The sequence below is a fragment of the Flavobacterium sp. genome (genome assembly GCF_034111225.1).
In the GTDB taxonomy this organism is placed as follows: Bacteria; Bacteroidota; Bacteroidia; order Flavobacteriales; family Flavobacteriaceae; genus Flavobacterium.
In genome coordinates this window covers 1-115343 of record NZ_JAWUXR010000013.1, presented here as the reverse complement: position 1 = coordinate 115343, position 115343 = coordinate 1, and the positions used below count along the sequence as shown (strand labels likewise).

Genomic DNA, 115343 nt, shown 5'->3' with positions numbered 1-115343 from the left:
TTGGGAAGGGAATTAGTTTTTTTCTTTAAAAGTTTTTAAACACTGTATCATAATAGCCATGTTTTTATTTAATTCCTCTGTTCTAGGTGCAGATGCATTTAAATAATAAAAATCTTTGTCTGAGTTACTTTTTATTATGAATGATATCATTTCAATTTCTCCATAAGTTCCAGAGTTTGATTTTGTATGTAGAAAATATGCTTCGTTTTCTATGAAATTTGTTTTGCCAAATTCAATTAATTTTAATCTGGAATCTTGTTTTATTTTGTCAAGAATAAAATTATATTCAGAATTTAAATTCTTTTTAGATGAAAAACCTTTTCCTTTTTGTATTGAGATAGCATTAATAAATTTTTTTTCATCAGGCATTGAAAATGCATCAATCCCAATTGAGATTTCTTCAATTTCATCAAAATTTTCTACCTTCCAATCCCAATTTAATGGTAGCAATAATTTAAAAGTTCCATCAGGGTATGCCACAGGTTTTTTAGTGAACTTTACAGGGTATTTCTGATATTGAATTAGGTTAAATTGTTCACTTGAACATGACGTAATTAAAAATAATATAAAAAACTTTATTATTAATTTCATTAATGATTTATTATACTAAATATTATTTAATTGGCTATTTTTACTTTGAATCTATAGTTAGTTACCCAAACAAAACACCTACAACATCTTCAATTTTAGAAACCAAAACCACTTTTATTTTAGTATTTTTTAGAGAAATTTTATTGTGTCTAGAGACCAATATAGAAGTAAATCCAAGTTTTTCGGCTTCTTGTATACGTTGGTCAATTCTATTAACTGGGCGTATTTCTCCCGAAAGTCCAACTTCACCTGCAAAACAAAATCCGTCTTCAATGGCAATGTCTTCATTAGAAGATAAAATAGCAGCCACAACGGCTAAATCAATTGCGGTATCTTCCACAGAAATCCCTCCTGTAATGTTTAAAAAGACATCTTTTGTGCCTAAACGAAAACCAGCTCTTTTTTCTAAAACAGCTAAAATCATGTTTAATCGTTTGGCGTTATAACCTGTTGTGCTTCGTTGAGGTGTTCCGTAAACTGCTGAACTTACTAACGCCTGAATTTCGATCATTAACGGACGCATGCCTTCAAGTGTACATGCAATTGCTGTTCCTGACAAGGCTTCGTCTTTGTGGGAAATTAATATTTCAGAAGGGTTTTCTACTTCGCGCAAACCGCTTCCTAACATTTCGTATATTCCTAATTCGGCGGTTGAACCAAATCTGTTTTTTAACGAACGTAAAATTCTATACACGTGATTTCTGTCACCTTCAAATTGCAAAACAGTATCCACCATGTGTTCCAAAATTTTTGGACCAGCAATTGTTCCGTCTTTGGTAATGTGACCAATAAGTAATACTGGCGTATTCGTTTCTTTGGCAAATTTGATCAGCTCGGCCGTACATTCTCTAATTTGGGAAATACTTCCTGCCGAAGATTCAATATAATCGGTATGTAATGTTTGAATAGAATCGATAATGACAATTTCAGGTTGCATTTCCTGAATTTGTTTGAAAATATTTTGCGTTTTTGTTTCAGTAAGAATGTAACAATTGTCGCCATTTGGCGTAATTCTTTCGGCACGCATTTTAATTTGCTTCTGACTTTCTTCTCCAGAAACGTATAAGGTTTTATAAGGTAATTTTAAAGAAATTTGAAGCAATAGAGTACTTTTTCCAATTCCTGGTTCTCCACCTAAAAGAGTTAATGACCCGGGAACTAAACCACCACCGAGAACTCTGTTTAATTCGTTATCGGTAGTGTTAAGTCTTATTTCTTTACTGTTGTCAATTTCTCTTATTAAAAGCGGCTTTGAAGCTCTAGTTGTTGAACCAGAATCGCTTTTCCAAGCTTTTTTTTCTTCTTTTTGAACTATTTCTTCAACGATAGTATTCCATTCTTTACAATTATGACATTGTCCTTGCCATTTTGAGAATGGTGTACCGCAATTTTGACAAAAAAATGAGGTTTTAATTTTAGCCATAGTTAATTATTCGCCTTCTTTTTTCTCACCTTCTTCAACAGGTGCTGGTTCAGCATATTCTTCAACTTTTGATTTGTCGTCTTTGTTTTTTAAATCTTCAGAACGAGAAATCATAAAGTCCTTAGTTAATTCACGTATTTCCTCTTTTGTAAAAGCTTTTTTGTATTCTTTGGTTGCTTTTTTAAATTCCCCCATTTTTTCGTAATACAACGCTTGGTGGTAAATACTTAAAGTAGTTTTTGGGTAATTTTTTTCAGCATATTTAGATAATTCTTGTAATTCTGGATATGCTTTGTTTTTTAAGATAGCAGCTTCAATTGCTTTAAAATCGGTTAATCTTGGTTTAATGTCAATGCCTAATTTTTCTTGTAAATTAGTGTATTTGTCAATTAAATATTGTGCATATCCTTTGTCAAGTGTTGCAATTTTAGTTTGAAATTCTGTCATAGAAATTGGTGCATAACCGTCAAAGATAAAATACAAAGCACTTGGAACAGCACTTGCCACTACTGAATAATGGGTTGTTCCAATGATTTCCTCTGCTGTAAACTTGAATTTAGCATTTGGAATACCTTTTACATTTTGAGATAGTTTTAAAGCTTTCTCTTTTAATTCGTCTTTATCACCTTCTGCCATTGCTTGGTAATAGAAAATTGGTTTTGTAATTACAGCAAGTCTTTCTGCAACTCTTTTTTCCATGTCAAAAGCTAATTCAGGTGATAAAGAAATATACCCGTTAAAAACAGGGTTATCTTTGTATAGATATGAATTTATAAAACCTGCAGTTGTATCGTGACCAGCAATTATTCTAAAAGGTTGAGTTCTGTATTTATTTTCAACATACGGAAGTAATTCTATACCAATAAATTCAAAAAAGTTAGCTCCAGTTCCAGAAGGAAAACCTCCTTGGTCAAATTCGCTATCTAAATATCTTGTTTCGCCGTAATTTTGGTTAACAGCAACAATAATCATTTCAGGTAAATCGTCCCAATAGTTTCCATATTTAAGAATCCCTTCAAATGGACTTAATAAATATTCGCCGTCTAAAACAACTAAAACAGGGTATTTTTTATCTGGAGAACTTTCGTAAGATGAAGGTAAAACAACAGTAAAATCTCTTTTCCCATTTAATTTTTTAGATTCAATTGATTCTGGAATACGTTGAGCAAAAGCAGTTATAGCGCTTAAGAAAAGGATTAAAAACAATTTTGATTTCATAAAAAAGATATATTGATTTATTAGAAGACCAATATACTAATTTATTTCTTTTTTGTAAAGGAAGGAAGTATTAAAAAAGCAATTCCGCCTAAAAGGATGGTGATAATTAATTGTGAAGTCCATACAATCCATCCAAAAGCATTTCCTGCTTCAATGGGAATGTTGTACAAAAATAATATTTTGGCAATTAAAACGGGGAAAAACCCAAAACCACCATTTGTAAAAGCTATTGTTAAGCTTCCAATTACAAAAGCGACAAGAACAGCTCCAAAAGAAATCATTTTTGTTTCTTCTAAAGCAAATATGATGGAATAAAACATCAAAACATATGTTAACCAGATCAATAATGTAAGTAAAATAAAAGGCCATTTATTGGGCATTTTAAAAACACTTAAAGCTCCGTCTGTAAGTCCTGAAACTTTATTTTTTATCCATAAAACCCACTTTATTTTTGAATAAATCATCAAATAAACTCCTATACAAGAGCTTATTATGCCAATTCCTATTAATAGAACTAGTTTTTTTAAGGGAATGTATTCTAATAGAAAGTTTTTAAGTGTGTCGAATTCTAAGATTACTGCGGTTAGTATAAAAAGTAGTAAAACAATGAAATCTACAATTCGTTCTGAAATAATGGTTCCAAAACCTTTGTCAAATGGAACGTCATCGTATTTTGTAAGTAATGCAGCTCTTGAAATTTCACCTGATCTTGGAATGGTAAGATTTAAAAAATAACCAATACTTACAGCAATTAAGTTTAATTTAAAATTGGATTTATAGCCTACATATTCAAGAGTATATTTCCATCGATAAGCTCTTAAAATATATCCTGAAAAAGCTAAAAATCCTGAAATTACTACAAATCTATAATCTGCTCCTAAAACAGAACTTTTAAGTTTTTCTATTTGTTCAGCAGTAAAAGAATTGTAGGTGTATATAATTAAAAATACTCCCAATAATAATGGGAGTATTATGCTTAATAGATTATTTATTTTTTTTTTCAAACTAAGTCAATGAATTGTCTTTCTCGTTTGGAAAAACTAAACAAGGTTTGAATTTCTTAGCCTCTTCAAAATCTAAAGTAGCATAAGAAATAATAATTATGATATCTCCTCTGTGCACTTTTCTTGCAGCTGGTCCATTAAGAGTTATTTCTCCTGTGTTACGAGGTCCTTTTATGGCGTAAGTTTCTAATCGTTCACCATTATTGATGTTTACGATTTGTACTTTTTCTCCTTCTATAATATTGGATGCTTCCATTAACGCTTCGTCAATTGTGATGCTTCCGATGTAATTCAAATCTGCACCTGTAACGGTTACTCTATGAATTTTTGATTTTACTACTTGAATATGCATGGTGCAAAGTTAATTAATTCGAATAAATTAAATATTTTTTTTAAAAAAATTATGCTTTTTTTAAGCCTAATGCTTATTTGGTTAGAGAAATGTTATCAATTAACCTTATTCCTTCAACATTAACGGCAATAAAAGCTCTGTATTTTTTTAATTTATTTTTCTTTAGGCAAGGCAATAGTTTTTCTTCGTCACAAATTTCAAAATATTCTAAATCAAACTTATTAATATTTTTAAAAGATTCAATTACGAATTTAGAAACTTCTTGTGCCGATTTTTTTTGAAATAAGACTTTTGATTTTCTTAAAAATTGAAAAATAAGGGATGCTTTTTCTCTTGTTTCTGTCGAAAGTCTTTCGTTTCTAGAACTCATGGCTAATCCATTTTGTTCTCTTAAAATTTCACAACCTATAATTTTCACAATCAGCTTTTCCTTTGCAACCATCTTTTTAACTATTTGGAGCTGCTGAAAGTCTTTCTTTCCAAAATAAGCATTGGTTGGATTTACAATTTGAAATAATTTTTTAACAATTGTGCCAACACCGTCAAAATGACCAGGTCTGTGTTTGCCTTCCATTTGGTTTTCAATTCCGTCAAAGTTAAAAGAAGCTGATTCTACTGAATTATTATAAATATCATCAACTGAAGGGGCATATATAATTACTTTATTGTTTGTTTTTTTTATTTTTTCAATATCGGATTCTAGTGTTCTAGGGTATTTTTTTAAATCATCATTATTATTAAACTGTGTTGGATTTACAAAAATACTTACTACAGTTAAGTCGTTGTTCTCAAGTGATTTTTGTATTAATGACAGGTGACCAGAATGCAGTGCTCCCATTGTAGGAACGAATCCAACGGACTTAAATTCAATTGTTTGCGATTCTAAAAAAGCTGTTAATTCTGATTTCTGATTGAAAACAAGCATGTTAATGTGAGTTAATTTAAAGTGCAAACTTACTATTTTAGTGGATAAATCCATAAATTTTTGTAATTTTGCGTGTTTTTTGAACTTAATACACAATTCAATATAATTATGGAAGATAAGAGAATATTGTATGTATCATCCGAGGTGGTGCCTTATTTAGCGGAAAATGAAGTTTCTCTACAGTCGTATGAATTTCCAAAAATGATTAACGGTCTAGGGGGGCAAATTAGAATTTTTATGCCTAGATATGGGAACATCAATGAAAGAAGACATCAATTACACGAAGTAATTCGCTTATCTGGTATGAATCTTGTCGTTAATGACATGGATATGCCTTTGATTATTAAGGTCGCTTCTATACCAAAAGAGAGAATTCAGGTTTATTTTATTGATAATGACGAATATTTTAAGAGAAAAGCAACTTTTACAGATGAAGAAGGAAACTTATTTCCTGATAATGACGAGCGAGCTATATTTTTTGCAAAAGGAGTTGTTGAAACTGTAAAAAAATTAAATTGGGTTCCAGATGTAATTCATGTTCATGGATGGATGGCTTCTTTGTTACCTTTATATCTTAAACATTTTTATAAAAATGAAGGTATTTTTGCTGACACAAAAATTGTTACTTCAGTTTATGGATCAGGCTTTGAAGGTGAATTAGATGGAAATTTAATGGATAAAGTTTGTTTTGATAATGTTTCAAAAGAAGATGCAAAACTTTTAGAAAAGCCTTCGTATGAAAACTTAATGAAGCTTACTATTGACTATTCAGACGCTGTAATTATTGGTTCTGAAGAGCTTTCGGCAGATTTAACAAAATATATAGAAAGTTCAGGTAAACCTTTTTTACCTTTCGCCAACAAAGAAGAAGTTCAAGAAAAATATACTAGTTTTTTGAAAAACCAAGTATTGTAATTATTTAACTATACTATGAAAAAGATTATTTTAGGTATAACTGTTTTGCTGTCAGTTATTTCAATTACATCATGTGATAAAGATTTTAACACAATAGGTTCTGAAATCGTTGGTGGAAACCATTTTGATTTAGATAGAAAAGACGATTTTACAGTTGTTGCGTATTCTAAGGCTACGGGTTCTGTTCAAACAAATAATTTACCCATAAATGCTTTGGGTATTTATGATAATCCGGCTTTTGGTTTAACAAAAGCTAGTTTTGTTTCTCAGGTAGAATTGTCAACGTCAAGTTTTAATATTGGAGATACTCCCGTAATTGATTCGGTATATTTATACGTACCCTATTTTAGTACATTAGAATCTACAGATACTAATGGGAATAGAGTTTTTGAGCTTGACTCAGTATATGGTTATGATGAAAATGCTAAATTTGATTTAAAAGTTTTAGAAAACGGATACAGGTTAAGAGATTATGACCCATTGAATAACTTTCAATCGGCTCAAAAGTACTATTCAAATGAAAAGTCATCTAAAATTGACCCTTATAAAGGTGTTGAGCTTTTAAATAACAGTTCAAATACTGCTCAAAATACTAATTTTGTTATTAGTAATAAAGAAATTATTATATATAAAACAAATGGTAGTGGAGTTTATTTAGACGAAAATAATGTTGCAATCTTAGATCAAAATGATGCTTCTTTAAGAATCGTAAAGGAAAGAAAGACCCCAGGGATGTGGTTGGATTTGAAAAACAGTTTCTTTCAGCAAAAAATATTAGATCAAGCAGACACAGGTGTTTTGTATAATAACAGTACTTTTAAAGATTTTTTTAGAGGCTTGTTGTTTGAAGTGTCTGAAACTTCACCGGGAAGAGGTTCAATGGCTATGTTAGATTTTTCTAGAGCTGAATTTAAAATTTTATACAAATCAACTTTCAGTGGCGGTACTCCAACAAGATATGTTTACAGTTTGCAGATGGGGTATAACGCTTCGTCATTTAAAACGAGTAATTCAATAAGTTTAATTGAGCATACAAAACAAGCTGATTATGCTGCTGGTTTATCTGCTTCAAATGAGACTACAGGAGATTCAAGGTTATATCTAAAAGGGAATGATGGTTCAGTTGCTTTTATTGAATTATTTGGAAATACAGATGTTTTCGAAATTAATGCAGATGGAGTTATGGTTAGCGGTTCAAATGGTGTGCCTGACGAATTAGATCAGTTAAGGGTAAATAATTGGTTAATAAATGAAGCAAATCTTGTTTTTTATATTGATACATCTGCTGATTTTGGTATGGGAAAAGCAAATCAAATTGAACCTGAGAGAATTTATATTTTTGACGCAACAAATAATAACCCTATAATTGATTATTATGCTGATGGCTCAACCTCATCTGATGTGAAAAGAAATAAAAGAGGGTTTGGTGGTATTATTCAACGAGACGGAATAACTGAAAAAGGAATTAGATATAAAGTTAAATTAACGGAATATATTAATAGACTTGTAAACAGTAAAATTGAAGATTATAGGCAAAATGTAAGAATTGGTGTTTCTATAACTGAAAACATTAATTCGCCTCAAAATGCTTATATAAATCCAGGAAATTTAATAACAATTGGTGGTTCTCAAGTTGAATTTTTACCTGTTTCATCAGCTATGAGTCCTTTAGGAACCATTTTGCATGGTTCAACAAGTACTTCAACTTATACTGATTCTTCTGGAAATATAATTCCAATGAAATTGAAATTACAAATTTATTATACAGAACCTACAAACTAAATTTATTATTTATGTGTGGAATTGTTGGATATATTGGTCATAGAGACGCTTACCCGGTTATAATTAAAGGATTACATCGCCTAGAATATAGAGGTTATGATAGTGCTGGATTAGTTTTGTTTGATGGAGAGAAATTGAAGATGTCTAAAACAAAAGGAAAAGTTTCTGATCTTGAATTAATATGTGAAAAAGAAAATACAAAATTTGGTAAAGTTGGAATGGGACATACTCGTTGGGCGACTCATGGAGTTCCAAACGATGTAAATTCTCATCCGCATTTTTCTAATTCTGGTAAGTTAGTAATTGTACATAATGGAATTATTGAAAATTATGAACCTCTTAAGAAAGAGTTAATTAAAAGAGGATATACTTTTAAATCTGATACCGACACTGAGGTTTTAATTAATCTTATTGAAGATGTTAAGAAAAAAGAAAATATAGGTTTAGGGAAGGCGGTTCAGATTGCTCTAAATCAGGTGGTAGGTGCTTATGCAATTGCTGTTATTGATGTTGATAAACCAAATGAAATAATTGCGGCTAGATTAGGTAGTCCTTTGGCTATTGGAGTAGGTGAAGATGAATTTTTCATTGCTTCGGATGCTTCTCCTTTTATTGAATATACTTCAAATGCTATTTATTTGGAAGATGAAGAAATGGCAATTATAAGGCTTCATAAACCTATGAAGGTTAGAAAAATAAAAGATGATGCTTTAGTTGATCCTTATGTTCAAGAATTGCAAATGAATCTTGAGCAGATTGAAAAAGGTGGATATGACCATTTCATGATGAAGGAAATCTATGAACAGCCAAACGTAATTAAAGATACATATAGAGGTAGACTTTTAGTAAATAAAGGAATAATTCGTATGGCTGGAGTTGATGATAATCTTGAGAAATTTTTAAATGCCGATAGAATAATAATCATTGCTTGTGGAACTTCATGGCATGCTGGATTAGTTGCAGAGTATATTATTGAAGAATTTGCTAGAATCCCTGTTGAAGTTGAATACGCTTCTGAATTTAGATATAGAAACCCAATTATAAATAAAAATGATGTTGTGATTGCAATTTCACAATCAGGTGAAACGGCAGATACTTTGGCTGCAATTAAGTTAGCAAAAGAAAACGGAGCATTTGTTTTTGGTGTTTGTAACGTAGTAGGTTCATCAATTTCAAGAGAAACTCATGCAGGTGCATATACGCATGCAGGTCCAGAAATTGGCGTTGCTTCTACAAAAGCATTTACTACTCAAATAACTGTTTTAACTTTATTGGCCTTGCGTTTAGCAAAGGCTAATGGAAAAATGTCGAATTCAGATTATCAAAGGTATTTATTGGAGTTAGAGATGATTCCGGAAAAAGTTACTGAAGCATTAAAATGTAATGAAGTTGCCAAAGAAATTGCGGCTATTTATAAAGATTCTCCAAATTGTCTTTATTTAGGAAGAGGTTATAACTTCCCAGTTGCATTAGAAGGAGCTTTAAAGTTAAAAGAGATTTCTTATATTCATGCTGAGGGTTACCCAGCTGCTGAAATGAAGCACGGTCCTATTGCTTTAATTGATGAGTCAATGCCAGTAGTCGTTATTGCTCCTAATAAAGGGCATTATGATAAAGTGGTAAGTAATATTCAAGAAATTAAATCAAGAAGCGGTAAAATTATAGCAATAGTTACTAAAGGTGATACACAGGTAAGAGCTTTAGCTGATCATGTGATTGAAATACCGGAAGCAACAGAAGCTTTGACGCCACTCCTTACAACAATTCCGTTACAATTATTATCATATCATATCGCAGTTATGCGAGAGTGTAATGTAGATCAGCCTCGAAATTTGGCTAAATCTGTTACTGTAGAATAAGAATAAAAAAGCGAAATATGAACATTTCGCTTTTTTATTAGAAAAAATTCAAAGAAATTATTGCAAAATTGTTTTATAAAAAACTATCTTTGCACTCGGAAAAATACATGTTTTTTCAACATTAAATAGCTATTAAATAAATACATAAGTAATGTCTAAAGTTACAGGAAAAGTTTCAAAGATTATCGGACCAGTTGTTGACGTAGTATTCAACCAAGAAGGAGCCGAACTTCCAAAAATTTATGATTCATTAGAGATCACTAAAAAAGACGGTACATTATTAGTACTTGAAGTGCAGTCTCATGTTGGAGAAAATACGGTTCGTACAATATCTATGGATTCAACAGATGGTTTGGCTAGAGGTACAGATGTTTTGTCAACTGGAGCGCCTATTCAAATGCCTATTGGTCCTGAAGTGTTCGGGCGTTTATTTAATGTAATCGGAGATGCAATCGATGGTTTAGGTGATTTGCCTAAAGACGGAAAAAATGGTTTGTCAATTCACAGACCTGCTCCAAGATTTGAAGATTTATCTACAGCTACAGAAGTTTTATTTACAGGTATTAAAGTAATTGACTTAATTGAGCCATATGCAAAAGGTGGTAAAATTGGTTTATTCGGTGGTGCTGGAGTAGGTAAAACAGTATTAATTCAAGAATTAATTAACAATATAGCAAAAGGTCACGGTGGTCTTTCTGTATTCGCAGGAGTAGGAGAGAGAACGCGTGAAGGAAATGACCTTTTAAGAGAGATGTTAGAGTCAGGTATTATTAAATATGGTGACGATTTCATGCATTCTATGGAAGATGGAGGATGGGATTTGTCAAAAGTTGATAAAAACATCATGAAAGATTCTAAAGCGACTTTCGTATTCGGACAAATGAATGAGCCACCTGGAGCGCGTGCACGTGTTGCCTTATCTGGTTTAACAATTGCTGAATATTTCCGTGATGGAGCTGGAGATGGACAAGGAAAAGATGTTCTTTTCTTCGTTGATAATATCTTCCGTTTTACACAAGCTGGTTCTGAGGTGTCTGCATTATTAGGGCGTATGCCTTCTGCTGTAGGTTACCAACCAACATTAGCTACTGAAATGGGTGTAATGCAAGAGCGTATTACTTCTACAAAAACAGGATCTATTACATCTGTACAAGCGGTTTATGTTCCTGCGGATGATTTAACTGACCCTGCACCTGCAACAACATTTGCTCACTTAGACGCAACTACTGTATTGTCTCGTAAAATTGCTGAGTTAGGTATTTATCCAGCGGTAGATCCATTAGATTCTACTTCTCGAATCTTAACTCCTCTTATTTTAGGGAATGAACATTATGATTGTGCACAAAAAGTAAAAGAAATTTTACAACGTTACAAAGAGCTACAAGATATTATTGCTATTTTAGGTATGGAAGAATTATCTGAAGAAGACAAATTAGTAGTTTCTAGAGCACGTCGTGTACAACGTTTCTTATCTCAGCCATTCCACGTAGCAGAACAGTTTACGGGTATTCCTGGGGTATTAGTTGATATCAAAGAAACTATCAAAGGATTTAATATGATTATGGATGGTGAATTAGATCATTTACCAGAAGCAGCATTTAACCTTAAAGGTTCTATTGAAGAAGCTATCGAAGCTGGTGAAAAAATGTTAGCAGAAGCATAATAATTATCAATTTATAGTTGTAACTATTAAAAAAGCAACTCATAATTCAATAAATATGATTTTAGAAATAGTATCGCCAGAGGCTACATTGTTTAAAGGAGAAGTTGCTTCGGTAACAGTTCCTGGTGTTAATGGTGAGTTTCAAATATTAAATAATCACGCATCTATTGTGTCGTTATTGATTAAAGGGAATGTTAAAATAAGTGCTCAGAATATTAAAATTCAAAAAGAATTTGTTTCTAAATATACTAAAGTTAATGAGCAAACATTTTGGTTACCTATTAACTCAGGTACTATTGAAATGAATGAAAATAAAGTGATTGTTTTAGCTGATTAATTTGCTTTAAATTTTACTTTTATATAAAAAAAGTTCTGCAATTGCAGGACTTTTTTTATATTTGAAAATTAACCTACTATAATTTAATGTCTTATGAAGAAAAATTTACTTTTTGTCGCTATTATTTTAATGTCGATGCTTGGTTTTTCCCAAAATCAATGGCAAAATAAAATGTCAGATAAGAATGAAAATTTTTATGATATTGAAAGAGATTTTGAGATTTATAAAAATAAAAACATGATTAATACCAATACTATTCCCAAGGGATTAGGTATTAAGCAATTTGAAAGATGGAGATATTATTGGAAAAATAGAGTTGATGAAAATGGATTTTTTCCAAGTGAAGGAAGTGTTTTAAATGAAATTGAACAATATAGAACTCGTCAAACTAGTTCTAAATATGCGTCTGGAACCGGAAATTGGACAATATTAGGACCAACTCCAACGCCAAGTAATGGTACTGGTCAATTAAACGGAAGTGGAAGGTTAAATTGCATAACGTTCCATCCAACAAATTCAAATGTTATATATGTTGGTGCTCCTGCAGGAGGTTTTTGGAAATCAATAGATAATGGTTTAACATGGACAGAATATTCTAATGGGTTAATAAGACTTGGTGTTTCAAGTATCGTTATTAATCCTTCAAATCCAGATATTATTTATATCGGAACTGGAGATAGAGATGCCGGGGATGCTCCTGGTTATGGAGTATGGAGGAGTATTGATGGCGGTTTAACATGGGCTTTACGTAATTCAGGTATGGGTAATAGAACGGTCAATGAAATAGTTATGGATCCTCTAAATCCAAATAAAATGTATGCTGCTTGTAGTAATGGCTATATTTACAGAACAGTTGATGCTGGTGTAAATTGGTCTCTTTCAACATTTCTTGCTGATAATCCAAAAGATATTGCTTTACATCCAACAAATTCAAATATTATTTACGTTGGGACTTATAATAAAGGGGAATTTCATCTTTCTACAAATGGAGGTGTAAATTTTACTAAAATAACATCTGGATTAGGAACAACAGGTAACCGTTTGGCATTAGCTGTTTCTCCAAATCAGCCAAACTGGGTTTATGCTTTAGTAGGTGGTGGCTCAGGTTTGGTTGGAATTTACCGCTCAACTGATAGTGGTGTTAGTTTTTCAACTAGAACTACAACTCCAAATATTTTAGGTTATGAGACGAATGGCTCCGGTACTGCAAGTCAATCATTTTATGATTTAGTTATTGCTGCTGACCCTGCAAATGCTGACGTTATTTATACAGGAGGGGTTAATATATGGAAGTCTGTAAACGGTGGGTCAACTATGAGTTGTGCGTCTTATTGGGTTGGGCCTAGTGGAGGTGTAGATGGTGTACATGCTGATCAACACGCATTAGAGTTTTCTCCTTACACAAATGCTGTTTATTCAGGTAATGATGGAGGTTTATATATTACTTCTAATGGAGGTGTAAATTGGAGCGACTTAAGTAATGGTTTAGCAATTGCTCAACTTTATAAAATTGGCGTTTCTCAAACGGTTTCTGATTTAGTAATTAATGGACATCAAGATAATGGAACTTCTATTAGTAGAGGAACAAACTTTATAACGGAAATAGGTGGAGATGGAATGGAATGTATTATAGATCCTGCAAACGAAACCTATATGTATGGAGCATTATACTATGGGGATATCCGTAGGTCTACAAATGGAGGGGGTTCTTTTACAGGTATATCTGGTTCAGTTACTGAGCAAGGTGGGTGGGTAACACCTTATAAATTAGATCCAAATAATGCCAATACTATGTTTGCTGGTTATGCTAATATTTGGAAAAATACAGCGGTACGTTCAGGAACAACATGGACTTCAATTTCAAGTTTTGGAGGAACTAGCACAATAGTAGACCTAGCAATAGCTCCTTCAAATAGTAATGTAATGTATGTTTCAAGAAATGGAACTAACAAATTTTATAGAACAAATGATGCATTGGCGGGTTCTCCTACATGGGCAAACTTAAACGCTAATTTACCAGTTGCTTCAACACCGAAAGATATTGAAATTGATCCAACTGATCCAACTCATTTATTTATTGCGTTAGGAAATGACATATACGAGTCGACAAATAGTGGCGTAAGTTGGACTGATTTTTCGGGAACTTTACCAAACATTTCATTAAATACTATAGTTATAGATAAAGACAGTCCTATTAAAGCAATGTATATAGGTATGGACGTTGGGGTTTACTATAGAGATAACACGATGGCTGATTGGTCTTCTTATAGTACTGGTTTGACAAATATTGAAATTACAGAATTAGAAATTCATTATAATAATGTAGAATGTAAAAGCAGTCTTTATGCTGGTACATACGGACAAGGTTTGTGGAAAGGTGATTTGAAAGATCCAGGAAGCTTAGCGCCAAAAGCTTGCTTCTATGCTAACACAACTAATGGCTGTGTAGGAAATACTTTTACATTAATAGACAACTCAGATTATACACCAACATCTTGGTCTTGGTCAATTTCACCTGCAACTTTTGTTTATGTGAATAGTACTTCTGCATCATCACAAAATCCTCAAGTTCAATTTTCTGCACCTGGAAATTATACTATAGCATTAACTGCAACTAATGGTTTTGGAAATGATATTAAAACAAATCCTTCTTATATTCAAGTTAGTGGAGGTAGTGTTGCAACTGCTTTTAATGATAATTTTGAGTCTTATGCATTATGTGGCACTGCTAGTGATTGTGGTACAACTGTTTGTTCACTTGGGGGTTTATGGTCAAATTTAACAAATGGATCTCAAGATAATATTGATTGGAGAGTAGACGAAAACGGAACTCCTTCTGCTAATACAGGTCCATCGGTTGATTATAATCCAGGAACTTCAGTAGGAAACTATATGTATGTAGAAGCCTCTGGTTGTTCAGCTCAAACTGCAATTTTAGAAAGTCAATGTATTTTTCTAGATGAACAATACGATTTTCAATTTGCTTATCACATGTTTGGAACGACTATGGGAAGTTTGCATTTAGATGTGTTTGTTAACGGTGCTTGGAACGAAGATTTTATTCCTTCATTAACTGTAAATACAGGTAATGTTTGGAATGTTGCTACTGCACAATTATATGCATATCAAGGCGAAACTATAAAAATAAGAATAAGAGCTATAACAGGAAGTGGTTTTGAATCTGATATTGCTATCGATGATTTAAAATTTGCGCCAAAATGTTCTTCATCTACAACTTGGAATGGATCAGTATGGTCTAACGGGGTTGCGAATTCTACTAAAAATGCAACCTTTACAGGGAACTATGTTTCTTCTGGAAACCTAGAAGCTTGTACGGCAACAATTAGTAATAATGCTCAAGTGACTTTTAATTCTGGACATACTTTTATTGTAGGAGGTAATATTACAATTAATACAGGTTCATTGTTAACAATTGAAAATAATGCAGCTTTGCGTCAATTAAATGATGCTGCTGTAAATAGCGGAAATATTATTGTAAAACGTGCTGCAACAGCAATGAATAGGTTAGATTATACAGCATGGTCTTCACCAGTAATTGGTCAGCAATTACAAGGGTACTCTCCAAATACAATAGCTACACGTTTTTATCAATATTTATATACCGGAACAACAACACCTACTGCATATCAATCTGTAGATGCTACAACTAATTTTGTATCAGGAAAAGGATATATGATTCGTGCAGACAATACTTATACTAGTCCTACAGTTTTTAATGGTCAGTTTTCTGGAGTTCCAGCTAACGGGGTAATCAGTCAATCGATTGGTTTAGGATATAACTTAATAGGTAATCCATATGCATCTCCTATAGGTGCAAATACTTTTATTAGTGATAATCCAAGTGTAAAAACATTGTATTTTTGGACAAATACAACCGCAGCAAGTGGAGGTTCATATCCTCAAAACAATTTTGCAGCTTATACATCTGGAGCAGGTGGGGTAGCTGCTTATGCCAGCGGAAAAATTCCAAATGGAACTATTCAAACAGGACAAGGGTTTTATTTAGAAGCTACATCTCCTGCAACAATAAACTTTAATAACCTTCAAAGAGTAAATGCTTCTGTAAGTACTCAATTTTATAGAAATTCTGAAAGCTCTGATTCAATTGAGAGAAATAGGATTTGGTTAAATCTAAATGATTCAAACACATCATATAATCAGATATTAGTAGGTTATATTGAAGGAGCAACTAATGGCGTTGATTCCGGAATGGATGGTAAAGTACTAGACAATTCTAAGCCTATGATTTACAATTTGTTGAATGATGAAGCTTATGTTATTCAAGGTAAAGCTTTGCCGTTTAATGATGAAGATGTTGTTATATTAGGTTTAAAAGCTTTAACACAAGGAAATTATTCTATTTCATTGGAAACTGTTGATGGATTATTTACAGCTCAAGATGTTTTTATAAAAGACAACTATGCAAATATCATTCACGATATTAAACAGTCTGAATATTCATTTTCAACACAAGAAGGAACATTTGAAGATCGATTTGAATTGGTTTATAAAAACGGGGTTCTAGGTAACGAGGATTTTGTATTTGACGGTTCATTAGTGGTTTATTCGGATATAAATGGAATTCAATTAAATGCATCAGAGGAAATTGAAAGCATTGAAGTGTTTGATTTACTAGGAAGAATATTGTATCAGAATAAAAGAGTGGGGCAAAAATTGTTTGTTGTTTCAGGTTTGCAGTTGTCTACACAAGCACTGTTCGTAAAAGTAAAATTAACAAGCGGACAAGAAATCACGAAAAAAATTATTTATTAATAAGTATAAGATTTATAAAAAAAAGTCCTGCAATTAGCAGGGCTTTTTTTATTTTTAATTCTGTTGGTATTCCAATATGTCAGCAGGTTGACACTCCAATGCTTCACAAATGGCTTCTAAAGTTGAAAACCGTATAGCTTTGGCTTTTCCTGTTTTTAAAATTGATAGATTGGCCAATGTAATGTCTATTTTTTCAGCCAATTCATTACTTTTCATTTTTCGCTTGGCAAGCATAACATCAAGATTTACAATTATAGGCATAATTTAAACTGTTAATTCGTTTTCTTCTTTTTGAGATTTCGCAATTTTAAAAACTTCACTTAATACTAATAGAAATAATCCCATACAAAACATTAATACGTAAGGATTTAAGCTAATTTCTAATGTTATTTTGTTTTTCATAAATTGAACTATAAAATTTGAAACTCCACCTATAATTGAAGCAAATAATAATAAGTAGCCCATTTTATTAAAATTTCCGATTACTAATAAGTCAAATATTTTTCTCTGTTGAAATAAACGTAATATTTTACGAAATAAATAAATACAATATACAAGTAAGATGTAAGCTATTGTCAAACTAAATAATAATATTTTAGTTGAAATTGTGTTGGCGGTTATTTCAGTTCCGTTAACTTTTATTGGAAAAAATTCTTCTGAAAAAAAGACAATGTAACCTATAAATAGAATAATAAAAGGTATTGATGTAATAGTAAGTAACCAAACAAAATCAATAATCCCTTTTAATAAATTTAATTTTTTCATAATTTATACTGTTAATTCGTTTTCAGTTTGTAAATCAATTCCTTTTTTAAATACTAATGAAATCACAAAAATAATTCCTGAAATAAATAAAAATTCATCACTATTCCAATCTAATTGAGGTAAGAAAACAGATTCTTTTAGTATGGATTTTTTGTAAGAATTTCCAAGATTATATAAAACACCAATTATAAAAGAATAGTAGCTAATTTTTGTAATTAATTTTGAAATATCTAAAGTAAACGGGTTTTCTAAATCTAATTTTCTAAAAATTTGCAATACTAAAAAAGACAAATACGATTTTAACACTAAAGCAACTAGTGTTATAGAAACAACATTTAAATAATGGATTTTATCATAAGCCAATAATTCAGACAAATCCAATCCAAAATATAAATCATTTGCGGCAATAGGATTATAAAAATAGCTTACTAAAAAAGAATAAAGAGTTGCACCAGTTTTAATGCAAAGACCAATAAACACTATCCAAAAAACAATATTCATTATTTTAAAGATTAAATCAGAATTAGATTTCATTGCTATAAAAATTAAAATTATTTTACAAATATATAAAAATTATTGATAAACAATAAAAAATTGTCTTTTTTAAATAATTTATTTTGTTCTACTTGCAAATAAGTTTTCTTATTTTTGTTATATGAAATTCCCAAAGTCATTACAAAATAAGCTATACGTTCGTGAAGAAAATAATGCTTTACGTTCTTTAACTACTTCTCAAAATTTAATGGATTTTGCTACAAATGATTATTTGGGGTTTTCAAAAAATGAAGAAATTTTCAATAAAGTCCACCAACTTTTATTAAATAAAAAAATAATTCAAAACGGCGCAACTGGTTCTCGATTGCTTACGGGTAATCATGAGTTATTTCAAGAAACAGAAAGTTTTATTGCCCAATTTCATCAGTCAGATTGTGCTTTATTGTTTAATTCAGGTTACGATGCTAATGTTGGTTTTTTCAGCGCTGTTCCACAACGCAATGACATTATTTTATATGATGAACTTTGTCATGCATCAATTAGAGATGGGATTCAGTTAAGCTTAGCTAAGTCATATAAGTTTTTACACAATGATCTTACTGATTTAGAAACTTTACTTCTTAAATTTAAATTAGAAGGAAACCAAATTTACATAGTTACTGAAAGTGTTTTTTCTATGGATGGTGATTCTCCAGATCTTGAAAATATAGTAACACTTTCAGAAAAGCATAATGCATTATTAGTTGTTGACGAAGCTCATGCATTAGCTGTTTTAGGTAATAATGGAGAAGGTTTAGTTCAGGAATTACAACTTCAAGATAAAATATTTGCAAGAGTTATGACTTTTGGAAAAGGTTTAGGTTGTCATGGTGCTGCAATTTTAGGAAGTATTCAATTAAAACAATATCTAATTAATTTTTGCAGGAGTTTTATATACACGACAGCTCTTCCGCCTCATGCTGTTGCAACAATATTGGTTGCCTATCAAGAGTTGAATTTAGCTCAAGATAGAATTAATAAGCTAAAAGAAAATTCTAAATATTTTGATAAAAACTGTTCTAACATTCTTGGCTATATATCTAATAATTCAAGTATAAAGTCAATTGTTATCTCTGGAAATAGTAAAGTAAAAGAAACGGCTCAATGTTTACAAAATAATGGTTTTGATGTTAAACCTATTTTATCACCAACTGTTCCTGAAGGACAAGAGAGATTGCGATTTTGTTTGCATTCTTACAATTCTAAAGATGAAATAAAGCGAGTTTTAGAATTGTTGTATACCTTTGTTTAATATGGAAAATGAAAAATTTAAATTAGTATCTACTTATCAATATTCTTCTGAAGCAATTATTTTCAAGGGAAAATTAGAGTCCGAGGAAATTGAAGTTTTCTTACGTGATAACAATACTATTGACACAGATCCATTAGTGAGTAACGCTATTGGTGGAGTTAAAATGTATGTTAGAACGGAAGATTTTGAAAGAGCAGTTCATGTCCTTTCTAATATAAGTGCATTTTCCTTGGATAATAAGGGTAATTTATTAAAATGCCCAAACTGTAAGCAAGAAAAGCTACAACTATTGTCTGTTATAGACGATGCAAAATCTTTTTTTTCTATGCTTTTAGCTTTAATGTTTTTTGTATTGCCTTTTTATACAAAGTATAAATATAGATGTGCAAATTGTAATTATGAATTGGAACAGAAAACAAAATTATAATGAAGTATTTTATTACAGGAATTGGAACAGATGTTGGCAAAACTATTGCGTCAGCCATTATTACAGAAGCTTTAGAAGCAGATTATTGGAAGCCTATACAAGCAGGTGATTTAAATAATTCGGACAGTCATAAGGTTAAAAAATATATTTCTAATGCTAAAACTATTTTCCATGAGAATAGTTATGCTTTAAATACACCTGCAAGCCCTCATTTTGCTGCGGATATTGATAATGTCGTAATTGATGTAAAAAAAATTAAAGCTCCTAATACAAAGAACAACTTAGTTATTGAAGGAGCAGGAGGTTTGTTTGTCCCTTTAAATGAAAAAGATACTATTGTAGATTTAATTCAACCTGATTATAAAGTTATTGTTGTTTCTCGTCATTATTTGGGGAGTATCAATCACACTTTGTTAACCATAGAAGCGTTGCAGAATAGAAATATTAATATTGCCGGAATTATATTTAATGGTGACGAAAATATAGCTACTGAAGAAATTATTTTGTCTAAGTCGAAATGTAAATTTATTGGGAGGATTGAAAATGAACCCTATTTCGATCAAAATGTAGTTAAATATTATGCTGATTTATTTAAAGATGAATTAGAGAGTTTGTAAGTTATTTATTCATTAACACTCCTTTTTTTCTAATTGATGTATCTTTGTAATCCATCAAAATTATACCCCAAATGACTCTTTCAGAAAAAGATAAACTTTATAACTGGCACCCTTATACACAACACAAAAATGCATTTGATCATCCTGTAATTGTAAAAGGGAGTGGTGCTTTGCTTTGGGATGATTCTGGCAAAGAATATATTGATGCTATTGCAAGTTGGTGGGTAAATCCATTTGGGCATAGTAATGTGTTTATTGCTCAAGCTATTTTTAAGCAATTAACACAATTAGAACATGTTTTATTTGGAGGTTTTACACATGAACCTGCTATTTTACTTTCTGAAAAATTAGCTCAAATATTACCCAATAATCAAAAACGGTTTTTTTATTCCGATAACGGTTCGTCTGCAGTTGAAGTAGCTTTAAAAGTTTCCTTGCAATATTTTCACAATAAAGGTGAAAAGCGTACTAAAATTATTGCTTTTGAAGATGCTTTCCATGGTGATACATTTGGAGCAATGGCAACAAGTGGAATTTCATTTTTTACCGAAGCTTTCAAAGGTTCAATGTTAGAAGTAGTTCGTATTCCGGTTCCAACAAAAGGTAATGAATTAAAGAGTGCAGCAACTTTAAAAAAATTAGTTGAAACGAATGAATTCGCTGCTTTTATATTTGAACCACTAGTTCAAGGTGCGGCTGGAATGGTTATGTATTCGTCTTCAGCTTTAGATGAGTTGATTGCAATAGCTAAAAAGGCAAATGTATTTACAATAGCCGATGAAGTAATGACTGGTTTTGGTAAAACGGGTAAAAACTTTGCTTGCGATTATTTGAGTCAACAACCCGATATGATGTGCCTTTCAAAAGCACTTACGGGAGGAACAATTCCTATGGCTGTTACAAGTTTTACTCAAGAAATTTTCGATGGCTTTTATGATGATGATGTAAGTAAAGCTTTGTTTCACGGACATACTTTTACGGCTAATCCGACAGGTTGTGCTGCGGCTTTGGCGAGTATTGAGCTATTAGAAACTGAAGAAATTCAAAATAATATTAATAAAGTTAATCTAAGTCACTTAGCTTTTGAAGAACGTATTAAAAATCATCCAAAAGTTCAAACCACAAGAGTTTTAGGTGTTATTATTGCTTTGGAAATAAAAGTTGAAGGGAAACAAGATTATTACGGCGAAATGCGAAACAAGTTATATTCTTTCTTTATTGAAAAAGGGATAATTCTTCGCCCAGTTGGAAATATTATTTATGTTTTACCACCTTATATTATTTCAAAAGATCATTTGGAAAAAATATACCAAACTATTGAAGAAGCATTGGAAATAGTTTAATTTTGCAGATATAATTCATTTTCCCAATAATTTTTTTTTGAAAACATCGATTTCTATTACAGCACAATCAAGTATTTCAGCGTTAGGTTCTCAACCTGATGAAATATGGAATGCTTATTTGAATAATTCAAGTTATATTTCGAAAGAAACTATTAATAACGAGCTTGTAAATGTAGCAAAGTTGCCTAAAAAAATATTGAACGAAATCGAGGTTTTAAAAGCTTCAGATTCAAAATATAAATCTTTAGACAAATCTGTGCTCTATGCGATTTTAGTTGCTAGAAACGCCGTTAAAATAGCTGGGTGGACTGAAAATGATGTGTTTGGGATCAACATTGGTTCTTCACGTGGAGCTACAGCTCTATTCGAAGATTATCATGAAGAATTTTTAAGAACTAACAAGGTTTCTTTATTGGCTTCTCCAACCACTACTCTTGGAAATATTTCAAGTTGGGTGGCAAATGATTTAAGAAGTACTGGTCCAGAAATTTCACATTCTATTACGTGTTCTACTGCTTTTCATGCTATTTTAAATGGAATCGCTTGGATTAATGCAGGTTTTGCTGATAAGTTTTTGGTTGGTGGAAGTGAAGCTCCTATAACTCCATTTACTATTGCTCAAATGAAAGCACTTAAAATTTATTCACGGATAATGAATTCTGAGTATCCATGTTTGGCTTTAGACATTGAGAAAAAAGAGAATACAATGGTTATTGGTGAGGCAGCAGGTGTTGTTTGTTTAGAAAATGGAATAAATGAAAATGCTTTAGCGATAATTGAAGGAATTGGTTATGCTACTGAAATTTTAGAGCATAATATTTCAATATCTACAGAAGCAGATTGTTTTCAAAAATCTATGCGAATGGCTTTAGAGCATACTTCGTTAGATGAAATTGATGTAATTGTAATGCATGCTCCTGGAACAATAAAAGGAGATTTATCAGAATATAGAGCAATTGAAAAGGTTTTTGGTTCAAAAATACCTCAGTTGACTTCTAATAAATGGAAAGTTGGTCACACATTTGCAACATCCGGAATGTTGAGTTTAGAATTAGCAATTCTTATGTTGCAGAAGCAACAATTTATAGACGTTCCTTTTACGAATAATAAATCTAAAGCTTCAAAAATTAATAAGGTTTTAATTAATGCTGTTGGTTTTGGAGGTAATGCGGTTAGTATTTTAATTTCTAAATAAATAAAAAAGCCTTGCAATTGCAAGGCTTTTTTATTTATTTAGAACTCAATTAAAATTTAGCTCTATTATCTTTAATATCTGCTTTGTCTTTTATAGCTTGGTAAGCTCTTGTTTGAGCAGAAGATGATTGTTGTGTTTTCTCTTGAGAGATAAAAGAATTGTAATTAGCAGCTTCTGGCGCTTTAGTTATAGATTTAGTTCTAATCATATAAACTCCACTATTTCCATCAATAAGTTTAGAAGTTGTATTAGGCTTTAAGCTAAATGCTGCACCAATAATTTTTGGCTCAGTTCCAATATTAGGAAGAACAGGGCTTCCAACTGCAACTGCAGTAGCGTTTGAAATAGTAGCTTTAGAAGATTGCGATACTGCTTCTAAAGTAGTTCCAGACATTTTCTTTCTTATTAATTCAGCTTTTTTCTCGTTTCTTAAAATTGGAGAAACTACATCTTTAGCCATTTCTACTGAAATTAAACCAGTTTCATTTTTAGATTTTAATTTTGCAATTACATATCCTTGTGGGACATCAAATCTTTTTATAGAACCAGTAGCATTTTCAGAATTATGAGCCCATCTGATAATTTCTCTTTGAACACCAAGACCTTGAATATATTCATCATACCCTTTGATGTTAGTTGATGGAACTACAGTAGCTTTGTTTTTTTCTGCAACAGACTCAAAACCTTTTTCATTAGCATCTGCTTCAAATTTACTAGCTTCAGTGTATATTTGGTCAATTGTTGTTTCTGAAGGCTCAATTTTTTGAGCAATCGTTCCTAATAAAACAGCATTGTATTTGTCTGAGACTTTAATTACGTGAAATCCAAAATCTGTTTCCACAAGTCCAATTGAACCAATTGAATTATTGAAAATAAAATCATTAAAAGTTGGAACCATTTGCCCTGGAGTAATATTGTCATATTCACCACCATTGTTCTTAGAACCTGGATCTTCTGAATTAGTTAAAGCCAATGCAGCAAAGTTAGAAGGATTAGCTTTAGCTTGAGCTAATAAATCATTAGCAAGAGTTTTAGCTTCATCTTTAGTTCTTGTTGCAGTAGACTGAGGTGCACCCGAATAAGAAATTAAAATATGACTTGCTTTAGCACTTGCATTTGGTTTACGTCCAATCATTCTAGATAAACATTGGTGACCATTAAATACATAAGGTCCAAAAACTTCTCCATTACCTAAATTGAATAATTGTTCTTGAAAATCTATAGGTAAATCTTTTTTAGCTAAGTAAGTTGAGTCGAATTTAATATCTGAATTTGCATTTACAAACTCACCTATGTTAGCAACAGTTTTTAATCCTGCTAAAGTGTCGTTTTTACCAGTAGATTCATTGTATTCGATTTTTCCGTATAATGCATTGTTTACGGTAACGATCATTGCATCTTCATCTTCTTTTGAAGGTTTGTTTTCAAACAAAACATAATCAATATTAACCGTGTTGTCTGATTTATATTTTTTTGGATACTTTTTAATGTAAGCCATGATTTCATCATCTGAAACTTTTACTTCATCATCGTTAATATTTGTATAAGGAAGAGTAACAAAATCAAAATCAACTTTATTGTTGTCAATTTCATGTTTAAATTTTCCTTCTGCTTTAGTTACATACATACCACCTTTTATCATGTTGTTGTACATTAACTCTTTTGCATATTTTTCAACACTATTTTCGTAGTTTTTCCACTGATTCCAAGTTTCTGGATTTGGATCATTTCTTTTTGACTTAACAAATTCTTTAAATTTATTTTCATCAAATTGTCCAGCTTCATTTACAAATTGTGGGTTTTGAGCAATATTTGGGTCAGTTTTGATAATATTAATTAGTTGTTCATTACCAATTCTTATTCCAAGTTTTTCAAATTCCTCGTTTAGCAATATGCTTCTTACTTCTTGTTCCCAAACGCTATTAACAGCTTGAGTATTGGTTGTGCTTTGCCCTTGCTTTTCAGCCTGTGCAACTTTTTGCATGAAACCTTGCGCCGCTATTTCTTCACCGTTTACAGATCCAACATCATTTGATCCACCGCTAAATCCACCGCCTTTAATTACATCTGCTAATACAAATGAAAACAATGCTAATGCAATGATTACAATTAGAAAGAATGAACGTTGTCTAATTTTAGATAATACTGCCATTTTTATTTTTTATTTATTTAATATAGAAGGCGAAAATACAATTATCTATTCAATTATAAAATAGTAAAATTATATTTTCAGTTATTTTTTTAAAGTTTTTTATTGTTTCTCGTCTAATATTGAAAGTCTAACTAACTCTATCTTTTTATTTGAGGCAGAATGTATGATTATTTCAAAATTGTCAATCTTAATTTTTTCTTTATTTTGAGGAATCTCTTTTGTATTGTTTACTATAAAACCACCTAGAGTTATGTATGAATCTGACTCAGGAATATTTAAATTATATTTTTGATTAATATATTCAACATCTAATCTTCCAGAGAATAAATAAACATTTTCTTCAATTATTTCATCGATTAATTCTTCTTCTAAATCATGTTCATCTTCAATTTCCCCAAAAAGCTCTTCAATAATATCTTCAACTGTTATAATGCCAGATGTTCCACCATATTCATCTAAGATTACAGCAACACTTTTCCTTTTTTTGGTTAAAATGTCTAGTAAGTCTTTTATAAGAATGGTTTCTGGAACAAATTCAATTGAAATCATTACCGATTTTATTGTTTTTGGCTTTTTGAACAATTCAAATGAATGAACATAGCCCAAAATATCATCTACAGAGTTTTGATAAACTAAAATTTTTGAATAGCCTGTTTTAACAAATAATTCTTTAAGCTCATTTACAGGGTCAAGAACATCTACAGCTGAGATTTCAGTTCTAGGTGTCATGATGTCTCTTGCTTTTAATTCTGAAAATTCAAGAGCATTTTGAAACATTTGTATTTCTGAATCAATTTCATCGTCTTCAGAAACACTATTCATTTGTTCGTTAATATAATTACCTAGTTCTACTTTGCTAAAATAAGCTTGTATTTGGTCGCCTTCTGTTTTGAAAAATTTCTTTAAAATAAAATCAGATATCCATAACACAAATTTTGTTACCCAAAAAAACGAGACGTAAAACATATATGCAGGAACAGCAAATAGTTTTATAAATGAATTGGCATAAATTTGAAAAAATACTTTAGGTAAAAATTCTGCAGTCATTAAAATAACGATTGTAGATAAAATAGTTTGAAGAAGTAAACTAACAAATGGAGAAAAGGTATAGCTTAATAATTCAATCCAATTCATTAATAGTTCGCCAGAGTATATACCATAAATAACAAGAACAACATTGTTCCCAATTAACATTGAGGTTATAAATTGTGATGGTTTTTCGGTAAGTTTTAAAAGTATTTTTGAATTGAAATTATTTTGCTTTTTCTCAATTGATAAGTACACTTTGTTTGAAGAAATATAAGCTATTTCCATTCCTGAAAAAAAAGCGGAAAGTAATAAGCAAATAACAATAATAGCTATCTCCATTACTTATTGTCTCTATTTTGTTGTTTGTTGTGAAAATGTCGTCTAAAGAAAAACATAGCTATAGCAACAACTCCTATTGCAAGAAACATAATAGGATTTCCTCCATTTGTATATTCGTCGTAAGCTTTATAAAGGAATATAAAACCAAATGCTAAATACACGTATTGAATAATTTTAAGATATGTCATGTTTATTGTTTTAACAAAAGTAATGAAAATAAAAATATAACGAATATTTGGGTTAATTTAAGTTGTTAACCTCTCCGCTACTTTTCTGCATATTAAAGATTTTGAAGTCTTTACTGAAATCTACTCCAGGGCCTTGTAAATATCCTCCAGATTCATCAGTGTATTTGAATGTTTTTTCAGTAAAAAACCATTCGTTTTTTTGGTCAAAATAAAGTTGATCTGTTTCTAGTTTTTTGCCGTCATGAGAATTGATAACTACATTGCCTTGTAAGTCTATTATATCTGTTTTTTTATATGATATGGCATAATTAGCTACAATTGTAGTTGTGTTTCCATTGTCGTCAAACATAGTGACAGAAATTCCATTTGGAAATTCAGTAAAAGCGTTTTTAATGTTGCCGTAATCCAACATTTTAGGACTTTTTAAAATAGATTTTATTTTTCCTGAATCGGTATATTTTAAGTTGATAGAGTCTGCTTCTCCAGAAGGAACAAATGATGATTGATTGAATTTTTGTACTTCTTTTAAATTGGTTTCACAAGAAAAACACATAGTCACGATTGATATCGTGACTATGTGTTTAAATATGTTATTCAATAATTTCCTCATTTATAGTTTTGGTACTGTTATGCTTTCTCCAACCCAGCAATTAAATGAGATTCTTTCTCCCGCTTTACCAGATTCGAAAATATCAGTTCTTGATGGTGCTGCGGCTCTATAGCTTCCTGCCATTTTTGAAGCAGCTCCTTTTAATGAAGTATCTACGTTTCCTGCTTTGTCTGCATATTGAGCAGCTAGCCAATACATAGCTCTTTTGTCAAAAGGATTGTTTCCACAATCGTTAATGCTACTTCCGTATAATTGAGCAATTAATAAATATGCTTTACCATATGAAGGCTTAACAGCTAAAGCTTTTCTTGCGTATGCTCTAGATTGAGATTTGTTAGATTTACTATACATTGTAGCCATACGATAGTATACAAATGCTTTCTTAGAATTATCTGTAAACATGTCTGCAGCTTTGTTAAAATAATCTAAAGCTTTAGAAGTGTTTTTTCTTTGTAATTCTACAATACCTAATTTGTATGCTGCGTCTGCACTTGGATTTAACCTGTATAATGCTTCAGATATTTTAGAGAAAAGTGGGTCTCCATCACATTCTTTTGCTTCTAATCTGTCAGCAGCTCTTTTAAGCCAAACTTCATTGTTTTTATTTTCTTCAAATCCTTTTTGGTAAAAAGGAATTAGTTTTTCGCAAGTAGATAATTCTACAATTTTAGAATCCATGCTACCTATAACTGTTGAAAAAGCTTCTAGATTAATTTCGTATTTATTTTTAGATCTTTCTTCTCTGCTACTTAACGTTTCTCCAGCATCTTCTTTAGCCAAAAGAAGATCTTTAGCTTCAGATAATTCTTTTTCTTCTTCTGTTAATTTTTCAGAAATATCATCGTACTTGTCAAAAACTTGTTGCAAAGTAATCCCTTTATTAGCTGCTTCATAATCATTAACGAATAATTCGAAATAAGTATATAAGGCTTTTGGAGAATCAAAATTTGTTTTATCAGTTTTGAAAGCGTTTTCTAATAATTGGTATGCTTCGGCTTTTGTTCCAATATTATTTTCAAACAAAGTCATTGCTTTTTTCATTTGATTTCCTGCTCCATTATTAGGAAAGTTTTTATCATGCTCATCATATAATTTTAATAAATCACGAACATATTTTTCTTTATCAGCAGGAGTTGTTGCTTTGTCTATAGCTTGATTGATAACAAATTCTCCATAAGTGTATATTCCATTGTGAAATGAAGGACAATCTTTTCTCAAAGTTGTTAAGTATTCGTAAGCTGATGGGTCTTTTGCTTTAGCAGAAGATGCCATTAAACTTAATGTTTCTGTACATGCTTCTGGACTTTGAGCTTGAGCAAAAAAACCTGTAGCTATTGCAAATAATAATGTTAATTTAGTTTTCATTTTTTATCAGTTCAAAATTTATTAATCAATTTTTCTTTTTCTAAACCATTTATCACTTAGTGAAAGGCCTATACTTAAGTTAAAGTAATTCTCTTCAATTAATCCGTTTGTTGTTGTACCTCTTTTACCAAATTCAACACCAATATTAATTTTAGAGTATGTTACTGGTAATCCTACTCCAAAATTCATGCCATAATCATTTATACTTTGATTGTTTATTACTAAACCTGTTTTTTCATACCTAAATCCAGCTCTATAAACTATTTTGTTTAAATAGTTTGAAAATGAATCATATTTAGGGATGTAGTATCCTCCTACAGTGTATTTTTGAGAATTCTCGAAACTAGCAGCGGTAACATCATCAAATCTATTGTTTTGATTGCTGCTGCTTTGAAAAGTTACTTCTGTACCAATTAACCATTTGTTTGTTTCTCCAATTCCAGCACCTAATGATAATTTAGAAGGAATAACTAATTTAGTATTTGCAACTTCAATGTCTCTAGAGTCATTTACAAACTCAGTACCTGTAATAGGATTGTAAGTTGCAGTCGCTATGTTTCTTGTGTTAGTTGAATTTAATTTTGATTCAGGACTATACGTTAAACTAGAATAAAGATTTATTTTTTCGTTTAATTTTTTATTATACAGTAAACCTAGATTAGCTGACAAGCCACTAATGTTTGAAGTGTTTCTTTCTCTAGAGCCAAGTTGAATGTTATCTTCAAATATAGCATCTGAAACAAATTCTACAGCTTCATTCTCAATTGTTCCAAAGTTGTATTGAATGTCAGCACCAATGCTGAAGTTTTTGTTGAATTCATATCCAGTACCTATGAATACTCTATTTATGTTACCAATTCCTGTAAATCGTTCGTTTCTTTCAAGGCTATTTAAATCAGTATATGTGTTCTCTATTTTATAACCTACTGCACTATATGGCATTAGTCCAAAAGCAGCTCCGAATTTACCTACCGGAACCCCAATTGCAATATAATCAAGAGTTGTTCTTTTTGCTTTTTCTGAAGCTTCAGAATTGCTGATTTTATTAAAGTTTGACGTACTACCTACTCCAAAACTAGTTAACTTTAAACTAGAATAAGATGCTGGATTTAATAGATTTAAACTTATACTGTCTCCAGCAAAGCTTAAACCACCCATAGCTCTCGCATCTTCTGTTCCTCTAAACTTTATATCTCCAAGACCGTAAAATGAATAAGGTGAAGAAGTGTTTTCTTGTGTGAAGCCTATGAACGAAGTTAATAAGCCGATAATAACGATTATTTTTTTAGTCATTTTTATTTTTACAATAGGTGTATAAATTGTTCAAACTTTCTAATAAGAAATTTGAATCCGCAAATATGGTGTTTTTTATACTTTTAGCCAAAAAAACTGCGTCTCCTCCTGTTAAAATTATTGTTAAATCTTTATCTAGTTCCCTATATTGTGTTATAAAGCCATTAATTTCATTAATTACACCGTTAATTACACCTGAATAAATAGATTCAGAAGTGCTTTTTCCAATTAAAAAATCAATTTTTTTATTCTCTAATAACGGTAATTTTGCCGTATAATTATTCAAACTCTTATACCTAAGCGATAACCCTGGTGAAATTGCTCCGCCTTGGTAAACGTTTTTTGAATCTACATAGTCATATGTAATACATGTCCCAGCGTCGATTATAAGTCGGTTTTGATTTTTAAAACCTAAAACTGCACCAGCACTTAAAACCAACCTGTCAATTCCTAACGTTTCTTTTGTTTTATAATTGTTTGAGAAAGGAAAAGAAGTTTTATTTGAAATTTCAAGCAAGTCAATATTCTCTTTTAGATAAGAAAAAGTACTTTCATCAAGATTTGCCACTGATGAAATGACTCCTTTTGATATTTTTTGATATTTTTTAAAAATTAATTCAAAATTTATTTCCGCTTCTTCTTGTTTGAAAACGAACTTGCTTAAAAGTGTATTTTGTTCAAAAACAGCACATTTAATATATGAATTCCCTATATCGATTGCTAATAGCATAATCTTGTAATTTGAAAAGCAAATATACAAATTGATTTTTTTTAAAAATTGTTTTGGATAATATAAAAATGGTTCTATATTTGCACTCTCAATAAGGAAGGTACCTTAGCTCAGATGGTAGAGCAATGGACTGAAAATCCATGTGTCCCTGGTTCGATCCCTGGAGGTACCACTTTATAAACCCGAATAGAAATATTCGGGTTTTTTGTTTTTAAATTAACGATGAACCCAAGCTATAATAAGATACTATTTGTTTATGAATATATATAATAAAATTTTTGTAAGTTCAATTTATACTGCTAAAAGAAGTAGTGCGTTAAGAGATATGTGGAAATTCACTTGTATTTTTTATCCAACAATATCTATGACTTTTAATTTTATGTTATTAGGGTTGTTTATAAATGAGAAATTTTTTTCAACTTTTTTTTATTCATTAGAAATTAGAATTGTTGAAAATGGTGCATATAATTTTTTATTTAATATTTTATTATATCTAATAATTCCATTATACATGTTTAACTATTATAATGTTCTATATAATGAAAAATATAAGAAAATGATAGAAGAAAACAAAGAGTCTTATAATAAAAAAATCATATCAATATATCTTATATTATCATTAGTAAGTCCAATAATTTATTTACTTTCAATAGTTGAATATAGACCCTAAATAACCCGATAGCGAACCCAAGCTATAGTAAGATACTATTTGTTTATGAAATTATTAAAAACACTATTTTGTAAGTTTTATTTGTTTCAAATAAAAGTAGGAAACGAAGATATTGCGCCATTTTCGACAATCCTCATATTAGGAGGAGTTACATTACTATATTTGTTTGATTTGTTGTTTTTTATGAGCGTTCTTTTTAATCCTTTGAATTTTGAATTGAAGCCAGAAATTTTAATATTTGTATTATCAACTATTATGGGATTTTATTATTATATTTTTTTATATAAAGCTAAGTATAAGTCTTTTGTTAAAGAATTTAAAAAGAAAAAAGAGTTTGTAGATAGTAAAATAGCTATAGCATTTGTAGGACTTGCATTTCTTCTATATATTTCTTTTATTGTTTTAAAGATATTGCAAAATTCAAAAAAGATTTGATGTTCTTTACAACACCATCTCCTCATAAGTTAAAATCGTAGTGTAGCCTTTTGCTCTAAAATAATCAGTAGGATCGTTTTTAGAAAGTACCATTACAAAATCGCCACCCCAAGCGCCAAGACTTTTTACCACTCCTTTAAAATCGTGAAAAAGTAATTCTTTTACGGTTTGTGTTTCAAGAACATCGCTCATTATGGCTTGGTGTTTTTCCATAAGTAGTGCAAAATCCCTTCCTTCATTTACAAGTAAGGCTTCTTCGGTTATTGCATTTATCTTAGCAATTATTTTATCTACTTTATGTCGTCTGCTAATGTAATTACTGATAGCGTTGCTGCTGCTTTGTTTTTTGTTCAGGTAAACGAAATGTATGTTTTTTTTGAAAGCAGGATTGAATGGAACAGTCTCGAAATGAGGTTTGTCGTTCTTTAAAGTGTAAATTATAGGTTCGTTGGTTTGCGCACAAGCAATATCATAACCGCTTCCGCCAAAGCTTTTTTGTAATAATTCAAAAGCATCAATGTTTAGCCATTGTGCAATGTTGTTCAATAGCGTAGAAGATGTTCCTAAGCCCCAAAGCCGCGGAAAGGTAAGTTTGGTTTCGATTATATAACCTTTAGACTCTGAAATGAATGTAGGATTTTGAATGTTAGCTTGATGTAAAATAGCAATTAGTTTTGTTTTTACATCGGAAAAATTTTCACATTCCGCTTTAGAAATAATTTCGTCAAAACGAATACTGTCTTCAAACCATACTGTATTATCGGAATCAAAACTTTTCCATTGAATTAGGTTATTTTCTCCTGATTCAATACTTAAATTTTGACCAAATTTTGTAGGAACTGCTAGTGCTTTTGCACCATCAAGGACAACATATTCTCCAGTGAGTAATAATTTTCCGTTGCTGTAATAGGTTTGTTTCAATTTTTATGTTTTTAGCCCCGATTGTAGCGGCATCCTGTCATTGCTTGGTTTTGATGAGATTGCTTCGTACCTCGCAATGACAGATATAGCGAAAAGCGGGAATAGCTTCTTATTACTTTCTTAATTGTTCTAAATAATCAACCACTAGACTATGAGAAATAGTATTGTCTTTAAAATAGTCTAATACTTTTATTTTTTCTTCTTTTGAAGCCCCATGTTGGTTTAAAATGTTCATGATGTGCATTTTCATATGTCCTTGCTGAATTCCTGTTGTTGTTAAAGAACGAACAGCAGCGAAGTTTTGTGCTAAACCTGTAACGGCAACAATTTGCATTAACTCTTCTGCACTTGGTTTGCCTAACATTTCTAAAGAAAATTTAACTAATGGATGCAAAGTGGTTAATCCGCCTATGGTTCCTATTGCTAATGGAACGTCTATCCAAAAAGTAAAAATATCGTTTTCTATTTTAGCATGCGATAAACTTGAATAACTTCCGTTTCTACTTGCATATGCATGAACTCCGGCTGCAACAGCTCTAAAATCATTTCCGGTTGCCACAATAACGGCGTCTATTCCGTTCATGATTCCTTTGTTGTGCGTTACGGCTCTGTATGGTTCTATTTCAGCAATTTTAATGGCGTTAACGAATTTTTCGGCAAATTCTCTTGAGTCAATTGAAGCATCATCACTTAATTGGTCTACAGGGCAAGAAACCTCTGCTCTTACAATACAGTTTGGTACATAATTGCTCAAAATACTCATTACGACCTGAATGTTTTTTTCTTCCTCATTGAAACCTGCATATGCGTTGGCTTCATTTTCTAATGTTTTAGCAAATTGCTCCAAACAGGTATTAATGAAATTGGCTCCCATACTGTCTTTTGTGTTAAAAGTAGCGTGAAGCTGGAAGTAATTTTCAAGTGCTGAAGTTTTATCTTTTAATTCAATATCTAAAATTCCACCGCCACGTTTTTGCATGTTTTTAGTGAAGTTTTCAGTATCTGAAAAGAACTTTGGTTTTATTTCTTTAAAAAAGGTTTCTAATTTTTCAAAATTACCTTTGAATAAAAAATGCACTTGACCAATTTTCTCTGTATTGATTACCGTTGCTTTAAATCCACCTCTTTCTCCCCAAAATTTGGCTGCTTTTGAAGCTGCTGCAACAACTGAGCTTTCTTCAATTGCCATAGGAATGGTGTAATTTTTTCCGTTGATGACAAAATTTGGAGCAACTCCATAAGGTAAATAAAAGTTGGTTAACGTATTTTCAATGAATTCATCATGTAGCTTTTGTAAATCTTCATTTGAATTCCAATATTGTTTAACGGTTTTTGTTGCTTCGGTGGGATTACTGAAATAGGTTTTTGAAATCCATTCGATTTTTTCTTCTTTGGAAAGCTTAGAAAAGCCTTTTATATTTTGGATCATGATTATTTGTAATTGAATGCAAAGATATGAAATGGATTATTTTTTAAGTGTATTTATCCATTTTAATAAAGTATTTTCAAATAGAGTTTTATCAATAGGTTTTATAATAAAATCATTCATACCTATGTCCATGCTTTTTTCTCTTTCGTCTGAAATAACTCCAGCAGTTAATGCAATTATAACTGTTGATGGATTTGCTTTTTTAATTTCTTTTGTTGCGTCATAGCCATTCATTATAGGCATTTGAATATCCATTAAGATTATTTCAGGGTTTGATTCTTTTGTCATTTCTACTGCTTCAAGGCCATTTATAGCTTCTAGAATTTTCACGTTTGGAAAACTTTTTGAAATTAAAGTTTTAGTAAGCAGCATATTTATCTTATTGTCTTCTACTATAAGAATTTTTGCGGTTGACTTGTTTAAATTTTGTTGTTCTTTTGCTTCGTGTTGTAATTTGGAATCAGGATTATTTATTTTATTTAAAATGTTTTGTAGCACTACTGCTTTAACTGGTTTTATTAAAGAATATATGTTTTTATCACCATTTAAATAGGTTATATTAGTTGTTGATTTTTGCATGATTAGATAGGTCGATTTTGTGTTTAATTTTGCAGAAAGAATAACATTGTTGAATTCTTCTTTTGATAGGAATTCATAATCTACTAAAATTAAATCAGACTTAGATTTTTCGTCTACAAAGCTTTTTTTGTATTCCATTTCATGAGTGCATTCTATATTGAAGTTTTTCAGCATATTTACTATAGCGTTTCCAACAAGCTTATTGTCTTCTATAATTATTGCTTTTTTGAAATTATTATTTAGTATTTCAAAATGTTTGTAGCAAGGTTCACTTTTTAAAATAATTTCAAAACTAAAAGTACTTCCTTTTCCTATTTCGCTATTTATTACAAGTTTGCTATTCATCATTTTTAACAAACTATTTGTTATAGAAAGGCCTAAGCCTGTGCCTCCAAACTTTCTAGTAGTTGAAGTGTCTTCTTGTGAAAAAGCCTCTAATATTAATTCCTTATTTTCTTCTTTAATCCCTATTCCTGTATCCCGTATGCTGAATAAGTATTTTGAGGCTGTCTCTGTTATTTTTTTAGAAACCACCTTAATTTCTATTTCTCCTTTTAGAGTGAATTTTATTGCATTGTTTAATAAATTTTGAAGAATTTGTTTTAAACGGATTTCATCTGTCCATATAGCACAATCTACTTCATTATCAATGCTAACAATTAATTCCAGGTTTTTTTGATGCGCTGTATACTTCATCATATCAATGGAATCATTAATAATGAAGTTTAAATTTGTTTTTGAATGCTCTAATATAAGTTTACCTGCTTCAATTTTAGAGATGTCCAAGATGTCGTTTACAACACTTAAAAGAGTTTGAGCTGATTGATTTACAGTTTCTAAATATTGTTTTTGAATTTCGTCTACAGGGGTGTTTAATAATAATTTACTAAAACCAATAATTCCATTTAATGGAGTTCTTATTTCGTGACTCATATTAGCTAAGAATTCGCTTTTTGCTTTATTAGAAGTTTCAGCTAACTCTTTTTCTAAAATCACTTTTTCAGTTTGTTTACGTTCAGTTATGTCAAATATAACCCCTTCAATGTATTCGATGTTTCCATCAATTAAAATTGCTTCACCGTGCTCTTCTACCCAAACAGTAGTTTTGTCTTTTCGTATTAACCTAGAAGTTATTACAAACGCTTCTTTGTTTTTTACTGCATTAGAAATTTCAATTAAAGCTTTTTGTTTATCTTCTGGATGATATAGGTCGTAAAGCCTGATTTTATTTTCAAAAAAATCAGATTTAGAATAGCCTGTTAATTTTTCAATTTCATCATTTAAATAAACTTTAGATCTTTCTTCATCAAATTTCACTAGGTAAACAGCGGCTGGGATATTATTTGCAAGTAATTTAAATTTTTCTTCGCTTTCTTCCATTGCTTTTTCGTTTTTCAAACGAATTAAAGTGGTTGAAATATTGTTTGCTAAGGTTTTTAAAATGTTGATTTCTTCATCTCCCCAATCTCTTTCATTTTCGCAATCATCAAAACCAATAAAACCTAAAAATAATTCTTGATAAAATAATGGGATTATTAAAATTGATTTTATTCCTTGTTGTTCTAAAATATTTTTTAAATCTGTTTCAGAAATTTCTGCAACAATTTTTTTATACACTTTTTTATTTAAAAGCTTGTCCATAAACTCAGGATAAGTATCGTGTGATATATCGCGAAGTTCAGGGTTGTTTAGTTCAATTAAGTCAGCATTAGATGTCCATTCAAATTTTTGACTTATTAAATTAGTTGAAATATTGTTTTCAAAAAAGTAAAACCTATTTGCTTTTACGGTCCTTGCAATTAGACTAAGGGACTTATCGAAAATTTGATTTGCGTCTTTTTTACCAATTAAATTAGATGTTGCTTTTGTAATTGCAGTTAAGATTTTATTTTTATATATAATTTGATCTTCTGCTTCCTTTCTTTTAATTGTTTCGATTGCTAGAGCAATTATTTCTGTTACTGTTCTTGCAAAATTAATATCTTCATTTGTCCATTCTTTTATAGTTTCAGTTGCTTCATAGCAACAAACTCCTATTAGTTTTCCTGAACTATGAATGGGAATGTCTATTAAAGATTTAATATTAAATTGTTTAAAATAGTTTCCTTTAAGTTCAATGAAAATATCGCTATTTATTGCGTCTGTTGCAATAATTATTGGCTCGTTTTGAAGGTTTTCAATGTAAATTGGATAGTCCTCATTATTTAATATTGAACCTGAATAATTCTTGTCTTCATTCAATATATAACCATTGAATAATTTAATATGAGTGTTCTTATTTTCCCAAAAACTAACTCTATTAATGTTTAAACCTATTGCAGCTTCTTTAGTAATATGTTGAATAAGAGACTCTAAGTTTTTAAATTTTAAAAAATTAAGAGTTGAAAGCCTGTTTGATATTGAATTTAAGTAAGTAGCACGTTCAATTTTTTCATGTTCTTCATTTTCAATCTTCTTTGTCTGAGTTATGTCTCTTACAATTGATGAAAATCCTATTATTTTATTTTCTTCACTTCTTTTTATGGTCACTTTCTGCGATACCCATATTTCTTCACCATTTTTTTTGAGAATTGGAAATTCTAAGACGTCAAAGCCTAGCGAGTCTTCATTTATGTCTTTGTAAAACTCAAGAACCCTAGGAATTGAATCTTTCTTTATTAAAAATGAAAAATGGCTGCCTAAAATTTCTTCAAAGGCATAACCTAAATGCTCAACTGTAAAATTATTTGCATATGTTATATATCCTTTATTGTCAATTTCATAAATAATATCCCTAGCAGTTTGTACTAATGAGCTGTATTTTTTTTCTAAACTTATTAAATGAGTTACGTCCTGTCCGTTCGAAACAAATAAATTGTTTGTGTATTTGAAATCAGACCATTGAATGGTTTTGTAATCGCCTTTTTTTGTTTTTAAAATCCTTGTATAAACTGTATTAGGTTTTAAAATTTTGTTATAATCTATTTCTTTAAATTCTTTGTCTTGTGTAAGTTTCCAAAATTCCATTCCTAGAACTTCATTAGGAGTATATCCTAAAATTTTCTCAATTGTATCGTTACAATAAATAAGGCTTCCGTTTTTATTTGTTACGATAATTAATGAACTTGTATTGTTAATGATTTCATTAGTAAATAATAATTTTTCATTAGACTTCACTGAATTTATTCGCCTTGCAAAGTTGATTATTAAAAGGATGAAACTTGCATTTACTAATGCTAGAATTATTTCTTTGTCTGAAGTTTTATAAAAAAGCAGGTAGAAAAGTATAAGGAAAGTAGTTACAGTAAAAGTTAAATAAACTGAAAATCTTTTAAAGATATTAAAAGAGAAAAACAAAAGTAAAAGAAACTCTGAAAAAACAATAAAAGTGATTTTGTAAAAAATGATATGATAAAGTACATAGCAAAAATAAGCTGTAAATGTGAGTAAAAATAAAGGTGAAGCATATTTTTTAAATTTCTTAATTGAAGTTATGAAATATGCGAGAAGACAATATAAACCTATAAATAAACTGTTTTTTAAATCAGCTAATTCATGTGATTCAATTATAAAATAAAATATTTCATTAATAGGGAATATAATTCCAAGGTATAAGAAATAATATCGATGTTCACTTTCGGTTTGATTTTCAAATAAGTTTTTTAACCTATTAACATTAATTTTTGAAGATTTTTTTTGAAATAAATAGTATAATAAAATAAGAGTGGCAATTAATCCAATATAGATAAACACATAACTATTTAAAAAGCCATTTTCTATAAAGTGGCTAACTCTTTGATTTAAATAGTTTTGTGAAAGGATATATGTCAAATTTTGATAATGTATTGTTGTTTCATCCATGTACTAGTTCAAGATATAGGAAATTTAAAGTTAATTAAAAAAACAACTACTTTGATATTTTAAGAGTAAAAATTGCTATTAATTCATAAATTTTCACTAAAATTGGGGGTTAAAAACTATAAAATGAAGAAACTTAGTATTGTTGCAATTGTTGTTTTTTTAAATGTATTTACAATAACAGCTCAGCAAAAAATATCATTAGAGGAAATTTGGACGGGGAAATTTAGAACAGAAGGGATGGATGAGCTTCATTCTATGAAGAATACAAACCAATATACGGTTTTAAATTATGACAGAACTTCAAGATCAATGCAAATTGATTTGTATGATTTTGCTACCCTAAATAAAGTTTCCACTTTAATAGATACAAAAAATCATTCTGAGCTTAAAGGTGTGGATTCTTATACTTTTAATAAAAACGAAAACAAGCTTTTAATTGCTTCAAATTCGTCTCCAATATTCAGGCACTCATTTACTGCAACATATTATATTTATGATATAATTACTAAAAAACTTCAATTAGTTACAAATAAAGAAATTCAAGAACCTTCATTTTCTGCAGATGGAACCAAAATTGCTTATGCATTTGAAAATAATTTGTATGTATTAGATTTAATTTCAAATGTTACTGTTCAAATTACATTTGATGGTAAGAAAAATGAAATCATTAATGGTATTACGGACTGGGTTTATGAAGAAGAATTTGCATTTGTAAAAGCTTACGAATGGAATGCTTCTGGAGATAAAATTGCTTTTATTCGTTTCGACGAAAAAGAAGTACCTCAGTTTTCAATGGATATGTACGACCAAGGTTTGTATCCAACTCAAACTGTTTTTAAATATCCTAAAGCAGGTGAAAAAAATGCTTTAGTTTCTTTACATATTTACGATTTAAAAACAAACAAAAAGTCTGATATTAATCTAGGTAATTATACTGATTTTTATATTCCAAGAATTAAATGGACTAACGATAGTAATACCTTAAGTGCTCAAATTCTTAACAGACATCAAAACCTATTGAACATGCATTTTATAAATGCTACAAACGGTGTTTCAAATATTGTTTTAAAAGAGCAAGATGCTGCTTATGTTGATGTAACGGATAATCTTACTTTTTTAAATGATAATAGCTTTATTTGGACTTCAGAAAAAGACGGATTCAATCATATTTATCACTACGATAAAACAGGTAAATTAAAAAATCAAATTACTAAAGGAAATTGGGAAGTAACTGCTTATTATGGTTTCGACGCTAAATCAAGCAAAGTGTTTTATCAATCAGTAGAAAACGGTTCAGTTAATAGAGACGTTTATTCTGTTGATTTAAAAGGAAAAAACAAAAAAAGATTAACGAAGCAAACAGGAACTAATGATGCTACTTTTAGTCCTAATTTTAATTATTTCATCAATTCATTCTCAAGCGTTACTAAGGCGCCAGTTTATACATTAAATGAATCTAATTCGGGTAATGAAGTTAAAAAAATTGTTTCAAATGAAAGTTTAGAAAATAAACTGGCAGCATACAATATAACTCCAAAAGAATTTTTTCCTTTAATTACTGAAAAAGGGAATAAATTAAACGCTTGGATCATTAAACCAACTGATTTTGATTCTAAGAAAAAATATCCAGTTTTAATGTATCAATATTCTGGACCAGGTTCTCAACAAGTTGTAAACCAATGGAACAGTTCAAACGATTATTGGTACTACATGTTAGCTCAAAAAGGATACATAGTTATTTGTGTAGATGGAAGAGGAACAGGTTTTAAAGGTGCCGATTTCAAAAAATGTACGTATAAAGAATTAGGAAAATTTGAAGTTGAAGATCAAATTGATGCTGCGAAAGTTATTGCGCAATATGAGTTTGTTGATGCTTCAAGAATTGGTATTTGGGGTTGGTCTTACGGAGGATTCATGTCAAGTAACTGTATTTTAAAAGGAAACGATGTATTTAAAACGGCAATTGCTGTTGCGCCAGTTACAAGTTGGAGATATTACGATAGTATATATACAGAAAGATACATGCGTACACCACAAGAAAACGCAAGTGGTTATGATGAAAATTCACCAATTAATCACGTAGATAAATTAAAAGGGAATTATCTTTTAATTCATGGAACGGCAGATGACAATGTGCATGTGCAAAACACAATGAAAATGATTGAAGCATTGGTTCAAGCAAACAAACAATTTGACTGGGCTATTTATCCTGATAAAAATCACGGAATTTACGGCGGTAAAACTCGTCTTCAATTATATACAAAAATGACTAATTTCATCTTAGAAAAATTATAATATGAGCGTAGAAGAAAAAACTTTTTTCGGACATCCAAGAGCATTATTTATACTGTTCTTTACAGAAATGTGGGAACGTTTCTCATTCTACGGAATGAAAGCTTTATTGATTTTTTATCTTACAAAATACCATTTGTTTTCAGATGATTCTGGGAATTTGCTAATTGGGAGTTACGCTGCATTGGTTTATGCAGTGCCTGTTATTGGAGGTTTTATTGCCGATAAATATTTGGGTTTTAGAAAGGCAATTGTATTTGGAGGAATCATGTTGGTTTTAGGGCATATGGGAATGGCTTTTGAAGGTAATGCTGCAACACAGTCTATTACCGGTGAAATTACACGGGATAACACAGCATTGCAAATATTCTACTTCTCGTTATCTTTAATCATTGTGGGTGTTGGTTTTTTAAAAGCAAACATATCTTCTTTAGTAGGAGAATTATATGAAGTAGGAGATAAGCGACGTGATTCTGGATTTACTTTGTTTTACATGGGTATTAACCTTGGTTCTTTCTTAGCAACAATTATTTGTGTTTGGTTAGGAGAAACGTATGGTTGGAGTTATGGATTTGGAGCAGCTGGAGTAGGGATGTTCTTCGGATTATTAACTTTTATTTCAGGTAAAAAATTATTAATGGGTAAAGGAGAGTCTAATACTCCTGAATTTTTAGATAAAAAATCATTTGGAATCAAAAACGAATGGTTAATTTATATTGGTAGTGCTTTATCTTCATTACTGTTTTGGCAAATGGTTCAAAACCATGATGCAGTTTCATTAGCTTTACAGGTTGCAGGAGGAATATCATTTATATACATTGTATATTATGCAATAACACAATTAGACGGTAAGGCTCGTGAGCAATTAATTGCTTTAACAATACTTATTGTTTTTACAATTGTATTTTGGGCTTTGTTTGAGCAAGCGTATACATCTATGAATTTATTTGCAGATAGAATTTTAGACAGACACATTTTTGGTATTGAATTGTCAGCAGGACAATTTTTAAGTTTCAATGCTTTATTCATTATTTTATTGGCACCAGTTTTTGCTTGGATGTGGGTGAAATTAGGAAAATACAATCCAAATACTGCTGTTAAATTTTCATTAGCTCTAGCTTTAGTTGGATTAGGGTTTGGCGCTTTAGTAATGGGGATTAATGTTTCAGGAGCTGGAAAAGTAGCAGCGATATGGTTAATTTTAGCTTATTTATTGCATACTTGTGGAGAATTGAGTTTGTCACCTGTTGGATTGTCAGCAGTAACAAAATTATCGCCAGTTAAAATTGTAGGTTTCATGATGGGTGTTTGGTTCTTAGCTACTGCAAGTTCTGAATTTATTGCGTCTGTATTAGCGAACATTGCTTCTGTAGACACTTCAAACGGACTAGCCCCAGATTTAAACTTAGCGAAACAGAGTTACTTAAAATTATTCGAATATTTATTCTATACAGGACTTGGTTTTGGAGCACTACTTTTAGTACTTTCGCCTATCATCAAAAAATTAATGCACGGAGTAGATAAAGAATTAAACAATTAAAACTAATATAAAACTATAATAATCAACTTATGAATCAAAATTCAACTGATCAATTTTTTAAAAATCCAGTTTTAGGTCATCCTGCTGGTTTATTTGTATTATTCTTCACAGAAATGTGGGAGCGTTTTTCATTCTACGGAATGCGTTCATTATTAATATTATTTTTAACTTCTTCTTTTGTAGATGGTGGTTGGGAATGGACTAGAGAAAATGCATCTGCACTTTTTGGTTCATATGTTGGTTTAGTATATTTATCTACCATGTTAGGTGGGTATTTTGCCGATAAAATCATTGGTTTTAGATGGGCTGTTGTTGTTGGAGCTGTTTTAATGACTTTAGGTCACGCTTCTATGGCAGTTGAAACTGAATTTTCAATTTATTTAGGATTAATCTTATTAGTTTTCGGTAACGGATTTTTTAAGCCTAACATGACTTCTATTATCTCTGAAATGTACAAAGACAGACCAGAGAAAAAAGATGGTGCTTATACTTTATTTTATATGGGTGTAAATGCTGGAGCGTTCTTCGGAATTTTATTATGTGGATATTTAGGGGAAAAAGTAGGTTGGAGTTACGGATTTGGATTAGCTGGAGTTTTCATGTTCTTCGGAATGTTACAATTTTGGTTGTCTCAAAATATTTTTGGTGAAATTGGTTTAAAACCAACTGCTGAAAGTAAAGCAAAATCAGAAGCGGAAGATACTGACACAAGAAATCCTTTTACTAAAATAGAGTTAGGAATTATTGCTGTTTGTTCAACTTTAGGTTTGTTGTGGATTATTAATGATCCTGCATCTAAAATTTCAGGTGGAGCTGTAAATATTTTCGGTTTCTTAGGTGAAAATGGAAATAGTATTGCAATTGTTACAGCATTACTTTTGTTTATCTATTTGTTAGTTACTCGTTTAATGAAATATTCTCAAATTACAAGAGAGAAATTAATTGCAGTAACATTTTTTGCTTTCTTAACGATTTTCTTTTGGGCTATTTTTGAACAATCTCCAAACTCGTTAACCATTTTTGCAAGTGATTATACAGATAGAGTTTTGGAAGGAAACTGGAGTACATTTTTCTTGATTATGAATTCATTAATTACAATTGTTCCTTTAGCAATTATTACTTGGGTTTTGTATTTATTGTTCCAACAAACGTTTAAGGATTATGCTGTTGCAAATATGATACTAGCAACTAGTTTTGTAATCATTTGGGCAATTGCAATTTGGATGCTTATAAAAGATTTCTATACGGCTGGGTATTTATCTTTATCTGATGGTACATTAGAAATGCTTATGATTGACAAAGTAACTGAGTCTATTACTGAAGTTCCTGCAACATGGTTTTCTACATTAAATTCATTATTCATTATTTCATTAGCGCCATTATTTTCTAAATGGTGGGAAAGTAAATACAATCCTTCTGCAAATATGAAATACGGTATTGGAATGGGATTATTAGCTTTAGGTATGGCTTGTGTGGCAATTGGAGCAACTGGTATTGCACCTGGAGCAAAAACAGCTTCTGTAAGTATGATTTGGTTAATCTTAGTATATCTTTTCCATACAATGGGCGAATTGTGTATTTCTCCAGTTGGATTGTCTTACGTAAGTAAATTAGTTCCAGCGCGTATGATTGCATTTATGTTTGGTGTTTGGTACCTAGCAGTTGCAATTGGTATGAAAGGAGCAGGTATGTTTGGTGAAAAAATCGATGCAATTGCAAACGAATCAGGATTAAGTTCATTCTTCTGGATGCTTACGATTATTTCTCTTGTAATGGCTGCATTCTCAATATTAATGACGCCAGTAATTAAGAAATTAATGCACGGTGTTAGATAACAAACAAAGTTTGGCATCTTTATTGCCTAATTTTGTTTTATAAAATAGATAAATTATGAAAAATATTTTAGTTGCCTTTTTATTTATATTTAGTTCATTTGCAGTTAATGCTCAAGAAAATTTAACTTGGCATACCGATATGGCTAAAGCTTCAGAATTATCAATAAAAGAGAAAAAGCCTTTATTGTTGTTTTTTACAGGTTCTGATTGGTGTGGATGGTGTATCCGTTTACAAAAAGAAGTTCTTAAAACAGATGATTTTGCTAAGTGGGCTAAGGATAATGTGATTCTTGTAGAATTAGATTTTCCTAGAAGAACACCTCAAGATGAGGCTATAAAAAAACAAAATTTTGAATTACAAAATGTCTTTCAAGTAAGAGGATATCCTACAGTTTGGTTGGTAAATCCTGAAAAAAAAGACGGTAAATTTAATCTTGTTGGATTAGGAAGTACTGGTTATGTAGCTGGTGGCCCTGATAAATGGTTGGCAGAAGCAAATAAGTTTTTAAAATAAATAATTTTATTTTCTAATAATATAAAGTCCCTTTTCATACGTGCTATGAAAAGGGATTTTTTCTTTTAAACAAGTTGCCTTCCAACGCTCTACTTTGTATTTAGAGTTGCTGTTATCAGCTATTATAACTTTTGGCTGATTCAATTTTATAAGTCTTTCAAGGTTTACTCTTGTTCCTTGTGTAAGAAGAATTACATCAGGTTTTTGAGAAATTTTATAAGTCGCTAAGCTATCAACTATTAAAACTTTAGTGTTTTTAAATAATAGGATGTTTTGTAACGGAAGAATAGATACATCTTCTGAAAACGTACCTCTTTTGTATTGAGATATGCTTTCTGTGTTTTCTTCTGGATTATTTGTAAAAGCTGTAATTTGATTTTTTTGTTTAATAGTAATTAAACTGTTTTTACTTCCAAAAACAATAAGTTCTTCGCTATTGTTTTCTTTGTATTTTGTTGAAATATAGGTTATTTGCATTGCAAAGAGAACCATTAAAACATATTTTAAATTTCGTTTTTTTGGCTTGTACACCAAGTAAATGAATGAAAATATAAATAGATAAGACACCAAGCAAAGTAGTAATGAAAAGGAAATGTTTTTTATAACAAATGAATCAAATTGTGCAATCCAAGTAATGTATTGATTCATTATTTGAATTATTTTCGAAAGTAGAATTCCAAAAACAGAAGCTATCCCAATTGAAATAAAATTAAAAAACAACGTCAGTATTCCTAAAAGTAAAACAAGAGTCGTTAATGGAATTACAATAATATTAGCCGCTAAAAACAAAATTGGGAATTGGTTGAAGTAATAAATACTTAACGGTAAAACGCCAATTTGTGCAGCTAAAGAAACTAAAACAATATCAGTAGAATATTTAAGAATAGTGTTTTTAGAAAAGTGAAAATATTTAAAATATGGATTCAATAAAACAATAGAAATAACTGCTGCATAACTCAATTGAAAACCAACATCAAAAATATAGTTTGGATTATAACAAAGTAAGATTAATGCTGATACAGCAATTGTATTTATAGTTGTTGTTTGTTGATTGAAGTGTTTCCCTAAAGCAAGAATCGAAAACATTAAAACAGCTCTTGTAACGGATGGCGATAATCCAGATAAGAATGCAAAAAGCCAAAGCGTTCCAATTACTAAAAGTAAATTGATGTTTTTTCCGTTTTTAATGCGATTAAGCGGTTTAAATAGAAAACCAATGATAATGTATATAATTCCAACATGAAGTCCGGATATTGCTAATATATGTATAACGCCAGCATTAGAATACGACTGAATGGTTTCCTGATCTAAAAGAATTCGTTGGCCAAACAATAACGCATTTATTACGCCTTGTATTTTTAAGTCAAATTGATGCGGTTGAAAACTTCTAATTAACTTTTCTCTAATTTCATATACATGAAAATCAAAGTTTTCCTCTTGACTGGTTATATTTAATTCTTCTGCTGAAGCATATATTTGGTGAAATACATTTTGCTTTTCTATATACTTAGCATAATTAAATTGATAGGGATTTAAGTTGTCTTTTATAAGATACAATTTGGTTACAACCGAAAAATGCATTCCAGGTTTTAGATTAAGAGTGCTTTCTTTTGGAACATAAATAAGTGTTTTACCATTTACAGGAACTGCATTTATTGTTGTTATTTCGACAATGTATTTGTTTTTTGTTTTAGAAGGTTTGGCAGTGTTTTTAACTATTCCTTCTAAAAAAACCTTTTCATTGTTTGAAACTAAATGTGTGTAATGATTTTCGTGATTTTTTTCATAGTGAAAATACTCAAGCGCTATTCCTAATTGAAATGCTAATAAGTATGTGATAAAACCAAAAAGATAAACAGATTTTTTTCCTTTTTTAAAGAAATGAAAAAGTGTAAAAAACGAAATTGAAATTAAAGTTGAAGCTAATATAAATGAGAAATCGAACTTAAAATAAGATCCAAAGACAATTCCTAATGCTAAAAAAATAGTGATTGGAATTATTGGAAACTTTAATGCTTTCAAAATTAATATTTAAAAAAGTTATTCAATTATTCTTTTAATTTTAGCGAATGCTCTTTCGTAATACGATTCTAATAATGAGGAAATTACAACTCCACTACTTGTTGAAGCATGGATGAATTTAATTTCACCATCAGTATTTTCAGTAACAATACCTACATGATTGATAACGTTTCTTCTGCTGGTTTTAAAGAAAATTAAATCGCCAGGTTTTGCTTTGCCTTTTTTAATTTTTATTCCCTCTTCAGATTGTGCTCTTGATGTGCGAGGTAACTCAATTTCTGCTTCTTTGTAAGTAGTACAAATTAATCCAGAACAATCCAATCCTTTTGCACTCATTCCTCCATATCTATAAGGTGTTCCTAAAAATTCTTTAGCAGTTTCAACAACACTTACTCTTTGTGGGTTTATTTCAGACTTTACTTCGTTATTCGCTACAGCACCTTCTTTCTTTCTCTTTTTTTCAGCTTTGGCAATAATAGCATTTTGTTTTTCTTCTTCTCTTTTTTCTTTTTTAGCTTTCTTTTCAGATGCTTTTTTTACAATCGCTATGCTTTTGTCTTTATTGTATTCGTAAATCCCTTTTTCTAGAGCTACTTCTTTAGAAGTTACAATATTAGACTTTGATTTACAACTTACAAAAAATAGAGTGATGATTAAAAGTAATACTAGTTTTTTCATAAATTATTTATCCAATGATACGCTTAATTTTTGCAAACCTTTTTTTGAAATAAGTTTCGCTATCAAGAGAAGAAATTGTTACACCTCTACTTGATGAAGCATGTATAAACATTATCGAGCCATTTCTGTTCTCAACTACAATTCCTACGTGAGAAACTATATTTCTCCTAGTGGTTTTGAAGAAAATTAAATCACCAATATCGGCCTTGTTTTTCTTTATTTTTTTACCAAGTTTACTTTGAGCAAAAGAAGTTCTTGGTAATTCATAATTGTTTTTTTGAAACGCATTAAGAATTAGAGCTGAACAATCTATTCCATTCATACTCATTCCTCCATACCTATATGGCGTTCCTAGGTATGATTTTGCAGAATCTATAATTTTATTATTGACTAAAAATAGATCAATATCTTCAATAAGATTGTCAAATTCAATTTTCTTTAGTTCCTTTTTATTTTTCTTAAAAAAAGCAAAGACATCTTTTTTGTTTGCTTTTTTAGCTTTTTGAAGACTATCCTTATAGCTTTTGTTTAATAATGTTTCTACTTCACCATCGTATAAATCAGCTATGTCAAAATTATTTACACTGTTTTGTGCTTGTAATAGATTTATGAATAACAAAGAAATAAAAATAAAAAATATTTTTTTCATGGGGTTATTTTCTTAAAGTATTAACAATTAAGTGTGCTGTTTTAGAGCTTGCGCCAGAACCGCCAAGTTTAGTTTCTAATAATTGATAACTTTCAATCATTAATTTTCTTTGTGGACCTTCAACAATTTTTTTCAATTCTAATTTTAAATTTTTGGTATTCAATTCACTTTGAATTAACTCCTTAACTACTTCTTTGTCCATAATTAAGTTGACCAAAGATATATATTTTAATGTAATTATTCGCTTTGCAATTTGATAAGAAACCCAACTTCCTTTATAACAAACTACTTCTGGGACTTTAAATAAAGCAGTTTCTAAAGTTGCAGTGCCTGAAGTTACAAGCGCAGCATGTGAAACACTCAATAAGTCGTAGGTTTTATTTGAAATAAATTTAATGTTTTGTTGGTTTAAAAAAGGCTTGTAAAATTCAAATTCCTGACTTGGAGCACCAGCAATTACAAATTGATATTCTGGAAAATCAGTAACTACTGATAACATAATAGAAAGCATCTTGGTAATTTCTTGCTTTCTACTACCAGGTAATAATGCAATTATTGGCTTTTCGATTAAGTTATGTTCTTTTCTAAATGCTTCAATAGATATGTCTTTTCTGTCTTCAATGGCGTCGATTAACGGATGACCAACAAATGTTACGGGGAAATTGTGTTTGTTTTCATAGAACTCTTTCTCAAACGGTAGAATTACATACATGAAATCGACATCGCGTTTTATAGCTTTAATTCTGTTTTCTTTCCAAGCCCAAATTTGAGGAGAAATATAATAATGTGTTGGGATATTTCTTTCTTTTGCCCAAGTGGCAATTCGCATGTTAAAACCAGGATAATCAATAAAAATTATACAATCGGGATTAAATTGTTCAATGTCTTTTTTGCAAATTTTAATATTATTTAAAATGGTTTTTAAATTTAAAACAACTTCAAGAAACCCCATAAAAGAAAGTTCGCGATAATGTTTTACTAAAGTGCCGCCAACATTTTGCATCAAATCGCCACCCCAAAAACGTATTTCAGCATTTGGATCTTCTTTATACAAGTTTTTCATTAAGTTAGCACCGTGTAAATCGCCTGATGCTTCTCCTGCTATGATGTAGTATTTCATTACATTACTAAGGTTAAAATAGTAATTAAAAACATAGCCAAAACAACCCCTTTGGCTATAATATCTTTGTTCTTTTGTAATAAAATAAAAAAGATAATAAGGTTTAAGATTGCGCCAAGTGTTATCACTTTATTTAAGATTCCACGTTTTTTCATTAGGGTTACGCCATCTATAAATCCATAGTCAGTGAAAAATTGTAGAAATATAAAGCAACCTACAACTGCTCCTATAATTCCTAATAAAATTCCAATAATTAAATCTTTCTTATTTCCCATAATTATAAATCCCAATTATTAATTGTTTGTATAGCATGATGTGCGGTTAAATCAAACTGAACGGGTACAATTGAAGCATATCCATTTTCAAGAGCCCATTCATCTGTATCTTGCCCTTTGTCTTTATTGACAAATTCTCCGCTTAACCAGTAATATTCTTTTCCTTGCGGATTGGTTCTTTTGTCAAATTTCTCTTCCCAGTTGGCTTTCGCCTGTCGGCAAACCTTAACGCCTTTTATTGGGCCATTCTTTTCTTTTGGAAAGTTAACATTTAAAACAACACCTTCAGGCAATCCTTTTTCAAGAACTTCAAGTGTGATTTTTTTTACCCATTCTTTAATGAGTTCTAGATTGGTTTCCCAGCTGTAGTCTAAATGTGAAAATCCTATTGCAGGAATTCCTTGAATACCAGCTTCAACTGCAGCACTCATTGTCCCAGAATAAATTACATTTATCGATGAATTAGATCCGTGATTAATTCCAGAAACACATAAATCGGGTTTTCGTTTTAATATTTCTCTAACTGCCATCTTTACGCAATCAACAGGTGTTCCAGAACAACTGTATTCATGCAATAAATCAGGGTCTAGGTTTACTTTGTCAACATGTAAAGTGTTGTTTAATGTAATGGCATGACCCATTGCGCTCTGTGGACTGTCTGGAGCGACCACGACTACATCTCCAATGGTTTTCATTATTGCTATCAAAGTTCTTATTCCTGGAGAAATAATACTATCGTCATTGGTAACTAAAATCAGAGGCTTATTCATTAAAACATATTTTTGGCTAATTTAAATAATTTAAATGTAAAAATGAGATTAAGTGTCAATCTCATTGGGAATCTTTAACAAAAAATTATCGTAAATTGTATTTAACTGGCACGGTTTTTAATGTATCTTAGTTGAAAATTTTATTAATGAAACGAATTGTTGATTTTATGAAAAGAAATTATAAAATAATTTTACTTGTTACGGCACTTTCTGCTGTGTTGTGGAGTTTTGTGCCGTCTACAAAAAATGAAGACCCGGAAAAAGATAAGGTGCTGCTTGAACTTTTAACTTTAGTGTTGGAAAAAGGTCATTATAGCCCAATTGCTATGGATGATGAGTTTTCCAGAAATGTATATTCAAAATATTTAACAGCAATAGATCCATCAAAGCGTTTTTTCTTGCAGTCAGATATGGATGAATTTTCGAAATACGAAAACTCTATTGATGATATGATTAAGAATAAAGATCTTACTTTTTTTGACTTAACAAATACAAGATTACTAAAGCGTATTCACGAGTCAAGAGATATTTTTAATGATATTTTGAGTTCTCCTTTAAATTTTTCTACAAATCAAATGATCAATGTTGATTATGAAAAGCAGGCTAATGCTAAAACGAATGCTGAACTTATCGAAAGATGGGAAAAGCAATTGAAGCTTTCAATTTTACCAAGTATTATTGATAAAGAAAAAATAGAAGCAAGTAAAAAAGGAAAAGATTCAACTTATACAGTTAAAACCTTTAAAGAATTAGAAATTGATGCAAGGGAAAATTCTTTAAAATCATTAAATGAGTATTTTGATTTTATTGAAAAAGAATTGGATAGAAGCGATTGGTTTTCAATTTTCATCAACTCAATTGTGGAGCGTTTTGATCCTCATACGTTTTATTTTTCACCAGACGATAAAGATAAATTCGATATCAGCATGAGTGGAAAATTTGAAGGAATTGGTGCTAGATTACAGAAGAAGAATGATGTTGTTGAGGTTTCAGAACTAATTTCTGGTGGACCAGCTTGGAGAGGGAAAAAATTAGAAGCTGGAGATTTAATTTTGAAAGTTGCTCAAGGAAAAGAAGAGCCATTAGATATTGCAGGAATGCGATTAGATGATATTGTAAAGAAAATTAAAGGTCCAAAAGGAACCGAGGTTCGTTTAACAGTTAAAAAAGTAGACGGAACTTTAGAAGTTATTTCTATTATTCGTGATGAAGTTGAAACCGAAGAAACTTTTGCTAAATCATCAATTATTGATAAAGGCGGAGAAAAGTACGGAATCATTTATTTACCTAAATTCTACATTAGTTTTGATAATAAAAACGAAAGAGATGCATTTAAAGATGTAGCAATTGAGATTGAAAAATTAAAAAAACAAAATATTAAAGGTTTAATAATTGATCTTAGAGGAAATGGTGGGGGTTCACTAGAAACGGTTGTAAATATGACTGGTTTGTTCATTGAACAAGGGCCAATTGTTCAAGTAAAATCGCCAAATAGAAAACCAGAAATTCTATCTGATAAAGATTCTAGAGTTCAATGGACTGGGCCATTAGTTGTAATGGTAGATAATTTTTCTGCTTCAGCATCTGAAATTTTTGCGGCAGCAATACAAGATTATAAAAGAGGAGTTGTAATAGGCAGTAAGCACACTTATGGTAAAGGAACGGTACAAAATGTTATTGATTTAAATCAATTCGTTAGAGGTAGTTCTTATGGAGATTTAGGAGCTTTAAAAACAACGACTCAAAAGTTTTATAGAATAAACGGTGGTTCTACCCAAAGAGAAGGTGTTTTAAGTGATATTGTTTTGCCAGATAGATTTGCATTTTTAGATATGGGTGAGCGCGATGAAAAAGAAGCTTTGCCTTGGGATAAAATTGAGCAAGTAAGTTATAAGACAGTGTTTTCTGGATTTGAAAACATAGTTGCTAAAAGTAAGGCTAGAATTGATGCTAGTGAACAATTTAAGCTGATTACCGAAAATGCTAAATGGATTTTTGAAAGAAAAGATATTAACGATTACAGTTTAAATATTGATACTTTTAAAAAGGAAATTGAAAATGCAGACGAGCAACTTAAAAAATTCAAAGCTATTTCTAATTTTCATAATAAGTTACTCTTTAACTCATTGCCGGAAGAAGCTATTGTTTTAGATAAAGACGAACTTTTAAAAGAGAAGAGACAAAGATGGTATGATGATATGGAAAAAGATGTTTATATCGATGAAGGTGTAAATGTATTATTAGATTTAAAAGTATATAATGAGGTAAAGCCTATGGCTCATAATAAAAAGAAAAAGCTCGTAGGAGTAGAGTAACTAAATAAAAAACCCTCGTAATTTCGAGGGTTTTTTATTTAGTAATAATTTCACTTAATTCTAAAACCAATTAAAAAGAATATCGATTGTTATTTCGACGAGGGATAGAGAACAGATTTGATAAATATTACTTAGTATTAAAGATTTATGATTCCATGTATCTCGGAATGATAAATCTTTAAAAATACAATTATACACAATATATTAGTATAATAAATTAATAGTGTGTAGTTATATTTATTCTGAAATCTATAATAAGAATACAAAAAAAAGCCCTGTATTTCTACAGGGCTTTTTTTGTATTTATGTTTTGAATTATAAACCTAATTCAGCAATTTTTGCTTCAACTTCTAGGTCGTCACCTTCAAAAACTTTTTCTTCTACAACTTCTTTTCCATCAACTACTGTTGTTAGAGTAACTTTTGCAGTAACTTTTCCGTTATCAGATTTTGTTTTTTGAATTTTAACGTCTTTGTATTCTACTTTGCTATGATTGCATTTTGCACTGTGAACATGTCCAGCAGCTCCAATATATGTACCATTCTCATCGTATTGAGACATGCATTTTTCTTTACATGCATCAGAACATCCATTGCTTTCGCACATTGCAGCACATTCATCTTTAGTCATTGTTGCGCACTTAGATAAGTCACATTTTCCGCTGTTACAAACAACTTCAGTTGTTGCACAACATGCTCCTTTTTCTGTACTCGCTCCATGACCACCTAAAATAGGTGCAATTACTAAACCAATTAAACACGTTAATTTAATTAAAATATTCATAGATGGTCCAGAAGTGTCTTTAAATGGATCTCCAACTGTATCTCCAGTTACTGCTGCTTTATGAGCGTCAGAACCTTTAAAAGTCATTTCTCCGTTAATCTCTACACCTGCTTCAAAAGATTTTTTAGCATTGTCCCAAGCTCCACCAGCATTGTTTTGGAAAATTGCCCAAAGTACACCACTAACAGTAACTCCAGCCATATAACCTCCTAACATTTCTGCTATAGCTAATTTATCCATTCCAAATAATAATGGCAAGAATGCAATTACTAAAGGAAATCCTATTGTTAATATTCCTGGTAACATCATTTCTCTTAACGCTGCTTTAGTCGAAATATCTACACATTTTGCATAATCTGGCTTCCCAGTACCTTCCATGATTCCTGGAATTTCTTTGAACTGACGGCGTACTTCGTATACCATGTCCATTGCAGCTTTACCAACAGAATTCATTGCTAATGCAGAGAATACAACTGGTACCATCCCACCAACAAATAACATTGCTAAAACTGGCGCTTTAAAAATATTAATTCCATCAATTCCTGTAAAAGTAACATAGGCAGCAAATAAAGCTAAAGATGTTAATGCAGCCGAAGCAATTGCAAATCCTTTACCTGTTGCTGCAGTTGTATTTCCAACTGAATCTAAGATATCTGTACGTTCTCTAACGATTGGGTCTTGCTCACTCATTTCAGCAATTCCACCTGCATTATCTGCAATAGGTCCGAAAGCGTCAATTGCTAATTGCATAGCTGTTGTAGCCATCATTGCTGAAGCTGCTAAAGCTACACCATAGAAACCTGCCAATGCGTAAGAAGACCAAATTGCTGCAGCAAAAATCAATACAGTAGGGAAAGTAGAAATCATTCCTGTTGCTAAACCTGCAATTACGTTTGTTCCTGCTCCTGTAGATGATTTTTGTACAATTGCCAATACTGGTTTTGTGCCTAATCCTGTATAATACTCTGTAATTGAAGAAATAACTCCTCCAACAACTAATCCAACAATAGTAGCATAAAACACTCTCATTGAAGAAATATCTTTAATTCCTTCACCAAAGAAACTCATTCGCATAGTTTCTGGTAACATATATTTTACTAAGAAATAACAAGAGATTAATGTTAAAACTATAGAAACCCAGTTTCCAATATTTAAAGCACCTTGTACTTGTTTTTCTTTTGCATCGTTATCTTTAATTTTAACTAACATTGTACCAATGATAGAGAATAAAATTCCGAAACCTGCAATTGCCATAGGCAATAAGATAGGTCCAATTCCTCCGAAAGCATCTTGAATACTTCCACCCATGTCTTTAATAACGTAGTTTCCAAGAACCATTGCTGCTAAAACGGTAGCTACATAAGAACCGAATAAATCGGCACCCATACCAGCAACATCTCCAACATTGTCTCCAACGTTATCTGCGATTGTAGCAGGATTACGAGGGTCATCTTCTGGAATACCAGCTTCTACTTTTCCAACTAAATCAGCACCAACATCGGCAGCTTTAGTATAAATTCCACCACCTACACGTGCAAATAATGCAATAGATTCTGCTCCAAGAGAAAAACCAGCTAATGTTTCTAATACAAGTGTCATGTCTTCAGTAGAAGTCCAAACTCCTCCCATAAAATATTTAAAAAATATAATAAAGAAAGCAGTTAAGCCTAAAACAGCTAAACCAGCAACGCCTAGCCCCATTACTGTTCCACCGCCAAAAGAAACTTTTAATGCTTGTGGTAAACTAGTACGAGCTGCTTGCGTAGTTCTAACATTTGTTTTGGTAGCTATTTTCATTCCCATATTTCCTGCTAATGCAGAGAATATAGCTCCAATGATAAACGCAATAATGATTAAGTAACTTGTTGTAGGAACAAAATAAGCAATAGCTGCTAAAACTATACTTGCCCCAATAACAAAAAATGTCAACAATCTATATTCTGCTTTTAAAAACGCAAGTGCGCCCTCGTAGATATAGTCTGAAATTTCTTTCATTTTACCATCGCCAGCATCTTGTTTTAAAACCCAAGCCCTTTTATACATCATAAAAACAAGCCCTAAAAGTGCCATAATAATTGGCATGTAAATCATTATTGAATCCATATAGTTTTAGTTATTTTAGTTATAAATTTTTTTCGAAACAAACAAAAATAAACAAAAAAGGCACTATTCCAAATGAATAGCGCCTTTTTTACTTCTATTAAAAATAATTATTTAATGCTAAATAATCCTTCTGGTTTGTTTTCAATTGCATCAAAACGATCTGTACAGGCTTTAATAATTGCACGAGCTTCATTTACATCTCCCCAACCTTCAACATCTACTTGTTTGTTTTCTAAGTCTTTATAAACTTGAAAGAAATGTTCGATTTCTTTTATTAAATGTTGGTTAACATCACTTAAGTCATTTAATGAGTTCCAAATAGGATCTGAAACGGGCACACAAATTACTTTTTCATCTGGTCCTTTATCATCTGCCATGTGGAATACGCCAATAGGTTTTACTTCCATTACACAGCCAGGAAAAGTTGGTTCTGTAACCAATACTAAAACATCTAAAGGGTCGCCATCTAACGCTAAAGTTTCTGGAATAAACCCGTAATCTGCTGGATACATCATTGAAGAAAAAAGCATTCTATCAAATCGCATTCTTTTTATCTCAAAATCGTATTCATATTTATTTCTACTTCCTCTTGGAATTTCGATTAACACATCGAAAGTTGTAATTTTATCTGCTGTCATTTCTTAGGTATTTCTTTTTAAGGGGTGCAAAGGTACAAATTCTTTATTTTATTTAAAAAAAAGTAATTTGAATTTATTAGTAAATTATTGGCTTTCTGTTTCTTTTTGTAAGATAGTAGTGCCAAAGTAGGTAGGTTGCCATACTTCTGTATGGTTTCCAGCTTTCAGAAACTTGTTTAATTTCTTCTAGAGATTCACAATTATAAAGTTCTTTAATTGTGTTTACAACTGCGATGTCACCTAAAGGAATAATGTCTTTAGATTGTAAGCAAAACATTAGATATATATCAATAGTCCAGTTTCCTATGCCTTTTACTTTGATTAACTGGTTTCTTATTTCATCATCATTTAACAATGATAAATTTTCAATGTTTAAAGTTTTTTCAACTACTGCGTTTGACAATGCAATTAAATAGGAAGCTTTTTGCTTACTAATTGAAAAGGTTCTTAATTCTTCTATAGAATACTTTAAAATATTTTCAGGAATGATGTTTCCAATATTTGCTTCTAAATTTTTAAAGCAAGCTTTTGCAGATTCTAGAGAAACTTGCTGTTCTATTATAAGTTTGCAAAGTGTTTCGAATCCTTCTGGTCTACAAGGGATATAAGGGTCGCCTAAATCACAATATGCTTGCTTTAAGACTTCATCTTTTTTGATTAAATATTCTAGTGAATCGTTCATGCTAAAAATAAAAACCGAAAGAAGCTTTTATCCCAAATTTATTAGCATTTGGCATATCTAAATAACTTCCACGCCATGCAAAGTCGATTCTCAAAACCTTGAATATATTCCCAATCCCTGCGTGATATTCCCAATACAAATCCTCTGGCGCAACATAATTTAGACCAGAGGCATTGATTAATCTATTTTCATCTGAAACTCTTCCGTAAACTCCTTTTATTCCTATTATTTCTCTTAAGTTTAGTTTTCTAAAATAAGGGATTCTTGAGAAAAGTCTTCCATTAAAGTGATGCTCAAAATGTAAAGAAGCATATTCGTCAGCTACAAACTCATACCAATTTAGCAAATTGTATGTGTTTTCAATAATGAAGTAAGATTGATTTCCAGGAACAACACCCATTAATCCTAAAGGGACTTCATTAAATATTTTGCCAGTTTCGAAAGTTGTAAACAGCCTTCCAAACCCTCCGATTAAAACAGGTTGTCTGTAATAAAATTGTAGTTTTTGATAATCAAAATCACTATCTAATACCCCTTTAAAACCTTGACTATAACTTAAGAATATGCGCGCATAATTATTATCGACCTCTAATCTATCTACACCATAACCAATTGTTTTTCTTCCCGGAGTATAATCTAATTGTAAATTTACTTCAGATTGTTTTACATCACTTTTAATAGTGGTAAGTGATTCATCTGTAAAATAATCTAAGCTAAATGAATCAGAAGCAGATATTAATGTTCTATAAGAAATGTTAGTTTTAAAAGTAAAGTTTTTTACAAATTCAATTTCTGCACCTATATTCGTTAAATTAATGGATGTTAATTTGTCATTAACACCGCTAGAAAAAAATGAAGAAGATGCAAAACTTCTTCCTAAAACATCGTTTGATGTGGTTAAACTAACTCCCATTTGTTCAACATCTCTTCTGTTTCCTATCGAAAGTATTAGTCGGTTTTTAGGATTAACCATCCATTTACCAGAAATACCGTATTTGAACTTATTGTCTTTGAAACCATAAGCTGTATAACCTTGAACTCTCCATTTGTCATTTGGTCCAAAATATGTTCTTCCTCCAACTCTTAATCGTTGTCCTTCTACATCATTGTACCCAAAAGTTGAAAAAATGGGTCCAAAATCAAAATTACCATATTGTATGTAACCACTTCCTAATATTGTTGCTAGGTTGTATATTCTTTTAAATCGAGGTACGGTTTCTAAGGTGTCGAGCATTTTGTATATCCCAGCTTCATTTTTATTGAGTTCCTCAAATCTATTTTCAGCCCAATATTCATCTGTTTTATTGAAAACACTGTTGTCATAGAAGTTGACTTCTTCTTTATAGAATTTATCTCCTTTTAGAATGTCGAATTTATGATTTTTAAAAACGGTTGTTCTTTTTCCGTAGACTCCTTTAGATTCTTCTTTTTTAGAAAAGCTAAAGTCACTCATCATATGATCTCTTTTTAATAAGAATACGGAGTCGTTTAAAACATCAAAATCTTGTTCAATATAGATTTCTTTGACCCAGTTTATGTTTGCGCTTTTACTAGCCTCTAAGGTGATTTTTTTTATAGCAAAAGTAGAGTCGTTTACCCAAAATGAACCTTTAAAAGTTAACTCGTTTTTTCTTCTTGGATAATATACAATGTGATAACACCATTTGTTGTCAATGTAAGAACTATCGTTAAGAACATAATTGTATACATTTATCCCTGTTCTGGATAATGGACTTACAAAGTCTTTGTCGAAGAATTTTAAATAATTGTCATAAATATCATAACTAGCATATAGGTCTTTTATAAAGGTATTTACTCCGTCTCCATTTCCAAAACCAGAATTTTTAGTAGCTTTTAGTATTTCTTTTTCTTTTTTAATAACGTTGTCGCCATTAACTTCGCTTACACTTTCATTAATGAAAATAGGCAAGTATGTTTTTCCTGTAACTCTTGAAGTGTCAATATTATCAAAAATAAACTCCATTCCTTTGAATACTTTGCTGTTTATGAAAGCACTGTCAATAGTATTCATGTCAAACTCTACCTTTTCGTATTTATCATATTGGTATTGTTTAAACATATGAAGCCCGTTTTTTCTTTTACGTTCCCAAATTTTCCTTAAAATATCTAAAGCTGGATTGTCTTTTTTTGAAGTTTTTCCTGTATATACTACAACCTCTTTTAAGGTTGTTCCTTCAGCAAGTTTTACAATTAAATTTTTGTTTAAACCAGGTTTTAATTTAAGCTCTTTTGTTTCAAAGCCAACGAAAGAAATTACTAATATTTCATAATCTTTTTTTCCTTCAAAATAGAAGTTTCCATTCTCATCGGTAATAACTCCTTCAATTGAGTTTTTAAAAAAGACATTAGCAAAAGCTATTGGTTCATCAAACTCGTCAACAACTTTCCCTCCAACTTTTGATTGTGCAAAAAGGTTAGTGGTAAATATCAATAAAAAAAATAATATGTTCTTCATGGTGTTTATTCCCTATTCATTTAAACAAAAAACTTCATCAGAATAACTGATGAAGTTTCAAATATAGTAAGTTATTCTTTATTTGTATGTAACTTTTTTAACTGCTTTAATAACATCATCAGCATTTGGTAACCATTCCTTTAGTAAAACTGGTGAATATGGTGCTGGAGTATCTGCAGTTGTAATTCTTTGAATTGGTGCGTCAAGAAAATCAAAAGCACGTTCTTGAACCATATATGTAATTTCAGAAGCAACACTTGCAAAAGGCCAAGCTTCTTCTAATACTACTAATCGGTTTGTCTTTTTAACAGAGTTAATGATTGTGTCATAATCCATTGGACGAACCGTTCTTAAGTCAATTATCTCACAAGAAATTCCTTCTTTTGCTAATTCATCAGCAGCAAGAAAAGCTTCTTTAATAATTTTACCAAAAGAAACAATAGTCACATCTGTACCTTCTCTTTTAATATCAGCAACACCTAAAGGCAATACATAATCTCCTTCTGGTACTTCACCTTTATCTCCATACATTTGTTCAGATTCCATAAAAATAACAGGATCGTTATCTCTAATTGCTGCTTTTAATAAACCTTTTGCATCATAAACGTTTGAAGGAACAACAACTTTTAAACCTGGAGTGTTTGCAAACCAGTTTTCAAAAGCTTGTGAATGTGTAGCTCCTAATTGACCTGCTGAAGCAGTTGGGCCACGAAAAACAATAGGCATATTAAATTGTCCGCCAGACATTTGACGCATTTTAGCTGCGTTGTTAATAATTTGATCAATACCAACTAATGAAAAGTTAAACGTCATGAATTCTACTATAGGACGATTTCCGTTCATAGCTGAACCAACAGCAATTCCAGCAAATCCTAATTCAGCAATAGGAGTGTCAATTACTCTTTTTGGGCCAAACTCATCAAGCATTCCTTTAGATGCTTTGTAAGCACCATTGTATTCAGCAACTTCTTCACCCATTAAATAAATAGATTCATCGCGACGCATTTCTTCACTCATCGCCTCACAAACAGCTTCTCTAAATTGTATCGTTCTCATTAAATTTGACTTATTTAATTTGTATTGAAAGGCAAAAATAGTAAAAATTATAATATATATATAGCAAAAAAAAAGGTTATAAATAGTTAATTCGTTATTTAAGAGATAAAAAAAGCTTTTAGAAATAAATTTGTTATGCGTGCATAGTATTTATTTTGAAATTATTTTGTAATTTCGTAGCATTATTATTCACTTATAAAAACAGAAAATGAAAATATTAGTTTGCATCAGTCACGTGCCTGATACTACCTCAAAAATCAATTTCACTAATGGTGATACAGAGTTCGACACAAGTGGCGTTCAATTTGTTATTAATCCTAATGATGAGTTTGGTTTAACGAAAGCTGTGATTTTAAAAGAACAAAATGGAGCAACTGTAACGGTTGTTAATGTTGGAGGGACAGACGCTGAAGCTACATTAAGAAAAGCATTAGCTATTGGTGCTGATGAAGCAATTAGAGTAAATGCAAATCCTACGGATGGAATGTTTGTTGCTAAACAATTAGCAGAAGTTGCCAAACAAGGTAGTTATGATTTAATTATTGCAGGTAAAGAATCATTAGATTATAATGGAGGAATGGTACCAGGAATGTTATCTGCTCTTTTGGGATATAATTTTGTTAATTCATGTACAGGTTTAGAAGTAGATGGCAATAATGCTAAGGTTATAAGAGAAATTGACGGTGGTAAAGAAACTTTATCAACATCATTACCTTTAATCGTTGGAGGTCAAAAAGGATTAGTAGAAGAAAAAGACTTGAGAATTCCAAACATGAGAGGAATTATGATGGCTCGTTCTAAAGCATTAACTGTTGTCGAACCAACTTCTGATGTTGCTGCAACTAAGGCAGTTAAGTTTGAAAAGCCAGCTCCAAAATCGGCGGTTAAACTAGTTGCTGCTGATAATTTAGATGAGTTAGTAAATTTATTACATAACGAAGCAAAAGTGATTTAAGAATTCACATTCTATAATCATAAACTTAAAAAATTTAAATAGATATGTCTATATTAATATATGCTGAATCAGCAGAAGGAAAATTTAAAAAAGTTGCGTTTGAATTAGCTTCTTACGCAAAAAAAGTTGCAGAGTCAATGGGAACTACTGTTACTGCGTTAACTGTAAATACTTCAGATGTTTCTGAATTATCAAACTATGGTGTTGATAAAGTAATTAAAGTTTCAAACGATAAATTAACAGCATTTAATGCAAAGGCTTATGCTGACGCAATTAAACAAGCTGCTGAAAAAGAAGGAACAAAATTAGTAGTCTTATCTTCAACTACGGATAGTTTATATCTTGCTCCACTTGTGGCAGTTGGTTTAAATGCAGGATTTGCTTCAAATGTTGTTGCGTTGCCTATAACTACTTCTCCGTTTCAAGTGAAAAGAAGTGCTTTCTCTAATAAAGCTTTTAATGTAACTGAAATTGAAACTGAAGTTAAGGTAATTGCTATTGCAAAAAATTCATTTGGACTAGTTGAATCTTCGTCTTCTTTAACAGAAGAAGATTTTAATCCTACTTTAAATGATACAGATTTTGGAATAAAAGTAGAAAGTGTTGAGAAAGTATCTGGAAAAGTTACTATTGCAGATGCTGATATAGTAGTTTCTGCAGGTCGTGGAATGAAAGGACCTGAAAATTGGGGAATGATTGAAGAATTAGCTTCAGTACTTGGTGCTGCAACGGCTTGTTCTAAACCAGTTTCTGATATTGGTTGGAGACCTCATAGTGAGCACGTAGGGCAAACAGGAAAACCTGTAGCTGCGAATCTATATATAGCAGTTGGAATTTCTGGAGCAATCCAGCACATTGCAGGAATTAACTCTTCTAAAGTAAAAGTAGTTATCAATACAGATGCTGATGCACCTTTCTTTAAAGTTGCAGATTATGGCGTTGTTGGTGATGCTTTTGAAATTGTCCCAGCGCTAATTGAAAAATTAAAAGCATTTAAAGCAAATAACGCTTAAAAAATACAAATTTATTTAAAGAGCCATTTAACTTTGATACTTGTTATCTTTGTTTAAATGGCTCTTTTTTTTATTTTTGACCACTAATCATTAAAAAGCATTTTGTGTTTCTTATATTTGTAATAGATTACAGTCTAAAAAGTGTCCTTTTTTCTGAAAGAACTTAAAAAGGTATTGAATTAATAAAATATGAGTTTAGTAAAACTAACTATAAAAGGAATTTCCTACAGTCAAACTCAAAATGGAGCGTATGCTTTAATTTTAAATGAAGTTGATGGAGAACGAAAACTACCTATTGTTATAGGTGCTTTTGAGGCACAATCTATAGCCATAGCTTTAGAGAAAGAAATAAAGCCGCCTAGACCTTTGACGCACGATTTGTTTAAAAACTTTGCTGATAGATTTGATATTATAGTAAAACAAGTAATCATTCATAAATTAGTTGATGGTGTTTTCTTTTCAAGTATTATTTGTGAAAGAGATAAAATCGAGGAAATTATCGATGCTCGAACTTCAGATGCAATTGCTTTAGCATTAAGGTTTAATGCGCCAATTTTTACTTATAAAAATATCTTAGATAAAGCCGGGATTTTTCTTCAAATTAACCCTTCAGAAGGAGAAAAAACTGAAACTGAAAAAGAAGGTTCACTTTCTGCTCCAGAAATTTTCGGGGAAATAGAAGATTCAACTCCTCACGTTGAAGATTATACTGCAAATTCTTTAGAAGAATTACACAGCAAGTTAGAAGAAGCTGTTCAAAATGAAGACTATGAAAAAGCAGCAAAAATTAGAGATGAAATCTCAAAAAAAGAATCTTAAAAAAATAATCTACACTTAACATGATTAAAAAAATAATTTTAACATTAGTGATTTGTCTTGGTTTTTTGACAATGAATGCTCAAGAAATAGAAAAAAAATGGCAATTGGGCGCTAATGATTATTTAGAACTTAATGAAGGTAGCTACCAATTAAAATTATCGTCAGATAGTTTGTTTCAAAAAGGAGATTATTTAGTTCAAGACAAGTATTTGTTCTTATTTGAAAATAACTCAGATTCTCCAACTAAAAGATTTGTCATCGAAGCCAGAACTGACTCTACTTTAACGTTAAAAACGAAAGGGAAAGCATATTCTTTTTTTGCTTCAAACAAAGTAAAAGAAGCTAATAATGGTGCAGTTTTAATACCAAGTGGCGGAATGACGCCAACCGGAATTGGTCGTGGAATTTTAGGAATGTTTGCTCTTTTTGGAGTTGCATTTTTATTTAGTGCTAACAGAAAGGCGATCAATTGGAAAACTGTTGGGATTGGATTATTTGCTCAATTAGTATTGGCATTCGGAATTTTGAAAGTTGGTTTTATTCAAATGTTTTTCGATATAGTAGGTAGAATGTTTACCAAAGTATTAGAATTTACAAGAGCCGGAAGTGAATTTTTACTTGGTGGAATGATGGATATTAAAAGTTTTGGATTCATTTTTCTTTTTCAAGTACTTCCTACAATCATATTCTTCTCAGCATTAACTTCTTTATTGTTTTATTTAGGTGTTATTCAAATTGTTGTGAAATTCATGGCTAAAGGATTGACAAAATTGCTAAAAATTTCTGGAGCAGAAAGTTTATCTGTTGCAGGTAATATATTTTTAGGACAAACAGAGGCTCCTTTGTTAATTAAAGCTTACTTAGAAAAAATGAATAAAAGTGAAATTCTACTAGTAATGATTGGTGGAATGGCAACAGTAGCTGGTGGAGTATTAGCAGCATATATAGGATTTTTAGGCGGTGGAGATAAAGTGCTAGAAGCTCAATTCGCAAGGCATTTACTAGCGGCTTCAGTAATGGCTGCGCCAGGAGCAATTGTAATATCGAAAATATTATACCCTCAAACTGAAATAATTAATACAGAAGTTGAGGTAACAAAAGATAAAATAGGTTCTAATGTGTTAGACGCTATTGCGACAGGTACAACTGAAGGTTTAAAGTTAGCCGCAAATGTTGCAGCAATGTTATTAGTATTTATTGCTTTTATTGCCTTAATAAATTTTACACTTGGAAAAGTAGGTGCGCTAACCGGCTTAAACACTTTAATATCTGAATATACTCCTTACACTGCTTTTTCATTAGAAACGATTTTAGGAATTATATTTTCGCCATTAATGTGGCTAATTGGAGTTGCAAAGGAAGATATGATGTTAATGGGACAACTGTTAGGTATTAAATTAGCAGCTTCTGAATTTGTAGGTTATATACAACTTGCCGAATTGAAAAATGTAGCTAACGATATTCACTTTACCTTTGAAAAATCGGTAATTATGGCAACCTATATGTTATGTGGTTTTGCCAATTTTGCATCCATTGGTATTCAAATTGGAGGAATTGGTTCTTTGGCGCCAAACCAACGTAAAACATTATCAGAATTTGGAATGAAAGCGGTTATTGGAGGAAGTCTGGCTTCTTTACTTTCAGCAACAATTGCTGGAATGATTATTGGATAAATAAAATAAAATCAATGCAACAATATCACGATTTAGTAAAACACGTTTTAGAAAACGGAAATCAAAAAGGAGATAGAACAGGAACAGGAACATTAAGTGTTTTTGGTTATCAAATGCGTTTTGATTTAAGTGAAGGTTTTCCAATGGTTACAACAAAAAAACTACACTTAAAATCAATAATTCATGAATTACTTTGGTTTCTAAATGGCGATACAAATATTAAATACCTTCAAGAAAACGGAGTTAAAATTTGGGACGCATGGGCTGATGAAAATGGCAATTTAGGCCCTGTTTATGGTCACCAATGGCGCAACTGGAACAGTGAAGAAATTGACCAAATTAAAGAATTAATAGACACTTTAAAATCTAATCCTAACAGCAGAAGAATGCTGGTTTCCGCTTGGAACCCAAGTGTTTTACCAGACACCTCTGTTTCTTTCTCGGAAAATGTAGCAAATAATAAAGCCGCTTTGCCACCGTGCCATGCGTTTTTCCAATTTTATGTTGCCGATGGTAAGTTAAGTTGTCAATTGTACCAAAGAAGTGCCGATATATTCTTAGGAGTTCCTTTTAATATCGCTTCTTATGCATTATTTACTATGATGATTGCTCAAGTTTGTGATTTACATGTAGGTGAATTTATTCACACTTTTGGCGATGCTCATATTTATAATAATCATATTGAACAGTTGCAATTACAACTTACAAGAGAATGTAGAGCGCTTCCAACGATGAAAATCAACCCAGAAGTGAAAGATATTTTGAAATTTACTTTTGAAGATTTCACTTTGGAAGGTTACGATCCTCATCCTCATATTAAAGGTGCTGTAGCCGTTTAATTTATTATTATGAATAAAATATATTTTCTATTAATTACTTTTTTTTCAATTTCATGTTTTGCTCAAGAGGAAATGAATGTAATTGATGAAAGCCCAGAAGTGCTTTCGGTTAGAACAGTTGATGTTCCTCCAACTTCAAATGATTGTTTAGGAAGGGATAAAAAAGAAAAAAGCAATTGCTTTGATGAAAAAATGTTACAACATATTCGTAAGCATTTTAAGTATCCAAATAGAGCTGCTGAAGATGATATTCAAGGAAAAGTAATTGTTAGTTTTATTATTGATGAAAAAGGTAAAGTTATTGATATTGAAACAATAGGCGGGCATAAAATATTACAAAAAGAAGCATATAGGATAATTTCATTACTACCTAAATTTACCCCTGCAAAAAAGGAGGGAAAATCAGTTAAAATCAAATATTCGATACCAATTAATTTTAAATTAAGATAAATGAGTAAGTTGTTATTTTCTATTCTTCTATTTTCCCCCGTTTATTTATTCAGTCAAGTTGAATTATCTGGGGATGGAAATGAAGAGGTGAAATTTGCTATAATTGAAGAAATTCCTGTTTTTCCTGGTTGTGAAGAAGTAGATAGGAAAGATAGAAATGAATGTTTTGATGAGAAAATAAAAGAGCATGTTAAAGCAAATTTAAAATACCCTAAGAAAGCATTAAGGCGTAATATTCAAGGAATGGTTTCAGTTCAATTTATCATTGATAAAGAAGGAAATGTTACTGATATTAGAACAATAGGTGCTGATCCAATACTTGAGTCTGAAGCAAGAAGAATATTTTCTTTATTACCAAAAATGAAACCAGGATTTCAAAAAGGAAAACCTGTTATGGTAAAATATGGAGTGCCTCTTACCTTTAAAATTCAATAAAATGAAAAAAACAATATTTATATTTCTGTTTTTTGTGAGTTTGATTTCATTTTCTCAAGAAGAAAATGTACCTAAAGAAGTTGTACTTACAACTAACGATTCGTTAAAAGGTAAAGAACTTGATAATGTACCTTTTGCTATTATTGAAGAGATTCCTGTTTTTCCAGGTTGTGAAGATGTTGAGAAAAAAGAAAGAATGAATTGCTTTAATGCAAAAATGAGTGAACATATAAAGGCCAACTTTAAATATCCAAGTAAAGCACAAAAGCGAAACATTCAAGGAAGAGTTTCAGTTCAGTTTGTTATTGATAAAGAAGGAAATGTTGTAGATGTACAAACACGAGGAGCTGATCCTATTTTACAAACAGAAGCAAGAAGAATATTCTCATTATTGCCAAAAATGAAACCTGGATTTCAAAAAGGGAAACCTGTTAAGGTAAGATACGGTATGCCGCTTAATTTTAAATTGCAAAGATAAAATGCTTACAATAATTGCCGCAGCTTCAGAAAATAATGCTCTTGGAAAAGATAATGATTTAGTTTGGCATTTGCCAGATGATTTTAAGCGCTTTAAGGCATTAACAACTGGCCATTATATCATAATGGGTAGAAAAACATTTGAAAGTTTCCCTAAGCCTTTGCCAAATAGAACACATATCATCATTACACGTCAAAAGGATTACGATTTTCCTGAAGGTTGTATCGTTGTTAGTAGTTTGAAAAAAGCAATTGAAACTTGTCCAAAAGATGAAGAGAGTTTCATAATTGGTGGTGGACAAATATACAAGCAATCTATTGATGATGCTGATAAAATTGAATTGACTAGAGTGCATACTACTATTGATGCAGATACTTTTTTTCCAGAAATTGATGTCAAGAAATGGAAATTAATTAACGAAGAGTTTCATTCTAAAGATGAAAAGCATCAATATGACTTTACTTATTTAACTTATGTTAAGGCCTAATTAGTTTATCAATTTGATTAATAATTGTATTTTTGAACTTCAAAACGAATAATATGTCAAAAAACGTTACACCATATAAAGATTCTGATTTAGGCAAAAAAGAGCAAGTGGCTCAAATGTTTGATACTATTTCTGGAAATTATGACGATTTAAATAGAGTAATTTCTTTTGGAATTGACGTAAAGTGGCGTAAAAAAGTTTTGAAATTGGTAGCAGATAAGAAGCCTAAAACGGTACTTGATATTGCAACAGGAACGGGTGATTTAGCTATATTAATGACAAGTACTTCAGCTGAAGAAATTATCGGTTTAGATATTTCAACCGGAATGTTAGAAGTTGGAAAAAAGAAAATCGCCCAGAAAAAATTAGAAAATAAAATAAAAATGGTTTTAGGAGACAGTGAAAACATTCCTTATCCTGATAATTATTTTGATGCAATTACTGTTGCTTTTGGAGTGCGAAATTTTGAAACATTAGAAAAAGGATTGTCTGAAATTTTAAGGGTTTTAAAACCTAATGGTATTTTTGTAATTCTTGAAACTTCAGTGCCTACTAAATTTCCTTATAAGCAGGGTTATGCTTTTCATTCTAAATTTATTTTACCTTTAATTGGAAGATTATTTTCGAAAGACAAGGCTGCCTATTCTTATTTGTCTGATTCTGCAAATATTTTTCCTTTTGGAGAAGAATTAAACAATATTTTAAGAAAAGTTGGGTTTATAGATGTAGAACATTTACCACAAACATTTGGTGTGGCAACTATTTATCATGCTTCTAAAAAATAATATGAAAAAATATATTTTATTATTTTTATTTTCTTCAACTCTATATTCGCAAATAGGAATGTTTGGCAAGGATCCTATTGTCAATAAGGAAAATTTTGACAAGCAAAAAATGCATTATGGATATTATTTGGGGTTCAATAATTTAGGATTCAAAACTGATTATTTATCAGTTACTCAAGATATAGAAGTTCAAAACACAATAGGTTTTAATGTAGGTTTAGTAGGAAATCTTCGCTTAACTGAATTTGTAGATTTTAGATTTGAACCGGGTTTAATTATTACACAAAGAAACTTAATATATCCTAATATAGTTGATCCTGTAGATAGGCTAAGAGAAGTTAAATCTACATATGTCTATTTTCCTTTTTTGTTGAAATTTTCATCTAAAAGAACTGGGAATATTAAGCCGTATTTAACAGCTGGTTTGTCTACAGCATTAAATTTAGGGAGTAATGCAGACGCTCCAGATGACAATTCAAACGATAGGTTTAGAATGACAAAATGGACTAGTTTTTACGAACTTGGTTTTGGAATTGATTTGTATTTTGAGTATTTCAAGTTTTCTCCAACGATTAAAGGTGTTTTTAGTATGAATGACGAGTTAATTAGAGATAATGATCCTAATAGTCAATGGACAGGGAATGTTCAAGAAATGAAAACAAGAGGTATTTTTATTAATTTCATGTTCCACTAAAATTAAATTGGTCTTTTAAATTCATTTAAGATGATTGCTGTTGCGGTAGCGACATTCAGACTTTCGGTTAATTGTACTTTTCCGAACCTTGGAATAGAAATTCTTTCTGAAACGATTTTTTCAATTGATGAAGAAATTCCATTAGCTTCATTTCCCATTACAATAACACCTTCTTTTGGTAAAGGTGCATTATAGATAGATTTACCATCCATAAATGTTCCAAAAACCGGAATTTTAGCATTTTTTAATTCATTTTCTAAATTAGTGTAAATAACAGAAACTCTGCTAATAGATCCCATTGTGGCTTGAATAACTTTTGGATTATAAACATCTACAGTTTCTTCTGAGCACAAAAGTGTTTCAATACCAAACCAATCACAAAGCCTTATTATAGTTCCTAAATTTCCTGGATCTCTTACAGAGTCTAACGCTAATACAAGTCCTTTTAAATCAGGTTTAATGTTTTCTGGAATTGAAAAAGTAGCTAAACAAGTATTGGGAGTTGTTAATGCGCTTATTTTTTTTAATTCTGTTTGAGTTACGGCATGTGTTTTGCCGGTTAATAAGTTAGAGAAATCATTTTGTGTTGTAAATAAATCATTCAATTCATAATTGGCGTCAATTAATTCTTGAATTACCTTTACGCCTTCTGCAAAAAATAATTTATATTGTTTACGAAATTTTTTTTGTTGTAAACTCGTTATAAGTTTAATTTGGTTTTTACTAACCATAAAAATTGTATTTTTGACTAACTTTTTAATCAATTGAGAAAATATTTACCAAAAATAGCATTATTATTTCTAACAGGGAGTATATTCTTTTCTTGCTCTCTAGTAAGAAATGTTCCTGAAGGAAAACAATTGTTAACTAAAAATAAAATTTTAGTTAATGATGAAGTGGTTAATACAGAAATTACAGATGGTATTTTACTTCAAAAACCAAACAGTAAATTTTTTGGTTTTCCTTTAAGGCTTACACTTTATAATTTAGCAAAAAAGAATCCAGATTCTTCTTATAATAGCTGGTTGAATAAAAAACCAAATAGAAAAGAGAATTTAGCTAAATTGCTTTCTGCTAAACAAGTGGAGCGATTAGGTCATTCTTTTTTTGTTTCTGGAATTAGTAATTTTTTAAAGAAAACAGGTGAAAATCCGGTTGTTATCGATTCAAAGAAAACAGAAAAAACGATTGAACGATTTAAAGAGTACTATTTTAATCAAGGTTATTTTAACTCTAAAATTAAGTCAACAATCGATTCTGTTGGAAATAAAAAAGGGAAGCTTACATATGAAATTTCTACTGGTGATGCTACTTATTTAGATTCTGTTTCTCGATTTATTGAAACTCCTGAGTTAGATCAATTATATTCTCAAACTGAAAACCAATCTACGTTGAAAAAAGGGAATAGATATAAAAGATTAGATTTTGAAGTTGAAAGAAATAGAATTACAAAAGAATTTAGGAATAATGGAGTTTATCATTTTCAAGTAAACCATGTGAAATACGATATTGTAACTTTTGATTCTATAAATAAAATAAATGCTGAATTAATTATTGAAGATAGAGATGTTAAAAAAGGAGATTCATTAATAAAAACCCCTTTTAAAATATATTCAATTAGTGATGTAAATATTTACACAGTTAATCCAAGTAAAAAAAATTTAGATAAATTTAGGGATAGTGTTTTTTATAAAAATTATAATATTTATAGCGATGGGAAACTTAATTATAAGCCCAAAGCATTAACTAATGCCATTTTTATTGAAAAAGGGAACTTGTTTAGCGATACTGATAGGACATTAACATCTAGGTCTATTAGTAATTTAAAAACCTTTAACTTTCCTAATATTGAATATATTGAAGACCCAAACGACGAAAACGGTTTAATTGCCAATATTTATCTTATTCCAAGAAAAAAATACAGTTGGTCTCCTTCCATAGATGTTACTTATTCTAATATTATCAATTTTGGTATTTCTGGAAGTATGTCTGCTACATGGAGAAATCTTTTTAAAGGCGCTGAGATATTAGAACTATCTACTCGTGGACAAATAGGTTCTTCAAAAGATTTTGCAAACCCAAAGGACAGATTTTTTAATATTTTTGAAATAGGTGTGGATGCAAAAATTACTTTTCCTAGAATATTTTTTCCTTTAAATACTATAAAGTTAATTAAAAAAGAAATGCTCCCAACAACACAAATGAGTGTTGGTTTAACAAGACAAACAAATATAGGATTAGATAAAAGTAATTTCAATGGTGTTCTTGGTTATAGTTGGCTACCTAAAGAAAATGTTTCTGCTCGTTTCGATTTATTGAACATACAATATGTTCAAAACTTAAATGTTGGTAACTATTTTAACGTTTATACTTCTTCTTATGATCGATTAAACGATTTAGCGTTAATTTATAATACAAATATAAATTATGTAGATGATGTGACTGGGAATTTAACTTCGCCTGGAGCAGTATCGTTTATTGAAGATGTGATTTCTGGAGGAACAACTTTAGCTTCAACTGATGCTGATTATCAGTCTATTCGAAGTATTGGGGAGAGAAGGAAAAGGTTAATTGAAAATAACTTAATTATTTCTTCTAGCTTTACCTATAGTTTGACAACAAAAAAAGGTTTGGTTGATAATAATTTTTTCGCATTTAAAGGAAAAATTGAAACAGCTGGTAATTTAGCTTCTTTACTTGCAAAACAAGTTAATGAACCATTTAGTGAGAATGGTAAAGAAACACTTTTAGGTGTTGAATATGCGCAGTATTTTAAAACAGAATTTGAATATATTAAACATTGGAGTTTAGGAAGAAAAAAAGTATTTGCAACAAGAGCTTTTGCAGGTATTGCAATACCTTATGGTAATGCAAATTCAATTCCATTTTCTCGAAGTTATTTCGGTGGAGGTTCAAACGACAATAGAGGTTGGCAAGCCTATACTTTAGGGCCTGGTAAAAGTGGCGCTATTAATGATTTTAATGAGGCTAACTTTAAATTATCATTTAATACTGAATATAGAGCCAAATTATTTGGAAATTTGCACGGAGCTCTTTTTGTAGATATGGGAAATATTTGGAATATTTTAGACAATGTTGAAGATGAAAACTACACTTTTAATGGTTTAAAGTCACTAAAAGATATTGCAATAGGATCTGGTTTTGGATTCAGGTATGATTTTAATTATTTTGTTTTCAGGTTGGATTTTGGTTATAAAGCATATAATCCCGCAAAAATACAAAGTGAAAGATGGTTTAGAGATATAAATTTCGGTCGTACCGTTTTAAATTTCGGAATTAATTATCCATTCTAATTTTTTAAATTATTATTTTTGTCAAATAAACAAATTAAACAACTATGAACCATTCAATAAAACCAGGTGTTGCAACTGGAGATGAAGTACAAGAAATTTTTAGATATGCTAAAGAAAAAGGCTTTGCCTTACCAGCGGTAAATGTAACAGGTTCTAGTACTGTTAATGGTGTTTTAGAAACAGCTGCAAAACTTAATGCTCCTGTTATTATTCAGTTCTCAAATGGTGGTGCCTCTTTTAATGCAGGGAAAGGATTGTCAAATGAAGGTCAAAAATCTGCAATTTTAGGTGCTGTTGCGGGCGCAAAACATATTCATACTTTAGCAGAAGCATATGGGGCTACGGTAATTTTACACACAGATCATTGCGCGAAAAATTTGTTGCCATGGATTGATGGTTTATTAGATGCTTCTGAAAAACATTTTGCAGAAACAGGAAAGCCGCTTTATAGCTCTCACATGATTGATTTATCTGAAGAGCCTATTGAAGAAAATATAGAAATATCTAAAAGATATTTAGAGCGCATGAGTAAAATGGGAATGACTCTAGAAATTGAATTAGGTATTACTGGTGGGGAAGAAGATGGCGTTGATAATTCAGATGTAGACAGTTCAAAATTATACACTCAGCCAGAGGAAGTAGCTTATGCTTATGAAGAGTTAATGAAAGTGAGTCCAAGATTTACAATCGCAGCTGCTTTTGGTAATGTTCATGGGGTTTATAAGCCTGGAAACGTAAAATTGACACCAAAAATTTTGAAAAATTCTCAGGAATTTATTGAAAAAAATTATAAAACAGCTTCAAATCCTATTGATTTTGTTTTTCACGGTGGAAGTGGTTCTACTTTGGAAGAAATTAGAGAAGCAATTTCTTATGGGGTTATTAAAATGAATATTGATACTGATTTGCAATTTGCTTTTACAGAAGGTGTTCGTGATTATGTAATTTCAAAAGTTGATTATTTAAAGACTCAAATTGGCAGTCCTGATGGAACTGACATTCCTAATAAAAAACATTACGACCCTAGGAAATGGATTCGCGAAGGTGAATTGACGTTTAATAAGCGATTAGAGCAAGCATTTGCAGATTTAAATAATATAAACACATTATAGTTTAAAAAAGAGTTGTACTCATAATACATACTAAAATAAATAATCATGAGTTGGTTTAAAAGAAAAGAAAAAGGTATCCAAACGGCTACAGAAGATAAAAAAGATGTTCCAAAAGGATTGTGGTATAAAACCCCAACAGGTAAAATAATTGATACTGATGAGTTAGCTAGAAATCTTTGGGTAAGCCCAGAAGATGATTTTCATGTAAGAGTGGGAAGTGCAGAGTATTTCCAAATTTTATTTGATGACAATAAGTTTGAAGAGTTAAATGCAAACATGACTTCAAAAGATCCTTTAAAATTTGAAGACACAAAAAAATATGACGATCGTCTAAAAGAAGCAATTGCTAAATCAAATTTGAAAGATGCGGTAAGAACTGCCGTAGGTAAGTCAAAAGGTAATGATATTGTTGTTGCTTGTATGGACTTCGCTTTTATTGGAGGTTCAATGGGAGCAGTTGTTGGAGAGAAAATAGCACGTGGAATTGATTATTCTATTCAAAATAAAATTCCATTTGTAATGATTTCTAAATCTGGTGGAGCTAGAATGATGGAAGCGGCTTACTCTTTAATGCAAATGGCTAAAACTTCTGCTAAACTAGCGCAATTAGCTGAAGTGAAGATTCCTTATATTTCTCTTTGTACTGATCCAACTACAGGAGGTACAACAGCTTCTTATGCAATGTTAGGAGATATTAATATAGGAGAGCCAGGAGCTTTAATTGCTTTTGCCGGACCAAGAATTGTAAAAGACACAACGGGTAAAGATTTGCCTGAAGGATTTCAGTCTTCGGAATTTTTATTAGAACATGGTTTCTTAGATTTTATAACGCATAGAAAAGAATTAAAAGATAAAGTTAATCTGTATTTAGATTTAATTTTAAATCAAGATATAAGAGCTTAAATAAAAAAATCCTGCATTTGCAGGATTTTTTTTATGTTTATTTTAGTCTATTCTTTTTTATATCCCAGTTCTAATAGCTTCAACAGGATCTAGTTTTGATGCTGAAATAGCGGGTATAATTCCAGACACTAAGCCAATAAATGCTGCTAAACCAGTTCCTAACATCATGTTTTGAAAGCTTAATACAAATTCAAAATCTAATGCCGCGCTTAATCCTAGTGCACAAAACCAAACAAGTAACATCCCTATTAGTCCACCAATTACAGAAAGTATAATTGCTTCAAAAAGAAACTGAAATAAAATAAATCTATTTTTAGCTCCAAGTGCTTTTTGAATTCCAATTAAGTTGGTTCTTTCTTTTACAGATACAAACATAATGTTTGCAATTCCAAAGCCTCCTACAAGTAATGAAAACAAACTTATAATCCAGCCAATCATATTCATTTGACCTACAATATTGTCTATGAAGTCAGTAAATCCAGATAAAACATTCATAAAGAAATTATTAATTTCTCCCGGTTTTACGCCTCTATGTGCTCTTAATTTTTGAGCTAATTCAGCTTTAAATTCGTCTATGTCAATAGATTTTTTTGGTTTTATTAGAATAGCAGGAGTAAGCGTTTTGTTATTGTCTCCATACATTTTTCTTAAGAAGTTTACAGGGAAAAATACAGCAATATCACTACTGTCTCCAAACATTCCTTGCCCTTGTTTTTTAAGCACCCCAATTACGGTTAGCTTTTGTCCGTAAAGACGAACCTTTTTTCCTAGAGGGTCAGTTTCTCCAAAAAGTCCTACTGCAACTTCACTTCCAATTACAATAACAGGGTTTCCAGAGTTTGACTCAGATTCATTAAACAGCCTTCCTTTGTCCACCTTTACAGGTTCAATGTCAAAAAAATCGCTAGTAGAAGGTTTAACTCTAATTGAGTTAACTGTTTTTGATTCGTATTTAATATTTTCGTTTCGGGTAAATAAATTAAATGAAATTTTATCAATTCCGTTTAAAGATTTTTTCAAATACTCATATTCATCATAAGTTACATTTGGAAATTGTTCTCTTTTCCATTTTTCAACTTCAGATGGTCCAAAAGAAAAACGCATTAAATAAACAGTATTCAAATCCATGTCGCTTAAATCTTCTTTGATTTTTTTGTCCATAGAGTCTACTGCTGCTAATACTGCAATTATCGAAAATATTCCAATCGTAACTCCTAATAAAGAAAGAAGAGTTCTCAATTTGTTATTTCGTAAAGCATTTAATGCAAAACTTAGACTTTCCTTTAGTAATCTTAAATATAAAACCATAATTTGATGTGAATATATATTAGTAGATTGAAGTAATGATATGTTACATTTTTATTGTTAAAAAAAGCAAAAACTTCTTCTTAAACTTTTGAATGTTAAGTTTTCTATAACTACTTTTGCAACTCTAAACAACACTACAAAAATGAACACTACAAAAACAATTCAATCGGCATTAATTTCAGTATTTGACAAAACAGGTTTAGAGCCTATAGTTAAAGCGCTTCATAATAATAATGTTACTATTTATTCAACAGGTGGTACAGAATCATTTATAAAAGGGTTAGGAATTCCGGTTGTAGCTGTAGAAGATGTAACTTCTTATCCTTCAATTTTAGGTGGAAGAGTTAAAACATTACATCCTAAAGTGTTTGGTGGAATTTTAAACCGTCAAGACAATCCTTCTGATGTTGCTCAAATGAAAGAATTTGATATTCCTCAATTGGATTTGGTTATTGTAGATTTATATCCTTTTGAAAAAACTGTAGCTTCAGGAGCTGTAGAAGCTGATGTCATTGAAAAAATTGATATTGGTGGAATTTCTTTAATTAGAGCGGCTGCTAAAAATTTTAAAGACACTGTAATTGTTGCTTCAGTTGATGATTATACAACTTTTTTAGATTTTTATACACAAGAAAAAGGAAATACAACTTTAGAGCAAAGAAGATTATTAGCAACAAAAGCATTTCATGTTTCTTCAAACTATGACACTGCTATTTTCAACTATTTTAATACTGATGACACTTTTTATAAAGAAAGTATTGCTAATGGTCAGGTTTTAAGATACGGTGAAAATCCACATCAAAAAGGATTTTTCTTTGGTGATTTTGATAAAATATTCAAGAAATTAAACGGAAAAGAGTTGTCGTATAATAATTTATTAGACGTGGATGCTGCAGTGAATTTAATGTCAGAATTCAAAAACGATATTCCAACTTTTGCTATTTTAAAACACAATAATGCTTGTGGAATTGCTTCAAGAAACACAATGAAAGAAGCTTATGTAGATGCTTTAGCTGGAGATCCAACTTCTGCATTTGGAGGAGTGCTTATTGCAAATGGAAATATTGATTTAGCAACAGCTGAAGAAATTCACAATCTTTTTTGTGAAGTAGTTATAGCTCCTTCATTTGATGATGATGCAATTCAGTTATTAGAAGAAAAGAAAAATAGAATTTTGTTAGTTCAAAATGATGTTGTTTTACCTTCAAAAATAGTTCGTACTTGCTTGAATGGTTTGTTAGTTCAAGACAAAAACAACATTACAGATAGTATTACAAATTTAAAAACAGTAACTAAAATTGCTCCTACAAGCGAAGAAATTGAAGATTTACTGTTCGCTTCTAAAATTTGTAAGCACACTAAATCTAATACAATTGTATTGGCAAAAAACAAACAACTTTGTGCTTCAGGAACTGGGCAAACATCTAGAGTTGATGCTTTAAGACAGGCAATTGATAAGGCAACTTCATTTGAGTTTGATTTAACGGGATGTGTGATGGCGAGTGATGCTTTCTTTCCTTTTCCAGATTGTGTAGAGATTGCTAATAAAGCGGGTGTAACTGCTGTTATTCAACCAGGAGGTTCAATTAAAGACGAATTGAGTATAAACTACTGTGATGAAAATAACTTGTCTATGGTATTTACAGGAACACGTCATTTTAAACATTAATTTTATTACATTTGTAACTTAGTAGATATTTTAAATATTTAAAACCCGATATAAGCTTATGGGATTTTTTGATTTCATGACTGAGGACATTGCAATTGACCTTGGTACCGCAAATACCTTAATAATTCACAATGATAAAGTTGTAATTGATAGTCCATCAATTGTGGCTCGAGATAGAATTACAGGAAAAATAATTGCTGTTGGTAAAGAGGCCAACATGATGCAAGGTAAAACACATGAAAATATTAAAACCATTAGGCCTTTAAAAGACGGTGTAATTGCAGATTTTGATGCTTCTGAAAAAATGATTAGCCTTTTTATTAAAAGTATTCCTGCATTAAAGAAAAGACTTTTTACTCCAGCACTTAGAATGGTAGTATGTATTCCTTCAGGAATTACTGAAGTTGAAATGCGTGCTGTAAAAGAGTCTTGTGAACGTGTAAATGGTAAAGAAGTATATTTGATACACGAGCCTATGGCTGCGGCTATTGGAATTGGTGTTGATATTATGCAGCCAAAAGGTAATATGATTATTGACATAGGGGGTGGTACTACTGAAATTGCAGTTATTGCTTTAGGTGGTATTGTTTGTGATAAGTCAGTTAAAATTGCGGGTGATGTTTTCACTAATGACATTATTTATTATATGAGAACGCAACATAATTTATTTGTAGGAGAAACTTCTGCAGAGAAAATTAAAATCCAAATAGGAGCTGCTACAGAAGATTTAGAAAATGCTCCAGAAGATATGTCTGTGCAAGGAAGAGATTTACTTACTGGTAAGCCAAAACAAGTTGATGTTTCTTTTAGAGAGATTGCCAAAGCTTTAGATAAGTCAATACAAAGGATTGAAGATGCTGTAATGGAAACTTTATCGCAAACACCTCCAGAGTTAGCTGCTGATATTTATAATACAGGTATTTATCTTGCAGGTGGTGGTTCAATGTTAAGAGGTTTAGATAAACGAATATCCTTAAAAACTGACCTTCCGGTTTATATTGCCGAAGACCCTTTAAGAGCTGTAGTTAGGGGAACCGGAATAGCTCTTAAAAACATTAATAAATATAAAAGTATCCTTATAAAATAAAAAAAAGTAAATGCAGCAAATAATAAACTTTATATTTAAAAACAGCTATAAATTGCTGTTTTTGCTGCTTTTGGGTACTTCATTAACATTAACTATTAAATCCCATTCTTATCATAGAAGTGAGTATATTAATACAGCAAATAATGTTACTGGTGCTGTGTATCAAGAGATAGACAATGCAAATGAATATTTAAGTTTAAAAGAAAAAAACTTAAGATTGGCTGAAGAAAATGCACTTTTAAAAGAAATTTTATTTAATAAAAAAGACACTACTTTATCTAATAAAAATATTCACTCAGAACAGTTATTGGATTTTAATGTAAGAATGTCTAAGGTTATAAAAAACGTTTTTAATACAAGAGAAAATTATTTAACGATAAATTCAGGAAGTTTTGATAGTATTAAAACGGATATGGGTGTTATCAATGAAAAAGGAGTTGTTGGAATTATTGAGAAAACTTCTAAAAATTACTCAACTGTATTAAGTACTTTAAATACGAAGTCAAGAATAAATGCAAAAATTAAAAATTCAAACCATTTTGGTTCTTTAATTTGGGATGGAAAAAATGTAGGATTTGTTCAATTAATTGATGTCCCTAGGCTAGCTTCTTTGAAAAAAGGAGATTCAATTGTAACTGGGGCAGACTCTGATATTTTTCCTGAAAATATTCCAATAGGAAAAATAGATAAAGTTTTTATTGATACAAAAACAAATTATTATACCATTAACGTTAGATTGTTTAACGACATGACATCACTTGGTTATATATATATTATTGAAAATAAGAAAAAGAAAGAAAAACAAACTCTAGAACAAGAAACTATTAAAAAATAAGTGAACAATAATTTATTAAACATATTTCGATTTATAATTTTACTGACTATTCAAATTTTAATATTCAATAATATTAATTTGTTTGGTTATATAAATCCTTATCCATATTTGTTATTTATTCTTTTGTTTCCAGTCAATGGTAATAAATCAGTTTTATTGTTAAGTAGTTTTGCAATTGGTTTGCTATTAGATTTGTTTTTAAATTCTGGAGGAGTTCATGCTACAGCATCATTAGTTTTAGCTTTTGTAAGGCCTAGTTTGTTTAAATTTTCATTTGGTTTAAGTTACGAATATCAAACAGTTAAAATCGCTGATAAATTATCTCCTGAAAGAATCACATTTTTGTTTTTAGCGATTATGATTCATCATTTCATTTTATTCTCATTAGAATACTCTCGATTTAGTTTAATTGGAGATGTTCTTTTAAAAACCCTTTCTACAACGTTATTTACTTTGCTTTTTTGTATGTTAATTATCTATTTAATTAAACCTTCTAAACGATGAGAAAAGCTGTATTACCAACGGTTATTATTGTTACTACAATAATATTAATTGCTCGTATATTTTATTTACAAGTAATTGACGATACGTTAAAGCTTAAATCTGAAAATAATGCAATAAAAAAAGTATTTGAATTTCCAGAAAGAGGTTATATCTATGATAGAAACGGTAAACTTTTAGTTGCCAATCAACCTTCATACGATATAATGGTAATTCCTAAAGAAATAAAAGAAATTGACACTTTAGAGTTTTGTCAATTATTAAATATTTCTAAAGAATTTTTCATCAAAAAAATAGAAAAAGCAATAGTATATAGCCCAAGACTTCCTTCAGTTTTCTTGGCGCAATTGAATAAGAGAGAGTATGCTGCTTTTCAAGAAAAAGAAAGAAAATTTGAAGGGTTTTATACTCAAAAACGTGCATTAAGAGACTATCAAGTTGACTATGGAGCAAATATTTTTGGGTTTATCACTCAAGTAAATGAAGGTATTATAAAAAAACAACCTTATTATAATAGTGGAGATTTAATTGGAAGACAAGGTGTTGAACAAGAATATGAAGAAACGCTGAGAGGAGTAAAAGGGGTTAAGTATTTATTAAGAGACAAACATAATAAAATTATAGGTCCTTACAAAGAGGGGCAATTTGACACCATTGCAAAACAAGGTAATGACTTAACATTAACTATAGACGCCGAATTACAAAAATACGGCACAGAGTTAATGATAAATAAGCGTGGTGGAATTGTTGCAATCGAACCTAAGACAGGAGAGATTTTAGCATTGGTTTCTGCACCTACTTATGATCCAGCTTTATTAGTTGGTAGACAAAGGTCTAAAAACTATACGGCTTTGTATTATGATTCAATTGCGAAGCCATTATATGACAGAGGTTTACAAGCTGAATATCCGCCAGGTTCTCCTTTTAAAATTGTTACTGGTTTGATTGGTTTACAAGAAGAAGTAATTGATGAAAAAACTACTTTCTATTGTAATCATGGTTTCAATTTTGGAAGGTTTATGAAGTGTCATTGTGGTTTACATACTTTACAGTTAAACAATGGTATCTATAAATCGTGTAATAGTTATTTTGGAAATGTTTACAAACGAACAATTGAGAAATATAAAGATTCTTATTATAGTGTAGACAATTGGAATAAACATGTAAAAAGCTTTGGTTTAGGTCAATTTCTCGGAACAGATATGCCAACTGGAAGAAAAGGACTAGTGCCTGATTCTAAGTTATATAAAAGAGTTTATAATGGAGCAACAATAAGAAGTTCGTATATTATATCTAACTCTATAGGTCAAGGTGAAGTATTAACTACTCCTATTCAATTAGCAAATATGATGGCAGTAGTTGCAAATAAAGGGTATTATTATACACCTCACATTGTCAAGAATATAAAAGGACAAAAGCTAGATAAAAGATTTACAACGAAGAATCAAAGTACAATTGATGCAAAATATTTTGACCCTGTAATCAAAGGTCTTGAAGATGTGTACAATAATGGTACCGCATCAGGATTAAGAGTTGATGGATTAAGAATTTGTGGAAAAACGGGTACTGCCGAAAATAAAATTAGAGTTTCTGGAAAAACATATCAATTAAAAGATCACTCTATTTTCGTTGCATTTGCTCCGGCAGAAGACCCTAAAATCGCAATTGCTGTTTTTATTGAGAATGGGTATTGGGGAAGCAGATGGGCTGGTCCTATTGCTACTTTAATGATTGAAAAATACATCAATGGAGAAATAACCAGAACTGATTTAGAAACTAGAATGTTGAATGGTAGTTTACAAGAAGAATACCGTAAAATTGAAAGCATAATTTACCAAAGAAACGAAGCGTATATTAAAACTCAAGATTCAATTAAACAGATTGAAATCAAAAAGTTAGATGCTAAAAAAGAAGAAGAGGAAAATTAAATGAAAAATCAAAGTATTGGAAATAATATAGATTGGCTAACACTTTTGCTTTACATGATGTTAGTAATTGGTGGTTGGATAACTATTTATTCTGCTTCTTTACCAATAGAGGAAACTTCATTGTTTGATGTAACTCAAATCTATGGGAGGCAAATGCTTTTCATTGTTTTAAGTATTCCATTAATTTTAGCGTTATTGTTTACCGATGCTAAAGTATTTGAAAAATTATGTTTTGTTTTCTATGGGCTAGGTATTGTCTTATTACTTGGTTTATTTGTTTTTGGGGTCACTAAAAAAGGACAAACCAATTGGTATCAATTTGGTGGTTTTGGTTTTCAACCTTCTGAATTTGTTAAAACGGGAACAGCTTTGTTACTAGCAAAGTATTTAAGTTATTCTCAAGTAAATTTAGAAAAAACGAAACACCAGTTAATAAGTTTTGCAATTATATGCTTGCCGGTTTTCTTAATTTTAATGCAACCCGATGCGGGTAGTGCTATGATATTTCTATCACTAATTTTTGTATTAAACAGAGAAGGCTTACCGTCATGGTATTTAATTTCGGGTGTAATAGCAATTGCACTGTTTTTTCTAGCATTAATTTTTCCGCCACTTTATATCATAATTGCTGCTTTTGTCATTATGTTTTTTCATTATATTACAAATAGGAAAATTTCAAGAAATCCTATAATTTATGCTCTTGTTTTTGTTGTGATTAGCGGTTTTTCATATTCTGTAAATTATGTATATAACGACGTTTTAGAGCCTCATCAAAAAGATAGAATTGATGTGTTGATTAATGACAATGTTGATTTAAAAGATGAAGGATATAATCTTAATCAATCAATGATTGCAATTGGTTCGGGAGGTTTGTTTGGTAAAGGTTATTTAGAAGGTACTCAAACAAAAGGAGGTTTTGTGCCTGAGCAACATACCGATTATATTTTCACTACTGTTGGCGAAGAATGGGGCTTTGTAGGAAGTGTTTTAATTTTGCTTCTATTTGCGTCACTATTTTTGCGTATTTTATATTTGGCAGAGCGTCAAAAAACCAAATTCAGTAGAGTTTATGGCTATTGTGTTGCAACGTATTTATTTACCCATTTTTTTGTAAATATCGCTATGTTAATTAAATTGTTTCCAACAATTGGAGTCCCTTTGCCTTTCTTCTCATATGGAGGTTCAAGTTTGTGGGCGTTTACAATAATGCTATTTATCTTTATTAAACTAGATGCAAATAAAGTGAATGAGTGGTAATTAAAAACTCCATTTTTTATAGTTAGCACTCTTTTCAAGTTCGTTTTCAATAGCATCTTCAAGTTCAGGAAAAAAATCAATTCCTGTGATTTTTTCAATAGAATCTACAGAAACCGAATATTCATATAATGCTTTGTCAGATTTCTTATGAGGGATTAGAAATCCAATCATTTTTTTGCCATCTTTTGTTAAAAGAATTTTGTAGAAATATTCAGGTACAGATACATTTTCTTTACCAATTGTTTTTAGATTATCTGACAAAATTCCTCCAGTAATTACATAAAGACCATTGTTTTTGGTGGCCCAATATCTTGTTTTTTGTTCAAGTCTATTCCAAATTCCAGCATTGAATTCATATAGTTGTGGCGTTGTATTTGAAGTAAAAAAAGTTTCTTTGTATAAATCATACGATTTTTTTCTATCTCCAGCAGGACAAAGGTGTCCTTTGTTATATCCCGATTTTTTATAATTTCTCCAGTCTGCTGATTTTGATTCTACTAAAGGGTCTTGATTGAAATAAGGACGGTTGAAGTTATTGTTATTAGAAAAGTCACTGTCGTTTAACTCATATGCAACCCATTCTGATTGTTCGTGTGCCTCACTATATGAAAAACTATATGCATTATGTTTGTAAATATCTCCAGAAGTTGATGATGGTAAATAATTAAAAGATTCTGAGATTTCAAAAGCATTTTCTTCAGCGTTTAAACTTTCAACGTCAACCTGTTTACAAGATATTAATGTACTTAATAGTAGAAAAGAAAGAAAGAACCTATAATTAATCATTTGATTGAAGTTTTCATTAACTTTGTAAAGTTAATTTTAAATGACTAAATATGAAAACAAAATATTTTTTAATCGTTATGATTCTTGGATTACAATTTTGTTTTTCGCAAGAACCTGTTTCAGATAGTGTTGCTTTAAAATCGGCTAATGTAAAAATTGAAAAAGCGGAGAAGAATAGAGTAAACTTAGAACAAGAGAAAGCATTTGAAAAACAAGAGAAAGAAAGAAGAAAAGAGTTAGAAAAAGCTGATAAAGAACGTGAAAAAGCTGATGAAGCTCGAGATAAAGCGGAAAAGGAATTAAAAACAATAGAAAAGGAAAGAGCTAAAGAGCTTGCTAATGCTGAAAAAGCGAGAAAGAAAGCAGAAAAGGCACAAAGAAAAGCTGAGAAAGAATTAAAAAAACTTGAAAAGGAGCGTAAGAAGTTAGATAAAGCAAGATCAAATGTTGCTAAAGATAGAAAGAGAATTGCTTCGCAAAGTAAAGATATAGTTAAGAATACTGAAAAGTTTGAAAAGCTTAAAAGAAGAGGGAAACTTTCTCCAGTTGATGAAATCAAATGGATTGATAAGTTAAAAAAGAAACAAAAGAAGCTTAAAGATTTAGAGGACGATTTAGAAAAATCTGAAAAAAAATTAAGCAAACTAGATTAACAAAAAAGCCTTGAATATTATTCAAGGCTTTTTTAATTTTATTTATGTTTTCCAACTTCCCAGCCAGTCTTTCCTAAATATTGATTGCCACTTTCAATAGCATCATCTTCTAGCATGGTTCCCATTGAGTCATTCCAACGGTTTAAGTATCCAAATAATGAAATTACGCCAAGCATTTCTACAATTTCGCCTTCATTCCAGTGTTTGTATAAAGCAGTCTTAATTTCGTCATTTACTGCATTTGGAATTATTGATGCAGCTAATGAAAAATCTAAAGCGACTCTTTCAGCTTCTGTAAATGCAGAATGAGTTTTATATTCCCAAATGTTATCTAGTTTTTCTTGGTCTGCTCCATAGCGTTCTGCTGCTCTAATAGCGTGCGCTTGGCAATATCTACAACCTGTAGCATTACTACTTACCCAAGCAATCATTCTCTTTAAAGAAGAAGTGACTTTTCCCTGATTATCCATTACAGCTTTATTTAGATTTATAAAAGCCTTAGATATTAAAGGTCTGTGTTGCATTGTTAAAACAGAATTAGGACAGAAGCCTAATGTTTCATTGAAAAATGCAGCTAACTCTCTTGTTTCTGCATCATGATCTGGTGATAATGGGGTAACTAGTGGCATATGTTTGTTTTTGGTTACTGCTAAAATAAGAAATGCCACGTAAGTGGCATTGTAAAAGTTGATAAAATTAGGTTGTTAAAACAAACCATTAATTTCAGCATCAATTCTATTAATAATATTTCCTAAATCTTCAGGGTTGTCAACAAAATTAATATTGTCAACATCAATAATTAAAAGTTTTCCTTTATCATACGTTTGAACCCAAGCTTCATAGCGTTCGTTCAATCTGCTTAAATATTCAATAGAAATTGTGTTCTCGTAATCTCTTCCTCTTTTATGAATTTGGTCAACTAAATTAGGGATTGAACTTCTTAGGTAAATCAATAAATCAGGGGAACCTACTAAGTCTTCCATTAAATCAAATAAAGCTTTATAATTATTATAATCTCTATTAGTCATTAATCCCATTGCATGTAAGTTAGGTGCAAAAATAAATGCATCTTCATAAATGGTTCTGTCTTGAATAGTAGTTTTTCCTGTTTCTTTAATTTCTCGCACTTGTCTAAAGCGACTGTTTAAGAAGTAAATTTGAAGGTTAAAACTCCATCTTTCCATTTGATGGTAAAAATCATCTAAGTAAGGGTTGTCTACAACATCTTCAAAATGTGCATCCCATTTAAAATGTTTTGCTAGTAACTTAGTTAAAGTTGTTTTACCAGCACCAATATTTCCCGCTATTGCAATATGCATTAAAAATTCATTTGGTAGTTAATAATTTTATTGTCTGTAAAAATAGATAAAATATCATCTTTAAAGAAGAAATTTTGAATTGATTTTTCACGTACATTTAGTTTTGAAGTTGTTTTAAAAGCAAAATCATAAATAAAAAATGAATCATTGTTAGTGAAAATAATTTTGCTTTCGTCTAAAAAACAAAAATCATCGTTTGCAGGTATGCTTCCTAAGTTTTCTATTTTTCCAAAAATCGAAATAGAGAGATATTCATTATAATAATTAATAAAGTATAGAAAATTATAAGTAGCCATTTTTTTTGAAATGATTCCTTTAAAAGGAGTCGATAAAAATTTTACCGAAGATGTGATTAAGTCGTAAAGACCAATTTTTTGAGTATTGCTATCAAAAAACCATAGTTTATTTTGGCCTCCAAAACCAATAGAGGTTATTGTTAAAAATGGATCAATTGTATTAAAGTCTATTTTTTGAACCTCATTTAGCTGATTGTCTAATAAAACGACAGTGTTGAAGTTTTTATACAACAAAACTATTTGTAAAGGATTTTCAATAGCTATGTCATGTATTTTTCCAAGAGCTATATTTTTATAATTGTATGTTTTGTTTTTATTCTGCTTAAATAATTGATTATTGGATGTGTAGTAATAATTCTGAAAATTATCTTTTCCAAGAAATTGTTCGGCTTTTTCAAAACTTAAAGAATCTAATTTATTGCAAGTGTAGTTAGTTTGTGCAGCCAAACTAAAATTTACAATTAGAAACAAATATGATAAAGCAGTTTTCATTTTTTTTAATGAGCAATTAAACCTTTTCCATTTTATAATGTCTAAATGTAATATTAATATGTTAAATGTTGTAACAAAATTAAAAGTTAATAGTCTTAATTAGTATAATTAATCAAACAAACAAAAATGAAAAAATTACTTATTGCATCTTTAGTGATGTTTTCCGGTTATTTAAATGCTCAAGATTTTCAAGGAATGGCAGTGTACGAATCAAAAACGAGCACTTCTGATTTTATGAAAGGCATGGGCGGAAATAGAGATATTACACCTGAGATGCAAAAGAATATAGAGGAAAGAATGAAGAAAATGTTTGAAAAAACATTTATTTTGAATTTTGATAAATCTGCTTCAATTTATAAAGAAGAGGAAAAGTTAGATGCTCCTGGTCAACAAGGTGGAGGAAGAATGATGACGTCTATGATGGGTGGCGGAGGAACGCATTATAAAAATATAAAAGAAGAAAAAGTAATTGTTGATAAAGAATTTTTCGGGAAAGAATTTTTGATTAATGACACATTGCCAAAATTAGTTTGGAAGTTGGAAGGTGAATCAAAAATGATCGGTCAGTACAACTGCTTTAAAGCAACTGCGGTTCGCCCTGTTAGTGATTCTGATTTTAGAAATTTTCGTTTTAGAGGAAAAGAAGATGAGAAAAAAGAGAATGAAGTGAAAAAAGACACTGCAAGTTCTAAGACAAACTTAATGGATCAGTGGGAAATGCCTAAGGAAGTTGTTATTACTGCTTGGTATGCTCCGGAGATTCCTGTAAATCAAGGTCCAGAAAATTATTGGGGTTTACCAGGGTTGATTTTAGAAGTTAACGATGGTAAGACATCTATTTTATGTTCTAAAATTGTAATGAATACAAAAGATAAAGTTGAGATTAAGGCACCTTCAAAAGGCAAGAAAGTTACTCAAAAAGAATATGATGAAATTGTAAAAAACAAAATGGAAGAAATGAAAGAAATGTACGGCGGAAAAGGCGGTCGTGGAGGAAGATTTCATTAATATTTTGAGGGTATAAAAAAATGAAAAAAATACTATTTATTATAACAATGGCGCTTTCTATGAGCGCCATTTCACAAAACATTCGTGTTGAAGGTTTTGTAAAGGACAGTACTGGTTTAGGTTTAGAAATGGCAAATGTTATGGCTATTAATAAAGAGACTAAGGCAATGGATGCTTATGCAATCACAAATGAAAAAGGGAGGTATTTCCTTAATTTGAATGCTAATTCTTCTTATGACATTAAAGCAAGTTATATTGGTTATGAGTCTTTTGGTTCGATTTTGAAAACCACTGCGGCAAATATGGATTATAATATTTTAATGAAGCAAGGTGTTCAGTTAAAAGATGTTGAAGTAGTTTATGTAATGCCAGTAACAATTTCGGGTGATACTATTATATATAACTCAGATTCTTTTACAAATGGCACTGAGCGTAAGTTAGAAGACGTTCTTAAAAAACTCCCTGGAGTTGAAGTAAATGCTGATGGTGAAATTGAAGTGGAAGGAAAAAAAGTGCAAAAAGTAATGGTTGAAGGAAAAGATTTTTTCGACGGTGATACAAAAATTGCTGTAAAAAACATTCCTGCTAATGCTTTAGATAAGATACAAGTTTTAAGAAATTATAACGAAGTTTCAAATTTAAAAGGTCTTGAAAATAACGAAGAAAGCATTGTTCTAAATATTAAACTAAAAGAAGGTAAAAAGAATTTTTGGTTTGGAGATGTTACTGCAGGTGGCGGATTTAGAGACGATGAGGCTGATGGTTATTTAGTTAATCCAAAGTTGTTTTATTATAGTCCTAAGTACAGTATCAATGTGATTGGTAACATAAATAATATTGGTGAATTGCCTTTAACAGCTAGAGATTATTTTAAGTTTACAGGTGGTTTTAAAAGCATTATGAGTAAAGGGGGTTCTTCATTTAATGTTACTTCTAATGATTTAGGTATTTTGGGATTAAGAAATAATCAAGCGGCAAGTATAGAAACAAAATTTGGAGCAGCTAATTTCAGTTATAATCCTACGAAATCATGGACAATTAGTGGTTTCGGAATATTTTTAAATAATAAAACAAATATTCAAACAAACTCAGTTACAGATAGAACAGATAATTTACCTGATGGTTCTACACAGGAAATCACTGAGACAAGAACTGAGAATACTTTACAAAGAAGTCAACAAACATTATTAAAATTAAGTTCAAGTTATATTCCCTCTGCGAAATTGCATTTAGATTATGATGCATTGATTAAATTATCTGACCAAAAAGAAAGTCAAGGTTTGTTTTCTTCTTTACTTTCTGACATTTCTACAAATAAAAAGCAAAATCCATTTTCAGTCAATCAAAATTTAAATTATTATTATACTTTAAATTCTAAGAATGTTTTTGCTCTTGAAATGCAGCATTTGTTTCAAGAAGAGGATCCATTTTACAATGCAAATCTAGCGTCACAACCTTTTGATTTGACAGGTTATGATAATGGACAAGCGAGAAATGATGTTAATCAAAATCGTTTTGTTAAAACAAATAAAACAGATTTGAAGTTAGATTATTATTATATGGTTACACCAAAAAGCAATATTAATTTAACTTTGGGTAATGCTTATTCTTTTCAAAATTTTAATTCACATATTTTCCAAGTTTTAGATAACGGAAATGTTAATGATTTAAATAATCCTGAAAATAATAATAATGTTGATTATGTGTTTAATGATGTCTTTTTAGGTGTTCATTATAAATTTATTAAAGGGAAATTTACTTTTAATCCTGGTTTTAGTATTCATCAGTTTAACACTAAAGATTCGCAATTAAATACAACTAATAAGAACAGTTTTAATAGATTCTTGCCTGATGTTTATGCGTTGTTTCAAATTAAAAAATCAGAAACTCTAACCTATAACTATAGAATGACTAATTCTTTTACAGATGTAAATAGGTTAGCTGAGGGTTTTGTTTTTTCTAATTATAATAGTTTATTCAGTGGGAATAGAAATTTAGAAAATTCATTATCTCATGTTCATAGCTTAAGATACTTTAAGTATAATATGTTTAATTTCGAAAACATATTTGCGAACTTAACCTATACTAAACAAGTTGATGGAATTAAAAACAGGGCTTTATTTACAGGAGTTAATCAAATTTCATCTTCAGTTAATATGAATTCAAATTTTGCTGACGAAACATTTAGCGGAAATTTCAATTATGGTCGCTCATTTGCTAGATACTATAAAGCTTCTGGAGGTGTAAATGTTAATTGGAGTAGATTTAATAACATTCGTGTTTATCCAGATTCTGATTCTGACCCTACTAATAATCCAACTGAAGTTCAAACAACAAAATCGTTTACGCAAAATTATAATGTTCGTTTTTCAACTAATTTTAAAACATTTCCAAACCTTGGGTTGTCTTACGGTTTAACTATTAATGATAACTTTAGTGATGTTTATTATACAGATAGTCCCGCGGTAACATTAGAATATTATTTCTTAGATGCTTTTTCATTCACTTCTGAATATAATTTTTACCACAATAGAAATAAATCAAAAACGATTGAAACAGAATATGATTTCTTAAATGCATCTTTAATTTATCAAAAGAAAGACAGTAAGTGGGAATATAAGTTGGCAGCAACTAATTTATTAGATACAAGAGCTCTTAATGACAATAGCTTTAGTCAATTAGGAGGTTCAAGTACTTTTTCTAGTTATATAGTGCAGCCTAGATATGTTATTTTAAGCTTGAAGTATAATTTATAAAATTTTTATACTTTGTATATAAAAAAACCACGCTTTTAGCGTGGTTTTTTTATGAAATAATTTTACTAATTATATATTAAATGCAGTTTTAACTTTGTCAACAAAGTCTAGTTTTTCCCATGTAAATAATTCAACTGTAACTGTTTTTGGCTCTCCGTTTGGAAGACTGAATGTCTTGGTAACTGTTTCAGGAGTTCTTCCCATGTGACCATATGCAGCAGTTTCACTATAAATAGGGTTTCTTAACTTTAACCTTTGTTCGATGAAATACGGACGCATGTCAAAAATTTCTTCAACAACTTTGCTTATTTCTCCATCAGTCATCTTTAAAGTAGACGTTCCATAAGTATTTACGTTTATAGAAGTGGGCTGAGCTACGCCAATAGCGTAAGATACCTGTACTAATACTTCTTCACATAATCCAGCTGCAACTAGGTTTTTAGCGATATGACGTGTTGCATAAGCGGCAGAACGGTCAACTTTGCTAGGGTCTTTTCCAGAAAAAGCGCCACCACCATGAGCTCCTTTTCCACCGTAAGTGTCAACAATAATTTTTCTTCCTGTTAGTCCTGTATCTCCGTGAGGTCCACCAATTACAAATACACCTGTTGGGTTAATGTGGTAGGTAATGTCATCATTGAAGAAATGAGCATATTGAGGATATTGTGCTTTTATTCTTGGAATTAAAATTGAAATTAAATCACTCTTAATTTTTACTAACATTTTATTTTCTGCAGCAATCTTGTCTTCTTTACTGTTCGATTTTGGTTTTACAAAATCATCATGTTGAGTAGAAATTACAATGGCATCAATTCTAACGGGTTTATTGTCATCAGAATATTCTAAAGTTACTTGAGATTTTGCATCAGGACGCAAATAAGTAATTGCTGTATTTTCTCTCCTTAAGTTAGCTAATTCAATTAACAAAGCATGAGATAGGTCTAATGCAAGCGGCATATAGTTCTCAGTTTCATTAGTTGCATATCCAAACATCATTCCTTGATCTCCAGCTCCTTGTTCTTCTTTGTTTGCTTTATCAACACCTTGATTAATATCTGATGATTGTTCGTGAATAGCAGAAAGTACACCACACGAATCAGCTTCAAACATATATTCGCTTTTAGTGTAGCCAATTTTGCGAATTACTTCTCTAGCGATTTGTTGAACATCTAAATAAGTATCTGACTTTACTTCTCCAGCTAAAATTACTTGACCAGTAGTTACAAGTGTTTCACATGCAACCTTAGATTCAGGATCAAATGCTAGGAAATTATCGATTAATGCGTCACTAATTTGGTCTGCAACTTTGTCAGGATGTCCTTCACTTACAGATTCTGACGTAAATAAATAAGCCATAATATAATTTGTTTTAAAATTAATAGTTAGGAAGAAAAAAATAAGATTGCGTGTAAATACTAAAGGAGGGATTGATTCTGCTTTAGCATTTTTTTAACGAGGTTGCAATCAGTCAAATTTTTCCTCTTATTTCTTTAGCAAATTTATAAAATCAAATTGGATTTTAGTTACATATTGTCTTTTTTTATTTTTTACCTAAATTCTATTTTGTTGGTTTATTTTTCGGACTTAAATGATATTCTTAGAATAAAAAACTAAAATAAGTATTTAAAATAATAAAATTTAGAAAAATTAACTGTAAATTTTATTTATAAAGAAAATAAATCTATTTTTACACTGTTTATAAATATAATGATTGTTATCACGAAAGCTGGAGGGATTAGACCTAACGAAAGCTTAGCAACCCTATTCTTGTAGAAGGTGCTACATTCTATTCCGAATTTATCGGAAAAAGATAACTCAATGAAATTCTTTCTAGTTTCTTGACGACAATTTTTTAAGTAGATATATATGTCAAAAAAATTAAGAAACTATCTGAAGTTGTAAAATGCGGTTTACCTTTTGTGCTTTAAAGAAGATGTCGATTTTGTTGAAGCTAATATATTTAGAGATAACTACTGAATTCTGATTGAAATGAAAAATAATAAAATAAAAAGTAAAAAATGGCGAAATTTTAAAATAGGATTTAAACTATTTTGTAAAGATGTCAATAAGCACTACAAGAGAATAAATGAGGAGTTGTATAATTAATTCCACAAACTACTTTATAATTGACAATATTAAAGAATATAATGGTTTACGTCAGAAATATATTTCAAATTTAAAATATATTTGATAGGTTTTTAGGATATAATATTTTTTAGGGAAAATAGTTATTTTTACAAATAAGTCAGTATATCGTTAAATTACAGTATTGAATTATTAATTTTATTTATAAATTACATTTTTATTGAATTATATTTACAAATAATGTTAATATTTTGTTTCAAAATCTGTTAAAATCATTTTTAATTGACGATTTTATTTTTTATTTAGCGAAAAAAGTGGTAAGTTTATAATGTTAAACTATTAAAACAAATGCCATGAAGAAAATTATATTAACCTTAGTTTTTTTATTCGTTGCGCAATTTAATTATGCAATTGAGAATGATACTATATTGCTTAATCAAGCAAGAAAAGCTTATTTGGTTAAAGATTACACTTTAGCTATAAAAGAATATAAAAAATATTTAAATTCTCCAGGTGCTAAAGATTTTAAAAATGTATATCTTGAAATTGCTAACTGCTATTACAATAATAATGATAAAGACAGAGCAGTTAAATATGTAAAGGAAGCAATAACGAAGCATGGTTTAACAGAAGATGCATTTATTTATAGCCAAGTTATTGATTCAGCACTTTCAAAGTATGCTTTATCGGTTATTTATTATGATTTAGATAAGATGCAAAATCAATATATTGCAACTTTGGACTAAAAAAAGTAGAAAACTGATGAGATAAATCCATTATATCAATTGATGTAATGGATTTATTTTTTTGCTGTCATTTCTCTAAACACAGTTTCAATATTTTTATCCTTCGAATTTAATTGAAGTGTCTTTAATCCATTTTCTTTAGCAAAGTCAAAAACTACAGAACGCATATCCTGGTCACTTGTAAAAGTAAGTTCCCAAACCATATCATGAGTATTTTTGTAAGAAGTTAAATTGGGTAATTTTTTGATGAATTGTTCTTCAATTTTTAAATCAAACTCTACAACAATTGTTTGTTCTGTACTTTCAGATATTTGATTTAATTTTTTATCAGTTACAATTTTACCATTATTAATAATAATGATTCTATCACAAATTGCTTCGACTTCTTGCATGATGTGCGTAGAAAGAAAAACGGTTTTGTTTTTCCCAATATTTTTTATCAATTCTCTAATTTCAACTAATTGATTTGGATCAAGTCCAGTAGTAGGTTCGTCTAAGATTAAAACTTCAGGATCATGTAAAAGAGCACAAGCAAGTCCAACTCTTTGACGGTATCCTTTAGATAATTCTCCTATTTTCTTATTGCTTTCTGGAGTTAATCCGGTTAATGCAATAACTTCTTCAATTCTAGATTTTGGAGTTTTATAAACATCTGCATTAAAAGCTAAATATTCTCTAATGTATAAGTCTAAGTATAAAGGATTGTGTTCAGGTAAATATCCAACAGACTTTTGAACAGCTTTCGGATTGTCAATTACATCATTATCATTTACTAATGCTTTTCCTTCATCTGCAGAAATATAGGTCGTTAAAATTTTCATTAAAGTAGATTTTCCAGCACCATTCGGACCCAAAAAACCAACAATTTCTCCTTTTGAAATAGAAAAACTGACATTATCTAGTGCTTTTTGTTCTCCGTAATTCTTGGAAACATTTAAAACTTCTATCGACATATTTATAAAATTGATAAGCAAAAGTAATTAAAAAAGAAAATACTTTGTACATTTGTTAAATCAATAACAAAAAAGATTTTGAATAATTCTAAATTTTACAACAATTCATTTTATTTCTTCTGGAAAAGAAGAATGGATTGTTATGGTGTTAATTGATTGAAAAATCGAATTTAATATAAAACTATACAATCCCGATGCAAATCGGGATTTTTTTTGCTTAAAAATGATTGAATGCCAACAAGCTAATTAATAAATAAGTTATAATTTTACAATATCAATAGAATTATGGAGAATAATAAAGAAATGAGAACGTGGTTAGATGATTTTAAATTAGATCATCCTTTAGTTATTGCAGGACCATGTAGTGCAGAAACCGAAGCGCAGGTTTTAAATATTGCAAATGAATTAAAAAATTCAGATGTTTCTATTTTTAGAGCTGGAATTTGGAAACCAAGAACAAGACCAGGAGGTTTTGAAGGAGTTGGTGCTATAGGTCTTAAATGGTTGCAAAAAGCAAAAGAGGAAACAGGTTTATTAATGTCTACTGAAGTGGCAACAGCTGCTCATGTTAAATTAGCTTTAGAGCACAATATTGATGTTTTATGGATTGGAGCTCGAACAGCAGCAAATCCATTTGCAGTTCAAGAAATAGCAGATGCTTTAAATGGAACCGATAAAATAGTTTTGTTAAAAAACCCAGTGAATCCTGATTTGTCATTATGGATTGGTGGATTAGAGCGTTTATATAATGCTAATATTAAAAAATTAGGAGTTATACACAGAGGCTTTTCTACTTATGAAAAAACAAAATATCGTAATAATCCAGAATGGCAAGTGGCTATTGATTTTCAAAATCGTTTCCCAGATGTGCCATTAATTTGTGATCCTTCACATATTACAGGAAAAAGAGACATGATTCATGAAGTTTGCCAGCAAGCTTTAGACTTAAATTACGACGGATTAATTATTGAAACACATACTGATCCAGAAAATGCTTGGAGTGATGCTGCACAGCAAGTTACTCCAACTGCTCTAAAACAAATATTTATTGATTTAAAAGTCCGTAAAGAAACGGATGAAGCAGATGAATATAATATTAAATTAGCAAAGTTTAGAGCACAGATAGATGTTTATGATGAAAAAATATTAGAGATTTCTGGGAATAGAATGAAGATTGCAGATCAAATCGGACTACTTAAAAGAGAAAAAAATGTTGCAATTCTTCAAAATAAAAGATGGAATGAAATTTTAGGCAAAATGATATTGGAAGGCGAATCTAAAGGATTAAGTGAAGAGTTTGTGCTAAAGTTATTTAAAGCTATTCATCAAGAAAGTATTAATCATCAGGAAAAAATAGTGAATAAATAAAATTCTAAATTATTGAAATAATTTTTGTAATATCGCTTATTAAACATAGAAAATTAACAAATCCAAAAAAATGAAAAAAATTCTAATTTTAGCAGTATTATTTTTTACTGCATTTGCAAGTGCTCAAGTTGATAAAATTTACAAGCACAATGGTGAAACAGTTGACGGTAAAGTATTAAGAGTAGAAGAATATACTATTGTTTTTGTATACGATGGTGAAGAAGCTGAAAATACTTTAGGTAAATATTCAATTGAAAAAATAGTTTACGGAAAAAGTAAAAGAACAGAAGAAGTAACTGAAAAAATTGTAGTTAATGGAGAGGCTGATTGGGCTAATGTAGTAATATTAGAGGATAAGTCTTATATCGCTGGTTTAACTAAAGTAGATGAGGTTAGAGGTAAAACAGGATTAATTAACTACCATACAGGTAATACAGGAGACAAAAAAGCAGAAATGAAATTAAAAAAAGAAGCTGCAAAAATGAAATGTCCTTTTATTTTGCAAACTGCAGATAAATCTACTGTTGGAGCAAGTTCTAATTCATTAGGAGGTTCTCAAGTTATTAAAAAAGGGATTGGATATAAATATTAATATCTAACTTAAAACATATTTAAAAGACCACTTAATAGTGGTCTTTTTTATTTATAATTTTTTAACAAGAAAGACTATCTTTGTTCTTATTAATAAAACTGGTTTTAGTTTTCATGAAAGGAATCGTATATAAATCTACTGGAAGTTGGTACACTGTAAAAGCAGAAAGTGGTACTTTTTACGAATGTAGAATAAAAGGAAAGTTCAGATTACAAGGAATTAAAAGCACTAATCCTATAGCTGTTGGAGATGTTGTTGAATTCGACTTAGATACTACTTCTGATGTTGAAAACGGTTTGATTCATACAATACACGACCGAAAGAATTACATTGTTAGAAAATCGGTAAATCTTTCCAAGCAAACACATATTATTGCTTCAAATATTGATTTGGGATTTTTATTGGTCACAATTAATAATCCACCTACTACAACAAGTTTTATTGATCGTTTTTTGGTTACAGCTGAAGCATATGGAATTGAAGCGGTATTAATTTTCAACAAAATCGACACTTTTAATGAAGATGCTTCTGACGAACAATTATACTTACAATACACTTATTCTCAAATAGGTTATAAATGCTTACGAGTTTCAGCATTAGAAAACAAAGGAATAGATGAACTTAAGGCTTTGATGGCTAATAAAACAGCTATGTTTTCTGGACATTCGGGTGTTGGTAAGTCTACATTAGTTAATACATTAGAGCCAGGTTTAAATTTAAAAACTAAGAAAATTTCTGATTCACATTCACAAGGGCAACATACTACAACATTTGCAGAAATGTTTGACTTATCTTTTGGTAATGCTAAAATTATTGACACACCAGGAATTAGAGGTTTTGGAGTTGTAGATATGGATAAACAAGAAATTGGCGATTATTTCCCTGAATTTTTTGCATTAAAAGAACAATGTAAATTCAATAATTGCCTGCATAAAGACGAACCAAAATGCGCGGTTAAAGATGCATTAGAGAAAGATGAAATTGCATGGTCTCGTTATAAAAGTTATATTCAAATTTTAGAAGGAGATGAGGAACACTATCGCGCGGATGTTTATGACGCAGATAGAAAAGCAAGTGATGAAACGAGAAAATCGTAAAGAATGAAAGTTGTAATTCAAAGAGTTTTGGAATCTTCTGTAACTATTGATAATCAAATCGAAGCCCAAATTCAAAAAGGATTATTGGTTTTAGTTGGAATTGAAGATACTGATTCTAAAGAAGATATCGACTGGCTGATATCTAAAATAGCAAATCTCCGCATTTTTGAAGATGAAAATAAAGTGATGAATCTTTCAATAAAAGATATAAATGGTGAAATGATTATTGTTTCACAGTTTACTTTACACGCTGCTACAAAAAAAGGGAATCGTCCTAGTTATATAAAAGCTGCCAAACCTGATGTTGCAATTCCACTTTATGAAGAATTTGTGAAACAAATGGAAGCAGAATTAGATAAAAAAGTGCAAACTGGTCAATTTGGTGCAGATATGAAAGTTTCATTAATTAACGATGGGCCTGTGACTATAATTATTGATTCAAAAAACAAAGAGTAATGAACATAAAAAATTCGCAACTAGAAGTTGACACTTGGATAAAAGAACACGGAGTTCGTTATTTTAACGAGTTAACGAATATGGCGCAGCTTACTGAAGAAGTTGGTGAAGTTGCACGTATTATTGCACGTCGTTATGGTGAACAATCTGAAAAAGAAAGCGATAAAAACAAAGATTTAGGAGAAGAACTTGCCGATGTTGTTTTTGTCGTAATGTGTCTAGCCAATCAGACAGGAGTGGACTTACAAGCCGCTTTTGATAAAAAGATGGATTTGAAAACCAAACGTGATCACGACCGTCATCATAATAACGAAAAATTAAAGTAGTGAATATCTGCCTTCAGCTTTCTAAAGTAAATAAAAGTTCAACAATAAAAATTACGGGATCTAAATCGGAAACCAATAGATTGTTATTGCTTCAAGCTTTATATAAAAATATTAAATTAGAAAATAGTTCAAAGTCCGATGATTCTGATGCAATGCAAATGGCATTACTTTCTGGAGCTGAAATAATTGACATTCATCATGCAGGGACAGCTATGCGATTCCTTACGGCTTTTTTTGCTGTTCAAGAAGGAAGAGAAGTCGTTTTAACTGGCTCATCAAGAATGAAAGAGCGACCAATTAAAATTTTGGTTGAAGCACTTCAACAACTTGGAGTAATTATAACTTATGAAGAAAATGAAGGTTTTCCGCCAATTAGAATTAAAGGGCAAAAACTAACTCAATGCAAAGTTTCACTTCCGGCAAATGTAAGCAGCCAATATATTTCTGCACTTTTGTTAATTGCTCCCAAATTAGAAAACGGATTAGAATTGACTTTGGAAGGAGAAATTACATCTATTCCTTATATAAAAATGACTTTAGCTTTGTTAAATGAAATTGGAATTGAAACTTCTTTTGAAAAAAACATTATCAAAGTAGCGCCAAAATCATTAATTAGTAATCATGATATATCAATTGAAAGTGATTGGAGTTCGGCTTCTTATTTTTATTCAGTTGTTGCTCTTTCTGAAATTGGGACACAAATTACACTTTCAAATTATAAAATAAATAGTATTCAAGGTGATTCAACATTAGTAGAAATTTATAAAGATTTCGGAGTAGAAACAGCTTTCAATAACGACAAATCAATAACAATTTCAAAAACTAATAATTGTCAATATTCAATTGTTAACCGTCAATTAAACAACTGTCCTGATATTGCCCAAACCATTGCAGTAACTTGTTTCGGATTAGGAATAGGTTGTAATTTAACAGGTTTAGATACTTTAAAAATTAAAGAAACAGATCGCCTTGAAGCTTTGAAAATAGAATTAACTAAACTTGGAGCGTATGTTGCGGTTACAAATGATAGTTTAACTTTAACAACTTCATCAGAAATTAATAAAAACATTTCAATAGCAACCTATCAAGATCATAGAATGGCTATGGCATTTGCGCCTTTAGCATTAAAAGTTCCCATTATAATTGAAGATGCTGAGGTTGTTTCAAAGTCATTTCCCGTTTTTTGGGAAGATCTAGAAAAGATAGGTTTTAAAACCGACGGGGTATAGTAAACAAAGGGTTTTTGAAAATAAACCTCATTTTACTTGACAACGCCTATTTCACAGTCGTATATTTGCATTCGCTTTTAGAATAGAGTCACATCTAAAATTCTAAATTCTAACATCTAAATTGTATATATGAAATTATCTCATTTCCATTTTAATTTGCCAGATGAATTATTGGCAGAATTTCCAGCAGAAAATCGCGACGAGTCAAGATTAATGGTGGTGCATAGAAAAACAGGTCAAATAGAGCACAAACAGTTTAAGGATTTGATTGATTATTTTGACGATGGAGATGTAATGGTCTTAAATAACACTAAAGTTTTCCCAGCAAGATTATTTGGAAACAAAGAGAAAACAGGTGCTAGAATTGAAGTTTTCTTACTTAGAGAATTAAATGCAGAGCAACGTTTGTGGGATGTTTTGGTAGATCCGGCTCGTAAAATTAGAATTGGTAATAAATTATATTTTGGTGATGATGAAACTTTAGTTGCTGAAGTTATTGACAACACAACTTCTAGAGGTAGAACTTTACGTTTCTTATATGATGGTTCATATGAAGAATTTAGAGCTAAATTATTAGAACTTGGTGAGACTCCAATACCTAAATATATTGAAAGAGAAGTTACGCCAGAAGATGCAGAACGCTACCAAACAATATATGCTAAAGTTGAAGGTGCAGTTGCAGCTCCAACAGCAGGATTACATTTTTCTAAACATTTATTAAAAAGATTAGAAATTAAAGGGATTGATTTTGCAGAAGTAACACTACATGTAGGATTAGGTACTTTTAATCCTGTTGAGGTTGAAGATTTATCAAAGCATAAAATGGATTCTGAGGAAATGGATATTTCTCAAGAGGCTTGTGATATTATTAATGGAGCTAGAACTAAAAAGAAAAAAGTGTGTTGTATAGGTACTACATCTATGCGTGCAATGGAAAGTTCAGTATCTTCAAAAAGAACTTTAAATCCATATACAGGTTGGACAAATAAATTTATTTTCCCTCCTTATGAGTTCAGTTTGGCAGATGCTATGGTTACAAATTTCCATATCCCTAAGTCTACTTTGTTAATGCAAGTTTCAGCTTTTTGTGGTCACGATTTATTGAAAAAGGCTTATGCAGAAGCAATTGAACAAAAATACAAATTCTATACTTATGGAGATGCAATGTTAATATTGTAAAACAATTCATATTATAAATAAAAAAATCGCGTCTATTTGATGCGATTTTTTTATTTATAACTATTGGCTTTCACCTTTCTTATTTTATACTTATTTTTACCTTTTATAAAATAAGCCTCAAATGAAATTTGAAAACACTTTAGAATTCGCACAACAACTTGACAATCAAGACGAGTTAAGTAAATATAGAGAAGAATTTATTTTCCCTCAAATAAACAATAAAGATGTAATCTATTTTACAGGAAACTCTTTAGGATTACAGCCAAAAAGTGCAAAAAAATATGTTGATCAGGTAATGGATGATTGGGCTAATTTAGCTGTAGAAGGTCATTTTTATGCTGATAAACCTTGGTGGGATTATCACGAAAGGTTTTGTCAGCCTTTAAGTGAAATTGTTGGAGCAAAACCAACTGAAGTCGGTGTAATGAATACTTTAACGGTAAATTTACATTTACTCATGGTTTCCTTTTATAATCCTACGCTAAAAAAATATAAAATTATTTGCGAAGAAAAAGCATTTCCTTCAGATCAATATATGTTTCAATCGCAAGTCGATTTTCATTCTAAAGGTATTGGTTTTGATAAAAATGAAGCAATTGTTGAAATCAAGCGCAGAGAAGGAGAACATAATATTCGTTTAGAAGATGTTCTTGCTAAAATTGAAGAAGTTGGAGATGAGTTAGCTTTAGTTTTAATAGGTGGGGTTAACTACTATACGGGTCAAGTTTTTGATATGAAAACTATTACAGAAGCAGGTCATCAAGTAGGAGCGTATGTTGGTTGGGACCTTGCACATGCAGCAGGTAATATAGAATTAGAATTAAACAAATGGGGAGTTGATTTTGCGGCTTGGTGTAGTTATAAATACATGAATTCTGGGCCTGGAAATGCTTCAGGATATTTTGTTCATGAAAAACATCATAATGACAAAGAATTAAGTCGTTTTGCGGGTTGGTGGGGACATAATAAGGAACGCCGTTTTTTAATGGAACCAAAATTTGATGCGGCTCAAAGTGCCGATGGATGGCAAATTAGTAATTTGCCTATTTTATCAATGGCGCCTTACTTAGCTTCAGTAGATATGTTTGCAGAAATAGGAATGAAAAAATTGGTTGCGAAAAGAAATCTAATCACTTCTTATTTAGAATTTATTTTACATGAAATTGATGCTGAGTTAGAAGAAACAGAATTTGAAATTTTAACACCTGCTAACCAGGAAGAAAGAGGCTGTCAATTGTCTGTTTACTTACATGGACAAGGAAAGGAGTTATTTACATATTTAATGGAAAACGGAGTTGTAACGGATTGGCGTGAGCCAAATGTAATTCGTTTCGCACCAGTTCCACTGTATACTTCTTTTGAAGACATGTATAAATTTGGACAGATTTTAAAACAAGGGATTTTATCTAAATAACTTCATTAAAAATGACAAAACAACAAATCATAAATACTTTTGACCCAAGTCAACCAGGATTAGCAGATGCAACCGTCTTTGGATTGCCATTTTCTGCAGAGCAAAGTGAAATAATTGTAATCCCTGTTCCATGGGAAGTTACGGTTAGTTATGGTGCTGGTGCTTCGGAAGGACCTAATGCTATATTAGATGCTTCTTTTCAAGTAGATTTAAATCATCAAGAGTTTCCAGAGTTATGGAAATTAGGAATCTTTATGGACGAAGTTCCGTCACATTGGGCGACGAATTCTGAAAAATATAAAAGTCTTGCTCAGCCTATTATTGAAGCACAAGAAAATGGAGAAGACATTTCAATTTTCCCAGCTCTTCAGTCAGATTTAGATAAAATAAATAAGATTTGTAGAGAATTACATACTGAAGTAAAAGAAAGAGTTCAGTATTGGATGAGTAAAGGGAAAAAAGTGGTTTTATTAGGTGGAGATCATTCAACACCACTTGGCTATTATGAAGCATTGGCATCTCAACATGAAAACTTTGGAATTTTACATCTTGATGCACATATGGACTTAAGAATTGCATATGAACAATTTACTTATTCACATGCTTCAATTATGTACAATGCTTTGAAACTACCACAAATTTCTAAAATCGTACAAGTTGGAATTAGAGATTTCTGTGAGCAAGAAGTAGAAGTAGTAAAAAATGAAAATGGGCGTGTATTAGTTCATACAGATACTGATTTAAAAAAACAATTGTTTGAAGGGAATACATGGCAGCATTTATGTGATAATATCATAAATTCTTTACCTAGAAAAGTTTGCGTTTCATTTGATATTGATGGAATGGATGCTTTGTATTGCCCAAATACAGGCACTCCGGTTCCGGGAGGTTTTACTTATGAAATGGCAACATATTTATTAAGTAGGTTAGCAGATTCAAATAAAGAAATTATAGGTTTTGATTTAGTAGAAGTTGCACCAGGTGAAAATGGAGATTGGGATGGAAATGTAGGGGCAAGAATGTTATTCCATATGTGCGGAATGTTAGCTAAATCTCAAAAAATGAATGTTGGAAAAAAAATTGAATTCAAAAAATAATTTTTATTACATAACTTTTTATCAGAATTATGTAACTTATTATCTTGGAAATCGTGCTAATTTTGAAATGTAATTTAAAATTAAGATTATGAAAAAGGTAGTAATGATATTGGTAGTGGTTTTGTCTTTAGTTTCATGTAAAAATCATGATGCAGAAATGGAAGTTGAAAAACAGCAAACAATTGACTCAATAAATGTAGCTCAAGAAAAACAACGAGTTATTGATTCAATGATAGTAGTAACAACAAGTCAAAAAGAAGTGATTTATGTAAATAACAATGCTCAACCGGTAACTCAAAAACGTAAAGGAATGAGTAATGCTGCTAAAGGGGCCTTAATTGGTGCTGGTGTTGGCGCTGCAACTGGTGCAATTGTTAGTGAGAAAAAAGGAACTGGTGCAATTATTGGCGGTTTAGCTGGAGCAGGAGTTGGAGCAGGAACGGGTGCTATTATTGATTCAAAGAAAGAATAACAAGAGGTTTATTTATTTTAAATAAGAGTTGCTTATAAGCAACTCTTATTTGTTTAGAAAAGTTACGTTCCTTTTAATTGGATTGACGCTTTATATTGTAAAAGAACGTTAACTTTAATTTTAAGAGGTTTAATCTTTGAAATGACTGTTTGTTAAGTAGATCAGCAGAAAAATAAATTATTAGGTTTTGATTTAGTTGAAGTTGTTCCAGGTGAAATCAAAGGTTTGTTTGGAAATATAGGTGCACGAATATTATTCCATATTTGTGATGTTTTAGTTAATTATTCGTAAATTAGATTATTACTAGTTGAAACCCAAATTATTAACCAAAAACACAAGTAATGGGTCATTTTATAATAGAAGAATGGAAAGAATATGAGCTTGAAATTCCTGGAAAAGTACGATATGCTGTTTCAAATTTAGGTCGTTTAAAAAGCTTTACTTCAAATATTAAAGAAGGTAGATTGTTAAAGCCAGCTAATAATGATGGCTTTCCTTACTTTAGATATATTAGACAAGCAAATAATAAAAAGACAATCTATGCACATGCAATTCATAAAATGATTGGTGAATTATTTATGTCTAAAATATCTGATGATCAAACACATGTTATTCATTTAGATTATGACAAAACAAATAATGTAATTACCAATTTGAAATGGGTTTCTTATCAAGAAATGAGAGAACATGGATATAAAAGTCCATTTGTAGCAGAAGGAAGAAAAAAAGCTTTTGAAAAATTTGGACCTAAAAACACTAAATTATCTGAAATAGATGTTATTCGATTAAAAAGAAAATTGCTTGATCCAAACAGAAAAACCCGACTTAAAATATTAGCAAAGCAATTTGGTGTGACAGAAATGCAATTACACAGAATTAAAACCGGTGAAAACTGGGGACACATTAAAGTATAATTAAGCTACTAAAATATTGTTAATTAAAAGAGTTGTGAAATTCGCAGCTCTTTTTTTTTGTTAATAAGAATCCAGGTTCTCCATAATATGTTGAGCTTTCTCCTTAATATTTATTAATTCTTCAGGTTTTATTTTATTAAGAAGTACCATCATCATATTCATACGTTGATTGTTTGCAAAATATTCTTTTTTGTCATCAAGAAAATTCCAATACAAACTATTAAATGGACAGGCTTTTTCTCCCAGTTTCTCTTTTACATTATACTTACAATTTCCACAGTAATTACTCATTTTATTAATATAATTTCCAGAAGAAACATAAGGTTTTGTTGCTATTATTCCCCCATCTGCATATTGACTCATTCCGCGAGTATTGGGCATTTCTACCCATTCAATAGCGTCAATGTAAACGCCTAAATACCAGGCGTCAACTTCATCTGGGTGCATTTGGGTTAACAAAGAAAAGTTTCCAATAATCATTAATCGCTGAATGTGATGTGCATAAGCTTCCTCTAAACTTTGAGAAATGGATTTTTGCATACAATTCATTTTGGTTTTTCCTGTCCAATAAAAATCAGGTAACTTATTATGGTTTTCCAAAGCGTTCTTTTTACCATAATTTGGCATTTCTTTCCAATATATACCTCTTACATATTCTCTCCAACCTAAAATCTGACGCACAAATCCTTCTACTTGAGAAATAGTGATAACCTCTTCGTTTTCGTGATAAAAATCAATAACCGTTTCTATAACTTCTTCGGGAGAAAGCATTTTGCTATTCATTGCAAATGACAAACGCGAATGGAATAGAAATTTTTCATCAGTATGCATTGCATCTTCATAATCTCCAAAATGAATTAATAAATTTTCACAGAAATACTTTAATTGTTCTAAACAAGCCTTTCTAGATGTTGGCCAATTAAATTTCATGACATCAATTTTTCCGAAAGTAGCAACATTTGCTTCTTCTATTTCAGTTAGAATTTCTCCTATATTTGGATTAAAAGTTAACGCATCTGGAACAGGAACTTGCCCTTTGTATTTCAACCGGTTGTCTTTATCAAAATTCCATTGATTCCCTTCTGGTTGAGAACCTTGCATTAAAACATGATGTTTTTTTCGCATCATCCGATAGAAATTCTCCATTAACAAGAGTTTTTTGCCTTCAAAAAAATCTGCAAGTTCTGTTCGATTAGTGTAAAAATGTTCGGTGTCAAATGCTTCTGATTCGATTTTCATATGAAAACAAATGTTTTTCAATTGTTCGTCTAATCGATATTCATCGGGTAATTGATATTCAAATTTTTCAATTTTGTTTTCAGTAATTAATTTCGAAATTATTTTTTCTAAATCATGAAGACTTGCTTCATCCGATATTTTATAATAAATTACTTTATGACCTGCTTTTTTTAGTGCTTCAGCAAAATTTCGCATTGACAAGAAAAAAGCCACTACTTTTTGTATGTGATGTTTTACATAATCGGTTTCCTGACGCATTTCTGCCATCAAGTAAATTACATTTTCTTCTTTTTGTTTAACCCAAGAATGCTTTGCATTGAGTTGGTCTCCTAGTATGAGTCTTAGTTTTGTCATTTATGTATTTTTATAACCAAATTTTTTGAAATATTCCCTTACCATCATAAATTTCAGCTTGTCTTTTTATGTTGAATTTTCGATCTCTTGGGTCATTCCCAACACCAGCATTGTACATCCAATTTCCATAATTAGAATGTACATCATAATCTATTAACATACTTTCAAAATATGCAGCGCCAATTCTCCAATCCTGCTCCCATTCTTTTGCCCAGAAACTCGCAACATTTTGTCGGCCTCTATTACTCATGAATCCGGTTTCTGCAAGTTCAATCATGTTGGCATTTACAAAAGGTTCTTTTGTATTGCCTGAAATCCATTGATTAAACGCTTTCTGATTGAATTTCAAATCGTATTTGTTTCCCAAAATCCCATCTAACTGGAATATTTTATTACCGTGTTTCAAGGAGATATATTTAAAATAATCCCTCCAAATCAGTTCGAAAACTAACCAATACGTATCTTCATTGGCTTCGATTTCAGTTTCATATTGTTTGAGTTTCCAATAAATAGTTTTCGCAGAAATACTTCCATTGGCTAGCCAAGGTGAAAATTTTGAACTATAATCAGTTCCAATTAAGCCATTTCGAGTTTGTTTGTATTTTGAAATATTGTGGGTTTTCCAAAAATAATTATTTAAACGTTTCAAAGCTTGATCTTCTCCACCTTGAAATGGGAAAGTCGAATTAGAACTGGTTTCAAATGCCTCAAAGCCCAATGTTTTAAGGGTCGGAATTTCTGTAATATTTTCAATAACATTAGAAATAGCTTGTTTCTGAATAGTATTTTCAGGCTGAATGGAAACTGTTTTTTCGCATTGCTTTCGAAATTCAGTAAATACTTTGGGGATTTCCTTTATTTTATAAGGAATTTCATCAGGATGAAATAGAAATTGGTCATAATTTTCAATAAAATTCACCCTTTGAAGTTGATTTTTGATATTGTTACTGACTTTTTCTTCCTCACTTGTCCATTCTTTTTGTGAATAAATAGCATCAATTTTATACTCTTTAACCAGTTTTGGAATGATATTTTCTGGTTTATCATAGTAAACCAACAAAGAAATGTTTTTTGTTTCTAGGTTTTTTTTTAATTCTTGAATGGTTTCAATCAAAAATTGAGTTCTAAATTTTTCTGTTTTCTTAAAACCATATTTTGTAATTGCAAAATGTCTTGGGTCAAAACAATAAACTCCTAAAACAAATTCGCTATTTCGGCACGCTTTCGCTAAGGATATATTATCATTTACACGTTGATTATTTCTAAACCAGACTATACTCTTCATTTATTTATAATTTTTATTTAATCTGCACTTTTCACTACAATACTTTACTTCATCCCAGTTTTTATGCCATTTCTTTCTCCAAGAAAAAGGCAATCCACAAGTTTTACATTTTTTTTCAGGTAGATTTACATTTTTATGAGCCATTTTTCAACATCGATTTCACCATTGAATTTGGTCTTGCATATTCAAATCGGTCTATTAATTTGGGTAAACAATAGCCATCTAGACCATTTACTGTAACAATATTTCCTTTGTCTAGTTGAAGCCAATAATCATTATTCAGCATAACTTCCTCAAAATAAATAGCCTCAATAGAAGCAATAATGTGAATACAACCGTTTTCAACGATTGGATATTCATTCACATATTTGCATAATAATTTCACAGGACTTTCTTTTACGAAGGGTTGTTTTATTTCGTCAAAGTATTCTGATTCAATTTTGGTTTCTTCAAATTCTGAAATTCCTTCTTTGTAGTTCGCAGATGTTTGATGTGCCCTTTGAATCAAATTTTCAGTTAAATGATTTACTGTGAAATAGCTTGTTTCTTGTATGTTTTTATACGTATCTCTTGGAACTGTTGCAGGTCGCATGATAAATCCTAGTAAAGCAGGATCACTTCCTAAATGTGTAACACTACTAAAAATAGCTAAATTTTCTTTACCTTCTTTTGATATGGATCCAATTAAATTTACTGATTTATAACCCGTAGAGGAGTTTATAAGATTTAATCGTGCTACTTTATCCATTTCTTTGAATTCCTTATTTGCAATTTTTCTCATAATATATTTTGTTTAACAAAAATACATAAAGAATAAACAAAAATATTCTTTTTTTTGAAAAAACATTTATTTCACTTACCTCTCATTTATTAATTACTTATTTTTGTAATAAGAAAACTTTAAAATGCAAACACCAAAAAAGATTGCTATTGTTGGAGCTGGTTTAGTTGGCTCTTTATTGGCAATATATTTAAAAAAAGCAGGCCATATTGTTCATGTATATGATAGAAGTCCAGATATTCGGAAAATTAAATTTTCTGGACGCTCAATCAATTTGGCTATGTCTAATAGAGGTTGGAAAGCATTAGAAAAAATAGGTATTTCTGAAGAAATAAAAAAAATAGGATTACCAATGGAAAAAAGGGCAATTCATATGATGGATCAATCTCTTAATTATCAAAAATACGGTAAAGAAGGAGAAGCAATTTATTCTCTTTCACGTGGGGTTTTGAATAGAAAAATGATTGATTTAGCTGAAGAAGTAGGTGTAGAGTTTTTCTTTGAACATAAAGTTTGGGATGTTTCTCTTAGCGAAGCAACTTTGCATATTGGTGAAGAAGAAAGAGGTGAGTGGAAAGCTTATAAATACGATAAGGTTTTTGGTTCTGATGGAGCTTTTTCAAGAGTTAGACATAGAATGCAGCGTCAAAGTATGTTTAACTATTCGCAAGACTTCTTAGAAGTTGGGTATAAAGAATTAAATATTCCGGCAAATGAAGACGGTTCACATAAATTAGACAAAAGTTCATTACACATTTGGCCAAGAGGTAATTTCATGTTGATTGCTTTGCCAAATTTAGACGGAAGTTTTACTTGTACTTTATTTATGCCTTTTAAAGGTAAAAATTCTTTTGAAGAATTAGACACTAAAGATAAATTAGTTGCATTTTTTGCAAAATTTTTCCCATCAACAGAAGATGTTATTCCTAATTTGGTTGAGGATTTCTTTAAGAATCCAAAGAGCTATTTGGTAACGATGAAGTGTTTTCCTTGGACACATAATGATACTGTTGCTTTAATTGGTGATGCTTGTCATGCAATTGTTCCTTTTTACGGACATGGAATGAATGCAGGTTTTGAAGACATTACAGTTTTAAGTGATCTAATGGATAAATATGGTGACGATTGGCAAGCCATTTTTACAGAATATGAAAATTCGCGTAAACCAAATACTGATGCAATTGCTGAATTATCGTATCGTAATTTTAGGGAAATGAGCTCTAAAACAACAGATGATAAATTCCACCTACAAAAACAAATTGAAAAATGGTTTTCTGAAAAACATCCAGATAAATGGATGCCTTTATACAGTAGAGTTACTTTCAGTCATCAACCTTATGCTGAAGCTTTAGCAGAAGGTGACAGGCAAAATGAAATCATGAAAGAAATATTATCAATTGAGAATATTGAACAAATTTGGGAGACAGAACCTGTTGAACAACAAATTCTACAATTGTTGAGAGAATAGAAAAAGTTGCTTTTGCCCTTTTTTTTCTATTCTCTATGTACTTTATTGAAGTCAAATGCAGGTTTGCAAACGGCAATATATTCACAAGGTTCATCAAAAGGATTTGAATATTGAACTCTAGTGTTCGCATCAATTTTTATAGATTGGCCTGCTTCTAACACTATTGTTTCGTTTTCAATAATAAATTGTTTTTTGCCAGAAATAATATATGTGTATTCTTCAAATTCTGGCGTTTGAAAAGGTTCGCTCCATTTTGGCGGAGCAATCATATGTGCAATTGAAATATTCTTATTTCCTGTAGAAGCTAATCCATGATGTTCTTCAATTAACTTTCCATCGGTCGTTGGAACCACAAAAGGGTCTTTTTGGATTAAATATTTTTTCATTATTTACTAGATTAACTTAAGTTCAAAAATAGTAAATAACTACTAATTACTATTCACTAATCCTTATCTTTGCAAACTATTTTAAGTACAATGTTGAAGAAAGAAATACAAATTGCGGTTGATAAAGGTGAAATGTTGCCTTTAATGGAGGAGTTTTACACCATTCAAGGCGAAGGTTATCATACAGGTACAGCAGCTTATTTCATTAGAATCGGCGGTTGCGATGTAGGTTGTCATTGGTGTGATGTGAAAGAAAGTTGGAATGCAGAGCTTCATCCGCCAACACATGTCGATGTTTTTGTTGCAAATGCAAAAAAATACGCAGAAACAGTTGTAGTTACTGGTGGTGAGCCTTTAACTTGGGATATGTCGTTTTTAACAAGACAATTAAAAGCACAAGATTTAAAAGTGCATATTGAAACTTCTGGAGCTTATCCAGTAAGTGGAACTTGGGATTGGTTTTGTTTATCACCAAAGAAAATGAAATTACCGGTTCAAGGTGCATATGATATTGCAAATGAATTGAAAGTAATTATATTCAATAAGCACGATTTTCAATTTGCAGAAGAACAAGCGGCTAAAGTAAATCCAAATGCGATTCTTTTTTTACAACCTGAATGGAGTAAAAAAGAAGAAATGACATCGCTTATTGTAGATTATGTAATGAAGAACCCAAAATGGAGAATCTCATTACAAACACATAAATATCTAAATATTCCTTAATTCAATGAAAAAAATAATTTTTACCTTATTAATTGGTTTGTTTACCTTCAATTTTTCAAGTGCTCAATTTGGAGATGGTGGGGGTGAAGTATATTTAAATGGAGATTTAATTGATGCTAAATTTCAAGGAGGAGGAATTGATAAGTTCTATGATTTTATTATCGAAAACTTTGATGTTTCAACGGTTGAAAAGAAAGGGCAAATTATTTTTACGTTCAATGTTAATGAACTTGGTGAAGTTAAGAATATTAGAATATTACGTGATTTAGGAACTAATTCTGCAATTGAATTAATTCGTGTATTAAAAAAAACACCTAAATGGGAACCTGCAAAAAGAGGTGGAAAGCCAATCAGTATTCAATTAAAAATGCCACTAACTTTTAATTAGTTAAACGAGCCAAATAATCAAAATGTTCGCCTTCAATAACTAATTCGCATTCTAAATCATTTGCAATTGCTGCGTTTTGTAACGTATTATAATCTAAATAAAGCCAATCAAAAGTTTCTTCTGTTTCGCCTTTATATTGTATTGTAAAAGTTAGTTCGCCATAATAACCATTTCCATTAATTGCGTAAGCGCCATCTTCATCTTGGTCAAACATATAGATAATGTCTGACGAATCAATCAAAATTTGTCCGCCTTCATTCAAAAGACTTTTTAATTTTTGAAGATAAGTTGTTATTTGATCTAATTTCCCAAAAATACCAGTTCCATTCATTAATAGTATAATGGTGTCAAATTTTTCTGAAGTATCTAAATCTAAAACATTCACAACTTCAGCATTTTTCAGACCTCTTAATTGACAAGTTTTTATTGCGTTTTCCGAAATATCAATTGCGGTAACTTCTAACTTTATTTCATTCTGAAGATATAAAGCATGACTTCCTGCGCCGCAACCAACATCTAAAGTCTTGCCTTTAGTAAGTTGTAGTGCTTTTTGTTCTAGTTTCGGCATTTTTGTAAAATTCCTAAACAAATAAGCAACACTCATTTCATCTGCTTCAGAAATAGAGGTCTCCGTGATAATATCTTCCGGATTATTATTGGTTTGATAATCTAAAATGGCTTTTCCAAAAAGGTCTTTCATGAAATGTTTATGTGTTTAACTGTTTATGAGTTTAAAAGTTGTTTAACTTTGTAGAAGAAATTATAAAAAATGCTAAAGCCAAATTTAAACGAACTCGGAAAACTTGCCAAAGATACGCATATCGAAAACAAAAAGTATTTTGATAAGTTGAAAAAGCGTACTCCAAAAAATTTGGATAAAGTAATGCAAGATTTACATGATGCCGAATTTAAAAAAACCGACTGTTTAGATTGTGCCAATTGTTGTAAAACTACGGGGCCATTATTTACCATTACTGATATTGAACGTATTTCTAAAAATTTCAAACAAAAACCACAACAATTCATTGATCAATATTTGCGAATAGATGAAGACAACGATTACGTGTTGCAAAGTGTGCCTTGTACGTTTTTAGACAGTGATAATAAATGTTTTATTTATGACATTCGTCCAAAAGCGTGTCGCGAATTCCCACATACCGATAGAAAGAAATTCCAACAAATAACTGATTTAACCCTGAAAAACGTGGAGGTTTGTCCTGCGGCCTATAATATTGTAGAGAAAATGAAAGAGAAGTTGCCTTTGTGATTTTATTCAAAATTCACTTTAATCGTTTCTAAAAACATTTTCAGGAATTTCTTTCTCAAAAAAAACCTGATATTTTTTAAAATCACTACTGTCTTTTAAAGGATAATTTAAAAGAATAAAACTGTTTGTTGGTTTTGATTTTTGATAAATAACAAGGTAGTTTGTTTCTAAATTTGGTTTCTTATTTGGAAGATTAGTATATGGATTAGAATTATTATTTTCATAATATACTTCTCCATTAGTTTCAAATGTAAAATCGCACCTATTTATTTTATTTACACCTTTTGTAACGATATATTTATCAATCTTACCAATTGCTATTTCGTAATCTGCTTTTAAATTTATTATTTTTTGGTCTCTATTGATATACATAAAACCTGCTGCAGTAAAAAGAATAAGTATGACAAAATATAAAGGAATAGAATATTTATTATAAAATTTATAGTTTTTTAAAAAATAGACTAAAGCGATAATGAAAACTATAGCTACAATTGTTGTTAATAATAGATTCAAAGGCGTAAATCCGTGAAAATTATTTAAATCTGTCAAATCTGTGTTCCAAAGATTATTCATAAATCAAATACTTACTTCTCATTACTTTAAAATCATTCAAACCCTTTTGCCAAGAAACTCTAATTTCATTTTCAGAAATACCTTTTTCAATTTGTTCTTGTAGTTTTTTCGTTCCGGCTAATTTGGTAAAAAACGCGTTAAAAAACTTCGATTTATCCGTTGTTTCTGCGTAAGCTTTCATCAACCACTTTAATTCTAGTTTATTAACGGGTTTTATTTGGGTTAAATCTTCGCCATAACAAAGTTTTCCATTGTAAGTTGGTTCTTTTGCACCTTCATTAGGCTGTGGTGTAAAACTAAATGTACCTTTATTAAGGTAAGGCGAACCGTAAATTTGAAATTGTTTTTCGGTTCCACGGCCTACACTTACATTGGTTCCTTCAAAAAAGCACAGACTAGCATATAAATTTATCGATTGTGCATTGGGTAAATTAGGAGATGGTTTTACCAATAAATCATAAAACATGGTTCTGTTATAATTCTCACATGGAATTACAGTCAATTTACATTGAATTTCATTCATCAACCATTTTTCACCATTAATCATTTTAGCATATTCACCAATTGTCATTCCGTGTAAGACTGGAATTTGGTGCATACCTACAAAACTGGTGAATTCTTTTTCTAAAATTGGTCCGTCTACAATTCCGCCATTAGGATTCGGTCTGTCTAAAACTATCAGCGGAATATTGTTTTCTGCACAAGCTTCCATTACATAATGTAAAGAAGATATATAGGTGTAAAAACGTGCGCCAACATCTTGCAAGTCAAAAACCATAATATCAATTCCTTCTAATTGTTCTCGTTTTGGTTTTTTATTATTTCCGTAAAGAGAAATTATAGGTAAATCTGTTTTCACATCCTTACCGTCTTTAATAACTTCACCAGCATCAGCAGTTCCTCTAAAGCCGTGTTCGGGAGCATATATTTTCTGAATGTTGATTTTTTCAGTCAACAAGAAATCAACTAAATGCGTTTTATTGGTCAATATTCCACTTTGATTGGTTACAATTCCAACTTTCTTGTTTTCTAAAAGCGGAATGTATTTCTCAAAATTATCAGCACCAGTCTTCAATTCCTGTATTAGAATTTCTTTAGGAGCTATATCTTTGTCTAGCGTCTTTTCTCTTTCCTCTATACTCTTAACGGAATTTCCGCATGAAAAAAGAAGTATAAACGAGAATAAAAATGTATTTTTGAACATCAATTTAGAGACCATAATATTTTGAATTTAGAATATTTTATAGCAAAACGACTTATTACTGCTAAAAGTTATAAAAGTAGTATTTCTTCTCCAATAATTAAAATTGCAATTTCGGCAATTGCTATAGGAATTATCATGATGATAGTTTCTGTTGCAACAGGAATTGGTTTGCAAAATAAAATACGCGAAAAAGTAGCTGCTTTTAATGGGCATATCGTAATTACAAATTTCGATGACAATCAGTCCCAAGTGCATACCCAACCTGTAACAATCAATCAAAGTTTTTATCCCAAGTTTAAAACGATTGAAGGAATTAACCATATTCAGGCAGTAGCAAATAAAGCCGGAATTATAAGAACAGAAAGTTCGGTTGAAGGAATCATATTAAAAGGTGTAGGTAAAGATTATGTTTGGACGAATATAAAGGAGTACATCACTCAAGGTCGTTTACCCAATTATAAAGACGAACTTAATGAAGAAGTTTTAATTTCCGAATATTTAGCAAATCGTTTGCATTTAAAGTTAGGTGATAAGTTCAATACGTTTTTTATGAAGGAAAGTGGTAAAATGCCAAACCTTCGTAATTTTAAAATTGTTGGAATTTATAATTCGGGTTTTCAAGAATTTGATGCTTCTTATGTTATAGGTGATATTCGCCATGTACAGAGAATCAATAAATGGAAGAAAGATGAAATTGGAGCTTTCGAAGTTTTTATAAACGACTTTACGCAAATAAAAGAAATTGGCGATAAAGTATATAAAGAAATTCCGTCTACATATAATAGTGTAACCATCGAAGAAAAATTCTTTAGTATTTTCGAATTCCTAAAACTATTCGATTTTAATATCATCATTATATTAATAGTTATGATTGTCGTGGCTACCATTAATATGATTGTTGCCTTGTTGGTTCTTATTTTAGAACGCACACAAATGATAGGAATCTTAAAAGCACTTGGCGCAAACAACTGGAATATTCGAAAAATATTTTTGTACAACGCTGGTTTTTTAATTTCAAGAGGCTTGTTGTTTGGGAATTTAATAGCTCTTGCTTTATTGTTTCTTCAAAAAACATTTGGAATAATTAAGTTGAATCCGCAAAACTATTATGTAAGCGAAGTACAAGTCGATATTAATTTTCTACATATCTTACTTTTAAATCTTGGAACAATAGTAATTTGTTTGCTGGTTTTATTAATTCCATCTTATATAATTACTAAGATTTCACCGGTAAAAGCCATTCGATTCGATTAAATTTATTTTTTCTAGCAGCTTATTCCCACTTTCCGCTATATCTTTTATTTTTTTTTATAAAAAACAATAAAAGGATGCCGCTTCACTCGGGGCTATGAGTCCTGTATTTGAAGAGTAAGTGGTTAAATCCATAAATTCTCTATACAAGGTTTAAACAAATGAGTATTTTTTTTCATGTGTAAGTTACTTGTAATCAACCTTCTTTAAAAAAGATTAAAAAATAGATAAAAAAAGGTTTGCGGGAATGGAAAAAGGTACTACATTTGCACCCGCATTCAAAGGCAAGTTCATTAAAGTATTGATAAGTTAACCTGGAG

104 protein-coding genes, 1 tRNA gene and 1 riboswitch are annotated in these 115343 nt (G+C 30.5%); of the genes, 59 read left to right on the top strand and 46 right to left on the bottom strand.

Annotated elements, in window-relative coordinates; translation table 11 throughout:
- Window positions 1–12: 12 nt before the first annotated feature.
- The 6 genes from UXY25_RS10040 to panC form a co-directional block, all read right to left on the bottom strand.
- The gene (locus UXY25_RS10040; protein WP_320815885.1) at window positions 13–591 is read right to left on the bottom strand and encodes a hypothetical protein; all 579 of its coding nucleotides are present in this window, start codon (window positions 589–591) and stop codon (window positions 13–15) included.
- A gap of 61 nt (window positions 592–652) precedes the next feature.
- On the bottom strand, window positions 653–2014 hold the full coding sequence (radA, locus tag UXY25_RS10035; protein WP_320815884.1) for a DNA repair protein RadA: 1362 nt from the start codon (window positions 2012–2014) through the stop codon (window positions 653–655).
- 6 nt (window positions 2015–2020) lie between these two features.
- Window positions 2021–3232, bottom strand: coding sequence for an alpha/beta hydrolase (locus tag UXY25_RS10030; RefSeq protein ID WP_320815883.1), 1212 nt, complete (start codon window positions 3230–3232; stop codon window positions 2021–2023).
- A 41-nt stretch (window positions 3233–3273) separates the two neighbouring features.
- Window positions 3274–4236, bottom strand: coding sequence for a lysylphosphatidylglycerol synthase transmembrane domain-containing protein (locus UXY25_RS10025; protein ID WP_320815882.1), 963 nt, complete (start codon window positions 4234–4236; stop codon window positions 3274–3276).
- A 1-nt stretch (window position 4237) separates the two neighbouring features.
- Complete coding sequence (gene panD / locus UXY25_RS10020; protein WP_320815881.1) at window positions 4238–4588, bottom strand: aspartate 1-decarboxylase; 351 nt, start codon at window positions 4586–4588, stop codon at window positions 4238–4240.
- 73 nt (window positions 4589–4661) lie between these two features.
- Complete coding sequence (panC, locus tag UXY25_RS10015; RefSeq protein ID WP_320815999.1) at window positions 4662–5513, bottom strand: pantoate--beta-alanine ligase; 852 nt, start codon at window positions 5511–5513, stop codon at window positions 4662–4664.
- Window positions 5514–5621: 108 nt separating this feature from the next.
- Between panC and UXY25_RS10010 the strand changes: the two genes are divergently transcribed.
- The 6 genes from UXY25_RS10010 to UXY25_RS09985 all read left to right on the top strand — a co-directional run bounded on the left by UXY25_RS10010 (window position 5622) and on the right by UXY25_RS09985 (window position 16863).
- The gene (locus UXY25_RS10010) at window positions 5622–6428 is read left to right on the top strand and encodes a glycogen/starch synthase (protein WP_320815880.1); all 807 of its coding nucleotides are present in this window, start codon (window positions 5622–5624) and stop codon (window positions 6426–6428) included.
- Window positions 6429–6443: 15 nt separating this feature from the next.
- A complete protein-coding gene (locus tag UXY25_RS10005) occupies window positions 6444–8210 on the top strand; it encodes a DUF4270 domain-containing protein (RefSeq protein ID WP_320815879.1) in 1767 nt (588 codons plus the stop codon).
- 11 nt (window positions 8211–8221) lie between these two features.
- Window positions 8222–10069 carry a glutamine--fructose-6-phosphate transaminase (isomerizing) gene (gene glmS / locus UXY25_RS10000; RefSeq protein WP_320815878.1) on the top strand — a complete coding sequence of 616 codons (1848 nt, stop codon included), beginning with the start codon at window positions 8222–8224 and terminating at the stop codon, window positions 10067–10069.
- Window positions 10070–10220: 151 nt separating this feature from the next.
- Entirely contained in the window at window positions 10221–11732 is a 1512-nt protein-coding gene (gene atpD, locus UXY25_RS09995) for a F0F1 ATP synthase subunit beta (protein WP_320815877.1), read from the top strand.
- Window positions 11733–11787: 55 nt separating this feature from the next.
- A complete protein-coding gene (locus UXY25_RS09990; RefSeq protein ID WP_320815876.1) occupies window positions 11788–12069 on the top strand; it encodes a F0F1 ATP synthase subunit epsilon in 282 nt (93 codons plus the stop codon).
- Between the two features lie 93 nt (window positions 12070–12162).
- On the top strand, window positions 12163–16863 hold the full coding sequence (locus UXY25_RS09985) for a VPS10 domain-containing protein (protein WP_320815875.1): 4701 nt from the start codon (window positions 12163–12165) through the stop codon (window positions 16861–16863).
- A gap of 54 nt (window positions 16864–16917) precedes the next feature.
- Here the strand turns inward: UXY25_RS09985 and UXY25_RS09980 are convergent, their stop codons facing one another.
- From UXY25_RS09980 to UXY25_RS09970, 3 genes are read right to left on the bottom strand one after another with little or no spacing between them, the layout of a single operon-like run.
- Window positions 16918–17124, bottom strand: coding sequence for a helix-turn-helix transcriptional regulator (locus UXY25_RS09980; RefSeq protein WP_320815874.1), 207 nt, complete (start codon window positions 17122–17124; stop codon window positions 16918–16920).
- A 3-nt stretch (window positions 17125–17127) separates the two neighbouring features.
- Window positions 17128–17628 carry a DUF2975 domain-containing protein gene (locus tag UXY25_RS09975; RefSeq protein WP_320815873.1) on the bottom strand — a complete coding sequence of 167 codons (501 nt, stop codon included), beginning with the start codon at window positions 17626–17628 and terminating at the stop codon, window positions 17128–17130.
- A 3-nt stretch (window positions 17629–17631) separates the two neighbouring features.
- On the bottom strand, window positions 17632–18162 hold the full coding sequence (locus tag UXY25_RS09970) for a DUF2975 domain-containing protein (RefSeq protein ID WP_320815872.1): 531 nt from the start codon (window positions 18160–18162) through the stop codon (window positions 17632–17634).
- Window positions 18163–18283: 121 nt separating this feature from the next.
- Here UXY25_RS09970 and UXY25_RS09965 point away from each other — a divergent pair, with 121 nt between their 5' ends.
- From UXY25_RS09965 to UXY25_RS09945, 5 genes are all read left to right on the top strand, one after another.
- Complete coding sequence (locus tag UXY25_RS09965) at window positions 18284–19414, top strand: pyridoxal phosphate-dependent aminotransferase family protein (protein WP_320815871.1); 1131 nt, start codon at window positions 18284–18286, stop codon at window positions 19412–19414.
- Between the two features lies 1 nt (window position 19415).
- Window positions 19416–19841 (top strand): DUF2007 domain-containing protein, encoded by a 426-nt coding sequence (locus UXY25_RS09960; protein ID WP_320815870.1) that lies wholly within the window; start codon window positions 19416–19418, stop codon window positions 19839–19841.
- Window positions 19841–20458, top strand: a complete 618-nt coding sequence (gene bioD, locus UXY25_RS09955) for a dethiobiotin synthase (protein ID WP_320815869.1) — start codon at window positions 19841–19843, stop codon at window positions 20456–20458. The genes UXY25_RS09960 and bioD overlap by 1 nt, the downstream gene beginning before the upstream one ends.
- 71 nt (window positions 20459–20529) lie before the next feature.
- Complete coding sequence (bioA, locus tag UXY25_RS09950; RefSeq protein WP_320815868.1) at window positions 20530–21801, top strand: adenosylmethionine--8-amino-7-oxononanoate transaminase; 1272 nt, start codon at window positions 20530–20532, stop codon at window positions 21799–21801.
- 37 nt (window positions 21802–21838) lie between these two features.
- The gene (locus UXY25_RS09945) at window positions 21839–22996 is read left to right on the top strand and encodes a beta-ketoacyl synthase (RefSeq protein WP_320815867.1); all 1158 of its coding nucleotides are present in this window, start codon (window positions 21839–21841) and stop codon (window positions 22994–22996) included.
- Window positions 22997–23045: 49 nt separating this feature from the next.
- Here the strand turns inward: UXY25_RS09945 and UXY25_RS09940 are convergent, their stop codons facing one another.
- From UXY25_RS09940 to UXY25_RS09910, 7 genes are all read right to left on the bottom strand, one after another.
- Window positions 23046–25148, bottom strand: a complete 2103-nt coding sequence (locus UXY25_RS09940) for a peptidylprolyl isomerase (RefSeq protein WP_320815866.1) — start codon at window positions 25146–25148, stop codon at window positions 23046–23048.
- A gap of 99 nt (window positions 25149–25247) precedes the next feature.
- The gene (locus tag UXY25_RS09935; protein WP_320815865.1) at window positions 25248–26516 is read right to left on the bottom strand and encodes a hemolysin family protein; all 1269 of its coding nucleotides are present in this window, start codon (window positions 26514–26516) and stop codon (window positions 25248–25250) included.
- Window positions 26516–26704, bottom strand: coding sequence for a hypothetical protein (locus UXY25_RS09930; protein ID WP_320815864.1), 189 nt, complete (start codon window positions 26702–26704; stop codon window positions 26516–26518). Before UXY25_RS09930 ends, UXY25_RS09935 begins: the two co-directional genes overlap by 1 nt.
- 52 nt (window positions 26705–26756) lie before the next feature.
- The gene (lptC, locus tag UXY25_RS09925) at window positions 26757–27257 is read right to left on the bottom strand and encodes an LPS export ABC transporter periplasmic protein LptC (protein ID WP_320815863.1); all 501 of its coding nucleotides are present in this window, start codon (window positions 27255–27257) and stop codon (window positions 26757–26759) included.
- A gap of 57 nt (window positions 27258–27314) precedes the next feature.
- Window positions 27315–28679 carry a hypothetical protein gene (locus tag UXY25_RS09920; protein WP_320815862.1) on the bottom strand — a complete coding sequence of 455 codons (1365 nt, stop codon included), beginning with the start codon at window positions 28677–28679 and terminating at the stop codon, window positions 27315–27317.
- A 21-nt stretch (window positions 28680–28700) separates the two neighbouring features.
- The gene (locus UXY25_RS09915; RefSeq protein ID WP_320815861.1) at window positions 28701–29972 is read right to left on the bottom strand and encodes a hypothetical protein; all 1272 of its coding nucleotides are present in this window, start codon (window positions 29970–29972) and stop codon (window positions 28701–28703) included.
- Window positions 29965–30702 (bottom strand): type III pantothenate kinase, encoded by a 738-nt coding sequence (locus tag UXY25_RS09910; RefSeq protein WP_320815860.1) that lies wholly within the window; start codon window positions 30700–30702, stop codon window positions 29965–29967. Before UXY25_RS09910 ends, UXY25_RS09915 begins: the two co-directional genes overlap by 8 nt.
- 99 nt (window positions 30703–30801) lie before the next feature.
- On the opposite strand from UXY25_RS09910, the gene UXY25_RS09905 reads away from it, so the two are divergent.
- The 3 genes from UXY25_RS09905 (at window position 30802) to UXY25_RS09895 (ending at window position 31807) form a co-directional block, all read left to right on the top strand.
- Window positions 30802–30874 (top strand) — tRNA-Phe (locus UXY25_RS09905).
- A gap of 84 nt (window positions 30875–30958) precedes the next feature.
- Window positions 30959–31372, top strand: a complete 414-nt coding sequence (locus tag UXY25_RS09900; RefSeq protein WP_320815859.1) for a hypothetical protein — start codon at window positions 30959–30961, stop codon at window positions 31370–31372.
- A 45-nt stretch (window positions 31373–31417) separates the two neighbouring features.
- Complete coding sequence (locus UXY25_RS09895) at window positions 31418–31807, top strand: hypothetical protein (RefSeq protein WP_320815858.1); 390 nt, start codon at window positions 31418–31420, stop codon at window positions 31805–31807.
- Between the two features lie 6 nt (window positions 31808–31813).
- Here UXY25_RS09895 and UXY25_RS09890 read toward each other — a convergent pair whose 3' ends face one another.
- The 3 genes from UXY25_RS09890 to UXY25_RS09880 all read right to left on the bottom strand — a co-directional run bounded on the left by UXY25_RS09890 (window position 31814) and on the right by UXY25_RS09880 (window position 37892).
- Window positions 31814–32728: a GYDIA family GHMP kinase gene (locus UXY25_RS09890; protein WP_320815857.1), complete on the bottom strand. Its 915-nt coding sequence runs from the start codon at window positions 32726–32728 to the stop codon at window positions 31814–31816.
- Window positions 32729–32840: 112 nt separating this feature from the next.
- Window positions 32841–34157, bottom strand: coding sequence for a hydroxymethylglutaryl-CoA reductase, degradative (locus UXY25_RS09885; protein ID WP_320815856.1), 1317 nt, complete (start codon window positions 34155–34157; stop codon window positions 32841–32843).
- A gap of 36 nt (window positions 34158–34193) precedes the next feature.
- Window positions 34194–37892, bottom strand: a complete 3699-nt coding sequence (locus tag UXY25_RS09880) for a PAS domain S-box protein (protein ID WP_320815855.1) — start codon at window positions 37890–37892, stop codon at window positions 34194–34196.
- An 807-nt stretch (window positions 37893–38699) separates the two neighbouring features.
- On the opposite strand from UXY25_RS09880, the gene UXY25_RS09875 reads away from it, so the two are divergent.
- The 4 genes from UXY25_RS09875 to UXY25_RS09860 are packed head-to-tail and all read left to right on the top strand — an operon-like array spanning window position 38700 to window position 44757.
- Window positions 38700–40871 (top strand): S9 family peptidase, encoded by a 2172-nt coding sequence (locus tag UXY25_RS09875; protein ID WP_320815854.1) that lies wholly within the window; start codon window positions 38700–38702, stop codon window positions 40869–40871.
- A 1-nt stretch (window position 40872) separates the two neighbouring features.
- Entirely contained in the window at window positions 40873–42408 is a 1536-nt protein-coding gene (locus UXY25_RS09870) for an oligopeptide:H+ symporter (protein ID WP_320815853.1), read from the top strand.
- 29 nt (window positions 42409–42437) lie between these two features.
- Window positions 42438–44243: an oligopeptide:H+ symporter gene (locus UXY25_RS09865; RefSeq protein ID WP_320815852.1), complete on the top strand. Its 1806-nt coding sequence runs from the start codon at window positions 42438–42440 to the stop codon at window positions 44241–44243.
- 55 nt (window positions 44244–44298) lie between these two features.
- Window positions 44299–44757: a thioredoxin family protein gene (locus UXY25_RS09860; protein ID WP_320815851.1), complete on the top strand. Its 459-nt coding sequence runs from the start codon at window positions 44299–44301 to the stop codon at window positions 44755–44757.
- A gap of 6 nt (window positions 44758–44763) precedes the next feature.
- Here UXY25_RS09860 and UXY25_RS09855 read toward each other — a convergent pair whose 3' ends face one another.
- The 6 genes from UXY25_RS09855 to surE are packed head-to-tail and all read right to left on the bottom strand — an operon-like array spanning window position 44764 to window position 50271.
- Entirely contained in the window at window positions 44764–46779 is a 2016-nt protein-coding gene (locus UXY25_RS09855) for a ComEC/Rec2 family competence protein (RefSeq protein WP_320815850.1), read from the bottom strand.
- 18 nt (window positions 46780–46797) lie between these two features.
- The gene (locus UXY25_RS09850; RefSeq protein ID WP_320815849.1) at window positions 46798–47457 is read right to left on the bottom strand and encodes a C40 family peptidase; all 660 of its coding nucleotides are present in this window, start codon (window positions 47455–47457) and stop codon (window positions 46798–46800) included.
- 7 nt (window positions 47458–47464) lie between these two features.
- Entirely contained in the window at window positions 47465–48106 is a 642-nt protein-coding gene (locus UXY25_RS09845; RefSeq protein ID WP_320815848.1) for a C40 family peptidase, read from the bottom strand.
- Window positions 48107–48110: 4 nt separating this feature from the next.
- On the bottom strand, window positions 48111–49226 hold the full coding sequence (gene lpxB / locus UXY25_RS09840; RefSeq protein ID WP_320815847.1) for a lipid-A-disaccharide synthase: 1116 nt from the start codon (window positions 49224–49226) through the stop codon (window positions 48111–48113).
- Complete coding sequence (locus tag UXY25_RS09835) at window positions 49226–49501, bottom strand: hypothetical protein (protein ID WP_320815846.1); 276 nt, start codon at window positions 49499–49501, stop codon at window positions 49226–49228. The genes lpxB and UXY25_RS09835 overlap by 1 nt, the downstream gene beginning before the upstream one ends.
- Window positions 49502–49503: 2 nt before the next feature.
- Window positions 49504–50271, bottom strand: coding sequence for a 5'/3'-nucleotidase SurE (surE, locus tag UXY25_RS09830; protein ID WP_320815845.1), 768 nt, complete (start codon window positions 50269–50271; stop codon window positions 49504–49506).
- A gap of 146 nt (window positions 50272–50417) precedes the next feature.
- Here surE and UXY25_RS09825 point away from each other — a divergent pair, with 146 nt between their 5' ends.
- Window positions 50418–52586, top strand: a complete 2169-nt coding sequence (locus UXY25_RS09825) for a carboxy terminal-processing peptidase (protein ID WP_320815844.1) — start codon at window positions 50418–50420, stop codon at window positions 52584–52586.
- A gap of 315 nt (window positions 52587–52901) precedes the next feature.
- Here the strand turns inward: UXY25_RS09825 and UXY25_RS09820 are convergent, their stop codons facing one another.
- The 5 genes from UXY25_RS09820 to UXY25_RS09800 all read right to left on the bottom strand — a co-directional run bounded on the left by UXY25_RS09820 (window position 52902) and on the right by UXY25_RS09800 (window position 60363).
- A complete protein-coding gene (locus UXY25_RS09820; protein WP_320815843.1) occupies window positions 52902–55472 on the bottom strand; it encodes a sodium-translocating pyrophosphatase in 2571 nt (856 codons plus the stop codon).
- A gap of 107 nt (window positions 55473–55579) precedes the next feature.
- Complete coding sequence (locus tag UXY25_RS09815; protein WP_320815842.1) at window positions 55580–56110, bottom strand: inorganic diphosphatase; 531 nt, start codon at window positions 56108–56110, stop codon at window positions 55580–55582.
- A gap of 76 nt (window positions 56111–56186) precedes the next feature.
- Complete coding sequence (locus UXY25_RS09810; protein ID WP_320815841.1) at window positions 56187–56792, bottom strand: DNA-3-methyladenine glycosylase 2 family protein; 606 nt, start codon at window positions 56790–56792, stop codon at window positions 56187–56189.
- A gap of 1 nt (window position 56793) precedes the next feature.
- A complete protein-coding gene (locus UXY25_RS09805; RefSeq protein WP_320815840.1) occupies window positions 56794–59268 on the bottom strand; it encodes a DUF5686 and carboxypeptidase-like regulatory domain-containing protein in 2475 nt (824 codons plus the stop codon).
- A 78-nt stretch (window positions 59269–59346) separates the two neighbouring features.
- Window positions 59347–60363, bottom strand: coding sequence for a pyruvate dehydrogenase complex E1 component subunit beta (locus UXY25_RS09800; protein ID WP_320815998.1), 1017 nt, complete (start codon window positions 60361–60363; stop codon window positions 59347–59349).
- A gap of 169 nt (window positions 60364–60532) precedes the next feature.
- Between UXY25_RS09800 and UXY25_RS09795 the strand changes: the two genes are divergently transcribed.
- The 11 genes from UXY25_RS09795 (at window position 60533) to UXY25_RS09745 (ending at window position 68952) form a co-directional block, all read left to right on the top strand.
- Window positions 60533–61279, top strand: a complete 747-nt coding sequence (locus UXY25_RS09795) for an electron transfer flavoprotein subunit beta/FixA family protein (RefSeq protein ID WP_320815839.1) — start codon at window positions 60533–60535, stop codon at window positions 61277–61279.
- A 44-nt stretch (window positions 61280–61323) separates the two neighbouring features.
- Window positions 61324–62292 (top strand): electron transfer flavoprotein subunit alpha/FixB family protein, encoded by a 969-nt coding sequence (locus UXY25_RS09790; protein ID WP_320815838.1) that lies wholly within the window; start codon window positions 61324–61326, stop codon window positions 62290–62292.
- A 189-nt stretch (window positions 62293–62481) separates the two neighbouring features.
- On the top strand, window positions 62482–63111 hold the full coding sequence (locus tag UXY25_RS09785) for a bifunctional nuclease family protein (protein WP_320815837.1): 630 nt from the start codon (window positions 62482–62484) through the stop codon (window positions 63109–63111).
- Window positions 63112–63131: 20 nt separating this feature from the next.
- The gene (locus tag UXY25_RS09780; protein ID WP_320815836.1) at window positions 63132–64784 is read left to right on the top strand and encodes a NupC/NupG family nucleoside CNT transporter; all 1653 of its coding nucleotides are present in this window, start codon (window positions 63132–63134) and stop codon (window positions 64782–64784) included.
- 14 nt (window positions 64785–64798) lie between these two features.
- Window positions 64799–65623 (top strand): thymidylate synthase, encoded by an 825-nt coding sequence (locus UXY25_RS09775; RefSeq protein WP_320815835.1) that lies wholly within the window; start codon window positions 64799–64801, stop codon window positions 65621–65623.
- Window positions 65624–65632: 9 nt separating this feature from the next.
- Window positions 65633–66073: an energy transducer TonB gene (locus UXY25_RS09770; RefSeq protein WP_320815834.1), complete on the top strand. Its 441-nt coding sequence runs from the start codon at window positions 65633–65635 to the stop codon at window positions 66071–66073.
- Window positions 66074–66508, top strand: coding sequence for an energy transducer TonB (locus UXY25_RS09765; protein WP_320815833.1), 435 nt, complete (start codon window positions 66074–66076; stop codon window positions 66506–66508). It abuts the gene before it with no gap.
- A gap of 1 nt (window position 66509) precedes the next feature.
- Entirely contained in the window at window positions 66510–66986 is a 477-nt protein-coding gene (locus UXY25_RS09760) for an energy transducer TonB (RefSeq protein WP_320815832.1), read from the top strand.
- Between the two features lies 1 nt (window position 66987).
- Window positions 66988–67473 (top strand): dihydrofolate reductase, encoded by a 486-nt coding sequence (locus tag UXY25_RS09755; RefSeq protein WP_320815831.1) that lies wholly within the window; start codon window positions 66988–66990, stop codon window positions 67471–67473.
- A 53-nt stretch (window positions 67474–67526) separates the two neighbouring features.
- Complete coding sequence (ubiE, locus tag UXY25_RS09750) at window positions 67527–68258, top strand: bifunctional demethylmenaquinone methyltransferase/2-methoxy-6-polyprenyl-1,4-benzoquinol methylase UbiE (RefSeq protein ID WP_320815830.1); 732 nt, start codon at window positions 67527–67529, stop codon at window positions 68256–68258.
- A 1-nt stretch (window position 68259) separates the two neighbouring features.
- Complete coding sequence (locus UXY25_RS09745; RefSeq protein WP_320815829.1) at window positions 68260–68952, top strand: porin family protein; 693 nt, start codon at window positions 68260–68262, stop codon at window positions 68950–68952.
- 2 nt (window positions 68953–68954) lie between these two features.
- On the opposite strand, the gene UXY25_RS09740 is transcribed toward UXY25_RS09745, so the two are convergent.
- Window positions 68955–69683 carry an RNA methyltransferase gene (locus UXY25_RS09740; RefSeq protein WP_320815828.1) on the bottom strand — a complete coding sequence of 243 codons (729 nt, stop codon included), beginning with the start codon at window positions 69681–69683 and terminating at the stop codon, window positions 68955–68957.
- Between the two features lie 33 nt (window positions 69684–69716).
- Here UXY25_RS09740 and UXY25_RS09735 point away from each other — a divergent pair, with 33 nt between their 5' ends.
- Genes UXY25_RS09735 through accD form a run of 3 tightly spaced genes read left to right on the top strand, consistent with a single transcriptional unit; the run spans window position 69717 to window position 74281 of the window.
- Window positions 69717–72266, top strand: a complete 2550-nt coding sequence (locus UXY25_RS09735) for a BamA/TamA family outer membrane protein (RefSeq protein WP_320815827.1) — start codon at window positions 69717–69719, stop codon at window positions 72264–72266.
- 44 nt (window positions 72267–72310) lie between these two features.
- Window positions 72311–73378 (top strand): class II fructose-bisphosphate aldolase, encoded by a 1068-nt coding sequence (fbaA, locus tag UXY25_RS09730; RefSeq protein WP_320815826.1) that lies wholly within the window; start codon window positions 72311–72313, stop codon window positions 73376–73378.
- A gap of 45 nt (window positions 73379–73423) precedes the next feature.
- A complete protein-coding gene (accD, locus tag UXY25_RS09725; protein ID WP_320815825.1) occupies window positions 73424–74281 on the top strand; it encodes an acetyl-CoA carboxylase, carboxyltransferase subunit beta in 858 nt (285 codons plus the stop codon).
- Between the two features lie 57 nt (window positions 74282–74338).
- Here the strand turns inward: accD and UXY25_RS09720 are convergent, their stop codons facing one another.
- Window positions 74339–75589 carry an ABC transporter permease gene (locus UXY25_RS09720; protein WP_320815824.1) on the bottom strand — a complete coding sequence of 417 codons (1251 nt, stop codon included), beginning with the start codon at window positions 75587–75589 and terminating at the stop codon, window positions 74339–74341.
- A gap of 142 nt (window positions 75590–75731) precedes the next feature.
- On the opposite strand from UXY25_RS09720, the gene purH reads away from it, so the two are divergent.
- The 6 genes from purH to rodA are packed head-to-tail and all read left to right on the top strand — an operon-like array spanning window position 75732 to window position 82866.
- Window positions 75732–77258: a bifunctional phosphoribosylaminoimidazolecarboxamide formyltransferase/IMP cyclohydrolase gene (purH, locus tag UXY25_RS09715; protein WP_320815823.1), complete on the top strand. Its 1527-nt coding sequence runs from the start codon at window positions 75732–75734 to the stop codon at window positions 77256–77258.
- Window positions 77259–77316: 58 nt separating this feature from the next.
- On the top strand, window positions 77317–78345 hold the full coding sequence (locus UXY25_RS09710) for a rod shape-determining protein (RefSeq protein WP_320815822.1): 1029 nt from the start codon (window positions 77317–77319) through the stop codon (window positions 78343–78345).
- A 10-nt stretch (window positions 78346–78355) separates the two neighbouring features.
- Window positions 78356–79180: a rod shape-determining protein MreC gene (mreC, locus tag UXY25_RS09705; RefSeq protein ID WP_320815821.1), complete on the top strand. Its 825-nt coding sequence runs from the start codon at window positions 78356–78358 to the stop codon at window positions 79178–79180.
- The gene (locus UXY25_RS09700; RefSeq protein ID WP_320815820.1) at window positions 79181–79684 is read left to right on the top strand and encodes a rod shape-determining protein MreD; all 504 of its coding nucleotides are present in this window, start codon (window positions 79181–79183) and stop codon (window positions 79682–79684) included.
- The gene (gene mrdA, locus UXY25_RS09695) at window positions 79681–81609 is read left to right on the top strand and encodes a penicillin-binding protein 2 (RefSeq protein WP_320815819.1); all 1929 of its coding nucleotides are present in this window, start codon (window positions 79681–79683) and stop codon (window positions 81607–81609) included. Before UXY25_RS09700 ends, mrdA begins: the two co-directional genes overlap by 4 nt.
- Complete coding sequence (gene rodA / locus UXY25_RS09690) at window positions 81610–82866, top strand: rod shape-determining protein RodA (protein ID WP_320815818.1); 1257 nt, start codon at window positions 81610–81612, stop codon at window positions 82864–82866.
- Here rodA and UXY25_RS09685 read toward each other — a convergent pair whose 3' ends face one another.
- Entirely contained in the window at window positions 82867–83652 is a 786-nt protein-coding gene (locus UXY25_RS09685) for a DNA/RNA non-specific endonuclease (protein WP_320815817.1), read from the bottom strand.
- 50 nt (window positions 83653–83702) lie between these two features.
- On the opposite strand from UXY25_RS09685, the gene UXY25_RS09680 reads away from it, so the two are divergent.
- Window positions 83703–84305 (top strand): hypothetical protein, encoded by a 603-nt coding sequence (locus UXY25_RS09680; RefSeq protein ID WP_320815816.1) that lies wholly within the window; start codon window positions 83703–83705, stop codon window positions 84303–84305.
- A gap of 38 nt (window positions 84306–84343) precedes the next feature.
- Here UXY25_RS09680 and UXY25_RS09675 read toward each other — a convergent pair whose 3' ends face one another.
- The 3 genes from UXY25_RS09675 to UXY25_RS09665 all read right to left on the bottom strand — a co-directional run bounded on the left by UXY25_RS09675 (window position 84344) and on the right by UXY25_RS09665 (window position 86412).
- Window positions 84344–84934: a carboxymuconolactone decarboxylase family protein gene (locus UXY25_RS09675; protein ID WP_320815815.1), complete on the bottom strand. Its 591-nt coding sequence runs from the start codon at window positions 84932–84934 to the stop codon at window positions 84344–84346.
- 75 nt (window positions 84935–85009) lie between these two features.
- A complete protein-coding gene (locus UXY25_RS09670; protein ID WP_320815814.1) occupies window positions 85010–85624 on the bottom strand; it encodes a deoxynucleoside kinase in 615 nt (204 codons plus the stop codon).
- Window positions 85624–86412, bottom strand: a complete 789-nt coding sequence (locus tag UXY25_RS09665) for a hypothetical protein (protein ID WP_320815813.1) — start codon at window positions 86410–86412, stop codon at window positions 85624–85626. The genes UXY25_RS09670 and UXY25_RS09665 overlap by 1 nt, the downstream gene beginning before the upstream one ends.
- 126 nt (window positions 86413–86538) lie before the next feature.
- Between UXY25_RS09665 and UXY25_RS09660 the strand changes: the two genes are divergently transcribed.
- Together UXY25_RS09660 and UXY25_RS09655 are read left to right on the top strand one after the other, a co-directional pair.
- Window positions 86539–87420 carry a GLPGLI family protein gene (locus tag UXY25_RS09660; RefSeq protein WP_320815812.1) on the top strand — a complete coding sequence of 294 codons (882 nt, stop codon included), beginning with the start codon at window positions 86539–86541 and terminating at the stop codon, window positions 87418–87420.
- A 20-nt stretch (window positions 87421–87440) separates the two neighbouring features.
- Window positions 87441–90176, top strand: coding sequence for a TonB-dependent receptor (locus UXY25_RS09655; protein WP_320815811.1), 2736 nt, complete (start codon window positions 87441–87443; stop codon window positions 90174–90176).
- 69 nt (window positions 90177–90245) lie between these two features.
- Here the strand turns inward: UXY25_RS09655 and metK are convergent, their stop codons facing one another.
- The gene (metK, locus tag UXY25_RS09650) at window positions 90246–91532 is read right to left on the bottom strand and encodes a methionine adenosyltransferase (protein ID WP_320815810.1); all 1287 of its coding nucleotides are present in this window, start codon (window positions 91530–91532) and stop codon (window positions 90246–90248) included.
- 355 nt (window positions 91533–91887) lie between these two features.
- Window positions 91888–91993: riboswitch (SAM riboswitch) on the top strand.
- Window positions 91994–92614: 621 nt separating this feature from the next.
- Here metK and UXY25_RS09645 point away from each other — a divergent pair.
- Window positions 92615–93007, top strand: a complete 393-nt coding sequence (locus UXY25_RS09645) for a hypothetical protein (RefSeq protein WP_320815809.1) — start codon at window positions 92615–92617, stop codon at window positions 93005–93007.
- A 53-nt stretch (window positions 93008–93060) separates the two neighbouring features.
- Here UXY25_RS09645 and gldA read toward each other — a convergent pair whose 3' ends face one another.
- On the bottom strand, window positions 93061–93960 hold the full coding sequence (gene gldA / locus UXY25_RS09640; RefSeq protein ID WP_320815808.1) for a gliding motility-associated ABC transporter ATP-binding subunit GldA: 900 nt from the start codon (window positions 93958–93960) through the stop codon (window positions 93061–93063).
- Between the two features lie 285 nt (window positions 93961–94245).
- Between gldA and UXY25_RS09635 the strand changes: the two genes are divergently transcribed.
- From UXY25_RS09635 to UXY25_RS09585, 11 genes are all read left to right on the top strand, one after another.
- Complete coding sequence (locus tag UXY25_RS09635; RefSeq protein WP_320815807.1) at window positions 94246–95328, top strand: bifunctional 3-deoxy-7-phosphoheptulonate synthase/chorismate mutase type II; 1083 nt, start codon at window positions 94246–94248, stop codon at window positions 95326–95328.
- A gap of 70 nt (window positions 95329–95398) precedes the next feature.
- Window positions 95399–95920 carry a hypothetical protein gene (locus UXY25_RS09630; RefSeq protein WP_320815806.1) on the top strand — a complete coding sequence of 174 codons (522 nt, stop codon included), beginning with the start codon at window positions 95399–95401 and terminating at the stop codon, window positions 95918–95920.
- Window positions 95921–96033: 113 nt separating this feature from the next.
- Window positions 96034–97017 carry a ribosome small subunit-dependent GTPase A gene (rsgA, locus tag UXY25_RS09625; RefSeq protein ID WP_320815805.1) on the top strand — a complete coding sequence of 328 codons (984 nt, stop codon included), beginning with the start codon at window positions 96034–96036 and terminating at the stop codon, window positions 97015–97017.
- Between the two features lie 3 nt (window positions 97018–97020).
- Window positions 97021–97473, top strand: coding sequence for a D-aminoacyl-tRNA deacylase (gene dtd, locus UXY25_RS09620; protein WP_320815804.1), 453 nt, complete (start codon window positions 97021–97023; stop codon window positions 97471–97473).
- Window positions 97473–97799: a nucleotide pyrophosphohydrolase gene (locus UXY25_RS09615; protein WP_320815803.1), complete on the top strand. Its 327-nt coding sequence runs from the start codon at window positions 97473–97475 to the stop codon at window positions 97797–97799. Before dtd ends, UXY25_RS09615 begins: the two co-directional genes overlap by 1 nt.
- The gene (gene aroA / locus UXY25_RS09610; RefSeq protein WP_320815802.1) at window positions 97799–99028 is read left to right on the top strand and encodes a 3-phosphoshikimate 1-carboxyvinyltransferase; all 1230 of its coding nucleotides are present in this window, start codon (window positions 97799–97801) and stop codon (window positions 99026–99028) included. The genes UXY25_RS09615 and aroA overlap by 1 nt, the downstream gene beginning before the upstream one ends.
- Before the next feature lie 129 nt (window positions 99029–99157).
- The gene (queA, locus tag UXY25_RS09605) at window positions 99158–100207 is read left to right on the top strand and encodes a tRNA preQ1(34) S-adenosylmethionine ribosyltransferase-isomerase QueA (RefSeq protein WP_320815801.1); all 1050 of its coding nucleotides are present in this window, start codon (window positions 99158–99160) and stop codon (window positions 100205–100207) included.
- A gap of 121 nt (window positions 100208–100328) precedes the next feature.
- A complete protein-coding gene (kynU, locus tag UXY25_RS09600) occupies window positions 100329–101621 on the top strand; it encodes a kynureninase (protein ID WP_320815800.1) in 1293 nt (430 codons plus the stop codon).
- Between the two features lie 11 nt (window positions 101622–101632).
- Window positions 101633–102718, top strand: coding sequence for an agmatinase family protein (locus UXY25_RS09595; protein ID WP_320815799.1), 1086 nt, complete (start codon window positions 101633–101635; stop codon window positions 102716–102718).
- 88 nt (window positions 102719–102806) lie between these two features.
- Window positions 102807–103190, top strand: coding sequence for a YMGG-like glycine zipper-containing protein (locus UXY25_RS09590; RefSeq protein WP_320815798.1), 384 nt, complete (start codon window positions 102807–102809; stop codon window positions 103188–103190).
- 341 nt (window positions 103191–103531) lie between these two features.
- A complete protein-coding gene (locus UXY25_RS09585) occupies window positions 103532–104104 on the top strand; it encodes an NUMOD4 domain-containing protein (protein WP_320815797.1) in 573 nt (190 codons plus the stop codon).
- 60 nt (window positions 104105–104164) lie between these two features.
- Here the strand turns inward: UXY25_RS09585 and UXY25_RS09580 are convergent, their stop codons facing one another.
- From UXY25_RS09580 to UXY25_RS09565, 4 genes are read right to left on the bottom strand one after another with little or no spacing between them, the layout of a single operon-like run.
- The gene (locus UXY25_RS09580) at window positions 104165–105697 is read right to left on the bottom strand and encodes a cryptochrome/photolyase family protein (RefSeq protein ID WP_320815796.1); all 1533 of its coding nucleotides are present in this window, start codon (window positions 105695–105697) and stop codon (window positions 104165–104167) included.
- A gap of 10 nt (window positions 105698–105707) precedes the next feature.
- Window positions 105708–106982 carry a DASH family cryptochrome gene (locus UXY25_RS09575; RefSeq protein WP_320815795.1) on the bottom strand — a complete coding sequence of 425 codons (1275 nt, stop codon included), beginning with the start codon at window positions 106980–106982 and terminating at the stop codon, window positions 105708–105710.
- Window positions 106983–107126, bottom strand: a complete 144-nt coding sequence (locus UXY25_RS09570; protein ID WP_320815794.1) for a DUF2256 domain-containing protein — start codon at window positions 107124–107126, stop codon at window positions 106983–106985. It abuts the gene before it with no gap.
- On the bottom strand, window positions 107116–107763 hold the full coding sequence (locus UXY25_RS09565; protein ID WP_320815793.1) for a flavin reductase family protein: 648 nt from the start codon (window positions 107761–107763) through the stop codon (window positions 107116–107118). Before UXY25_RS09565 ends, UXY25_RS09570 begins: the two co-directional genes overlap by 11 nt.
- A 124-nt stretch (window positions 107764–107887) precedes the next feature.
- On the opposite strand from UXY25_RS09565, the gene UXY25_RS09560 reads away from it, so the two are divergent.
- Window positions 107888–109231 carry an NAD(P)/FAD-dependent oxidoreductase gene (locus UXY25_RS09560; RefSeq protein WP_320815792.1) on the top strand — a complete coding sequence of 448 codons (1344 nt, stop codon included), beginning with the start codon at window positions 107888–107890 and terminating at the stop codon, window positions 109229–109231.
- A gap of 26 nt (window positions 109232–109257) precedes the next feature.
- On the opposite strand, the gene UXY25_RS09555 is transcribed toward UXY25_RS09560, so the two are convergent.
- Window positions 109258–109617, bottom strand: a complete 360-nt coding sequence (locus UXY25_RS09555) for a cupin domain-containing protein (RefSeq protein WP_320815791.1) — start codon at window positions 109615–109617, stop codon at window positions 109258–109260.
- 90 nt (window positions 109618–109707) lie between these two features.
- Between UXY25_RS09555 and UXY25_RS09550 the strand changes: the two genes are divergently transcribed.
- Together UXY25_RS09550 and UXY25_RS09545 are read left to right on the top strand one after the other, a co-directional pair.
- Complete coding sequence (locus UXY25_RS09550; RefSeq protein WP_320815790.1) at window positions 109708–110340, top strand: 7-carboxy-7-deazaguanine synthase QueE; 633 nt, start codon at window positions 109708–109710, stop codon at window positions 110338–110340.
- A 4-nt stretch (window positions 110341–110344) separates the two neighbouring features.
- Window positions 110345–110728, top strand: coding sequence for an energy transducer TonB (locus UXY25_RS09545; protein ID WP_320815789.1), 384 nt, complete (start codon window positions 110345–110347; stop codon window positions 110726–110728).
- Here the strand turns inward: UXY25_RS09545 and UXY25_RS09540 are convergent.
- Window positions 110721–111428 carry a class I SAM-dependent methyltransferase gene (locus tag UXY25_RS09540; protein ID WP_320815788.1) on the bottom strand — a complete coding sequence of 236 codons (708 nt, stop codon included), beginning with the start codon at window positions 111426–111428 and terminating at the stop codon, window positions 110721–110723. The two genes, UXY25_RS09545 and UXY25_RS09540, sit on opposite strands and share 8 nt — an antisense overlap.
- A gap of 69 nt (window positions 111429–111497) precedes the next feature.
- On the opposite strand from UXY25_RS09540, the gene UXY25_RS09535 reads away from it, so the two are divergent.
- Entirely contained in the window at window positions 111498–111995 is a 498-nt protein-coding gene (locus UXY25_RS09535; protein ID WP_320815787.1) for a YkgJ family cysteine cluster protein, read from the top strand.
- 18 nt (window positions 111996–112013) lie between these two features.
- On the opposite strand, the gene UXY25_RS09530 is transcribed toward UXY25_RS09535, so the two are convergent.
- Together UXY25_RS09530 and UXY25_RS09525 are read right to left on the bottom strand one after the other, a co-directional pair.
- A complete protein-coding gene (locus UXY25_RS09530; protein ID WP_320815786.1) occupies window positions 112014–112568 on the bottom strand; it encodes a hypothetical protein in 555 nt (184 codons plus the stop codon).
- The gene (locus UXY25_RS09525) at window positions 112561–113772 is read right to left on the bottom strand and encodes a DUF1343 domain-containing protein (RefSeq protein ID WP_320815785.1); all 1212 of its coding nucleotides are present in this window, start codon (window positions 113770–113772) and stop codon (window positions 112561–112563) included. Before UXY25_RS09525 ends, UXY25_RS09530 begins: the two co-directional genes overlap by 8 nt.
- Before the next feature lie 21 nt (window positions 113773–113793).
- Between UXY25_RS09525 and UXY25_RS09520 the strand changes: the two genes are divergently transcribed.
- Window positions 113794–115026 carry an ABC transporter permease gene (locus UXY25_RS09520; RefSeq protein ID WP_320815784.1) on the top strand — a complete coding sequence of 411 codons (1233 nt, stop codon included), beginning with the start codon at window positions 113794–113796 and terminating at the stop codon, window positions 115024–115026.
- The last annotated feature ends 317 nt before the right edge of the window (window positions 115027–115343 follow it).

Coding starts and splice junctions, on each gene's coding strand:
- UXY25_RS10040 (WP_320815885.1), bottom strand. CDS start 591: ATGAAATTAATAATAAAGTTTTTTATATTATTTTTAATTACGTCATGT.
- radA (WP_320815884.1), bottom strand. CDS start 2,014: ATGGCTAAAATTAAAACCTCATTTTTTTGTCAAAATTGCGGTACACCA.
- UXY25_RS10030 (WP_320815883.1), bottom strand. CDS start 3,232: ATGAAATCAAAATTGTTTTTAATCCTTTTCTTAAGCGCTATAACTGCT.
- panD (WP_320815881.1), bottom strand. CDS start 4,588: ATGCATATTCAAGTAGTAAAATCAAAAATTCATAGAGTAACCGTTACA.
- panC (WP_320815999.1), bottom strand. CDS start 5,513: ATGCTTGTTTTCAATCAGAAATCAGAATTAACAGCTTTTTTAGAATCG.
- UXY25_RS10010 (WP_320815880.1), top strand. CDS start 5,622: ATGGAAGATAAGAGAATATTGTATGTATCATCCGAGGTGGTGCCTTAT.
- UXY25_RS10005 (WP_320815879.1), top strand. CDS start 6,444: ATGAAAAAGATTATTTTAGGTATAACTGTTTTGCTGTCAGTTATTTCA.
- glmS (WP_320815878.1), top strand. CDS start 8,222: ATGTGTGGAATTGTTGGATATATTGGTCATAGAGACGCTTACCCGGTT.
- atpD (WP_320815877.1), top strand. CDS start 10,221: ATGTCTAAAGTTACAGGAAAAGTTTCAAAGATTATCGGACCAGTTGTT.
- UXY25_RS09990 (WP_320815876.1), top strand. CDS start 11,788: ATGATTTTAGAAATAGTATCGCCAGAGGCTACATTGTTTAAAGGAGAA.
- UXY25_RS09985 (WP_320815875.1), top strand. CDS start 12,163: ATGAAGAAAAATTTACTTTTTGTCGCTATTATTTTAATGTCGATGCTT.
- UXY25_RS09980 (WP_320815874.1), bottom strand. CDS start 17,124: ATGCCTATAATTGTAAATCTTGATGTTATGCTTGCCAAGCGAAAAATG.
- UXY25_RS09975 (WP_320815873.1), bottom strand. CDS start 17,628: ATGAAAAAATTAAATTTATTAAAAGGGATTATTGATTTTGTTTGGTTA.
- UXY25_RS09970 (WP_320815872.1), bottom strand. CDS start 18,162: ATGAAATCTAATTCTGATTTAATCTTTAAAATAATGAATATTGTTTTT.
- UXY25_RS09965 (WP_320815871.1), top strand. CDS start 18,284: ATGAAATTCCCAAAGTCATTACAAAATAAGCTATACGTTCGTGAAGAA.
- UXY25_RS09960 (WP_320815870.1), top strand. CDS start 19,416: ATGGAAAATGAAAAATTTAAATTAGTATCTACTTATCAATATTCTTCT.
- bioD (WP_320815869.1), top strand. CDS start 19,841: ATGAAGTATTTTATTACAGGAATTGGAACAGATGTTGGCAAAACTATT.
- bioA (WP_320815868.1), top strand. CDS start 20,530: ATGACTCTTTCAGAAAAAGATAAACTTTATAACTGGCACCCTTATACA.
- UXY25_RS09940 (WP_320815866.1), bottom strand. CDS start 25,148: ATGGCAGTATTATCTAAAATTAGACAACGTTCATTCTTTCTAATTGTA.
- UXY25_RS09935 (WP_320815865.1), bottom strand. CDS start 26,516: ATGGAGATAGCTATTATTGTTATTTGCTTATTACTTTCCGCTTTTTTT.
- UXY25_RS09930 (WP_320815864.1), bottom strand. CDS start 26,704: ATGACATATCTTAAAATTATTCAATACGTGTATTTAGCATTTGGTTTT.
- lptC (WP_320815863.1), bottom strand. CDS start 27,257: ATGTGTTTTTCTTGTGAAACCAATTTAAAAGAAGTACAAAAATTCAAT.
- UXY25_RS09920 (WP_320815862.1), bottom strand. CDS start 28,679: ATGAAAACTAAATTAACATTATTATTTGCAATAGCTACAGGTTTTTTT.
- UXY25_RS09915 (WP_320815861.1), bottom strand. CDS start 29,972: ATGACTAAAAAAATAATCGTTATTATCGGCTTATTAACTTCGTTCATA.
- UXY25_RS09910 (WP_320815860.1), bottom strand. CDS start 30,702: ATGCTATTAGCAATCGATATAGGGAATTCATATATTAAATGTGCTGTT.
- UXY25_RS09900 (WP_320815859.1), top strand. CDS start 30,959: ATGAATATATATAATAAAATTTTTGTAAGTTCAATTTATACTGCTAAA.
- UXY25_RS09895 (WP_320815858.1), top strand. CDS start 31,418: ATGAAATTATTAAAAACACTATTTTGTAAGTTTTATTTGTTTCAAATA.
- UXY25_RS09885 (WP_320815856.1), bottom strand. CDS start 34,157: ATGATCCAAAATATAAAAGGCTTTTCTAAGCTTTCCAAAGAAGAAAAA.
- UXY25_RS09875 (WP_320815854.1), top strand. CDS start 38,700: ATGAAGAAACTTAGTATTGTTGCAATTGTTGTTTTTTTAAATGTATTT.
- UXY25_RS09870 (WP_320815853.1), top strand. CDS start 40,873: ATGAGCGTAGAAGAAAAAACTTTTTTCGGACATCCAAGAGCATTATTT.
- UXY25_RS09865 (WP_320815852.1), top strand. CDS start 42,438: ATGAATCAAAATTCAACTGATCAATTTTTTAAAAATCCAGTTTTAGGT.
- UXY25_RS09860 (WP_320815851.1), top strand. CDS start 44,299: ATGAAAAATATTTTAGTTGCCTTTTTATTTATATTTAGTTCATTTGCA.
- UXY25_RS09850 (WP_320815849.1), bottom strand. CDS start 47,457: ATGAAAAAACTAGTATTACTTTTAATCATCACTCTATTTTTTGTAAGT.
- UXY25_RS09845 (WP_320815848.1), bottom strand. CDS start 48,106: ATGAAAAAAATATTTTTTATTTTTATTTCTTTGTTATTCATAAATCTA.
- lpxB (WP_320815847.1), bottom strand. CDS start 49,226: ATGAAATACTACATCATAGCAGGAGAAGCATCAGGCGATTTACACGGT.
- UXY25_RS09835 (WP_320815846.1), bottom strand. CDS start 49,501: ATGGGAAATAAGAAAGATTTAATTATTGGAATTTTATTAGGAATTATA.
- surE (WP_320815845.1), bottom strand. CDS start 50,271: ATGAATAAGCCTCTGATTTTAGTTACCAATGACGATAGTATTATTTCT.
- UXY25_RS09825 (WP_320815844.1), top strand. CDS start 50,418: ATGAAACGAATTGTTGATTTTATGAAAAGAAATTATAAAATAATTTTA.
- UXY25_RS09820 (WP_320815843.1), bottom strand. CDS start 55,472: ATGGATTCAATAATGATTTACATGCCAATTATTATGGCACTTTTAGGG.
- UXY25_RS09815 (WP_320815842.1), bottom strand. CDS start 56,110: ATGACAGCAGATAAAATTACAACTTTCGATGTGTTAATCGAAATTCCA.
- UXY25_RS09810 (WP_320815841.1), bottom strand. CDS start 56,792: ATGAACGATTCACTAGAATATTTAATCAAAAAAGATGAAGTCTTAAAG.
- UXY25_RS09805 (WP_320815840.1), bottom strand. CDS start 59,268: ATGAAGAACATATTATTTTTTTTATTGATATTTACCACTAACCTTTTT.
- UXY25_RS09795 (WP_320815839.1), top strand. CDS start 60,533: ATGAAAATATTAGTTTGCATCAGTCACGTGCCTGATACTACCTCAAAA.
- UXY25_RS09790 (WP_320815838.1), top strand. CDS start 61,324: ATGTCTATATTAATATATGCTGAATCAGCAGAAGGAAAATTTAAAAAA.
- UXY25_RS09785 (WP_320815837.1), top strand. CDS start 62,482: ATGAGTTTAGTAAAACTAACTATAAAAGGAATTTCCTACAGTCAAACT.
- UXY25_RS09780 (WP_320815836.1), top strand. CDS start 63,132: ATGATTAAAAAAATAATTTTAACATTAGTGATTTGTCTTGGTTTTTTG.
- UXY25_RS09775 (WP_320815835.1), top strand. CDS start 64,799: ATGCAACAATATCACGATTTAGTAAAACACGTTTTAGAAAACGGAAAT.
- UXY25_RS09770 (WP_320815834.1), top strand. CDS start 65,633: ATGAATAAAATATATTTTCTATTAATTACTTTTTTTTCAATTTCATGT.
- UXY25_RS09765 (WP_320815833.1), top strand. CDS start 66,074: ATGAGTAAGTTGTTATTTTCTATTCTTCTATTTTCCCCCGTTTATTTA.
- UXY25_RS09760 (WP_320815832.1), top strand. CDS start 66,510: ATGAAAAAAACAATATTTATATTTCTGTTTTTTGTGAGTTTGATTTCA.
- UXY25_RS09755 (WP_320815831.1), top strand. CDS start 66,988: ATGCTTACAATAATTGCCGCAGCTTCAGAAAATAATGCTCTTGGAAAA.
- ubiE (WP_320815830.1), top strand. CDS start 67,527: ATGTCAAAAAACGTTACACCATATAAAGATTCTGATTTAGGCAAAAAA.
- UXY25_RS09745 (WP_320815829.1), top strand. CDS start 68,260: ATGAAAAAATATATTTTATTATTTTTATTTTCTTCAACTCTATATTCG.
- UXY25_RS09740 (WP_320815828.1), bottom strand. CDS start 69,683: ATGGTTAGTAAAAACCAAATTAAACTTATAACGAGTTTACAACAAAAA.
- fbaA (WP_320815826.1), top strand. CDS start 72,311: ATGAACCATTCAATAAAACCAGGTGTTGCAACTGGAGATGAAGTACAA.
- accD (WP_320815825.1), top strand. CDS start 73,424: ATGAGTTGGTTTAAAAGAAAAGAAAAAGGTATCCAAACGGCTACAGAA.
- UXY25_RS09720 (WP_320815824.1), bottom strand. CDS start 75,589: ATGGTTTTATATTTAAGATTACTAAAGGAAAGTCTAAGTTTTGCATTA.
- purH (WP_320815823.1), top strand. CDS start 75,732: ATGAACACTACAAAAACAATTCAATCGGCATTAATTTCAGTATTTGAC.
- UXY25_RS09710 (WP_320815822.1), top strand. CDS start 77,317: ATGGGATTTTTTGATTTCATGACTGAGGACATTGCAATTGACCTTGGT.
- mreC (WP_320815821.1), top strand. CDS start 78,356: ATGCAGCAAATAATAAACTTTATATTTAAAAACAGCTATAAATTGCTG.
- mrdA (WP_320815819.1), top strand. CDS start 79,681: ATGAGAAAAGCTGTATTACCAACGGTTATTATTGTTACTACAATAATA.
- rodA (WP_320815818.1), top strand. CDS start 81,610: ATGAAAAATCAAAGTATTGGAAATAATATAGATTGGCTAACACTTTTG.
- UXY25_RS09685 (WP_320815817.1), bottom strand. CDS start 83,652: ATGATTAATTATAGGTTCTTTCTTTCTTTTCTACTATTAAGTACATTA.
- UXY25_RS09680 (WP_320815816.1), top strand. CDS start 83,703: ATGAAAACAAAATATTTTTTAATCGTTATGATTCTTGGATTACAATTT.
- UXY25_RS09675 (WP_320815815.1), bottom strand. CDS start 84,934: ATGCCACTAGTTACCCCATTATCACCAGATCATGATGCAGAAACAAGA.
- UXY25_RS09670 (WP_320815814.1), bottom strand. CDS start 85,624: ATGCATATTGCAATAGCGGGAAATATTGGTGCTGGTAAAACAACTTTA.
- UXY25_RS09665 (WP_320815813.1), bottom strand. CDS start 86,412: ATGAAAACTGCTTTATCATATTTGTTTCTAATTGTAAATTTTAGTTTG.
- UXY25_RS09660 (WP_320815812.1), top strand. CDS start 86,539: ATGAAAAAATTACTTATTGCATCTTTAGTGATGTTTTCCGGTTATTTA.
- UXY25_RS09655 (WP_320815811.1), top strand. CDS start 87,441: ATGAAAAAAATACTATTTATTATAACAATGGCGCTTTCTATGAGCGCC.
- metK (WP_320815810.1), bottom strand. CDS start 91,532: ATGGCTTATTTATTTACGTCAGAATCTGTAAGTGAAGGACATCCTGAC.
- UXY25_RS09645 (WP_320815809.1), top strand. CDS start 92,615: ATGAAGAAAATTATATTAACCTTAGTTTTTTTATTCGTTGCGCAATTT.
- gldA (WP_320815808.1), bottom strand. CDS start 93,960: ATGTCGATAGAAGTTTTAAATGTTTCCAAGAATTACGGAGAACAAAAA.
- UXY25_RS09635 (WP_320815807.1), top strand. CDS start 94,246: ATGGAGAATAATAAAGAAATGAGAACGTGGTTAGATGATTTTAAATTA.
- UXY25_RS09630 (WP_320815806.1), top strand. CDS start 95,399: ATGAAAAAAATTCTAATTTTAGCAGTATTATTTTTTACTGCATTTGCA.
- rsgA (WP_320815805.1), top strand. CDS start 96,034: ATGAAAGGAATCGTATATAAATCTACTGGAAGTTGGTACACTGTAAAA.
- dtd (WP_320815804.1), top strand. CDS start 97,021: ATGAAAGTTGTAATTCAAAGAGTTTTGGAATCTTCTGTAACTATTGAT.
- UXY25_RS09615 (WP_320815803.1), top strand. CDS start 97,473: ATGAACATAAAAAATTCGCAACTAGAAGTTGACACTTGGATAAAAGAA.
- queA (WP_320815801.1), top strand. CDS start 99,158: ATGAAATTATCTCATTTCCATTTTAATTTGCCAGATGAATTATTGGCA.
- kynU (WP_320815800.1), top strand. CDS start 100,329: ATGAAATTTGAAAACACTTTAGAATTCGCACAACAACTTGACAATCAA.
- UXY25_RS09595 (WP_320815799.1), top strand. CDS start 101,633: ATGACAAAACAACAAATCATAAATACTTTTGACCCAAGTCAACCAGGA.
- UXY25_RS09590 (WP_320815798.1), top strand. CDS start 102,807: ATGAAAAAGGTAGTAATGATATTGGTAGTGGTTTTGTCTTTAGTTTCA.
- UXY25_RS09585 (WP_320815797.1), top strand. CDS start 103,532: ATGGGTCATTTTATAATAGAAGAATGGAAAGAATATGAGCTTGAAATT.
- UXY25_RS09580 (WP_320815796.1), bottom strand. CDS start 105,697: ATGACAAAACTAAGACTCATACTAGGAGACCAACTCAATGCAAAGCAT.
- UXY25_RS09575 (WP_320815795.1), bottom strand. CDS start 106,982: ATGAAGAGTATAGTCTGGTTTAGAAATAATCAACGTGTAAATGATAAT.
- UXY25_RS09570 (WP_320815794.1), bottom strand. CDS start 107,126: ATGGCTCATAAAAATGTAAATCTACCTGAAAAAAAATGTAAAACTTGT.
- UXY25_RS09565 (WP_320815793.1), bottom strand. CDS start 107,763: ATGAGAAAAATTGCAAATAAGGAATTCAAAGAAATGGATAAAGTAGCA.
- UXY25_RS09560 (WP_320815792.1), top strand. CDS start 107,888: ATGCAAACACCAAAAAAGATTGCTATTGTTGGAGCTGGTTTAGTTGGC.
- UXY25_RS09555 (WP_320815791.1), bottom strand. CDS start 109,617: ATGAAAAAATATTTAATCCAAAAAGACCCTTTTGTGGTTCCAACGACC.
- UXY25_RS09550 (WP_320815790.1), top strand. CDS start 109,708: ATGTTGAAGAAAGAAATACAAATTGCGGTTGATAAAGGTGAAATGTTG.
- UXY25_RS09545 (WP_320815789.1), top strand. CDS start 110,345: ATGAAAAAAATAATTTTTACCTTATTAATTGGTTTGTTTACCTTCAAT.
- UXY25_RS09540 (WP_320815788.1), bottom strand. CDS start 111,428: ATGAAAGACCTTTTTGGAAAAGCCATTTTAGATTATCAAACCAATAAT.
- UXY25_RS09535 (WP_320815787.1), top strand. CDS start 111,498: ATGCTAAAGCCAAATTTAAACGAACTCGGAAAACTTGCCAAAGATACG.
- UXY25_RS09530 (WP_320815786.1), bottom strand. CDS start 112,568: ATGAATAATCTTTGGAACACAGATTTGACAGATTTAAATAATTTTCAC.
- UXY25_RS09525 (WP_320815785.1), bottom strand. CDS start 113,772: ATGTTCAAAAATACATTTTTATTCTCGTTTATACTTCTTTTTTCATGC.